Source organism: Cupriavidus sp. HMR-1 (genome assembly GCF_000319775.1).
GTDB classification, from domain to species: Bacteria; Pseudomonadota; Gammaproteobacteria; order Burkholderiales; family Burkholderiaceae; genus Cupriavidus; species Cupriavidus metallidurans.
The window spans coordinates 1-114,894 of sequence record NZ_ANKP01000021.1 but is presented as its reverse complement, the minus strand read 5'-3'; the positions used below and the strand labels follow the sequence as shown (position 1 = coordinate 114,894).

The following is a 114,894-nucleotide window of genomic DNA, read 5'->3' as shown; positions in this document are numbered from 1 at the left end:
AGCGGCTGATGATCTCGAGCATGATCTCGGACGCGCCGGCAAAGATCCGCGATACGCGTGCGTCGCGATACATGCGGCTGATCCGGTATTCGTCCATATAGCCCGAGCCGCCGTGCAGTTGCAGGCAGTCGTCGATCACGCGGTTCTCCAGCTCCGTGCTCAGCAGCTTGGCAGACGCCGCCGTGACGGCATCCAGCCGGCCCGCGTTGTGCTCCATGACAAGCGCATCGAGCCAGATCTGCATGGCGTCGAGCTCGGCGCGGCGGCGGGCCAGCACGAAGCGTGTGTTTTGCAGGGCACCGATCGGGCGACCGAATGCGCGGCGCTCCTTAACGTAGGGCAGCGTCAGATCGAACGCGGATTGCGCGTGCGCGATCGACTGGCACGCGCACAACAGACGCTCCTCTTCAAGGCCTTCCGCCAGATAGGCAAAACCGCGCGCCGGATTGCCCAGCACGTTCTCGTCCGGGACGAAGACATCGTTGAAGAACAGTTCCGCCGTGTCTTGCGCATCCAGTCCAAGCTTTTTCAGTCGACGGCCCCGCTCGAATCCCGCCATGCCGCGCTCGACGACGAACAGGCCGAAGGCGCGACGCTCGTCGGGGTTGGTACGCGCGACCACGATGACGGCATCCGCGTTGAGCCCGTTCGAGATGAACGTCTTGGCGCCATTGATGACCCAGCCGCCGTCACGCCGCTCGGCACGTGCGCCGATCCCGGCCAGATCGGAGCCCGCGCCCGGCTCCGTCATGGCAATCGCCAGGATCGTCTTGCCGCTCGCCGCGCCGGTCAGCCACCGGCGCTTCTGTGCCTCCGTGCCCAGCCGGCCAATATATGGCGCGACCAGCCGCGAATGGAGCGTCAGATACACACCGACATCGCCGTGGCGAATCAGCTCTTCGAAGAGGATCTGTTCGTAGCGGAAATCGGTCACGCCCGCGCCGCCATAGGCTTCATCAGCCCACATCAGCAACAAGCCCTGCTCGCCGGCTTTCTCGAAGATGGCACGGTCGCAGCAGCCCTGCTCGCGCCACTGGTCGACATACGGGGTGATTTCGTTCTGCACGAATCGCGCGACCGAAGCACGGAACTGCTCGTGATCGGCATCGAAGATCAGGCGGCGGGTCTGGGACATGGCGATGGAAGGAAGGGATGCGACCGATGGCCGATCTTAGGACCGGTGCCACTGCCGTGCCTCGTCGAATCCGACGAATCTCCCCTAGGGAAAATCCGGAGCCGCAAGATCATCCATTCCGACGACGCGCCAGCCGTATCGCCGCCTGACAATGCTCCGCAGGCAGTGCTCCGACAACCGATAACGGGAGACAGTTCGTGTATCTGACACAGGCTCTGCACAAGGCATTCCGCGAAAACCCGTCTGGCGTCGCGACGATTTTTGCGCAACGCAGCACGACGTTCTCCCAGCTCATCGACCGGGTTGCAAGACTGGCCGGCGCCTTGCGTGGCCAGGGCGTTGCTGCGGGCGACCGGGTTGCCATGCTGGCGCTCAACTCCGACCGCTACGTCGAGTACATCTTCGGCACGCTCTGGGCCGGCGCGGCGCTGAACCCCGTCAACACCAGGTGGAGCGTCGCGGAAATCGCCTACTCGATGGAGGATTGCGGCACCGGCGTGCTGCTCGTGGACGACAACTTCCTGGAACTGATCGGGCCACTACGCGAGCGTTGCCCCTGCATCCAGACCGTCATCTATTGCGGCGATGCCGAGACCCCCGCAGGCATGGTCGACTACGAGCAACTGGTGCGGTCCAGCGCGCCGATTGACGACAGCCTGCGCAGTGGCCACGATCTTGCCGCAGTGCTCTACACGGGCGGCACCACCGGCGCGCCCAAGGGCGTCATGCTGTCGCACGCCAATATCGCCAGCAACGTGCTGTCGTCACTGGCAGCCGCATCGCGCCCGCCTGTGACATCGATCCTGCAGATGGCGCCGATGTTCCATATCGCGGCGCTCAGCTTCGTCTTTCAGGCCGTGACGCGCCTCGCCACGCAGGTGATCCTGCCCGGGTTCGACCCCAAGGCCGCGATTCGCGACCTCAGCCGCTACCGCATCAACGAGGTTTTCACCGTCCCGACGATGCTGAAGATGATGCTCGACGATCCCACGTTCGCCGACCATGACCTGAGCAGTCTCAGGAACATCATCTACGGCGCTGCCCCGATTGACGGCGCACTGCTGCAGCGCGCCATGGCGCAGATTCCGTCCAGCCAGTTCCTGCAGGCCTATGGGATGACGGAGACCTCGCCTGTCTCGGCGATCCTGGCGGCCGATTGTCACGTCGTCGCCAGTCCGAGGCTGAAGGCGGCCGGCCGCCCGGCGCCCGCGTGCGAAGTGCGCATCGTCGATCCGGCAACGGACGAAGACTGCCCGACGGGCACGGTGGGCGAGGTCGCGGTGCGCGGCCCGGGCGTGATGCTGGGCTACTGGAACAAGCCGGAAGAAACCGCCCGCGCGTTGCGCAATGGCTGGATGCACACCGGCGATGCCGGATACCTGGATGCGGACGGCTTTCTATACGTCACCGATCGCATCAAGGACATGATCATCAGCGGCGGCGAGAACGTCTATTCGACCGAAGTCGAGAATGCGATCCTCACGCACCCCGCGGTGCAGCTGTGCGCGGTGATCGGCATCCCTGACGAGAAATGGGGGGAAGCCGTGCATGCGGTCATCGTGGTCCGACCCGGCCACGAACTGTCTGTCGATGCGGTGCACGCGCATTGCCGCGAGCGGATCGCCAGCTATAAATGCCCCCGCAGTGTCGAGTTTCGCGCCGACATGCCGCTCTCGGCGGCAGGCAAGCTCCTCAAGTACAAGCTGCGGGAAGTCTACTGGCAGTCGCACGACCGGCGAATCTGAGCGGTAGCAAGGCAGACGAGGCGCGGGCGATGCCCGCGCCTGCCCGATTCATGCCGTCGGCAATCGATAGTTGCGGTAGTCCTCACGCAACTTCGTCTTGAGCAGCTTGCCAGTCGCGGTATGCGGCAGCTGATCGACGAACACAACATCGTCCGGCACCCACCATTTCACGACGCGCTCGCTCAGATACTGCAGCAACTCTTCGCGCGTGACATCCTTGCCGGGACGCTTCACCGCCAGCAGCAGTGGGCGCTCCTGCCACTTCGGATGCGCGACGGCGATGATCGCCGCCTCGTGCACGGCAGGGTGACCGATCGCCGTGTTTTCCAGGTCGATCGAGGAAATCCATTCCCCACCCGACTTGATGACATCCTTGGCACGGTCCACCAGTTGCACGTACCCGTCCGGGTCGATGGTGCCGATATCGCCGGTGGGAAACCAGCCGTCCTTGTCCAGCACCTCGCCACCCGTGTGCTTGAAGTAACCGCTTGCAATCCACGGTCCACGCACATGCAGGTGGCCGAAGGCGCGTCCGTCGTGCGGCAATTCCTGACCGTCGTCGCCGATGATCTTCAGGCCCACGCCCCATACCGCGCGTCCGGCCTTCATCTTGATCGTGGTCTGCTCGTCCTTGGGCAGGGCGGCATGCTTTGGCAGCAGGCGGCCGGTGGTACCGATCGGGCTGGTTTCCGTCATGCCCCATGCCTGCAGGTACTCGACGCCGAAATCGCGCTCGCAGCGCTCGATCATGCTGCGCGGCGATGCGGCGCCGCCCGAGCCGATGATCTTCAGGCCAAGCGCCTTCATGTCGATCTCTGGGTGCTCGTCCAGGAACTGGAAGAGCATGAGCCAGATGGTCGGCACCGCCTGGGAGACAGTCACGCCTTCGTCGCGCATCAGTTCATAGAGCGATTGCCCATTGAGGTGCGGCCCCGGCATCACCATCTTGGCCCCGACCATGGCCGCCGCATACGGCATTCCCCAGGCGTTGGCATGGAACATCGGGACCGCCAGCAGCACAGACGTTGACGCGCCCACGGCAAACGCATCCGCCGCGCACGCCACGAGCGAATGCAGCACGGTAGACCGATGCGAGTACAGCACGCCCTTCGGATTTCCGGTGGTGCCCGACGTGTAGCACAGCGACGACGCCGCGCGCTCGTCCAGTTCCGGCCAGTCATACGTATCGCTATGCTCCGCGAGCAGGTCCTCGTAGCAAAGCAGGTTGGGCACGTCAATCGCGGGCATGTTCGCCCGATCCGTCATGGCGACGTAGTGCTGGACGGATTTCAAAGCCGGCGCCAGCTTCTCGACCAGCGGCGCGAAGCCAATATCGAAGAACAGGACCTTGTCCTCCGCGTGGTTGACGATGTACTCGATCTGCTCGGGGAACAGACGTGGATTGACCGTGTGCAGGATCGCCCCCGAACCGGATACTCCGAAATACAGTTCGAAATGTCGATGCGTGTTCCAGGCAAGCGTGCCGACGCGATCCGCCACCCCGACACCGAGACTCGCCAGTGCGTTGGCAACGCGCTTGGCACGCCGATGGATCTCGGCATAGTTGGTACGGTGGATCGGGCCCTCTACCGTTCTCGCGACGATCTCCCGCGTTGGATGGTACGTGGCCGCGTGCTCGATCAGCGATGAAATCAACAGCGGTCGGTCCTGCATCAGTCCCAGCATCGTGTCTCCTCCACTCTATGTATCGGTGTGCTTGTCGGTGTGCTTGTCGGTGTGCTTGTCGGTGTGCTTGTCGGTGTGCTGCCAGGATGCGGTGGGGCCCGGGCCTGGCTTTTCGTGGTTGGCCTGCCCGCCAGCAGTGTCGGTCGCGCTGGCCTGGCGAGTAATCGTCGAAAGCGACGAATTTCGGCGCTGGAAGGTGTTCGCGCTCAGCGCTTCAGGGACAGCAGGGTGCGGCAGCCGGCCGGCAGCGGATGCGCGGCGTGGGCCTTGACGGCGAGCGCCAGCTGCTCGGCAAGCGCCCCGGGGAACGGCGCCGCCCGGCGCGTTTCCAGGTTCACGTGTACCGAGAGCTGTTCCATGGTGGCCGCCACGTATCCCTCGGTGGCATGGGAGAGTTCCATCAGGCAAAGCAGACGCTTGTCGTCGGACTGCAATGCGCGCACGCGCAGCACAACCGGAGATCCGACCAGCAGTTCGCGGTAGTAGGCCACATGGATGTCGACGGTGTAGATCCCGCAGCGGGTGGCCTCGGTGTAGCCGAGCCCCACGCCGAGTTGCTCAAGCAGCTTGAAGCCCTCGCGGTCGAACACCTCCACATACCGGGCAGCGTTCATATGACCGTACTCGTCGATCCAGCCTTTTTCCACTTCGAATGTCGAACTGGGAAGTTCAGAGCTTTCAGAGCTTTCGGACCATGCGGACATGCTGTCTCCTGATCTGCGCAGCCTTACACATCGGCTGCCGATGTTGTTGTCCGCAAATGGTACGCCAATGCCTTAGTATTCGGCTGCCCCGCAGATCCCCCGCGTATACCCCAACATTTCCGCATATCGCGGACTCATTTGAAATTTCTCTTGTTGACGCCCGCGCAATAGGGAGTCCGCCCTTACCGGCGGAACGCAAGTTTGCAGTGCAGCAAAGGGGCGCAATGGAGGTCGCATTGCATGGCTCGCAACTACGCCGCCTGTGCCTCCACCCAGTGGCTTTCCACCATACGCCGATCCAGCAGGGGGATGATGGTCCCAAAGCCCAGGTGCTGAAAGTGCGCCGACTCGCGATGAGCTGTCAGTCCGTCGGCATCGCGATACTTCTCCAGGATCACGAAGTGGTTGGGATCGGCTGGCGAGCGGAAGTACTCGTAGTAGAGATTCGCGGACTCGGTGCGCGTGGCCTCGGCCAGCTCGGCCAGCAGCCGCGACACCTGATCGCCGTTGCCCGGCTTCGCGTGGTAGTGCGCGATGACCTGCAGATAGGAGGTGGACAAGGGGTTATTTCCTGATTGTCTTGGCTTGCGGATCAAAGGCCCACAAGCGCTGGTCGCTGGTCGATACCGCAAGCGCATCATGGGCGATGGCACTGCGGATATCGTCCTGGGTGCTGACAAAGCCGGACGCCACAATGGGCGGCAGCCCTTTTCGAACGGACCCGGACAGGTGCTGCAGCATTGGCGCCGGCATCAACTGAACCAGGTTCGCATCGCTCTGTTCCAGCGCCTTGACGCTGCGTGGCCACGTGGACCGGTCGGTCACGAAGACCTTCTGCATGGTCATCATCCCGGCGCGATTGGCACGCTGGATGGTAGCCACGCGCGTCGACACGAGACTGGTGACGCCGATGTCGGCCAGGTACTCGACGCCGCCCTTGTCCTGCGACAACCCTTCGCAACTATCAATATTGACGATCACGTACTTGCCGGCCTTCGTCAGCGTGGCAATCACGGGTTGCAGCCGCCGCAGTTCCACGTTGGCGACAATCGAGACTTCCGCCTCGCTGTCGATAAAGGCATCGATCTGGTCCGCGCCGTATAGCGTGGCGATTACAGGGTGTCGTGTCAGGCGGGCGCCGAGAGACCTGTCCATGGCTTACTTCTTCACTTCGTGGGTCAGCACGTCCGAAAGGCCGAGCTTGCCCGGATTGAGGATATTTTGCGGATCAAGTGCCCGCTTCACTGCCACCAGCACCGGGAACGCCGTGTCGAGCGACGGCGCCATGTAGGGCGCGCGCAGCAGACCGATGCCGTGATGGTGGCTCAGCGCGGCATTGTATTGGATGAGCACCGCGTTCGCCGCATCCCATGCCGCGCGATACCACTTCTGGCGATCCTCCACGGCCACGTCACCGCGCAACGAAAAATACAGGCACGCACCATCCACATAGGCATGCGACTGGTGCGCGGAACCCGCCAGCGTGCCGGGCACCGCGTTGATCGCCGCCACCACGTCGGTGTAGATCGCGGCCAGATCGCTCCAAGGGCCAGCCATCTCTAGCGTGTCGGCCACGAAGCCGGGGCTGCGCTTGAAGCCTTCGGCACTCTTGCCAGTCAGGTAACGCGTGTCGAGCCAGCGCTCGAAGATCGCGTCACCATCGAGCCTGTCACCAAGTTCGGCGCAGACACGCTCGCTGATTGCCATCACGGCGTCGACCATTTCCTTTGCGCCTTCATCGGCCACCAGCAGCACGTTGGTGTCGGGCAGGCCGAACTGCACGCCGCTTTCGAGTTCGTCGTAGAGACGCAGCGCGGCGGGATTCGCGCCACGTTGCATGATCTCGCGGCACGCATCGAGGCCGATCGCGAAGGTCTTGAAGCCGTAGGCAATGGCGCGGCCATAGTCGGGCAGACGATGCAGCTTCAGGCGCACGCGCACGATGACCCCGAGCGTGCCTTCCGATCCAATGAACATCTGCATCAGGTCCGGGCCCAGCGCAGCGCGGGGATAGCCTCCCACGGTCACCAGGCTGCCGTCGGCCAGCACCACGTCCATGCCGACCACCATGTCCTCGATCTTGCCGTAGCGCGTGGAAAGCTGGCCTGCGCCGCGGCATGCCACCCAGCCGCCGACCGTGCTGATCGCATACGACGACGGCCAGTGGCCCATCGTCATGCCGTACTCCTGCTGAATCGTCTGCTCGAAGATATCGCCGAACATGCCTGACTCCACTTCGACGATCTGGCTCTCGCGGTCGAAGCCCAGCAGCCTGTTCACATCACACACATCAAGCACGATGCCGCCGCGCACGGGCAGCGCCGCGCCAGTCACGTTGCTGCGGCCAGCCGATACGGTCACGGGAATGGCTTTGGCGTGCGCAATGCGCATCACCGCCTGAATCTGTTCGATCGTGGAGACACGCACGATCACGCCACGCGGTGTGGCAGGCTTGCCGCCCGTCTCGGTCATCATCGAGCCAGCCCACCAGTCGCGCGTCCACTCAACCACGTCACTGGTGGCGGTCAGAACGTGATCGGCGGCCTTGCGCAACGCGTCGAGCGCGTCGTTGTCGACCGCGACGGCATCCCGCTGCAGGCCCGGCGCGTCCGGCGTCGCCGTGATGCTCCCGGCAAAGTGAGGTGGCGTGTGCTTGCCGACGACGTAGTTGCCACGGTTGTAGCCGCGCTTGATGGCTTCCTTGCTGATCATGTTGCTTCTCCCATTAGGACGGATTTTTCGAGGGCGACAGCGGCCAGGTAGTCACTGACCTGCTGCGCGACGGCCTGCCCGGAGAGTCCGAGCTCGGCCTGGAGGATCTGGGCCACGCGTGGCGCGGCCTGCGCCGATGCGTCACGGGCCATCAGCCGCGCGCGAATGCGGCGCGACAGCACGTCGTCAACGGTGCCGGCCAGTTCGTGACGCACGGCATAGACGATTTCGGCTTCGGAATGCGGTAACCCTTCGACAATGGGCCGCGCGAGCGACGGGTCGGCCTGGAGGATGTCACTGACGAAGCGCGCCTCGGTGCCATAGCGCTCGCCCAAGTGCGCGGACATGCCACCCGACGCAACGATGGCTTGCGGATCGTATCCGGCAGCGCCAAGCAGAAAGGCCGACTTCGTGCGGCATTTCGCACGCTTGCCAAGAACCTTCTGCGCCGCGTCGACGGTCTGCTCCGCCATATGGCGCGAAGTGGTGAGCTTGCCGCCGACGATCGTCACCAGCCCGTCGCCAGCAACATGGATGTGATGGTCGCGTCGGACTTCCAGCGTCTTGCCGCCGGGTGGCGCCACCAGTGGACGACAGCCGGCGATGCTGCCGACCACGTCTTCTGGCGCGATATCGGTCTTCAACGCCGAACGCGCGCCCTCCAGCAGGAAATCAAGCTCCTGCCGCGTGCACATGACATTGTCGAGATCGCCTTCGTAGTCTTCGTCCGTGGTGCCCAGGTACGAGACGTTGCCCCAGCGCGTGATCGTGGCGCGACGACTGCGGCCCGGCACGGGGATCGTCACCGTGCAGTCATTGCGGATCTTGAGCCACGGAATGGCGACGTGAACACCCTTGGCGGGCCGGATATTCAGGGTCTTCTGTTCGCCCTTTCTGCCGCCGGTCCAGTCGCGCAGCCACACGCCGGTGGCCATGATGACCACGCCGGCACGCACGCGGATCTCGCGGCCATCGGCTTGAATGATCGCGCCGTCCACCTTGCCGCTGGCATGACGCGTGATTTCCGTGACCAATGCGTGGTTGGTCACCACCGCACCGTGAAACGCGGCGGTGCGCGCGATATTCAGCGTCAGCCGCGCATCATCGACGCGCGCATCGAAGTACAGGAAGCCGCCTTTCAGATGTTCATCGTTGAACGTCGGGCAATGCGACAGCACTTCCGCCTTCGTCAGCTTCTGGTGCAGGATGCCTTCGCGCCAGCCGCCGGCCAGATCGTAGGTCCACAGCAGACCTTCGAAGGCCTTGGCCAGGCGCTTGTCGAACACACCGTCACGTTCCATCACCGGAAACAGGAACGGCAGGCGCTGCACCAGATGCCGTGCATTGCGGCGCAACCGCTGACGCTCGAGCAGCGAATGGCGGACAAGACCGAGGTTGCCTTGCTCGATATAGCGCAGGCCACCGTGCACCATCTTCGATGATTTGGAGGACGTACCCGATGCGAAGTCGCTCTTTTCGACCAGGGCCACGCGATACCCACGCAGGCTGGCGTCCAGCGCCGCGTAAGCGCCGGTGACGCCGCCACCGACGATGAGGATATCGAACGCTTCCGATTCCAGCCGGTCGAGCTGTTCACTGCGCACCAGCCGAAGCGGCTCGACGCGGGTCATGGCGGCGCGCTCGCGGTTTGCGCTGCGGGATGGAAAACCCATCATGTTGCTTGCTTCTCCTGATCGGTCAGTGCGCGGCAAATGCCTGCACGTGGGAAAGCTCGGAAGCGACGCGCGCGTGCCAGAGCGCACGCCGTTCCTCCCGTTCGTCGTCGCCGATGCGCGGCATGAACACCGCATCCGGCAAGGTGGTGGTGCGGGCTTGCTGCAGCGAATCCCACATCAGCCCCGATGCGCCAGCCAAGTACGCGATGCCACGCAGGCTGGCCCGGTCGGTCTCCTGCATCCGATGAATCGGCAGGCCCGTAAGGTCAGCCTGCATCTGCAGCAACGCATCGCTGCCTGACAATCCCCCGCCGACGACGAGATCACGCACGGGCACGCCGGCAATATCGCGGTTGGCATCGATGCAGGACGCCACGGAATGCGCGATGCCTTCCAGGATTGCGTAGGCGATCTCCGCCTGCGTGGTGGCCATCGACACCCCGTTCAACGCAGCGCGCGCCTCGGGCCGCATCTGCGGTACACGCAAGCCCGTCAGCGCGGGAATGAACGTCACGCCGCGCGATGACGGCACCGAGGCAGCCAATGCGCTGATCTGCTTCGCGCTTTCAAACCAGTGCAACTTCTCGCAGACCCAGTTCAGCGCCGAGCCAGTGGTGGCCACGAACGTTTCCACCGAAAAGTGCGAAACCCCCTCGAAACGACGTGCTGTCATCGTCAGCGTGCTGTCCGACTGCCCGCTGCGCGCTGGCAGGTCGGGGCCGATGACCAGATCAACGAAGCTGCCGGTGCCGTGCAGACACATCGACTGGCCGGCGTCGAGACAACCGAGGCCGACAGCGCCTGCCAGTTGATCTCCGGCGCAGGCGAGGATCGGCACGTCGATGCCAAGTAGGTCGCGGCGCGTGCGACCGAAGTCGTCAGCATCCTGGCGCAACTCTGGCAGCAACTCCTGCGGGAACCCGAGCGCCTCGATCCACTCCGTCAGGTAGCGGTGTTCACCCAGAACATAGGCGCTGCACGATGTGGCATTCGTCGGCGTTGTCACACATGCCCGCTCGGTGGACAGGTGCCACAGCAGCCAGCTATCAACGGTGCCGAACGCAAGCCGGCGATCGCGCCACGCATCGGCGACGGCACGTGTCTCCCGCAGATGGCGCGCGGCCCACAGGTACGCCGAGCGCACGCCGGCCGGACGACCCACGGTGGTGCGCAAGCGCGGGTCCCACGTGGATGCCATCTGGTCGAGGTCCGCCGCGTACCGCGTGTCCTGCCAGACCATTGCGGGCACCAGCGCACGCCCCGTTACGGTGTCCCACAGCACGCCGGTGGAGCGCTGCGTGGCGATAGCCAGCGCGACGACGCACAGGTCGTTGCGCTCGGCTTCGGCCAGCGTGGCGCGGCAGACTTCCAGTGTCTTTTCCAACAGCACGTTGGCGTCCTGCTCCACCACGCCCGGACGCGGTGAATCCACCTCCAGCGTGGTGTACTGCTGACACGAGACGTGGCCGTCGCTGGCAACCACCGCGGCACGCGTACCAGACGTGCCCTCGTCGATCGCCAGGATGACGTTCCTGTTTTTCATGGTGTTACTTCTCTGTAGCGGGATGCATGAAGCCGGCGCCGTCACGCGCATCGCTGCGGAACTGCGGCGCATCGGCTTCGTTATCGGGATGAATGGCCGTGCGCGTGGGGTCCCAGCGAATGAGGAAGCAGATGATGCTGGCCACCAGCGGTACGACGGAGAGAATCAGGAAAGTGGTTTCGAGCCCATAGCGCGCGCGAAACAGCGGGAATACCAGCAGGCCCAGCGCGGCGCCGATGGCACCCAGCGCGCCGATAACGCCGTTGGCGCCCGCGCGCAGTTCGCTGCGGAACGACAGCGACGACAGGCTCTTGCCATTGGCGCCAGGGCCGCCCGAGTGGAACAGAATGAACAGCGACGGCACGATCACGGCCACCCATGTCGGCATCTTTCCGTTGAACAGGCCAAGAATCAGCAGCATCACGAACACCGCCGCGAAGCCGTACGCGGAAGCACGGCGCAGGCCGAGCTTGCGGCCGATCACCGGTGACAGGAAGCCACCGAAGATGCCACACACATTGAACACCAGCGCGCCGATCGTGGCATAGACAAAGTCCTTGCCGAACAGCGCCGCGCTGATCAGCGGCAGATACCAGCCAATGCCGAAGTACTGGATCGACTGGCCGATCTGCACGGTGGCCGCCAGGATCGTGCGGGGCAGATAGATGCCACGGAAGATCAGCAGCACGTTGGCAAGACCGCGGCGTGCCATGTTGGTCACCGGTACGCGTTCGGCCAGTGGCGCAGCTTCGAACGGACGACCGTAGATGCGTGTCATGGCCTGCGCGGCGGCTTCGAGGCGCTCTTTGCGCGCAAGCCACGTCGGGCTTTCCACCAGGAACAGTACTTGCAGGATCAGGATGCCGACGCCAAACACGGCCGTGGCCGCCACCGAGTAACGCCAGATCGCGTCACCAACTTGCCACGAGTAGAACAACAACGCGAGCAGCAGGTTCAGGCAGACAGCGGTGTACCACATGCCCTGCCAGGTATTGAGACGGCTCTTGAGCTTCACGGGCGTGAACTCCGCCAATACCGCCATGGCAATGGCGAAGTCGATACCGTACGCGGCGCCGACGAAGAAACGTCCCACGAGAATCGCGTTGAAATCGGGCGCGAATACCACCAGCAAGGCACCCGCGACGGCAAAGACCTTGGCCAGGATCAGCGGTTTGACGCGGCCCCAGCGGTCGGCCATCCAGCCACCCAACGGATTGAACGCAATGGCCACCCACGAGGCGAACGACGTCAGCAATGCCACCTGCGCTGGTTCCAGCTTCAGGTCGCGCGTCATGGGCCCAAGGCCCGCGCTCAGTGCGGAATTGGAGAATGCGTCGAGGAACAGTCCGCCCAGTGCCAGCCACCAGATGATGCCGGCGCGGCCGCGAATGCCTGGACAGGAATCTATGAAGGCGATGACATCATCGATGCCACGTATCTTGATGGCAGAGGTTTGCACGGCGGTCTCCTTGTCGTTGTTCTGTAAGAGGCCGCAGCAAACTGCACGCGCTAAGAGACCATCTTACAGATGGTCTCTTATCTGAATCTGCCACGCGAATGTATGCGCTCCGCCACGTGGTGTCAACCGGGAAAACCCGGTTGTGCCGGGACGGCTCGCGAGAGAAATGGATTACCGGGGGCGCAGGAGGATCTCCCTTGCGCCAGCCCCCACACGAAATCCTGCGACAAGTAATCTTTCAGATCGCGTGTAAAAAGATTGAATTCGCGGGCCGCGTATGGCGTTGCACCATAAGGCATCCCGTGGCGTCGACGGTCCCGTTACCAAATGCGCGTCGCCCACGACTTTCAGTTCCCCGCACGGAAAGAGCCAACCATGGATCGACGCGAATTTCTCATCTCCTCGGCAGCCGGAGCCCTGTCAGCCACCGCTGCCACAGCGGCCGAAGCGCAGCCTGCAGCCCCATCCCATGCACGTGGCGCGCGGGAGCCGCTGGGCGGTCAGCCACCTCAGGGGGCGACCCCCTCTGTCAAGGACTTCGACTACCAGATCAAATACCACCGCGCTTTTGAGGCTGTGCTTTGGAACATGCCCGCGATCGCAATCTATTCGTTCCGTCGGGCGGCATTCACGGATCTCGGCCTCAAAGACAATGACATCATTGCTTACTCAGCGGCGGCAACGCCGAAGCTGGAGGCATTGACCGCCAACAGCTCGACACCCTACATCGCCGCCTATACGGACCTGCGCAAGGGGCCCGCTGTACTGGAAGTGCCAGAGGCCAGTGCAGATGGCAGCCTGTACGGCCAGGTCGTCGACGCGTGGCAATTCACGATTGCGGATGTCGGACCGTCCGGGCTCGACAAGGGCAAGGGCGGCAAGTATCTCTTCACACCACCCGGCTACAAGGGTGCCATCCCGAAGGGCTACATCCACGTTGCCTCACCCAACTACCGAATTGCCCTGGCCTTCCGGTCCGTACGCGCTCCCGGGAAGTCAGTCGAAGATGCCTATCACTACGCGCAGAAGCTGCGCTTGTACTACTACTCCGAGGCCGCGAACCCTCCTCGGCAGCGCTTCGTCGATCCTGCTGACCAGCGCTATGCCACGCTCCCTTTCTACGATGAGCGGCATTTCGAGGACATGCACGAAATTATGAGCGTGGAGCCGGTGAAGGAGCAGGACAAGGTGATGATGGGCATGCTGACGTCCCTGGGCATTGAGAAAGGCAAGCCCTTCACGCCAGACGCTACTGCCAAGCGAGCGATGCGCCAGGCCGCTATCGACGCCTGGTTCTTCCTGCAGCATTGGTTCGACACCGAGATGGTAAAGCGTGTCTACTGGCCAGACCGTCACTATGTTTCTTTGCTACAGAGCGATGCCAACCGAAAGTTCACCTTCACCTATGATGACCGCATCGACCTGATCGAACGCGCCGCCGAGTACTTCTGGTGCACCTATATGCCAAAGGTGCTCACCGATGCACCGGCGACGCAGTATCTGATTGCGCTCTCGGACAAGGACGGCAAGATGCTCGAAGCGGGCAAGCTCTACAAGCTGAACGTCCCGCCAGACATGCCCGTCAAGCAGTTCTGGGCGCTGACCGTCTACGATCGCGCCACTTTCTCGTTCATCTACAGCGACACCAATCGTACAACGCTGTCTTCGTACGATCTCGACAAGATGAAGCGAAACTCCGATGGCGGCGTGACCCTCTACGTGGGACCGAAGCCGCCGGCAGGACTGGAATCGAACTGGATACCGACCGAGGGCAAACGGCCCATGCCCACGATGCGCTTCTATGGTGCGACGGAGGCCCTGAACAAGAAGACCTTCAAGCTGCCGGACTTTGAAGTCGTCAACAGCTAGGTGCCTCAGCCCGATGTCGCCGCACGAGGAACGGGCCGCAGTTGAACTGCGGCCCGTTCACATTCAATCAGCGGCCGGCATTGAACGCCGTTACTTCCCCACGCGATCCATCTGCGGCAATTTCCACGCGCCGGAAATGACCTCCTCCTTCGGTTGATAGATGCGCAGGATCGCGTAGAAGGGGCCGCTCGGCGACGGCAACCAGTTGGTGCCCTCCGCCGGCTTGCGCGGCGACACGGTAACCGAGAAGCTGCCGTCGCCGTTCTTGCGGATGCCCGGCGTATCACTGCCGAACTTGTAGCGGTTCAGCGGATTCTCGATCAGCATCTTGGTCTTGGCGTCGTAGATCGTCAGCGACCAGAAGGCGTTGTTGGGCGGCTCGCCCGAGAACTTGACAACATAGTCATTGGCGCCATCGAGCGGTTTGCTGTCGCTGTCCGTATAGCGGATCGGATAGACGGCCTCTTTCTCGCCCTGCCCTCCAAGGTACGGGCCAGCCACGACCGCCCGCAGTGGGTAGTCATACCCGAAGCTGTCCATCCCTCGCACATAGTTCCACCCCTGCCGGACTTGCGAAGCCTGGGACACCGCGGAGACCGGAATGAAGGGGCCATCATTGATGGCGCGAAGCAGGCCCTTGCGCTGATTCTCGGTGAGCTTGCCTGGATCGAATCCCTTGGCCGTCATGCCGATCCGCGAAAACTGCTCGGCAAGCGCCTTGTCTTCCGTGCGGACGGGGTTGTCCTTCAGGGCTGCGGCCAGCTGACGATAGAAACCAAGCGGATCGCTGCCAATGTCTGGCAGCGGTGCCAGCATTGCACTGGGGGCCTGCCAGTTTTTCTGACCCAGCGCCGATAGCGGCCGAAGATCAAAAGCATCCTGGAGCGCGTGGATCTTCTTCATGTCCTCGCCAGCCGATACGCGCATGCGGCCCCAGAGCCAGACCTTGTTCGTCGCCACGTCCAGCCGCTTGACGCCTGCCGGCAGCCTTCCCTTCCATCCGGGTGGCACCAGCGCGTATCGCGCAGCCTTCGTTCCGGTGGTGCGGCGGCCAATGTAGTGCTGCAGTTCCTGCCACATATTGAAGACATCCACGACGTAGTAGCGGTTGCCCACCTCCGGGACGGACAGGATGTAAGGCCCGCTGGACAGGTCGACCACCGCGCTCAGGTACGTGGTGTCATTGTTCGCCGTGGGCATGTCCAACGCGGACGGCGTCGCCAGTTCGCGCGCCCAGCCGATGCGGTTCAACGGGGCGCGATAGCTCGTAGCCGGCTTTGGATTGGGTACATCGGTATATTCACGCGCCACGCGTTCCATCCGGACGAGCGGATAGCCCCAGACGTAGGCCGACAGGCCAAGCTGGTAGGCGTCGTATTCCTCACCCTTTGCAACGTTCTCCGGCGTGCCTGCGGTTTCCAGCAGTGGGTCCGGCCAGTCCTTTGCGACGGCCGCCGGCGCGGATGCGCTCGCCACGACGCCTATCACAAGACTCGCCAGAATATTTCGCGCAACGGTCATCGCGTTCTCCATGATTTGGACTTTGCATGAGTGGGGCCAGGTGCGTATCCGCGTCCGCCCGATTCAAGAGGCGCCAATGGACTGGAGCCGGCGCGCGGTGCACTGACATGACGCCGGATATCGTGCAGCAATCCGTTCGGCCGGTGACTACCCGATCAAAGAATTCATATCGGTTCCTGAAACATCTAAAAAGACACAGGAACAGGCGCCGTCCTCACCATGAAAATGGACCACGAGGCCAACAGCCCCCGTGGTCCCGGAAACTCCCCGCCAGCGCCAGCAACGCCCTTGGGGAAGCGGAGAAATCGTTCCCCGTCAGAACTTGTGCCGCACGCCCATGGCCACGCCAAGCATCGAGTTCTGGCCGTTGGCCAACGCGTAGCTTGTCCCCAGCGACAGCGAGGTGGCGTAGACGTTGGCCACCGAATCGAGCGTCAGGCCGGCATTCTTCGCATAGGCCGCCGTCAGGTACACGTCGGTCCGCTTGGAGAATGCGTAGTCGGAAATCAGTGCGATCTGCCACGGATTGGCCAACTGGGTATTGCCGTACAGGTTCTTGAGGTTGTCGTAGTTGTATTCGACCGACAGTGAAATGGCCTGGGTGGCCTGATAGGTCGCGCCCGCCCAGTAGTAGTCGTCGCGCTGGATCAGGTTACCGGCCTGGCCCTTGTTCTGGCCCCAACGGTATCCGCCCATGATCTTGAGTGTCGGGCCGAATGCATAGCTGCCGGCGACCGACGCCTTCTTGACCGTACCGATACCCGAGGCGATCGTGGGATTGAACTGGTCATAGCCCGCCGTCACGGCGAACGGCCCCGTGCCATAGACCAGTGCCGCACCATACGCCGAGTCACGCCGGAACTGCCCAGGCACCTCACCATTGCCGCCGATAGGTGTGGCCACGCCCACCGTCGCCGGCAGGGCCAGGCCGGTGCCGAACGACCAGTGCGCCAGCGCGGTCACCGGGCCGAACTGGCCCGTGTACTTCACCGTGTTGTCCTCACGGAAATTGGCCCCCGCCATAAAGGCGACGGGCTCGTATTGCGTGGCATAGGCCATCGGCACGAAGTTGGCGAGCGCCTCGAACATGGAGGTGTACTGCCGGCCCAACGTCACCTGGCCATATGGCGACGCCAAGCCAACGAAAGCCTGCCGTCCGAACAGACGGCCACCCTGCTGCATCGTGCCCGTATCAAGGTTGAAGCCGCTCTCCAGCACAAACAAGGCGGACGTCCCACCGCCCAGCGCTTCCGTACCGCGTATCCCCCAGCGCGATCCGGCATAGCCGCCGGAGTCCATGCGAACCACGTCATGCGACGGCCCCGGATTGAAGCCATTGCCAGCCGTCGGCACGACGCCGACATGGTTGGCATACTCGACGTTCATATCCGCCACGCCATATAGCGTCACGCTCGACTGTGCGTGCGCGCCTCCCGTACCTGCCAGCATCGCTGCCAGCGCAATCATTGACTTCCTCACTCCTGTCTCCCCATTTTTGGGTTGTTGATCGCCGCCGCCCGTTACATCAGACGTGACGGCATTGACGGGCATCTGAATGCCCGGGTGCTACAACTCTTGCCTGACGAGTTGGTTTGATCGGTCCACGTCAGCCTGCGGCCGATCGTGCGCCACGCCCCGAGGTACGGGTTGCCGTTTCCCGTCCGCGCAGCACGCGTAGCGATTTCTCCGGGTTGATCGCCAGGGCGCCCAGGATGCCGCCCACCACCATCAGCGCGCCGCAGAAAGCAAAGCCGGCCTGATAGCCTGCGGCGCCAGCAATGCCCTCGATGAAGAACGCCGATACCAGCGGTGCCAGCACGCCCGCAACGGAAGCGATGGAGTTGTCGATGGCGAGGATGGCGCCACGCTGCGCCCCGGGCGTTACTTCCGCGAGCATGGCGGGGCCCAATGAATAGATCGTCGGGGAAACGCCGACGGCCACGCCGATCAGCGCCACGCGCCAGATCGGCGCAAGGTCCGTCGCCCACAGGGCGATAAACGCGCCCCCTGCCAGCAACAGCGTGGCGGCGGAGAAGAAGCCGCGGGCGGCGCGCGATGTCACACCGCGCTTGAGCATCCGCTGGGCGAGCCAGCAACAGCCGATGACTGTTGGCATGCTGATCGCGACGATCACCGCATACAGGCGCCCCGCCTGGATGCCCGAGTAGCCGAGCCCTCGCTCCAGATAGGCTGGCAGCCATGTCAGCGTCAACGCGAGACCCCAGTAGGCAACGAAATGCAGCAGGAAGCAGGCGATCACGGTGGGATCCGAGAGCAGCCGTGCATAGGGCAAACGGTCTTCAGCTCCCGCGGAAGTCCCGTTGGAGTGCCTTGTATCGATGCGTCCCTCGCGGCCAAGCGCCAGCCACAGCAATGCCCAGATCAGGCCGACAGCAGACAGCACGTAGAAATTCGCCCGCCAGCCCCAATGCAGCGTGATCTGCGGAATCGCAATACCGGCAATCAGCAGCCCAACACTGCCGCCTTGCGAGAAGAACGCCACCGGCACGTTGCGCCGATCGTCGGGAAACCATTTGTAGGCCGCATGCACGGCCACGGGGAACGCCGGACCTTCTGCAATGCCCAGCAGTACGCGCGACAGGATCAGCACGGCCAGGCTCGTCGACATCGCCAGCGGAATCTGGAACACCGACCATGCCAGCGCCATGACCAGCAGCATCGTCGTCGTGGCGACGCGATTGGCCATGAAGCCGCCCGCGATGCCTGCGACGGCAAACACCCAGAAGAAGCTGCTGGCCACAAGCCCGAATTGCGAAGGCGTCAGCTGCAGCGACTCCATCATGGGCACGGCCAGCAGACCGATAACGATCTTGTCCAGGAAGTTCACCACCATGAACAGGAACAGCAGGACCGCCGTTCGCCACGCTCGCGCGGGCTCGTAGATAGGGCTCATGTTGTCTCCGAGATATTAGGTTGGGATGCAGTGGCCGTCTTGACGCGGCCTGTTATCGCTGAATGCGCCCCGATCGCGTGGCACGGATGCCGGGATTGCTGCCGTTTTTTCGGTCCGGATTAGCTACGGGCGGCGTCAAGAATCATGTCGGCCGCCTTCTCGCCGATCATGATTGACGCCGCATTGGTGTTCGACGAACACATGGTCGGCATGATGGAAGAATCCACAACGCGCAAGCGAGCCACGCCGTGCACGCGGAGCTGACTGTCCACCACGGACATTGGATCGTTGCCCATCTTGCAGGTGCCGATCGGATGCCAGGACGTTTGCCCCGAAGCCTTGATGTAGTCCAGCAGACCCGTGTCATCGCGCACATCGGCCCCGGGCCGGGTCTCGCGCGCCACGTAGCCAGAAAGCCCCTGCTGCTGCGATACCTTGCGCGATAGCCGCAGCGCGTCCAGCATCGCCTGCCTGTCGCCTTCGGTATCGAGATAGCGCGGCTCGATCACGGGCGCCTCATGCGGATCGGTGCTTCGGATATGGAGATGACCGCGCGACTCTGGCCGCAACTGGAAGAAGCCCACCGCGAAACCGGGGAACGGATCGAGTCCGAAGCCCCTTCCGGCGTAGCGGTCGGCGCCGGTCAGGTGGTGAAGCTGGATCTTGACCGCCGGCCGGTCGGGCAAGCCCGGCGTGCGCGCCAGCGCGTGGACTGTCGCCGACGGCGTGGCCATGATGCCGCGCCGGGTCATCAGATAGCGCATGCCCATCCAGCCCTGCCGCAGCGGGCTTCGCACGATCTCGTTGAGCGTGATCGGCTTTGTGCATTCGAATGTGATGCGTGCCTGCAGGTGGTCGATCAGGTTCTCCCCAACACCGGGCAAATGATGGCGTACCGGGATGCCCAGCGCCTGCAGACGCGCCGCGTCACCGATGCCAGAGAGTTCAAGCAGTTGCGGCGACTTGATCGGGCCCGCACTGAGAATGACTTCACACGTCGCCATGGCGCGGCGCTGAATGCCACCTTGCTCGTACTCCACGCCGACGGCACGCTGTCCATCGAAGAGCACGCGCGTCCCGAGCGCCTCCGTCGCGAGCACAAGATTGGCCTGCGGCCTGCCGCGCAGGTAGCCGACGGCCGTGCTGCAACGCCGGCCGCCACCAGTCGACAGTTGCAGGTAGCTCACGCCCTCATAGACCCCACCGTTGTAGTCGCTGGCCGCCGGAATGCCAGCTTGCTGGCACGCCTGCACGAAGGCATCGCTGAGCGGGTTCGGATGGACCTTCGACACCGACGACACGCTGATCGGCCCGCTACGGCCGCGTGACTCGTCCTGGCCGCACGCTGTGTTCTCCAGGCGCTTGAAGTACGGCAGCAGCGACGCGTAATCCCAGCCCTGGTTGCCGAGCGCGGCCCAATGGTCGAACTCGGCGGGTTCACCGCGCACGAAAATCATGCCGTTCACCGAACTCGAGCCACCGGGCAGCCGGCCGCGCGGCCAGTAGATTTTCTGTCCGGCAAGCTGGGGCTGGGCCTCTGTCTGGAAAGGCCAGACGTAGTCAGGGTTGAGCAACAGCTTGGCAACACCGAGCGGCACCGTCACCCAGAAATCCTTGTCGCGCGGTGCACCGGCTTCGAGCAGCAGCACCTTGCCCCGGCCACGCTCGGCAAGGCGGGAGGCCAGCGTCGCGCCGGACGAGCCGGCACCGACCACGATGTAATCGTACGTATCTGCAACCTGGGAAGTCACGTCATCCCCCTTCAATGCGCGGCGTACCAGACGCCGAGTTGCTCCGCCTCGGCGCCCATGCGCTGGAACTGCCGATCCGGCAACTCCGGCTGCGGCTTCTCGGGGCCGAACTGCGGGGCCTCGGGCTCGGTCTTCAACACGACGAATACGGGCCCCTTGGCGTCGAGCAACGCGGGCATCGCCTGACCAAGCGCTTCCGCGTCGCCAAAACTGTGCGCACTCGCGTAGCCGGCGGCGAGCGCCATGGCGCGGAAATCCACGTCATGACCGCCCGGCACGGGAAGGTTGGAGGCACCGGCGAACTGGGCGCCGTTCTGCACCACAAAGTGGATCAGGTTGGTGGCTCCGGCATCGGCGACGGTGACCAGTCCGCCGAGTTGCATCAGCAGGCTGGCGTCGCCATCGACCACGATCACGCCGTGGCCTGGCCGCGCGAGCGCCAGCCCCAGACCGAGACTCGCGGCGCCGCCCATCAGCGGCACCGAACTCAGGCGGCGTTCGGTCACGCCGAGCATGTCGAAGGCGAACATCGCCCCCATCGTCGCCACGATCACGCGCTCGCCGCGCGCCTGTGCGATTGCCTTGCAGGCTTCCACGATTCGCATGTGCTCTCCTTCAATGCCACGCCACAGGGCGTCCGACGATCAGCGCCGCGGCGCCCCGACGGCTCTGCGCCGCGTCATAGGCGGCCGCCACGGCCTCCAGGTCGGAGGGCTGTTCGAGTTGCCAATACGGCACATCAATGGCGTCCAGCAGCGGTTCCAGCAGGTTGACGACGCGCCGGCGCGACTGCGTGCTCGGCTGGCCGAAGTTGTCTGTCTCCCGGCCGAACTGGCCAATCAGGAAGACGGTAGGAATGCGTGCATCGAGCGCCACGGCGCGGATGGTGTTGACGCATGCGTAGAGACCCTGGTTCTGGATCACCACAAGCGGCCGCTTTCCGGCAATCGTCAGGCCGGCCGCCACGCAGACGGCCTGGTCCTCGTTGCACGTACGGACCAGCTCCATCCCGCCTTCGCCGCGCTCCACGGCCTGATGCAGTGCAAGCTGGACGAAATCCGGCACTGTGACAAAATGGCTGACGCCCGCCCCCCGCAATGCGGCAAGATAGGCGGATGCGCCGATGCCAAGATCCTCGGCCATTGCTGTCTCCTGGATATTTATGAATGTGCCGGCGATTCTAGGAACGCGCCCCTCCGAAATCTGTAAAAAACATGACAGAATCCGTTCGGCCCTCGCACCGCGCCCTCGCCTCCGCCGTACTGAATCGCACAGGCTGGTTCAGCACCTGCAGGCCGGAAACACTAGAAACGCTGCTGGAGGAAGGACAGGTCCAAGTGCTGAAGCGCGGTGAGGTCCTGACCCGCCGGGGAGAGCCGGTGGGGCACCTCTGCCTGATCGTCGATGGCGTGCTGGAAGTCAGCGCCACCACACAGACCGGCAAGCGGCATGTGGCGCGCTATCTGGAGCCGGGCCAGTTGATGAACCTGATCCCGGTGCTGGATGAGCAAGGTGCCATCCATGACGCCGTGGCTCACGAAGAGACCGTTGTCCTGCTGCTCGGCAAGACGTTGGTCCAGCGCACCCTGGCCAGCGAGCCCGGGCTGGCGCTGGCGCTCATGCGACTGCTTTGCCTGCGCTCCCGCCTCACCTACCTGAATCTTGCCGAGAGTTCGCTAGCCACGCTGCGCGCGCGCTGTGCGCGTACGTTGCTCCATATGGTTGACCCGTACGGCATGCCACGGACAGACGGGGTGTCGATTTCCCTGAAGCTGTCCCAGGATGAATTTGCCGACATGGTGGGCCGCTCGCGGCCCATCGTGAACAAGGAACTCAAGCAACTCGAACGCGACGGCATCATCCGCATCACCTATTCGCATTTCCTGATTCTCGACTTGGCGGCGTTGAGCGCGATCGCTACAGAAATGTGAGAGCGGCTTCCAGCGATAGCGATGGATCGCGAGTGACTGAATTCAGCGGCGGAACCGCCATTCCGTGACCTGCTTGCGAACGGCGGCGACGGGTTGCGGAGCGCGGGCTCGACAGGCGCTTTCCGGCCAGCCCCTGTCGCTCAAGACAGCCCATTCCACGGACCGAAATCGGCTCTACTTCAGCCTTCCATCTGTCGCCATGCGTAGTCGAGCCGGGCCGGTGAATAAGAAAGAACTCGCTGGGAATGGCGAGCCTTGTCTGCGCTACCAGTGCTCGAATCCAGAAGCGATCTCACGTGACACTCAATGTGCGACGGTGGCTGCTGCATGACCATCCAGTCGCGAGCAATGTTCGATAGCTTCAATCGTCGCTCGCCGAAGGCGGTCGCCCGTCGAGATCTTCGACGCGGCGGGCGCTGCTGCCGCACTTGCCGCTCTGGCAATACGTGCCGATCTTGCCAGCAGCGCATCGGCGTCGAACCGGTGGTGCCTCCCGAACTGCGCATGCTTTTGCGTGAGGCGGGCTAACTGGTCACGCAGCCAAACGTCGCCGCGATCTGCGAATGCACCTGGCTGGATCAAACGAATGGACATGACGGACTCCCCTTGCGTCCAGCCAGGGCCGCTGCGCGCCTGACTCGTGGAAGCGAGACGTGGTATGTCCCGCCTGGAATGAAGAGTAGTGATCCGCCTTCGATGGCGCTCTCTGTTTCTTGCGCTAGAAAATGCTCAACGCCTTGCGGTGCCATTTTTAACTTCAGCAGGAACACCAAAGTCAGATCAAGGCGGTAGTCGCCACGCGCACTGCACTACAAAAAAGTCCTCGAGTTGCGCGGCGTGTGTCGTAGAACCCCTCCGAACTTCGTCGCAAGAACCGGAGTTTTGAATCGCGACACGTTGTCTACGCTTTCGCTCAGATCATCGAGCGGTTTCGTTGATCTTCCGAAACTATCTGAGAGGATTCCAAATGAGCAAAGAAGACGACAACAAGGCCGTCGTCGGCCGGTGGTTCACCGAATTCTGGGGGAAGAATCCCAATCTTGCGGTCATCGACGAAATCGCCGCGCCCGACATGCTGCTTCACTATTCGCTGCATGAGCCCCGTCGCGGCCGCGCGGACATCAGGGTGTTCATGACCGACTTCCGCAAGGCGTTCCCCGACCTCAACTTCTGGGGCACTGCCGACCTGATCGCGGAAGGCGACTACGTGATTGGCCAATGGGAAGGTGGTGGCACGCACACCGGCCCGGCGCACGATGACTTCCTGATCGGTGGCCTGCCTGCTGCAACTGGACGCAAGATGCACTTCACCGGCACCACGGTACTGAAGGTGATCGACGGCAAGATCGTGGAGGAGCGCGGACTGGACGATGGCGTTACCGCGCTGACGCAACTCGGTCTCATCAAGGCCACCACAAAGAACGGCGACGCTTGATGAGCACTCAATGAGGCATGTCGTTCCGCGCCTGTCTGGTGCGGAACGACACTCCCAATCGGCACAAGTAGGCCCGCAATGCTTGCGGGCCTACTTCATTTGCGAGCACGTATTCTATTTGCGCGATCTTCCGAATTACACCGCAGGAAACGGAGCGTAGTGAATCAAGTTCGGCAGTACATTTGGATTACCTTCGCTTTGTGAGGCGGGCGGCATTCCATCAACACCAGCCTCTCATGGCTGGCGCTCTTGTTTGCTTTACCCCTACTTCGATGGATCTGCACCATGACTAAGACTGCAAGCCCCGACCCTGTTGCGCAATCACTGCTGGCTTGGGTGACGGCGGTGAAGCAGGGCTTACCGCCGCAGGATGTCTCCACGTCGCGCCTTGATGGAATGCGACTTGAAGACTTCGTGTTGCGTCTTCTCGATTTGGACATCGAGCAGGCCGCGAGATTGGATGTCCTGGCGGATTCCGGCTCACCATTCGAGCGAAGCCCGATACGCTTCTACGAAACGTTGCAGCAGGCTATTCCATGACACCCGAGGCCTACGACTGGATAAGCATCGGGAGTTCGCTCGATGCTTATGGAAACGCCGTGCTGCCTGGCCTTCTTACGGTGGAGCAATGCGATGCACTCGCGGCACTCTACCCCACTGAGAAAGGCTACCGCACACGGATCGTCATGGCTCGTCATGGATTCGGGCGCGGCGAGTACAAGTACTTCGCTTATCCGTTACCGCCGCTGCTCGAACAGCTACGCCACGCGCTGTACCGCCGGCTAGCGCCGATTGCCAATCGCTGGAATCTGCAGTTGGGCATCGACGTGCAATACCCGGATGATCTGGCCGCCTTCCTGCAGCGGTGCCACCAGGCGGGCCAGACCCGGCCGACACCGCTGATCCTTCAGTACGGTGAGGGCGACTACAACTGTCTTCACCAGGACCTATACGGCGAGCACGTTTTCCCGCTGCAGGTGGCCATCCTGCTGTCGGAGCCCGGCAAGGATTTCGCTGGCGGCGAGTTCGTCATGACAGAGCGTTCCACAAAAGGCCAGCGCGCGGATGTGGTTTTGCTGCGTAAGGGTGACGCGGTGGCATTCACCGTGAATCAACGGCCTGCGATGGGACGGGGTGGCGCTCGCAAAGTCTCCATGCGGCATGGCGTCAGCCGCATTCTCAGGGGCAAGCGTCACACTGTGGGGCTGATCTTTCACGATGCGAGGTGAGCATGGAAACGCTCGAACTCTTTGAGGGAACAGCGGAGCACCACCGCCTCGGTCCTGCCGCAGTGGTGCTACGCGGCTTCGCGCTGCCTTATGTGCCAGATCTGACGACAGCGTTTCCTCCCGCCGTGGCTTCACTAGAGGGGTGGTAGCAGCAGCCGAGGTTTCCTATGAACATAAGTTCCGCAGAACTGCCGAGCCAGTTGGCTGACGCGCGCAGCCAAGTCGAAGCCTATTGTCAGTCGTTGGTTGATACCGGCGAAGCGCGATGGCGGATCAACAATGACGGTGATACCGAGCTGCATCTGGAAGGTGGCGAGGCTTACCTCTTTGGCAAGTTCGGCGTGACGCGGCTGAAGTGATCCACGAACGAGCCATTCGACTCATTCAACAAGGAGCGCATCATGAAGATGCTTCTCAGCCAACTGGATTCGCCGCTGGGCGTCATGCTGCTCGTGACCGATGCGCAGCAGGTCGTGCGTGCGCTCGACTTTGCCGACCACAAGGCACGGCTGCATCGCGGTCTGCGCGAGCACTATGGCGAGGTGGAACTGACTGAGATCCCTGCCCCGGCCGAGATTGCCGATGCACTCGCCCGCTACTTCCATGGCGAGCTGGAGGCGATGAAGGTGTTGCGGACTGCGACGTCTGGTTCGGAATTGCAGCGCCGGGTCTGGGCCGCGCTGCGCCGCATCCCTGTGGGCACGACCACGACCTACGGCAAGCTAGCCAAGGAACTGGGTTTCGACGACCCGCGCGCGGCCATCGAGATCGGCGCGGCCAATGGCGCCAATCCGATCGCCATCATCGTGCCGTGCCACCGCGTCATTGCGAGCAATGGCGACCTCAAGGGCTATGCCTGGGGCCTGCACCGCAAGCGCTGGCTGCTGGAGCATGAGAACGCGATGGTGGCAAAGAAGATGCAGCCCCAGGCGCAGACCGCCATGCTGCCGGGGTTTTGATCTTGAGCGAAATTCATGCGAAGACTATTGCCGCCGACCTGTCACCGCGTGCCTACCACCGGGCCGCCAAGTTCCTGTCCGAGTTGGACGACTGGGCTCTCCACATTGCCGCCATCGGACCATGTCGCCATGAGGCCAAGCCTGCACGCGAGCCCTATGAGGCGCTGGTGCGCGCAATTGCCTATCAGCAACTGCACGCCAAGGCCGGAGATGCCATCCTGGGGCGCCTGCTGGCGCTCTACCCAGGCGTGTCTTTCCCGGCGCCTGAGCAGTTGCTGGCCAGCGCCCCTGAATTGCAGCGCGCCTGCGGCTTCTCGGCAGAAAAGCTGGCCACCATTCGGCGGATTGCCCAGGCTACAGTCGATGGCGTTGTGCCGAACCTCGAAGAGGCCCGGCGTCTGCCTGATACTGTGCTGATCGAACGCCTGACGTCCCTGCGAGGCGTAGGGCGTTGGACGGTCGAAATGTTCCTGATCTATTCGCTGGAGCGCTCCGACGTCCTGCCAGTGGACGACTTCGGCGTGCGGGAGGGTTATGGACGCCTGAAGGGCCTGGAGAAGGCCCACACGCCGCGCCAGATGCGCGAGATCGGTGAGGCTTGGAGCCCTTTCCGGACGGTGGCCGCGTGGTATCTGTGGCACCTGCCCCGTCGATAGATATCGGCCGCAAGAATCGGAGTGCTTGCGACGGAAAGCCCGCGTACTCTGGCTGTGTGATTGATGATGACGAGACTTCTGCCATGAAGACGACCATTGCCTACGAAACGGAAGACGATCGCTGGACGGCCGTACAGGCGCGCGATGCTGGCGCCGACGGCCATTTCGTCTACGCCGTGCGCACCACGGGCGTGTACTGTCAGCCAAGTTCGTCGGCACGGCTGCCCAAGCGCGAGAACGTGGAATTCTTCGACTCGGCCGAAATCGCCGAGGCTGCGGGCTACCGCAGCAGCCGCCGTGCTCATGCTGACCAGACCAGTGCGGCAGCCGAGCGCGCTGCATTGGTGGCCCGTGCCTGCCGCATGATTGAAGCATCGGAGACGCCCCCTCAGCTTGATGATCTGGCGACTGCAATCGGCATGAGTCCGTTTCACTTCCATCGGCTCTTCAAGGCTGAAACTGGCTTGACGCCCAAGGCCTACAGCTCGGCCTATCGCGCCCGCAAGCTGCGCGAAGAACTGAGCAGCCCGGATGCGTCCATCACGAACGCTATCTACGACAGCGGGTTCAATTCAAACAGCCGGTTCTACGAAGCCTCCGACCAGTTGCTGGGCATGCGCGCGCGGGATTATCGCTCCGGTGGTGTCGGTGCCGTCATCCGTTTCGCCGTGGGCCAGTGTTCCCTGGGCGCCATTCTGGTTGCGCAGAGCCAGCGCGGCATCTGTGCAATCCTGCTGGGCGACGATCCCGACCGACTGGTGCGCGACCTCCAAGACCAATTCCGCAAGGCCGAGATCGTCGGCTGCGACGGTGAATTCGAGCAGTTGATTGCCCAGGTGGTGGGCTTTATCGAAGCGCCTGCGATGGGATTGCACCTGCCGTTGGACGTGCAGGGCACCGCCTTCCAGGAGCGCGTCTGGCGCGCGCTGCGCGAGATCCCGCCGGGTACGACCGTGAGCTATGCCGAGATCGCCGAGCGCATCGGCTCACCCAAGGCGGTACGCGCCGTGGCCCAGGCGTGTGCCACGAATCACATCGCCGTGGCTATTCCCTGCCACCGCGTCGTGCGGCGTGATGGCGATCTGGCCGGCTACCGCTGGGGCGTGGATCGCAAGCGCGAACTGCTGCGCCGCGAAACCCAGGTTTGATGGAAAGGTGTCCCATGACTGCGTTCGACGCAACCCTCGATCGCCTGAATTGGGTGGACATCGGCCTGCAACTCGATGCCGAAGGCTATGCCGTGCTGCCCGGCCTGTTAGACGCCAACGCGGCGTGCGATCTGGCGCTGCTGACCTCTGCGTCTGGTGCCGAACGTGTGGCGTTGGCATCCAGCGGCCTCGGGCGCGGTGAATTGCTGGTCTTCGGCTCGGACCTGCCGGCGCCTCTGGAGCAGTGGCGCACCGCCCTCTATCGTCGTCTGGTTATCGTTGCCAACCGTTGGAACGAGACCCTGGGCGTCGATCATCGCTATCCGGCCGAACTGGAAGACTTCTTGCGGCGCAATCGGAAGGCAGGCCAGACGCGGGGGCAATCCCACCTCAGTCGGCTCGGCGTCGACGATCATGTATCGCTGCATCAGCGCAATGAAGGCGAGCAGGTGTTTCCCATGCAGATCGTCGCGGTGCTGTCCGAGCCGGGCGTCGATTTCCAGGGGGGCGAGTTCGTGATGACTGAGCAGCGCCCACGCATGCAGTCGCGCCCGGCAGTGTTGCCGCTCAGGATCGGCGATGCGGCTGTCATCGCCACGGCGGAACGCCCCTTCAAGGGTACCAAGGGCTACTATCGCGTCAATCTCAAGCACGCCATCAGCCGCGTCCGCAAAGGCGAGCGCATTGGACTGGAACTGTCGTTCCACGATGCACCGTGATGCAGAAGGGACACCGCACATGCCGACACCGGACAAGACATTCATGCTGATGGGGCCAGATGGCAAGCCGTACTCCAGCGCCATGCCCGGCATCTTCGGAGGCCATCGAGGCCGCAAGTTATACGGGCGCATGGACTGCCGTGCCGCGCTGCAGGCGATTGCCCTTGGCGCGTATGTGAAGCACCGCGTTTTCTTTGCCGACGAGGCCACGGCCATCGCCGCCGGCTACAGACCGTGCGCCGTTTGCATGCCCCAGGAATACGCGGCCTGGAAGAAGAACCAGCCTACCAGGCCCTCGGGCAGCACCCGAAAGGAGGCACGCTCATGAGCGCGCTACTCCCCAGCTTTGCAAGTGCGGACAACCTCATGCCGCACGACCTACCCGAAGCCCGGATTGCCGCATCAGACTGTACTGAGACAACGAGAAGCGTGCTCCCTGGCACGCAAGGCACTTTGCATGCTCTCGCCCCATCGGCAGATGGAAAGAGCACCGTCGGACGTGTTGCTGCAGTGGCGTGCGCGTAAGGGCACCACGCCTTCGCTCCGTGGTCTCAAGACACTCGACGAGCACTATGTCACCCCGGCCTCCCTCGCCAAGAGCACAAGGCATCGACACGCCATTTTGATGAATCCGGCATTGCCTTCTCATCTCAATAGCGAGATGGCGCACGAAACTCGCGAAGGGCCAATCCCACAGGAGGGCGTTGTCACGTTGGCGCACTTGGGCCGTAATGAGGTGAGGAGTGAACCACCGCTTCATGCGGCAGACGGAACTTGGGTGACTTCGATAGGCCAACGTGACAGTGCCGAACGATGCGCTTCGCGCCTACGCCAAGTCGAAGCCGATGCTGCCTCGATAAAATTTTTCCGCACATGTGTCGCCACAGATAGTTGGCAACATCTGCGCCCTACAAATTCCTGACGCATCTTGTACCCTGAAAGGGCTGCACTCCTGCAGTCGGAGGTACATGTGATGAAGAACAATCGAATGCTAGCAGTGGCATGCGGCACATTCATTGTGGCGCTGAGTGCCGCGCATGCGCAGCCTACGCAAGCCCCGGATTCGGGGGCGAATCCGTCTTACTCAAATAGCCAAGGGAAGTTCGATCCGTATACCCAAGGCGCAAATGCTGATAGCACCAAGTCCAACCTCAGTCCTTCGGCCACGCCTAGCAGCCCGATGGATCCCTCGATGCCAATGCAAGGCACGAGCCAGGTGAACCCATATCCCCAGGGCGTACAACAGGATCCGCAGTTCAACCCGGGCGGCCATGTGTACGACGTTCGTAATCCGTACTTCATGGGCGGCTAGACGGCACTGTCACGTTGGCGAGGTCGCGTAAGATGGGGCGATGAAGAAGACATCGCTCTATCACGGCCACCGCTTTCCGGCAGTGGTCATCAGTTGCGCGGTACGCTGAACCTTCCGCTTCCACCTGAGCCTGCGCGACATCGAGGAATTGCTGTTCGAGCGTGGCGTAGTCGTGAGCTACGAGACGACCCGCCGCTGCTGCGACAAGTTCGGCGGCAACTTTCCCCATCGAGTCACGGCAGTGCGGCGCCGGCCTGGCAACACGTGGCACCTCGATGAACGCCCTCAAAAGACACGAGGTTTCGATACACCGGCAGAACGACTCCATCAAACCGTTGCGTTGACCGGTTGAATCCGCAGTCGGAAGCGCTCCCCCACCAAGTCCCCATGCCCGAGTCCGCCCATCCGTGGGCATTTGATTGCATGCCATTCGAGGCCCTGTCAGCGGCGCTACAGGTGCGCGCCCGACGCAGAGATGAACAGGTTCAGCCCCAATCGTTCTGACAGGAAGCGCATGACAAGCTGCCCACGCACGCTGTTGCCGGCGGCATCCAGTGGCGGCGAAAAGGTCGCGACCGCGCCCTTGCCGGGGGCGATCGTTAGTATGCCGCCGCTCACGCCGCTCTTTCCGGGCAGGCCCACATCATAGAGCCAGCTCCCTGATCGCTCGTAAAGCCCTGCCGTCGCCATGACCGCCAGTACTCGCTGGCAAGTCGCGGCGCTCACAACCTGCTCGCCTGTGAGCGGATGGACACCACCGCCGGCCAAGGTTGCGCCCATGAGTGCGAGGTCCCGCGCACTGACCAGCAATGCGCATTGGCGAGTGTAGACCTCGACGGCCTCATCCGGATCACAGTAGAGACGCCCGTGCCCGCGCAGGAGGTGCGCCAATCCGGCGTTGCGCTGGTTGTTGGCCGCCTCGGACGCGTAGACGTGCTCATCGCACTCCAGCTCGCGGCCGGCGAAGCGAGACAGGCCCTGGCGAACGTGGTGCCAGCGGTCTTCTGCACCAGAGCCGGGTATCAGGCTAGTGGCAGCGATGGCGCCGGCATTGACCAAAGGATTGCTGGTGCCGTCGGCACGCAGTTCCATCGCCATGATGGAGTTGAAAGGCAGCCCTGTAGCGTCTACACCGAGCCGCGCTGCAGCCTCGGCCGCACCGAGGGCCTCGCATACCAGCGCAAACACGAAGGGCTTGGACACGCTCTGGATCGAGAAGGTCTCAGCCGCCTCGCCGACCATGAACGCGTCGCCGCGAGTATTGGCGACACAAATGCCAAAGGCTGACGGGTCCGCCTCGGCCAGGGCCGGAATGTAGTCAGCCAGTTTCCCGCCCGCCTCCTCCCGAAAGTTCTCATAGGCCGCTTCGACCAGCGAGCGGATCTCGTCCGGCCCCGGCAGAGTGCCAGTGGAGACGAAGCGTGCTGTTGGGGCGGATGACGAGTTCATGCCTTGGCCAACGGATATGAGATGAAGCGGGTGGGTTGAATAAGTCCCGGTTTGATCATGTCTCGTCCCCCTTTTCAACACTGCCTTTTGTCAGGCGTGCGCCACCATGTGGCTGCTCTCGGAATCGCGAACGCCCTTGGAATCCCTACGACTCTCGACGCAACGGCGAATTTTTTCACGCAACGCGTAGGCGTTCGGGATGCCATACAAGTGGATGACTGGCGAAGCGCCATTCGAACTCACAATCACTATGTTGGCCAGTTTAAGCAGCCACAGGAGCAACGGCTGCGTCAGTTGAATGTCCCGCACAAGGGACAACTCCACTTCATCGAGTTTCATCGACATGATGCCACTACGTACCGTCACGCGCTTAGTGGTTACCTCTATCCTGGTCGTCTGAACTTTCAGGTAACTAAGCGCTGCAAGGATGACGGCCGCAGGTATGAGAAACGGTATGAAGCACATTACGACGCAAAGCACAAAGACAGGAAGGTTTGCGGCCTGCGACGGGCGTCCAGACCACAAGAGCGATTCGTTGGACATTTGAACTCCGTAATTTCAGAAGGGGGCTGCGGCGCGCGAAGCTTCAGCGCCCGCAGAACTCACTCTGAAAGTAGGCGTAACGCGGGCGCACGACTTTTCCTGAGCCGCCCCCGACTTTGCATTCGGCGCCATTTGGCGACGAGTGTGCCCTGGCATCCACACTACCGATACCGCGCAGCCGCGAGGGGTGAAGCCATCAGCACGTTGGTCGCAAGTGCCACTAAGCTCCACCACCTCGAAGAAGAGAACGACGATCCCATCCAACAAGACCTGGAAACAGCCCCCCACCCGAAACGGGTTGCGCTACCCGCGATCCGTGCCGAGTGGGTGTCCTCTTTCTATAATCTGCCGAGCCCTCACCGGGACACACGTTTCTTGTCGGTGCCACCTGGAGAATCTGCCGTCATGCCATCCGCAACGGGCGTGCCGCACAAGCAGCCGTACACGCCGCCCCTCTCGCCAGGCAAGCTTGCCCCGCCCCGCAGCGCTCGCCCGCTGATGCCGCGCGACACACTTACCGCGCGTTTGACTGCAGCGCGCGGCCTGCGATGCGTGGCCATCGAGGGGCCCGCCGGCAGCGCCAAGACCAGCAGTCTTGTCGCCTGGCGTCAGTCACTGCTGGCATTGGACTATGACGTCGCATGGCTTTCGTTGGCGGCGGAGGACGATGATCCCGCCAGCTTCTTCGAGGCATTGCTCGCAAGCCTTTCCACGATCGACCCAGCCCTTGTCGGCAACGCCCAGCTACTGACCGGGCCTGACGCTACGCCCAGCGCTGCCGAGCACTTTGTTATCGCGGTCGTTCGTGCCATCGCCGAGCACGGTCGCCAACTCGTGCTGATGCTCGACGATACCCACCTGCTGCAGGATGCACGCGTGCTGGCGGCCTTGCGCTGGTTGATCGACTATGCGCCGCCGCATTTCCACATCGCCCTGACGTCGCGACATCCGCTGCCGGAGCCCGTCTCGCTGTCGCTTTCCAGGCTGGAGGCCCGTGGGATGGCGGCCAGATTCGATCTGCGCGATCTACGCTTCACGCCCGACGAATCGACCAATTTTCTGCGCGATCAGCTTGGAGCCGTCGAGCCGCAAGATGCAAGCCGGATCCACGAGTTGACCGACGGCTGGCCCGCTGGCCTGCAACTGTTCGCCGTGGACCTTCGCGCCAAACAGGGCGGTGCGTACATACCCGTTCATGTGCGGGACGCCGAAACCTTCGCCAGCTATTTCGAGCGCGAGATACTGGTGCGGCTGGCGCCTCCGGATCTGCAACTCCTCACTTGCCTGTCTGCCTGCGACCGGTTCTGCGGCGCCCTCGGCGCGACGCTGCTCGGCACTCCAGACGACGGCCCCGAGATTGGGCGTCGGCTCGGTGGCCTCGCGCTGGACGGACTCTTCCTGGTCCGCATCGGCGACGCTGCCGGCGACCACACGTGGTATCGCCTGCATCCCCTACTGCGAGAAGTGCTGGAGGCGCGCGGCGCCAGCCTGCCTCCTGTCGAGCGCCGGTCAGTCCATGTTTCCGCCTGGCAATGGTTCGCGGCGAACGGACTCGTGGAGGAAGCCGTCGGCCATGCAGTGCGCGCCGGCGAGCCCGACGTTGCAGCCGACATGGTCGAGCACAGTGCCATCGACCACCTTAAACGCGGCGAACTCAACCGGCTCGCCGGGCTGCTGCGACGACTCCCGTCCGAGACCATCGCCAGCCGGTTCCGACTGGAACTGACGATGGCATATTTGCACATGTATGCCGGCGAAGCCGATGCCCTCGAAGCGAGTCTGCATCGCCTGCAGGTCTGGTCCGACACACCCGACAAGACCTCCGCACACCGACGCTATGCGCTGGCAGTGCTGCGCGGAGGCCTCGCACTCGTGCGCGATGACACCGACGCCGTGGCGGCATTGTTGCCGGAGCTGCATCGCCTGCCACCGGGCAGCGATGACTTCACGCTCACCGCACGCGCCAATATCCTGTCGTGGATGCACATCTATCGCGGCGAGTACGGCGAGGCTCGCGAGGTCATCGAGGATGGGGCACCGTGCGATGGCGCGCCCCGCGGGATTCTTCTCGGTCGTTGCATGGGTGGCATGACCCACGCCGCAGAGGGCGACGTCATGGTCGCCGAGCGAATTTTCCGCGATGTGCTGACAGCGTCCGAGCTACATGGCCGAACCTACGCGGGCGTTGCGTGCATGGCCTCCGCGTTGCTTGGCGAAGCGCAGTACGAACTGAACGACGTGGAATCCGCGGCGCGAATGCTGGTGGCACGTATCGACGTACTGGAACGCATCTCGATCCCCGATACCGTACTGCGCGCGCTGCAGACGCTATCTTGCGCAGAATGGCTTGCCGGCCGCCGCATCGAGGCAATGGCTTATCTCGATCGGCTCGAGCGTTATGCGCTACGGCATCAAACCGACCGCCTGCTGGCGTCGGCGCAATGGCTGCGCGTCCGTTGCTACCTCGAAGCCGGGAACACGGATCGCGCCGCCGCAGTGCTGCAAGCGCTGGAGACACTGGCAGACCGATACCGGGGCGCAACGCGCAGCACCGCATGGGAAGTGCGCGTCTGCGCGGATCTGGCGGCCACGGCGATGCACCTGCATCACCATGATTTCGACAGCGCGCTCGCAAGGCTGACGCCGCTGCATGCCCTCTCGGAGGCTGGCGGCCGCTGGTGCCGGGTTGCCGGATTGCACCTGCTGATGGCGATTGCCGAGAATGGCCGTCGCAATACCCGTGCAGCCCATGATCACCTGCTGTCCGCGCTTCGAATCGGCCATCGCCTCGGGCTTGTTCGCAGCCTGCTGGATGTCTCGCCCCAGGTGGCAGGCTTGCTGGCCAACGTGGCCGGAGACGCCGCTGTCGATCCTGTACTGGCGTTCTACGCCCAACGTCTGACAAATGAGGCCGGGCGCGGCACCGTGCCCGCCGCGCCTGCGGCATCGCACACACCAACCCCCTTCGACGCGCAGCTCAGCGACCGCGAGCGTGAAGTGCTGACGCTACTGACGCATGCCTTGCCAAACAAGAAGATCGCGCGGATGCTCAATGTCTCACTCGACACAGTGAAGTACCACTTGCGCAACGTCTACGCCAAGCTCGGCGTCGCTGGCCGCGATGAGGCGGTGGCTCGGCTGCGTGAGGCCCAGTCGCCACGTCTGGGCTGATTCGCCCTACCCACCTACACCACCGGTGTAGGGATTCTTTCCCTCCCCGCATCCACACTCCCCTCATTGCGGTGCCGAACCGGCGCCGCCAACCAGATTGGGGGAAATCACAGTGGAGATCCAGCGCAGCGTCTATCGCGATGATCATGAGATGTTCCGCGCCACCGCGCGCCGCTTCTTCGAGCGCGAGTGCGCGCCACGGCAGGCAGAATGGGATGCCGCTGGCCAGGCGGGGCGCGATATCTGGTTGAAGGCCGGGCGCGAGGGTCTGCTTTGCGTGACCGTACCGACGGAGTATGGCGGTGGTGGCGGCGACTTCGGTCATGCCTGCGTTCTGGCGGAGGAGTACCACCGTTCGAGCGTATCCGGGCCAAGCTTCTCGGTCCACTCCGACATCACGGCACCGTACATCGTCCGCCTTGGCACCGAGGAACAGAAGCATCGCTGGTTGCCTGAGATTTGCCGCGGCGAAAAGATCCTGGCCATTGCGATGACCGAGCCGGGCACCGGGTCCGACCTGAAGTCCATCCGTACCTCTGCCGTGCGTGACGGTGACGAGTGGGTCATCAACGGCAGCAAGACGTTCATCTCTAACGGGCTGAGCGCCGACTTCATCGTCGTGGTCTGCAAGACCGATCCGGCCGCCGGCGCCAAGGGCGTAAGCCTGATCATGGTCGAAGCGGATCGCGCCGGCTTCCGCCGTGGCCGCAAGCTGGAGAAGGTCGGCCAGCATGCGGCCGACACTGCCGAACTGTTCTTCGACGATGTTCGCGTGCCGGCAAGCAACCTGATTGGCGTGGAGAACCGCGGCTTTATCCACCTGATGGAAGAGCTGCCGCAGGAGCGCCTGATCATCGGCGTCTACAGTGCGGCCCGCCTGGAGCGCCAACTCGAGTTGACACTCGACTACGTGAAGTCCCGGAAGGCTTTCAACCAGACCGTCTGGGACTTCCAGAACACCAAATTCAAGCTCGCCGATATCAAGGCCCAGGCAGTCGCCGTCCGCACGCTGATCGACCACTACATCGGCCAGCACATGGCGCGCAAGCTGACGCTGCAGGAAGCCGCCATCGCCAAGCTGTTCGCCACCGAATCCATGTGGAAATGCGTGGACGAGATGGTCCAGTTGCACGGCGGCTACGGCTACATGCTCGAGTACCCCATTGCCCGCTCGTTCGTCGACATGCGCGTGACGCGCATTTTTGGCGGCACCAGCGAGGTCCTGCGCGAACTTATCGCGCGCAAGCTTTGATCACTAGCGGAGAACAAGCACCATGAGCGAAAAAGTACTGGTTGCTGGCGTTGGGATGATTCCCTTCGCCAAGCCGGGCGCCTGCCTGAGCTATACCGAAATGGGCGCCGAAGCCACACGTCGCGCGCTGGCCGACGCCGGTATCGGCTATGACGACGTGCAACAGGCTTTCGCCGGCTATGTGTACGGCGACTCCACCTGTGGCCAGACCGCGCTGTACGAGGTTGGCATGACCGGCATTCCGATCGTCAACGTCAACAACAATTGCTCGACGGGATCGACCGCCCTCTATCTCGCACGCCAAGCCATTGCCAACGGCGACGCCGATTGCGTGCTTGCGCTCGGCTTCGAGCAGATGCAGTCAGGCGCCCTCAAGTCCCACTGGGACGATCGCCCTGTCACGCGCGCCCGCTTTCAGCCGATCATGCACGGCCTGACCGCCGACATGGCCCACTTGCCGCAGGCGGTACGCACCTTTGCCGGCGCCGGCCGCGAGCACATGCAACGCTATGGCACGAGCCTGGAGACCTTTGCCGCAGTACGCGCCAAGGCGAGCCGCCACGCCGCCAACAATCCGCTGGCGCTGTTCCGCAAGGTGGTGACCACCGAAGACGTGCTGAACGATACCCCGCTGTTGCCCGGGGTGATAACCCGCCTGATGGCATGTCCGCCCACCTGCGGTGGCGCAGCGGCCATCCTCGTATCGGAACGATTCGCCCGCAAGCACGGCCTGCGCACCGACGTGCAGATCCTGGCGCAATCACTCACGACGGATCCGCCTGCCTCGTTCGACCCACCGTCGATGCTGAACTACGTCGGCACGCACATGACCCGCTCGGCGGTCAACAGGGTCTACGAGAAGGCCGGTGTTGGCCCTGAGGATATCGACGTCTGCGAGCTTCACGACTGCTTCGCCCAGAACGAAGTGATCAGCTACGAAGCCCTTGGCTTCTGCCCCGAAGGCGGTGCGGAGAAGTTCGTGCGCGACGGCGATAACACCTATGGCGGCAAGGTGGTGGTGGGCCCGTCCGGCGGGCTCCTTTCGAAGGGGCACCCGCTCGGCGCGACCGGGCTAGCCCAGTGCTTCGAGCTGACGCACCAGTTGCGCGGCACGGCCGAGCAGCGCCAGGTGGAAGGTGCGCGGCTGGCTCTGCAGCACAACCTTGGCCTGGGCGGTGCCTGCGTGGTCACGTTGTACGGCAAGAACTGACTGACATAAATAAGCAAGCAGGAGGAGACAAACATGAAGCCATCGCTGCTCACCCGCTTGTCGGGCCTTGGCCTGGCGTTCGCCATGCTGTTGCCGACGCTGGCAGGCGCCGCCGACAGCTACCCGTCGCGGCCACTGCGCTTTGTCGTCCCGCTCACGCAAGGCAGCGGTTCCGACACCGTCACCCGCTTCGTCGCGGAGCGCACCGCCAAACTGCTGGGACAGCCGGCCGTGGTGGAGAACCGGCCCGGCGCCGACACCATCATCGCCACGCAGAGCGTCCTCACGGCACCGCCCGACGGCTACAGCGTATTGATGATTTCACCCAGCTCGATGGTCATCAATCCGCTCGTGCACGACCGCCTTCCGTACGATCCCAGGCGCGACCTGCGTCCGCTCGCGGCAGCGATTCGCGCCACGTCCGTGCTGGTGACGGGCCCTTCGTCGCCATACAAGACGTTCAGTGACTTTCTGTCCGCCGCAAGGAAAGCCCCGAACTCGGTCAGCCTGGCGAACTACAGCTACCACTACCGGCTCGGCGCGCTGCAAATGCAGCAGATGGCCGGAGTCGAGTTCAACCACGTCCTCTACAAGGGCGCTTCTCAGGCCCAGACCGACGTGATGGGGGGCGCCGTGGACGCGGCACTGCTCGATCTCGGCGGCGCGCTGCCGCTCATTCGCGCCGGCAAGCTGCGCCCGTTGGCTGTCACGACCCGGGCACGCCATCCCGAGCTGCCCAATGTGCCGACAGTAGCCGAAAGTGGTCTGCCCGGTTACGAGCTCACGGTCTGGCTCGGCTTCGCGGTCAGCGCGAAGACGCCGGAGCCTGTCGTCGCCAAGCTCGAGGACGCACTGCTCAAGGCAATCGGGTCTGCAGAGTTCAAGAGCTTCGCCGCACAGACGCTGTACGCCGGCGTACTTGGCATGAGCGGAACGGAGATGAGCCGGATGATCGAGGCCGAGCGCGGGCGCTACGCATCGATCGTCAAGACCTACGACATCAGCGTGCGCTAGTTCACTACGTCAGTCGACGCATCCATCGAAATATTCAGAGAAGCCACCATGCAACAACAGATCTGCAAAGACCGCGTCGTCGTCATCACCGGCGCCGCCCGGGGTATCGGGCGTGAATATGCGCTTGAATTCGCCCGGCAGGGCGCCAAGGTCGTCGTGAACGACCTTGGTGGGAAGAGCGACGGCTCCGGTACTGCCAGTGCGCCTGCGCAGGAAGTGGTCGCCGAGATTGCGGCGATGGGCGGACAAGCCATCGCCAACTTCGACGACGTCGCGGACTGGGAGGGCGCAAGCCGCATGATCCAGACCGCAATCGATCACTTCGGCGGTCTCGACGTGCTGGTCAACAATGCCGGCATCTTGCGTGACCGCACCCTCGCCAACATGACGGAAGACGACTGGGACGCCGTTATTCGAGTGCACCTGCGCGGCACCTTCGCCCCGGCGCGCCACGCGGCCGCGTACTGGCGCGACGAAAGCAAGGCCGGCCGGCAGCGTGCGGCACGGCTCATCAACACCAGTTCGTCGTCGGGACTCTATGCAAATCCGGGGCAGGCCAACTATGCGGCAGCGAAGGCCGGCATCGCATCCATGTCGATCGTCGCCGCACGCGAACTCGGCCGCTATGGCGTAACGGTCAACGCGATCTACCCCACCGCCATGAGCCGGATGACCGAAGCGCTCTTCGCCGCCAATCACTTCAAGCATCTGGACGCCGCGGCCGAGGGCTTTGACCAGTTGAATCCGGCCAATGTCGCGCCTCTGGTCGCCTGGCTTGGGAGCGAGGAGTCCGGGGACATCACCGGCCGGGTATTTGGCGTGCGTGGCGGCCGCATTACTGTGGCCGAAGGGTGGCATGCCGGCCCGCGCATCGAGAAAGCTGGCCGTTGGGATGCGGCTGAACTCGGTGCGCAGATTCCTGCGCTGGTACGCCAGTCCGCGGCCAACGCCGATGTCTCCGGCGAGATTCCGCAGCACTGATCGCGAGCACACGCCATGACGATGACCCCGAAATACCTCGGCGACCACGCCACGCTGACACCCGACAAGCCCGCCGTCATCAACGGCACCACCGGGGATCGGCTCACCTATCGCGAACTGGACGAGCGCTCGAACCGCTTCGCCCAATACCTGTACGCGCTGGGCCTGCGCCGTGGCGACCATTTCGCCATGGTGCTCGAGAACAATATCCGCTGCTTCGAGGTTTGCTGGGCAGCCCTGCGCTCGGGCCTGCTGGTCACGCCGGTCAACCGTTATCTGACCGCGCCGGAAGCGGCCTACATCATCGCGGACAGCGGCGCGCGCGTAGTCGTGACCTCGTGGGCCATGCGCGACCTTGCCGTGCAGCTGGGCGACATCATGCCGGCCAACGTCGAGCGGCTGATGATCGACGGCACCATGCCCGGCTGGCGGAGCTATGAAGACGCCGTCGCCGCGTATCCGGCCGAGCGGCTGGCCGACGAGTGGCTCGGCGCGACGATGGTCTACAGCTCGGGCACTACGGGTCGTCCGAAGGGCATCATCCGCGCGCAGCCCGCCGGCAAGGTCACCGAGGGCTCGGGGTCGGCGCGTCGACCGCAGTTCGACCGCTACGGCTTCGGCGTCGATACCGTTTACCTGTCACCGGCTCCGCTGTACCACACGGCACCGTTGGGCTACGGTCTGGAAACGCAGTTCGGTGGCGGCACCGTCATCTTCATGGAGAAGTTCGACGCCGAAGACGCACTACGCATGATCGAACGTCATCGCGTCACCCATAGCCAGTGGGTGCCGACCATGTTCATTCGCATCCTCAAGCTTGATGACGCCACGCGCGCCGCGTACGACCTGTCGAGCCATCGCGTCGCCATTCATGCCGCCGCGCCATGCCCGCAGGAAACCAAGCGCGACATGATCGAATGGTGGGGGCCGATCCTGCACGAGTACTACGCCGCGACCGAAGGCAACGGGTCGACCAGCCTCGACACGCAGGAATGGCTGGCCCACCCGGGATCGGTCGGCAAGGCACTGCTCGGCAGCATCCGCATCTGCGACGACGATGGCAACGAACTGCCTGCCGGAGAAACCGGCACCGTGTACTTCGAGCGCGAGGCGCTGCCCTTCCACTACCACAACGATCCGGACAAGACACGCGCCGCGCAGCACCCGCGCCATCCGACCTGGACGGCGGTCGGCGATGTCGGGCGCGTGGATGCCGACGGCTATCTGTACCTGACGGATCGGAAGGCGTTCATGATCATCTCTGGCGGCGTGAACATCTATCCTCAGGCGATCGAGGATGCGCTGGTGATTCATCCCAGCGTGGGCGACGCCGCCGTTATCGGCGTGCCAAATCCCGAGATGGGCGAGGAGGTCAAGGCCATCGTGGAACCGGCGGCCGGCATAAGCCCGACCCCGGAACTGGCGGAAGAGCTGCTTGCCTACCTGCGCACGCGGGTAGCGAAATACATGGTTCCGCGCTCGGTCGACTTTATCGACGCAATGCCCCGTCTGCCGACCGGCAAGCTCTACAAGGCCTCGCTGCGCGAACGCTACTGGAAGGCATCATGACGGCCGCGCCGTTCCGCACGCGTCTGACCGACCTGTTCGGCATCCGTCATCCGCTTCTCCTTGGCGGGATGCATCATCTCGGCGAATCCGGTGTGGTGGCGGCGGTTGTCAACGCCGGGGCGATGGGCTTCATCACAGCGCGCTCGTTCGCCACACCCGACGCGCTGCGACGGGATCTGCGCCGTTGCCGCGAACTGACCGGCGGCAGGCCGTTCGGCGTCAACCTGACCCTGGCGCGCCGGGTCGGCCACAACGATGCCGTAAAGGACTGGATTCGCATCGCGCTTGACGAAGGCGTGCGTCATTTCGAAAGCGCCGGCAATTCGCCAGCCGATTTGGTCGCGCCGATCCAGCGTGGCGGCGGCGTACTGATCCACAAGTGCCCGAGTGTGCGTCACGCGTTGTCAGCCGAGCGGCTTGGCGTGGACGCCGTGGCGCTGGTGGGCCTCGAGGAAGGTGGCCATCCTGGCGCCAACAAGCTGTCCGCCTTCGTCAATGGTGCGTTTGCGCTGGACCGCGTGCGCGTGCCGCTGGTGATTGGTGGCGGCATCGGCAGTGGCCGCCAGATCGCCGCCGCGCTGGCGATGGGCGCCGACGGCGTGGTGATGGGGAGCCGTTTCATGGTGGCGGAGGAAATCATCGCGCATCGGGCGCTGAAGGCCCGTATCGTGGCGGCTGACGAGCACTGCTCGGTCGCGATTCTCGACTCGCTGGGCGATACGTGGCGCGTTCTGGACAACGACACCGCCCGGGCTGTGCAGCAGCTCGAAGCACAGGGCGCGCGCGCGCATGCCGATTTCGGCGATCTGATCCTGTCGGCGCGCACGCGCGAACGCGTCTACGAATCCGGCGACGTGGAAGCCGGAATCGTATCGCTGGGGCCAGCTGGCGGCTTCGCGGACCATATCGAGCCGGCGGGAGACATCGTTGCCCGGTTGATGGCCGATGCCGGACGCGCGGCAGCCTCCCTTTCCAGCGTCTTGCGTCATGAAGCGGTTCCGCACAGCGCCACGCCAACTGTCGACGTCAAAGCACTGCCCAGCAATGCCCTCGGGGCCCGTGTTCCATCGAAAGGAGATACCCATGCAGACCAATCATGACTATCCGGACATCGCCGTTCGCCGCAAGGAGCACGTCGCCATTGTCGAGTTGTGCCGCCCACCCCATAACTATTTCGACGAAGCGTTGATCCGAAATCTGGTCGAGTGCTTCGAGCAACTCGATGCCGATCCATCCTGCCGCGCCATCGTGCTCGCATCGCATGGCAAGGCCTTTTGCGCCGGTGCGGACTTCACTGGCGGGCAGACCGACCCGCAGTTGCCCCGGCGGCTGTATCGCCACGCAGTGCGCCTGTTTCGCACGCGCAAGCCCATCGTCGCCGCCGTGCACGGACCGGCCATTGGCGGTGGCGTGGGGCTGGCGCTGGTCGCCGATTTCCGCGTTACCTGCGAAACGGCGCGCTTCGCCGTCAACTTCAACCGACTCGGCATTCATCCGGGCTTTGGACTGTCGGTAACGCTGCCGCGTCTTATCGGTGCCCAGCAGGCGGCGATGCTGCTGTTCACCGGGAAGCGGATCGACGGTCGCAAGGCGGTCGAGATCGGTCTTGCCGACGTGCTTGCCCCCGCAGACGAGGTACTCGAGCACGCCGTGGCGCTGGCGGAAGAGATCGCCGCGTCCGCGCCCCTCGCGCTGATGTCCACGCGCGATACGCTGCGCCAGGGCCTGGCGGATGCCGTGCTCGCGGCGGTGGACCGCGAAGCATCGGAGCAGGAATGGCAGGTCCAGACCGCCGATTTCACCGAAGGTGTCGCCGCTACCGCTGCGCGGCGCACGCCAGTGTTCCAGGGCAAGTAGAAAGCGTCACGGCAAAGGAGTCTCCGTTGAACCAACTATTGCAAACATTTCGCCTCGCGCAACTTCCGCCGGAAGCAGAATCCTTTCGTGCCGAAGTCAAGCGGTTCCTTGCCGAACACCTCCCGCAGGTGCCGGCCGATCGGCGCGCCCGCTCGTGGATGGGCTTCGACGCCGATTTCAGCCGCCGCCTGGCCGCGCGCGGCTGGGTCGGGCTGACATTGCCCCCAGCCTGCGGCGGCGCCGGCCTCGATGCCTTCCGCCGCTTTGTGCTGGTGGAAGAGCTGCTGAGTGCCGGGGCTCCGGTGGCCGCGCACTGGATCGCAGACCGCCAGAGCGGCCCACTCATCCAGCGCTATGGCAACGAGGCACAGAAGCTGGCATACCTGCCGCGCATCTGCCGTGGCGAGGCGTTCTTCTGCATCGGCATGAGCGAACCGAACGCCGGCTCCGACCTTGCCAGCGTGCGCAGTCGCGCCGTGCGGACCGAGACAGGCTGGCGCATGAACGGCCGGAAGATCTGGACCACCAACGCCCACCACTGCCAGTACATGATCGCGCTGGTGCGCACTTCTGGCACGCCCGATGACAAGCAGAAAGGACTCTCGCAGTTCATCGTCGACCTGTCGCTGCCGGGTGTAAGCATCCGCCCGATCCACGACCTGACCGGCGACGCGCATTTCGCCGAAGTCGTCTTCGACGACGTCGAACTGGCCGACGATGCGTTGGTTGGCCAGGAGGGTAGCGGCTGGGAGCAGGTCAATGCCGAACTCGCCTTCGAGCGCAGCGGGCCAGAGCGTATCTACTCCAGCATGGTGTTGCTCGACCTGTGGGCAACGCATCTGCGCCGTCACGGCGCCACGCGCGAGCAATCCGCGGCACTGGGCCGCTTCGTATCGCACATTGCCACGCTGCGCAGCATGTCTGTGGCCGTGACCGCGAAATTGGCCCGGCACGAGAGCCCGGTAGTGGAAGCGGCGCTGGTCAAGGATCTCGGTACGGAGCTCGAACAGGCGATTCCGGCCTACGTCGAGAGCGCGATGTCCGCCGACCCCGATTCGCCGCCCGATCCCATGCTGTACCGGACCGTGGCCTATCTCAGCCAGATTTCCCCAACCTTCTCGCTGCGTGGCGGCACGCGCGAGATCCTGCGCGGGATGATTGCCCGCAGCCTGGGCTTGCGCTAAGGAGCACCTGATATGTTCGTGGAAGCCATCGACGCCATCCTGCAAGACCAATTCACACCGGAGGCCGTTCGCGCCATCGAGTTCGGTGGCAACGCCGCGCCCGCGTGGCAGGCGCTCGCCGCAGCCGGTTTCCTGGAACTGCTGGCCCCGGAAGCAGCGGGCGGCGCGGCACTGGAGCTGCCCGACCTGTTCCCCATCCTCACGACGATTGGCCGCCACGCGGTGCCGGTGCCGCTGGCGCAGAGCATCGTGGCCCGGGCCCTGCTCGCGCGCGCCGGGGCGACAGTGCCCACGGGCATGGTGACGCTGGCCCAGTCGTGCCGGCTCGACAGCGATGGTTCGCTGGTCTGTGCCTATACCCCCTTCGGCACCATTGCCGATTACGTTGTCGCCGGCAGTGCCGATGGCCTCCTGCTACTCGATTGCGCCAGCGCGCAACGCGAGGCTTCGGGTGTTCGCGGCAGCCAGTGCGCGATGTTGCGCTGGCCCGCCGGCCACCCGGTCACGCCGCTACCCGGCGTCGACGCAGCGGACGTGCAGACGTGGGGAGCCGCCCTGCACGCCGCGCTCATCGCTGGCGCCGCGGCACGCGTCGGGGAAATGACACTCCAGTACTGCCAGGATCGCTCCCAGTTCGGGCGCACCATTGGCAAGTATCAGGCGGTCCAGCATCAACTCGCCGTCATGACCGAGCACATAGCCGCCGTCACGGTGGCGGCCGAGATCGCCTTCGCCACCACGGGGACCCAACCTTTGCGACTGGCCGCGGCTGTCGCAAAGTCTCGTAGCAGCGAAGCGGTGCAACTGATTGCCGCGACGGCCCATGCGCTGCACGGAGCGATCGGCGTGACGGAGGAGTTTGATCTGCAGTTGCTGACGCGACGGCTTCACGAATGGCGAACCACACACGGGTCGGAGGCTTGCTGGGCTGCCGTGATCGGCGATGCATCGCTGGCGGACCAGATTGCGATCGTGGACTTTGCCAGAGGGGTGGCTGGGAACACCTGCTGATCCGCGGGACGGACGGCCACTTGACGCCCTATCCCTCGTTCGCCAACGACGCACATCAGCAGCGCGCGGCGAGGGATGAAATTTATATCTGGGTATAAATACAGGGCAATCGTGGCACCCCCCACAACTTCTGGATGCAAAGTCCGCGGTACCGGGTCGCCGTCAGCGCCGTATGCGCCTGAGACCGGCCGAGCAGGCTCGATGGCGATCGCTTCAGTCCCATCTAGCGGCAGCCAGGCGCCGCATTCGGCTCATTTCAATGCGATCACATATCAACAGGCGCAGCTTGTAGCGCGCTAACATTCGACGCTGACGGCACAAGCCTGCCCTCAAGCCCGAGGTATTTGATTCAACGGCATCCCCATCATCGAGTGCGAGGTCCGGCAGGAGTTAGGCGTAACAAGCCCATCACCGGGTCTTGATAACGCCAGCGATCACGCTGCCGCATCGCATCGAGCGGCGCAGTGAGGACGGCTTTGGCGAAGGCGATTTCAAGGCGATTTCAAGGCGCTGTTCGAATTCCTGGAGCAGGATCAGGATCGGCGCGGCCCGCCCATCGGTTCCCACATCTTCAAGGTACACACCATGCAATCCAAGACGACAATCACCCTTGCGGATCCGCACCCCGTTCTCGGCAGCACCCAGGTTTTCAAGACTTTCAATTACGCGCCGGCTGTTGCGGCAGGCGGCCTGCTATTCATCGCTGGCCAGATCGGCATTCGCGCAGACGGGACCGTGCCTGTGGATGTGGAGGAGCAGATCGATCTCGCATTCCAGAGGCTGGGCGCGATTCTGCAGGCGGCTGGCCTTGGATTTGAGGATCTGGTTGAGCTGGTCAGCTATCACGTCGATATCGACAAGCAACTCACGGCGTTCCGTGAGATCAAGGACCGATACATCAAAGCGGATGCACCGGCCTGGACGATACTGGGTGTGGCCGCATTGGCCAGGCCGACGCTGTTCATCGAGATCAAGGCTGTGGCTGCGACGCGCGCCGTGTGATCAGTCAACCGTGGAGGGCCGGAGATTCAACCAGTCGACTGCACACTCCGTGGAGGCGACGAATGGCGCCACCCTCCCTTCCATCAGTGCAGCGTGTAGAGAGTCTGTCGCCCCTTGGCATAGAGGTCCATGGCGATCTGCAGGATCTCATCGCGATGCCGGTCGAAGGAGTCCAGCATCCTTGCTTCACCGGAACCGAGCGCGGGGTCGAAACTCATCAGTACGCGATCCTCCACCAGGAAGGTAATCTCGCCTGTGTTGTCATAACCCCAGAACCACACGCCACGCTTGGCCTCATCATAGGTGCGGCTTGGATTGGGAAAGGTAAGTGTCATGTGTCGTCCTGTGTCCAACGCCTTTGATTGACCGCGTTGCGCGCACACTACCACCGCGATGCGCCCCAACTAATGCGTATCGCGTTTCATGCTCTCGGCTTCCATCGCGGCATGCAATTCCTCATATGCCTCGACTGGCTCCATGTCCTGATCGACGAACGCGGCTGCGCGCTCTGCTGCAGCCAATGCGTCGCGCGGGATATCGGTCTGGCTGTCGTCCTCGGTACTTGGCGGCAGCAGCATGTCCTCAAGCATCCCTCGCAACTCCGGCGTATTCCATGGCTTGCCCAGCCTGCTCTTCCTGTTCAGGTAGTGACGGATCTCCGAGTCTTGCTCGGCGGTGAGCGGCAGCCCCCGGAAAGTAGGGTCAGTGTTGTGATGGATCATGATGCGCCTCCCGAAGCGGTATGCGCCCGCAATATAGAGAGTTCGACTCCCTGCGGTGTACGTTACAAGTTACGCGTGATCACTGTGCCGCGTGTCCGCGGCACAGTGATTTACGTCTTCCTCTTGGCGACACCTTCGTTCCCAACGCGCGAATGAGTCGTGCCAAACGGGGTTCCCGGCACGGCTGGCTTCTTGGGCTGCTTGGGCTTTTTTGCTTCGCGAGTGCTGCGTAGTTGACTCTTAGCCATGGTATTGCTCCTGATTACCTTGCTTGCCAAGGTGCGGCAGTACCAGCATACGCGCTTGGAGACGCCAGCAGGATGATTCTCTCGACGCTAGAGCGAAACAACGGATTCGCCCGCGACCAGTCCGTTGATGATGTCCTCGCCAAACTGCACCGCTCCCCTGCGCGCGGTACCGATGTTCTCCCAAAGCGTATTCTCAAGCCGGAAAACGCGGGTATGTTCGCTACCGGGGCGATATCCCGTCCGGCAGATGACGATCGATGCATTGAACCTGCCGTCCGGCCTGACTCGCGGCCAAGTCTGAACAGGCTGGTTCTTGTAGACCAGAGGATAGAGGTCGAAGCCCTTGTAGAAGGCGAAGGGTGGGGCGTTACTGATACTGGCAATGCTCACGACTGCTCCATGCGGCGTAGCGCCGCTGTTGCCCAGTTACGTCATGGGCTGTGTTGAGAATGCCTGTTGACGACTACAACGCTCAGAGTGAAACAAGGGATTGGCCGAGAATTGCGCCGTTGATGATGTCCTCGGCATAGCGAAGCACAACGTGCTCGCCTCCGGCGATGTCCGTCTTCGCGACAGATCACCACAGCGGCATTAACAATCGGTCTGGCCAGTGCCCCCGTCGTGCAGGCTCCGTTGCCGTTACGGCTTCCATTAGCCACTGTACTCTACTGGTGAGGCAAGGAGTGCTTTTATTCCACCAGGGAGAACAACTGCGCGACCGGCGAAGAAGCGAATCAATCGCACCCGCAACCTGAGCTTCCTCCCTCCTTAACGTACCGCACGACAACCGTGGTGAACCGGATGCCGTTCTGCCTTGAAAGCCGCCATTGTGTCTGCACTGGGTCGATTGGCAGTTCAGGGGCGGCGCCGACCTCCTGGCGCCGGCGTAGCGGAACTCGGGTTCGACAGGTGCTTGCCCGCCAGAAGCAGGCGTACGAAACCACCGCACAACGTGTGCGAATCTCGCTCCGAGCAGTAGCTATTGCCTGGCCAGCGATTGGAGCTGGTCGCACGCGTGCAGATTCAAAGCAATGAATTCATCCCAAGTATGCAGGCGCGCGTATCGCAATACATACATCCGATCTACCCGGCAAATGTCCGGGCGTTCGCTGTAGATGGAACAGGCTTTGCTCGCTGCGTCGTAGTGCCTGCATGTTCCGTCACCACGATCCAAAAAGAGTGTTTCGTCGGATAGATTAACGTTCTCACAGCAACGCCCGCACTGCGTACAGGGAAATGCGCGCGAAGTCGGTGCGTTCACTTCGCCAGGGACGCTAGCCATTTACGTGTGCTCGTCGCGTTGCCCATTTCATAGGGCAACTCAATGCCCTGCTTGGCGATCTCATCCTTCAGAACGAGACCGCGCTGCATTTCATCGTTGCAAGCGGACAAGTCACGAGAGAACGCTGCCAACTCCTCGGTGTCCATGTTGAATTCCTGGCGCGCCAACTCGGTCAGGTAGACATCCAGCTCGGCATTGATGGCTTGGTACTTCTTCACCGTATCCGCATGCGGCATCATGGATTCGAGATAGGCCCAAGCCCGTTGCGCCACGCTGCCATGCAACAAGACGTATGTGAACCCAAGCGTTGCCAAGCCGGTTACCAAAGCGCCCACAAACGACGCCAGTTCAGCGCCGAACGGAAAGTTGCACAACGGCAGTAATTGCGCATGGGCGATCGAGCCCACCGTCACGCCCGCGGCCGCCGACAGGACGCCCATGACGGCCTTGCACAAATCAGTAAAACCCAGTTTCTCAGGGTTGAAGAAGACCAGCTTGAACGCCTTGCAGAACTGGCCCCAGATCTCCCGAATGATCTTGATCGTAGCCTTCTGTGTGGTGGCAAAGATGTTGAAAACGGTCGTCGTCAGGCTCGATACGATGCCACCGAAAACACCGTCCTTGAAACTGGTCAGGAAGTCCTTGAAGCGCAACCGAATACGACGCCAGATACCCCGAAAAGTGCTCTGGATGTCTTCGACGAACTTCTCGAAGCTGAACTGTTTTTTAAGAGTTTCCAGAATAGTCGGAACTTGCGCGCGTAGCTCGAACCAGACTTCCGCCATGACCAACCCAAGCATTTGACGAGTGCCCATCTTGAAGCCGGAAAGACCCGCAGCAACGCCAGTTTTCTGCATGAACTTGCTGCCACCGTAATAAGCACGATCGATTGCTCCGTCGTACTTCTTTCGAGCCTGCTGATCTTTCTTTCGCATTGCATCAGCATCGATAGACTTGAGGCCTTCTATCTTCTTCTGTGCCTTTCTGATTTTCTCTTCGAGAACGTCCGCCTTGTGCCGCTGCTCGGGGGTCTCGCGTGGCAGGTTGCTCAATTTCTCCTGCTTTCTGGCCAAGTCTTTCTCATGACCTTCGACGAGCCTGGAAAGATTCTTCAGATAGTCATCGATGGGGGATTGTTTCTTGGACTTGTTAATCGTTTCCAGCGTCGTTTGCAGGTTGCTGCCCTGGTTGGCCAACTCCACGCCGTCGAGCTCTGCCAACACCCGGCCAGCGTCGTCGTGGATTTCCTTGGCGGCAATAATATGGTCGAGATTGCGTTGCTCGTCCATCGCCATGACTTGACCGCGATAGGCATCGTTCAGTTGCCCAGCTTGATGCAGGGCCTTGTCTTTTTTGCCGGTCGCTATGTAATTCTGATGCGTGTGATACGCCGTGCCATCGTAAGCGCCGCGCTGCTCGAAGGCTTGCTGTTCCTTTTCCGTGCCCCAGATGCCCTGACGTACGTTATGGACTGTGTCCACGTCGCCGCCAACCTTGTCCTTGAACAGAAGGAAATCCAGGCCAAACGTGGTGACCAGACTGTTGACCACGGTTTTCTCGAGCTCTTCGGCCCAAGGGTAGTTGGCGACTGCGGTGGACATGTTTTCTTGTGATTGAGATGAGCGAATCGTGTGCCGCGCCAATCGCGGCGCACGCAATTCAGGAACGAGCCGCCTCGATGTTTCCTGCCTGAGACTCGGCCTGGCGCAAGGCCAGATCCAGTTCGGCATCGTTGAGGATCATGGAGCCATCGGCATCCTTCTCCATCTCTGGCACACCGTCCTTGTTATGCACGACCTTGCCATTGATCTTTGCAGGTCTGAAGATTGGAACGATGATGAGGTTCACCAGGATTGCCGCCAGCGCATAACCGTTCTCGATGACCCGGAGAACATCGTCGCCAAGTTTTTCGATCTCCGCGCCTACGTCGACATTCCGGCCCTTGATGTCATCCATAAAGCGGTCGATGCCCTTGAGGGTGTCGAAATAGCGCTGGAACTGCCCAGAAATCGTGGTCAGTTCGACCTTGATCTTGCGAGCATAGACTTCAGTCTTCGTAAGCTGCTCGCTGGCCTTCATCAGCTTTTCAACGGCACGGCTGACTTCGTCGTTGGCCTTGCGGGCATTTATGAGAGCTTCCTCGCCGTGACTATCGTAAGCCCAGCCAGCAATGGCAAGCACCGGCGCTGCCACGGCTGCGCCCAGAATGACCGTGCCGCCGGCCATACCCAAGCCGCCCGCCGACAGCGCGCCGCCGCCCAAGGCCGCCAGGGTGGCATTGGTGGCAGCCACACCAGACAGGGCCGAGATGGCAGTGCCGGTGGAAGCCGCACCTAGCGCCATGACGCCGCCATAAACAGCGAATCCCACCGCAGCACCTGCAGCACCCGCCCCAACCGCTGTGCCCAGAACACTGATAGCTGTGATGCTGTAGTTCTCGATCTTTTGCAGCTCATGCTTGGGAATGCTGATGTTCAGCTTGTTATCCCGCCCGGCATTGAGTTGCTGCAGGAGTTTGTCGGCCAAGGTTTTGAATTCGCCAATGCTCTTGCCGATCTCCAACTCTTTCTTGCCCAACAGGTCGAGCGCGACAGTCGTTTTCTCTTCCTGGGTGTCGACCGCAGATTTCCTGCGTTCGTAACGGGCCTGAGCATCCTTGACGATCTCGTCAGCTTCTGAGTGCTTTTGATAGCCGTCATAGCCTTTCTTGGCGCCATAAGCAGCGGTGACAAGTGCGGCGGCGCCGATGATGAATGGCAGAGGCATGATTTGGAACCTTTCAGGTTTAGGGGATATCACGGAAGTGTCCGCTTCTGCGGACACTTGACATTGAATGCATGGCGGACAGCAGATGGCGCTTCCAGTCTTGAAACTCCTCCTTGGTAAGCGCGCCTTGCTTGTGCAGTTCATAGAGCTCGCGCAGCTCGCCGATATAGCCCTGACACGATGGAGCAGCCTCCTTCGCGTTCACGGACTCGGTGGTCTCCAACGTAACGGGCGCAGGCAATGCCGCCGTTGCCTCATCGTTGCGCCCATTGTTGAGCAACCGCGTAAGCCCACGTTGGATGGTCTGCACGCCCGCTGAAATGCCATACAGCACGCAGACAATCGCAAACAGGCCTAGCAGAAACATGATCATTCGCATCACGCGCAATCCCTTGCCAGAGAAGAAATCGTCCTACTTTCTGTTCTTGATAAGTAGTGATTCGGGCCTCTGGTCGTCAGCCTTGTCCTTGAAGCGAAAGAAAGCACCTTCCTTTCCTTCATCCAGCCGACTTTGGGAATGGTCCCTGTCCAGAGGCATATCGACCCATTGCCCGATACTCGATACCCCTCTTTGGAATGGCGGGATAGCTGGGCTAACGGGGCGTCAAAGATCGAGTTGCCCTGATGCTATTCGTGAATCTGGTCAGATGGTGTCCATATTGCTAGCATTGCATCCACATTCAGCGAACGCCCCGTCATGAAGAGGAACAACACCCACGCGCAGCCACTCAGCGATCTCGCGATCGCTACCCTCGAGCTGATGGCGAGCCGCCCCGACGGATATCCTTCTGGCGAGTTGCAAAGCGCGCTCGAAGGACATGCAGACAGAAGAACGATCCGACGCGCCCTTTCTGAACTAGAGAACGGCGGTCTCGCGAAGCCGGACGGCGCAACGAAGGGACGCGTCTGGAAGGCGTTGTCGCCAACGCCGGGCGGGCGTCGACCGTCTGTCAACGAGGCCATCGCGCTCCTGACACTGCGGGACCTCGCCTACCGTCATCTTCCCGCCAGCGTCGTCGGAGCATTGGAGGCCGACTTCATCGCAGCAGCGCACGTCCTCGAAGAGCATCCCACCGCGTCGAACCTCGCGGCCGCGCGCCTCTGGCTGGACAAGACCGCTCGGCTTCATGCGGGCTATCCCCTCGTCGCACCGGCGATCAAGGATGAGTTATTTCAAATCGTCGGTCACGCGCTCTACAACGATGAGTCGCTTGATATCACCTATCGGACATCGCGCGAGTCCGCACCCAAGCAATATCGCGCCCTCCCCCATGCCTTGATCGAAAAAGGGCCGCTTTGGTATCTGATCGTCAAGAACAAGCGCCGCACGGCCGAGGGTTCGATCTTCTCACTGCGAATGGACCGCATCATCGAGGCCACGCCCGCTGGCATCGATCTGACCCGCGACCGAGCATTCAACCTCGACGCCTATATCCGGAAGGATAAGAGCATGGAGTTTTTCGCAGGCAAGCCGGTCCAGCTTGTTCTGCGAGTCAACGAAATGATTGATGCCAAGCGGATTGAACACGCCTTCCGTTCATTGCGTCTGAGTGATGATCAGACCATTGTCGAAGAGGATGGCGGCTTCCTGCTGGTGGCGACGGTGGTGCCTTCGGTGCCGCTAACCAATCTGCTGTTGGAGAAGAGCACTACCGTGGAAATCGTCGCGCCGCCAGATATGCGTGAAGGCATGATTGCTCATTTAAAGCGCGCGTTGTCGCGCTATGAGCATGGCTCGGCGCCCGTCGAGAATCTGGACACCACCGGCCCACATTAGTCCCTACCATTTGGATCGTTCTCACTACGGAGCATGCAATGCGCCTCGAAACGATCCGCGATCCGCGTAGCCTGGTCATGGGCTTCATTGCCACGGAAGAGCATGGGAATGGCGTTGCCCACGACGCCCATATGAAGGTGCTCGGCACATACAGCGTCGAACGAAACTTCACATATGATTCACAGGGTTGCCCATTCGCCCGCGGCAATGGGTTGCTCGCGTTGGTTCACCGCAGCGCCGACTGAGGCCTGTCACCATGTGGATGCCTTGCCATGACGAGTTCAACCTCATGTGGGCGGACAAGCCCGGTACCGGCCACTATTTTGCGCCGCCGATTCACCCCGACCCTCGCATGTACAAGTACGTTTGGTGGATCTGGACCCGTGCATCGCCGTGGGATGGAACCGCCTTTTTTGCGAACACGCCTGCGCTATCTATGGGCCAGTTTCGTCAGATCGAACGGCAGTTGATTGATGCGAGGGAGCATTTCTTTGTCTATGGCATTCAGCGTCCGCGCCGTGGTAGTGCGCTGGAGCGATCTACCCCTCAATGGGCGCACGCCATATTCGCCCCCGCGTATGACGAAGACGATGACATCGCGTGGCAAGGTCACAAGTAGCGACCGGAACGCGAAGCCATAAGGCACACGGACACCGGGGAAACGAGTAAGGTCGCTGCTTCCCTTCGCGTCCCATGTTCATTTGATTCCCTCGAATCCAGGGACTTACGCTGAAGATCGCTGTCTGGCGCGCATCGCGCTACGCGTTCAAAACCTGGCTCGGCGAGTCGGACAGTGCAAGGCGAACAGGGAGCCGTCTGGCACAATATCAAATCGTATGCCCCAACCCACAAGCCAATGCCACAATCGACCGAGGTCTTCACGCTGCCGCGCTGGAAGATAACAAGATGGCTTACGGACACAGACAGAGACGTCCCTACTGACATCAAGCGTGCGCTTATCGGAAGCTTGTTCGGGACGTTGTCCATCTTCGTTGGCGGGGTCATCAACACGCTGTTAGTCGCTGCGTTGATAGCCTGGCATATCCAACGCCCAGCATTCTTTGCATGGTTCGGATTGGAGTGCCTGATTTGCATCGCTCGAATCAGCATCTTGGTTTCGGCGCGGAGACGAGCGCGTACGGCGCGGTCGACCCATACCGACTTGCACCTGGTGTTTAGTCTGGCGTGGGCCTTTAGCGTAGGATTGGGAGCCTACCTGAGCATTACAAGCGGAAACTGGCTCGCTGCCGCCCTGGCATGCCTTTCTTCCGCTGCAATGATTGGTGGCATTTGCTTCCGGAACTTCGGGGCACCCAGGATGAGCGGGCTAATGATTCTACTGGCTCTGGGTCCATGCTGCCTTGGTGCAATCGTCGCACGTGAACCGCTGTTCCTTCTGACACTGATTCAATTGCCCGTCTACGTGGCCAGCATGACGAGTGCATCCTTTCGCATGCATGCAATGCTGGTTGCAACGATGCAGTCGGAGCGCGAGAACGCACACCGCGCGCGCCACGATTCGATGACTGGACTTCTGAATCGAGGCAGCTTGCTGGCTGAAATCAGAGCGGCAATGGAGTGCAATGCCAGTTCCCCACTGCGCTCCGCGCTCCTCTATCTTGACCTGGACGGCTTCAAACGAGTCAACGACGTACATGGCCACGGCTGCGGAGACGAACTGCTCCAGCAAGTGGCAGGCCGAATGCGAGCGACGGTGCCCGAAGGCACTCACGTCTCTCGAATTGGAGGAGATGAGTTTGTCATCTTGCTGCACCACCATGAGAGTGATGACGTGCAAGCGCTCGCGCAACGGCTGCTACGAGACATAGCTGTACCGTATCTGCTGGCCAATGGAGAGAAGGTGGCGATTGGCGTAAGCATCGGCATTACCCATATTTCTCCCAACGGACAAAGCGCCGATGCAGTCCTTAATGTCGCCGACCGCGCACTGTATGTCGCAAAGGCGCGCGGCAAGGGATGCTTCCATTTTTCGGAGGTGGTTTAGTCGGTCTTCGGATGCAGTGCTGCTTGTTGATTGTCCGTACGAATTCGCGGCATTTCCGCTAGCCTCAACCAATTCGATGTACTCAGTCGGGTCGGAGGCTTGCTGGCAACGCTTGGCTCGAGACCCTGTCAACCGAGGCGATACAGCCCGTTGCTGTCTGAGACGAGCACTGCGTCTCGTGAAAAAAAAGGCTGCAAGCCTTGCTGGACAAGGGTTACAGCCTTTTTTTGGTGTGCTCAACAGCTGTAGCTTGTGCTGTTTGCACTTATGTTTTCTTCATTGCTCCAACCCGCAAATGGCGAACGGAGCCCCGATCACCTCAGGTACTGAAACAGGTTCATCCCCTGGATCTGCATGAACGACTGCTGGGCGCCCTGGAGCGCAGTCTGGCGCTGGTAGTACTCGGTGATGGCCGACGCGTAGTTCAGATCCTGCAGGTCGGACAGCGTGGACTTGCTGTTCAGATCGCGGTTCTGGCCGATCGTGTCCAGCGCGTCGAGTTCCTGCATGCGCGAGCCCACCGACGACCGGACCGTCAGCACGTTGTCGAGCGAGTTGCCCATCTGGCGGATGCCGGTGGCCAGCACGTTCTGCAGGTTGGCGCTGGCCGCGTCCGTGTTCGTGCCGGTGTCGATCGGCTTCTTCAGCGCGCTGATGACGTTCTGCAGGTTCGCGAAGATGTCCGCGCCGGCCTGTTGCGCGGGCACGGCCGTTAGCGAATCGCCAGCGGCCGGCGTGCCCTTGACCGTGAACGATACGCCGCCCACGTTGATGGGCGTGCCATCAGTGTAGGGCTGGACCGTGCCAATCGCCGCTCCCGTAGTGGCGTTCGATACCTGGTACTCCATTGCCCCTGTCGTGCCATTGGGCTGGAAGGTCAGCTTCAGCGGCGTGCCATAGAGCGGGTTGGTCGGATCCGAAACAGAGATCGGCCCATACGTGGCGGTACCGGCGTTGCCGGCATTGCCATTGAGCACGTAGCCGGCGTTGGTCGTCACGCTCATGAACACTTCGGCGCCTGTATTGCCCGATTCCATCTGGCGCGCGACGTCCACCTGCAGCAGCTGATGGCTGTTGTCGCCCTGGTACACAGCCGCGCCGGCGGCGTTCTTCGCAAACGGTACCGTGTTGGCCTGCAAGCCCGCGAACAGGTAGTTGCCATTGCCGTCGTCGGCGTTGGCCAGACCCATAAGCTGATCGTACTGCCCCTGCAATGCCGTGGCCAGCGACGCGCGGTCTGTGTCGCTCATCGTGCCGTTACCGGCGTTCACCAGCAGCGACTGGATATTCTGGATCGTGGTCGTGACCGACTGGAGCGTATTCTCCTCCAGGCCCAGCGATGCATTGGCCTGCTTGCGGGTCGTGGCGTACTGCCCGTTCACGGACTGGGCCTGGGCGACGCCGAGCGCACGCGTGGCGGCCACGGGGTCATCAGACGGTGTCAGGATGCGGCGGCCAGTGCCAAGTTGCTGTTGCACGTACAGCAGCTTGGACTGCTGGTTGTTCATCGAAGCCAGGCCTTGCTGGTACAGGGTGGAGGTAGCGACGCGCATGGCGTGATTCCTTCGTATCCGTTTGAACTGTCAGTGGAGGACGTGGCCCGGTCAGCCGATGCTGAGGAGCGTGTCGATGATCGTGCTGGCGGTCTGGATGACCTTCGCATTCGCCTGATAAAGCTGCTGGAACTTGAGCAGGTTCACCGTTTCTTCGTCCATGTTCACGCCGGACACCGACTGCTGTGCCGACGTTACCTGTGTGGTGATGCTGTCCTGCGACTCCGAGGCAATGCTTGCCGACTTGGCATCGCTGCCCACCTGGTTGACCAGCGACGCATAGGCGTCGTTGAAGCTGGACGTGCCGTTGATGGTCTTGGCGGTCTGCAGCTTGGCCAGCGCCAGGGCATTGCCGTTGTCCGCCGTCGCGCCGGAGTTGCTCGACAGCGTGAACGTGTCGCCCGCCTTCGGCGTGCCGTCGAAATGGAAGGTCAGACCACTGAAGGTGTAGTCGGTACCGGTACCGTTGGCGGCGGTGCTGGTCGGGGTCACTACGTTGCCCAGGGCATCGGTGAACGTATAGCCAGCGCCTGTGTAGGTGGCCGTGATCTTGCCCGACAGTTGCGTGAACCCCTGCGCCACGCCACTGAGCTGGGCCGTGCCGGATCCGGTGTTCTGCGTGCTGGCGTCGGCGCGTGCCGGCGAAGCGGCGGCCACCTTGGCCGGGTCCGTGATCAGCGTGCCAAAGCCTGCCGCGGCATTGCGTGTCGGCTGGATCAGGAACGAATCGTTGGCGCTCATCGGTCCGTTGAGACTGACGGAAATGCCGTCCGCAGCAATGCCGTTCAACGAGGTTGACGTCGACACGACGGTGTTGTCCGACAGACGCGTCAGCGAGTAGTTCGTGCCGTCGAACTTCAATGAGTAGTCACTGGTAGTCAGGCTGCCGGCGTTGGTGATCGTGGCCGTGGCAACCGCGTTCGACTTATTGTTCGCGTTCGCGTAGGTCGTCGGCTGGCCCAGCGAGAAAAGATCGGTGCCCGTTGCGCCGTTCAGGTCGATACCGAGCTTGTGCTGGTTGTTGAACACCTGGCCAATCGCCAGCGACAGGCGGCCGATGGCGTTCTGCGCCTGGTCGAGCGACTGGCTGCGGAAGCGCAGCAGCCCGCCAATCGAGCCACCGGTCACCGAACCATCTTCCGACTGCACCGTGTTGCCGTTGGGCAGCGTGTAGCCGATCGTGATGCGGCTCGGGTCCGCGGCCGACGGCACCGCGGTCATATCGTACGATTCGGAGCCCATCACCAGCGGCTGGCCGTTACCGACGAAGACGTTATACGTATTGCCATCCTGCACCACGACCTTCGCGCCCACCAGCTTGGTCAGCTCGGACACGGCCTGATCGCGCTGGTCCAGCAGGTCGTTGGGTGGCTGGCCGCCCGATGCGGCGGTCAGTTGCGAGATCTGCTTGTTCAGGCTGGCGATCTGCTTGGTGTAGTCGTTGACCTGACGCACCGACGACGTGAGCTGCGTGTTGATGCCGTCCTGAAGCTGCTTGAAGTAGTCGCTCGACGCCTTGACCTGGCCGGTCAGCGCCTGGGCGGCGGACAACATGCCTTGCCGCGCCGCGGTGTCGCCCGGCGTGTCCGATACCGTCTGCACGGCGGCAAAGAACTTCTGCATCAGCGGGGCCAGACCCGCGTTCTGGTCAGCCAGCAGGTTGTCGATCTGCGAAATCTGGCTCGAGAACGTGGACAGCTCGCTGCTGGCCGATGTGGCCGTGCGAAGCTGGCCGGTCAGGAAGCCGTCGTAGACGCGTTGCACGGTAACAGTGGTGGAGCCCTGGCCGAAGAATCCGGAGCCCGTGAACTGGCCGCCGGCCGACGCGACGATCGTGCTCTGGCGCGTGTAGCCCGGAGTCGCGGCGTTGCTGAAGTTGTGGCCAGTGGTCGTCAGCGCGTTCTGCGCCACGTTCAGGCCCGACAGACCGATATTAAACAGAGACATGTTTGTCTGACTCCGGATCGAATGGCAAGCCGGCGGCACACGGCCGACGGCGGTGGATGTGCTGAATAACGGCCGGAACGTCGCTCAACTTTAGCGCTGCAAATCGTGAAAATGCGGAGTAGTTGTGAGCGCGTACTCTCATGAAGAACTGCTTCCACAAACGCCAATAGCGCGGCTGAAAAGCGCCGCGCCATGCAGGTTCACCGATTGTTCCCTCCCCTCGTCCACAACGCGGCATAGGGGACCCACCCTCTATCGCAATGCTTCAGGTCGAAACCTTCTTCATGATCCGGACGAGCTTCTCGCCGTAGGCCGGATCGGTGGCATAGCCCGCGCGCTGCAAGCCGTGGGCGGCCTCATCGGCGCTGTTTGCCGCCACCACGCCCGCGTAACGGGGGTTGGAGGTCAGCAGCCGCGCATAGTCATTGCAAGCCTCTTCGTATGAGCCATAGGCTCGGAAGCGGGCACGCACCTTCTGCGGCTGGCCATCGACGTATTCGGTGGTCAGCACCTCGGTCGTCGGCCCCTTCCAGTTCGCACCGGCCTTGATGCCGAAGACGTTGAACGACGTCGAGCCATCCGCATTGAGGATCTCGCGGCGTCCCCATCCCGATTCGAGCGCGGCCTGACCAACGATCAGCTTGGCCGGCACGCCCGATGCGCGCGACGCGACCATTGCCGGGCCTGCCATGCGGTTGACGAAGCTGCTGATGTGTTCGGGCGTGTCGTTGGGCAGTTGTCCCAGTTGAGACTGGCCGTTGCCCTGCCAGTCCGACTGATTCTGGTACTGGCGCACGCCGGCGGTCGGGTTCCACGCCGGGCCGGGCAGCGTCGTGCCCACCGGCACTGCCGGACCATCGGCATCGGTCGCACCACGGCCATCGAGCAGGCCGGCCATCTGGGCGTCCTGGATGCTTGCGGCGGTGACCCCGCCGGCCGTTGCCATGTTCGGCGGCAGTTGCTGGCCCGTGGCGCGCGCAAGCTGGCGGATCATGACGTCGGCCAAACCGATACCACGTGTGGAGAGCTGTTGCGACAGCTGCTGGTCCATCATCGACATATAGAGCTTGGTCTGCTCGTTGTCGAAGAGGCCGTCCGACGGCGTCGCATCGCGCATGCTCTTCAGCACCATGTTCGTGAACACGGCTTCGAACTGCCTGGCGGCGGCCTGCAGCGAACTGCTGTTGTTGCCGGCACGCGCCTGGTTCTTGAGCGCCTCGAACCCTTGCGTGTCGAGCGCGAAGCGCTGCGAGATGTCGGACTGTCCGGAGAGCGTCGAGCCCGTCATCAGATGATCTCCAGCTCGGCGCGCAGGGCGCCCGCAGCACGCATGGCTTCCAGGATCGTCTGCAAGTCGGCCGGGGTCGCGCCAAGCGCGTTCAGGCCCTTCACCACTGCCGCCAGCGATGCGCCGGCCTTCACGATCTGAAGTGATCCACCGCCCTGCTTCATGTCGATCTGCGACACCGGCGCCACCACGGTCTGACCCTGGCTGAACGGCCCCGGCTGGCTGATGACCGGCTGCGTATTGATCACGACCGACAGGTTGCCGTGCGCGATCGCGCAGTCTTCCACGGTCACGGCCTGGTTCATCACGATCGAGCCGGTACGGGCATTCAGGATGACCTTGGCGGCGGCCTTGGCCGGCGTCACGTCGAGGTTCTCGATCCGGGCCATGAATCCCACGCGCGCCGATGACGCCTGCGGCGTGCGCACCTGCACCACGCGGCCGTCCATGGCGGTGGCAGTTCCCGCGCCCAGATTGCGGTTGATCGCCTCGACCACGCGCTCGACGGTGCCGAAATCGGTGTCCTTGAGTTCGAGGTTCATGAAGCCGCCTTCCGGCTGGAAGGAAGGCACGGCGCGCTCTACGATGGCGCCGTTGGCGATGCGGCCCACGGCGAGCTGGTTGATCTGCACCTTGCTGCCGTTGGCCGACGCGCCCGCGCCGCCCACCAGCATGTTGCCCTGCGCCACGGCGTACACCTGCCCGTCGATACCCTTGAGCGGCGTCATCAGCAGCGTGCCGCCACGCAGGCTCTTGGCGTTACCCATCGACGACACCACCACGTCGAGCTGACTGCCAGGCTGCGCGAACGCCGGCAGCGCTGCGGTCACCATCACCGCCGCCACGTTCTTGAGCTGCATGTTCTTGCCGGCTGGCAGCGTGATGCCAAGCTGCGACAACATGTTCTGCAAGCTCTGCGTGGTGAACGGCGTCTGCATGGTCTGGTCGCCGGTGTTGTCCAGCCCCACGACCAGGCCATAGCCCACCAGCGGGTTGTCGCGCACGCCCTGGAACGTCGCCAGGTTCTTCAGGCGTTCCGCATGTGCGTGGCCAAAGCCCAGGCCCAGGAAGAGCGCGAGCAGCAGGCCAGCAAGAAAGACCGCGCGACCTGAGCGGGAATGAAGGCCGGGCGGGGTGCCCAAAAGCGAGCCTGGCTTGTGGAAAGGCATCGGAGGCAAAAACATGGCGGAATCAGAACGGAAGGACATTGAGGAAGAAGCGCTGCAGCCAGCCCATGTTCTGTGCTTCGTCGATATACCCCTTGGCGGTGTACTCGATACGCGCGTCCGCCACCTGGGTGGAGAGCACCCCATTGTCGCCAGTGATCGTGCGCGGATTGACCACGCCCGAGAAACGAATGAACTCCGCGCCCTGGTTGATGGCCATCTGCTTTTCGCCGGACACCACCAGGTTGCCGTTGGGCAGCACCTCCAGCACAGTCACCGTGATGGTGCCGTTGAACGTATTGGTCGCGGAGGACCCGCCGCTGGCTTTCAGCGTGTTGGTACCGCCGATGTCGGCGTTCGAAGCGGAGCTGAACAGCCCAGCCAGCGCGCGCGGCACCGCGTTGAAGCTCAGCGTGCTGTTGCCGGCGCGGCTGGCATTGGAGCCCGAGTTCTTGCTGGCGTTGATGTTCTCCGTGATCACGATGGTCAGGATGTCACCAACGTTGCGTGGCCGCCTGTCCTCGAACAGCGGATTGCCCGCCGCATAGGAAGACGCAAAGATCGAGCCCGTGGGCGCGCTCACCGGGCGCGATTCGGCGCGCGCTGTGGTGGGCAGTTGCACGAGCGGCTCCTTGGGCATCATCGCGCAGCCGCCGCTGGCCAGCGCGGCCAGGCCGACGATGGCGTGCGCGACGAATGCGACGATGCGAGAGCCAGAGCGAGTGGCGGCCATGGTCATTGCCATTTATCCCATCTGGGTCAGACGCTGCAGCATCTGATCCGACGTCTGCACCGCCTTGCTGTTGATTTCGTACGCACGCTGTGTCTGGATCATGCTCACCAGTTCTTCCACCACGTTCACGTTCGACGCTTCGACGTAGTTGTTCTGCAGCGTGCCCGCGCCGTTCAGGCCCGGCACCGTGGTGTTCGGCGCGCCCGAGGCATCGGTCTGCACGTACAGGTTCTCGCCCATGCTTTCCAGCCCGGTCGGGTTCGGGAACGTGGCGAGTTGAAGCTGGCCCACCGTGGCTGCGTTGGTCGAGCCCGGCTGCATCACGGTCACCGTGCCGTCACGCGCGATGTTCACCGAGGTGTAGTTGGCCGGCAGCGTAATGGCCGGGTTGATCACGAAACCGCTCGACGTGACCAGCTGACCGTTCTGGTCCACCTGGAACGAACCGTCGCGCGTGTAGGAGGTGGTGCCGTCGGGCATCGTCACCTGGAAGAAGCCGTTGCCGATGATGGCCACGTCCTTGGCGTTGCCCGTTTGCTGCGGGTTGCCTTGCGTGTGGATACGCTCGGTTGCCACCGGACGCACACCAGTACCGATCTGCATGCCGGACGGCAGCACCGTCTGGTCCGACGACATCGCGCCCGGCTGGCGGATCGTCTGGTACATCATTTCCTCGAACACGGCACGGCTGCGCTTGAAGCCCGTGGTGGACACGTTGGCCAGGTTGTTCGAGATCACGTCCATCTGCGTCTGCTGCGCATCAAGACCGGTCTTGGCAATCCAGAGAGAGCGGATCATGGTGTTCCTTGTCTTAGCTTTTCCGCGCCGGCTTCAAGGCCGCGCGCTTCAATTGTTGGAGAGCAGCGCGTTAGCCCGCTGGTCGTTGCTGTCGGCGCCCGTGATCATCTTCATCTGCATCTCGAAGCGGCGCGCATTGGCGATCATTTCCACCATGGAGTCGACCGGGTTGACATTGCTGCCTTCCAGCGCGCCGGAGATCACGCGGACGTTGGGGTCCTGCTGAAGCGGGTCCACGCCAGGACGCAGACGGAAATAGCCGTCGTCACCACGCGCCAGCCCTTCGGGCGGCGGTGTGACGACGCGCAGCTTTCCTACCTGGGCCAGGCCGTTCGCGGCCTCGCCCGGGCCACGCGCGGTCACGGTTCCATCGGTGCCGATCGACACCGTGGAACCGGGCGGAATCCCGATCGGACCACCGTCGCCCATGACCGGCAGGCCCAGCGAGGTCTGGAGCTGCCCGTCCGGCGACACCTGTAGCGATCCTGCTCGGGTATATGCCTCGGAGCCGTCCGGCATCTGCACCGCCAGCCAGCCGTTGCCCTGCAGCGCCACGTCCAGATTGCGGCCCGTGTAGCTGAGCGGACCGGCTTTCATGTCGGCGCCTGGCGTCGAGGCCAGCGTGAAGGCGCGTGTCTGCGCCTCCTGCCCCACCACCGGCACGGCGCGGTACATGTTGACCTGCGCCTTGAAGGCCGTTGTGGATGCATTGGCCAGGTTGTTCGATACCGCGGCCTGCTGGTCGAGTATCTGCTTGGCGCCCGACAGGGCGGTGTAGATCATGCGGTCCATGACGCTGCTTGAAGTTCAGGCTGAGATCAGAGGTTCACCAGCGTCTGCATGACCGTGTCCTGCGCCTTGATGGTCTGCGCGTTGGCTTGGTAGTTGCGCTGGGCGACGATCAGGTTCACGAGCTGGCCGGACAGGTCCACGTTCGACTCTTCCACCGAGCCCGACTGCAGCGTGCCCATCGAACCGCCGGCCACGCCGAGCAGTTCCTGGCCCGAGGCGCCGGTGGCGGACCACACGTTGTTGCCTTCCGGCTTCAGGCCTTCGGCATTGCCGAACGCGGCCATGGCGATCTGGCCCAGCGACTTCGTCTGCTCGTTCGAGAACGAACCGAGGATCGTGCCGTCTGACTGCACCGAGAAGCCCAGCAGCGAGCCCGACGTGAAACCGTTCTGCACGATGCTCTTCGGGTCGTTGTCCGCGCCGAACTGGGTGGTGCCCGACAGATCCAGCGTAGCCGTCATCGCGGCGGCGCCATTGGCGGCCGGCAGCGTGACCGTCGGCATCGTGGTGGCGCTCGGCGCCTTGAGCATGCCGTTTGCATCGAACGACAGCGTGACCGTCTGCAGCACGTTGCCGGACGCGTCGGTCACGTTCATGTCCCAGTCCGTGCCGCCGAATGCGTTGGGCGGTGCCGGGTTCGTCGCCGGGATGCTCTTGCCGAAGTACGCGGTGAGCTGCTGCTTGTTGCCCAGCGAGTCATACACCGTCATCGCCGTGCTGTAGTTGAACATGGTCGAGTTCGGCAGCGCGGGGGGGTTGGCGCCCGGCGTGCTGACAAACGCGTTGGTCGGTACCGTGCTGCGCGAATCGAGCTGGAACTGGGCCTTGATGTTCGTGGTGGCCTGCGGCGGCATCTGCGCGTTGCTGATCACGATCGGCTGCGGTGCCACACCGCCTGCCGTGGTGCCAGCCGGGTAACCGGTGACCTGCAGGCCCGACGCGTTGACCAGACGGCCATCGTCCAGGCGCTGGAACTGGCCATTGCGCGAGTAGTACACCCCGCCGTCCGTGCTGGCCAGGCGGAAGAAACCGTTGCCGTTACTGATGGCCACGTCGAGGTTGCGCCCGGTCGACGAGATATTGCCGTTGGTGAACGACTGCACCACCGAATTCACACGCGTGCCCAGGCCGATCTTCGAACCTGCGTAGACATCCGCGAACTGCGCGGTCGATTGCTTGAAGCCAACCGTGTTCGCGTTGGCGATGTTGTTGCCGATCACGTCCAGGTTGGACGCCGCGGCGTTCAGGCCGCTTACCCCTTGACCAAAACCCATGATTAACCCCTATGTAGGCTGTCGTTCGTGAAATGCCCGCGCGTATGCCGGACCGGGTGATATGTAAATGCGTTCAGGAAATGCGGCGTACGTCGTCGACGCTGGCGGTCTGGCCGTTGCCGAGGTCGACCAGCACGCCCGAACTGTCGCCGCTGATCGCTTGCACCTTGCCGTAGACCAGCGCCACCGGCAACACGTCCTTGCCGTTGGCCGTCGCGGCCACCTTGAAGCTGTAGTCGCCATCCGCGACGGCGTTGCCCTGGTCGTTCTTGCCGTCCCAGGCAACATCCTTGACACCGGCGGTCTGGCCTTTCATGTCGATCGTGCGCACCACGTTGCCGCTGGCATCTAGCACCTGCACGGTCACGCTGTCGGCGGTCGAAGGAATGTCCACGCCGATCTGGCCCGGCACGCCGCCGGACACGCTCACGGCAGAGCCGGGCACCATCACGGTCTTGCCGATCAGGCTGGCCGAGTCCATCGCGCGGCTCGCGGCAGTCTGCTGCAGCAACTGGGTCAGCGTGGTGTTCATTGTCTGCAGGCCGCTCACGGTGCTGATCTGCGCGAGCTGCGAAGTAAGCTGCGAGTTGTCGAGCGGATTGAGCGGGTCCTGGTTGTTCATCTGCGTCACCAGCATCGTCAGGAACTGGTTCTGCAGGTCGGCGGCGCTGGCGCTGCCGTTCTGCAGTGCCTGGTTCACAGCCGAAGTGGTGCTGCTGCCAACGTTGGAAGTGGTGGTCATGGTGGGTTCCGGCTAGTCCTGGAATTTCGGAAGGTTGGGCTTCACTGACCGATGGTCAGCGTCTTCAGCATCATGCTCTTGGCGGTGTTGAGCACCTCCACGTTGGCCTGGTACGAACGCGATGCGGAGATCATGTTGACCATCTCTTCCACCGGATTCACGTTGGGCATCGTCACGTAGCCGTTGGCGTCCGCGAGCGGATGGCTCGGGTTGAGCACCATGCGCGCCGGCGCGGTGTCTTCCATCACCCCAGCCACCTGCACGCCGCCAACATCGCTCTGGCCGGGCGTGGGCGCCATCTCGAAGATCACCTGCTTGGCGCGATACGGCTGCCCGTTCGGGGCCACCGCGCTGTCCGCGTTGGCCAGGTTCGAAGCCGTCACGTTCATGCGTTGCGACTGCGCGGCCATCGCCGAGCCCGCCACATCGAAAATGCTCATCGTTCCCACGGCAGTCTCCGTCAGCTCTGGATCGCAGCCAGCATCGTCTTGATCTTGGAACTCATCACCGTGAGGCCCGCTTCGTAATGGACGGTGTTGTCGGCAAAGGCCACGCGCTCGGTATCCATTTCGACCGTGTTGCCGTCGATGCTCGACTGCAGCGGAATGCGGTAGTCAAGTTCATTGCCGGTGGACGTGGGTGCCTGCCCCGGCAGGTGACGCGCGGACGTGGTGGACAACGACGTGCCCTGGCTGCGCTGGCCGCGTTCCACCGACTGGGCCAGCGTGCTGGCGAAGTCGAAGTCGCGGGCCTTGTAGCCTGGCGTGTCGGCGTGCGCGATGTTCGAGGCAATCACCGATTGCCGCTGTGTCCTCAGGCTCAGGGCTTCCTGCTGGAAGCGGAACGCTGCGTCGAGTTTGTCCATGATGTCTGCCTTTCCTGCGTGGCTTCGAATGGCTGCATTGCGGGAGAACGCCGTCGCGTGGCCAGGTATACGTGTCCGGCGCCGCGGTCGGGCTTCTTCAGGGTTGCCATCTTAGGGGCCGGGTTGTCACGCCAATCGCTGGAATAGGGACGGGAAACCCGCGCATTTCCGCTGCGGTCTCTCGCGCCACGCTGCCTACAATGAGCCCCACTGAATGACAACGGCGCATCGCGCACGGGCGGCGCGCCACACTTACATCCTTGCTGGGATGAACGCCATGAATCTCTATCGCCAGGCCGCCGCGCTGTTGGCGCTGGCCGGCATTGCCATGAGCCAGCCAGTGCTGGCCGCGCCCGCCGCTGCCACGCCTGTGACTGCACAAACCCCATCCACGCCGTTTGTCGATGACCCGGCGCGCGTGGCCGTGGAGCAGTTCCTGCTGCGCCAGGCCAGCGGGCTGCCCGGCAAGGTCAGCGTCCAGGTGGGAACGCCCTCGGGCGGCCGCGCGCCGGAGTGCGTCGATCCCCAACCGTTCCTGCCGCCCGGCGCAGCGCCTTACGGCCGCGTCAACGTGGGATTGCGCTGCGGTGGTGACCGGCCGTGGACACGCTACATGCAGGCGCGCGTGTCGGTGCTCACTGACTACTATGTGGCCGCGCGCGCGATGGGCCCGGGAGAAACCATTACCGCCGCCGATCTCGAAGTCCGTCAGGGCGATCTGGCCATGCTGCCGCGCGCCGTGGTGACCGACCCGTCGCAGGTGGACGGCTCCGTCTCCGCCAATCGCATTGCCGCCGGCTCGCCGATGCGCACCGACCTGATCCGGAAGCCGATTGCGGTGAAATCGGGCCAGACCGTCAACGTGACCGTGGAAGGCGATTCGTTCCAGCTCAGCAGCGAAGGCAAGGTGCTGACCGACGCCGCCACCGGCAACATGGTCCAGGTGCGGCTGCGCAACGGCCAGGTTGTCAGCGGACTGGTTCGCAGCGGCGATACGGTCGTGCTGCAGCAATAAGTCGACGAAAATTGCGGCCTCGGCACTTTTCGGCGTGGCCTGAAATCATTGGAAGTTAGTCGTCACACGGGCTGGAGGCCTTGGCACAACAGGAAAATGGCAACGTCACAACCGGCACACGCCGGGCGTGCGAAAATGCCGCGGAACTGTCAGGCGATCGCGCCGCACCACACCGGAAATGCCTAAAGTTTCCGGCGGCGCATCCGATAAGCCAGAGGAACCCAGCAAGGATTTCACCGTGAAGATCAACAATTCCCCCTCGTCCCGGCCCACCGAGCCGTCGGCATCCGAAGGCGGCGCCCGTCCGGCCGCCAGCGGTGCCGCCGCGTCGTCGGATCCCACCGCCCTGACCGGCGTGCGTGTCAGCCCGCTGGCCGCGCAGGTTCGGGAAATCGGCACGCGCCTGCTGCAGGACAGCGACAGTGATATCGATGTCGCCAAGGTTGCGGAAGTGCGCAAGGCGATTGCGGAGGGCCGGATCCAGATCGATCCCAGCAAGATTGCCGACGGCCTGCTCGCATCGCTCCATGAGCTGAGCCAGGGCGGCAGCAAACCCTGAACTTCACATGACCCAGGCAGCCCTGATCCAGACCCTTTCGATTGAAGCCGGCGCCATTGCGGCCTTTGGCCGCGCCCTTGCGGATGAACGCGAGGCCATCAAGCGACAGGACTTCCAGGCATTGACCGATCTGCTCGGCAAGAAGATGGAACTGGCTCAGGCGCTGACCCGCGCCACCGCCGCGCGCGAGGCGCAGATGATCGCGCTGAAGCTGCGCGTGGGCGCCGGCGGACTGCTGATCGGCGGCCCACTCGAACCGGGCGTGGCCGAAGCGTGGCGCAAGGTGGTGTTCTTTGCCCACAAGGCCCGCGACGCCAACGAACTCAACGGCGCCATCGTCAACGCGCATCTGGAATTCACGCAGGAAGCGATCCAGGTACTGCGCCAGGGCGGTGCCGGCCCGAACGAAATGTACGGCCGCAACGGCAAGGCAAGCGCCACCGCGGGCGGCGTCAGTCTGGCCGCTGGCTGACACACACCCCGACCGCGACGGGTGCGGCCCCGCACCCGGGTATTCCTGCGCCGGGATGTAAACATTGCGGAACCCGGGTTCCGCTCTATACACTCGAAGCGTTCACTTTTCGGTGATCGCCATGTTCGAGGCCCTGCGAAAGACAACCAGCGCGCTGTTCGACCCCGACCGACGATTCCGTCAGGCCCGCATCTTTCACGCCGTGCGCGTGGCGCTGGCCCTGCTGGTCTCGATTGCGCTCACCACCGGCATTCACATCCCGCACGGTGAGTGGGCCACCATTACCGTTCTGGTCGTCATCGGCGGCCTGCAGCACCACGGCAACATCCGCCGGCGCGCCGCCGAGCGCGGCGTCGGCACGGTGATCGGCGCATTCCTCGGACTGCTTCTGATCCTGCAGGAAGCCTATTTCCATATCCCTGTACTCACCTGGCTGCTGCTGGCCGTGATCTGCGGCTACTGCGCTTACCACGCCGTGGGCAAAGGCGGGTACATCGCGCTGCTGGCGGCCATTACCGTCGTCATCACGGCAGGCCATGGCAACCAGCATGTCGAGGATGCCCTGTGGCGCACGCTCGATGTACTGATCGGCACGGTGATCGCGCTGGCCTTCTCGTTCGCGCTGCCTGCCTATGCTTCCTACTCCTGGCGCTTTAAGCTGGCCGGCATGCTGCGGAGCTGCGCGGCCGTCCACGCGAAGATCGCGCGCGGGATGCGGGACGAGAAAGAGCGGCAGCAGGACATGATGAAGCTCTCGGCGTCGATGGTGCAGTTGCGCAGCCTGATCCCATCCGTCGCGAAGGAAACCGGCGTGCCGACGACCGATCTCGAGGAGGTGCAACACAGCGCGCGGGTCTGCATCAGCGCGCTGGAAATGCTCGCGGCCATCGACCCCGTGGCGGCCGAGCCGACGGACGAGGAACGCCACATCCGCGATCTGTTGCTGGAAATGGCCAGCGCGCTCGAGTCCGGCGACGAATCCATGGTGCAACTGAACCTGCCGCTGCCCGAACCGCATCCGGATGACCCCTCGATCGGCCACAGCTCCCATACCTTCCTGACGCTGCACCTGGCCGCCGAGATCGGCCATCTGCGCGATCACCTTGCGCAGATGGCCCGGCAGAGCCGCTTCCCGTACAACGGTACGCACTGAGCGACCGGTCCGTGATGCCGATTCCCATGAATGGGTCTGGCCGCCCATCCAAATCACAAAAATGGCCCTTGAGGCACATAGATAAGCCGTTATTCCCGAGTTCGCCAGTGGGACTCTTCTATAAGATATAAGAATGATGGTTTTTCATCGATTCCTGTCATTGGCTAAATCGATGATTTTGAACGCAAATGACAGCATGAAGACGGGGTGATAGCCAGACCGATGGTGAATGCGGCTGCATACATTGCGTAAATTTCACATGAAGGATTGCACCTTCGCCATGCAAAATCAGGCAAAATTCGAGTCTTGCCTCGAACCGCGACCCGGAAGAGGCATTTCCCAACCTGAATCTGATGCGAGATAAGCGATGAGCAACCAGCAGCCAACCATCATTTACACCCTAACCGACGAAGCTCCGCTGCTGGCCACCAGTGCCTTCCTGCCCATCATCCGCACGTTCGCTGGCCCGGCCGGCGTGAACGTCGTGACCAGCGACATCTCGGTCGCTGGCCGTATCCTGGGCGAATTCCCCGAATTCCTGACCGAAGCACAGCGTGTGCCGGACAACCTGGCCGAACTGGGCAAGCTCACGCAAGACCCGGACACCAACATCATCAAGCTGCCGAACATCAGCGCCTCGGTGTTCCAGCTCGTCAGCGCGATCAAGGAACTGCAGTCGAAGGGCTACAAGATCCCCGACTTCCCCGAAGATCCGAAGACCGAAGAAGAGAAGGCCATCCAGAAGCGCTACTCGAAGTGCCTGGGCAGCGCCGTGAACCCGGTCCTGCGCGAAGGCAACTCGGACCGCCGCGCGCCTGCCGCCGTCAAGAACTACGCCCGCAAGCACCCGCACAGCATGGGCGAGTGGAGCATGGCCTCGCGCACGCACGTCGCCCACATGAAGCACGGCGACTTCTACCATGGCGAAAAGTCGATCACGCTGGACGGCGCACGCGAAGTCCGCATGGAACTGCTGACCAAGAGCGGCAAGACCATCGTGCTGAAGCCGAAGGTCGCGCTGCTGGACGGCGAAGTCATCGACAGCATGTTCATGAGCAAGAAGGCCCTGCTGGACTTCTATGAAGACCAGATGGAAGACGCGCGCAAGACCGGCGTCATGCTGAGCCTGCACGTGAAGGCGACGATGATGAAGGTGTCGCACCCGATCGTGTTCGGCCACGCCGTCAAGGTCTTCTACAAGGATGCGTTCGCCAAGCACCAGAAGCTGTTCGATGAACTGGGCGTGAACGTCAACAACGGCCTGGTCGACCTGTACACCAAGATCGAAACGCTGCCGGAATCGAAGCGCGAGGAAGTCATCCGCGACATGCACGCCTGCCACGAACATCGCCCGGAAATGGCGATGGTGGATTCGGCCAAGGGCATCTCGAACCTGCACGCGCCGAACGACGTGATCGTCGACGCATCGATGCCGGCCATGATCCGTATTGGCGGCAAGATGTGGGGCGCGGACGGCCGCACGAAGGACACCAAGTGCCTGATTCCGGAATCGACGTTCGCCCGCATCTACCAGGAAATCATCAACTTCTGCAAGACCAACGGCGCGTTTGATCCGGTGACGATGGGCACGGTGCCGAACGTCGGCCTGATGGCCCAGAAGGCCGAAGAGTACGGTTCGCACGACAAGACGTTCGAGATTCCCGAAGACGGCGAAGCCCGCATCGTCGACAACGCCACCGGCGAAGTGCTGACCGCCCTGACGCAGCAGGTTGAAGCAGGCGACATCTGGCGCATGTGCCAGGTCAAGGACGCTCCGATCCGCGACTGGGTGAAGCTGGCCGTCACGCGCGCCCGCAATTCGGGCATGCCTGCCGTGTTCTGGCTGGACCCGTACCGTCCGCACGAGGCCGAGCTGATCAAGAAGGTGGAAACGTACCTGAAGGATTACGACACCAACGGTCTGGAGATCCAGATCATGTCGCAGGTTCGCGCCATGCGTTACACGCTGGAGCGCGTGATCCGCGGCCTGGACACCATCTCGGTGACCGGCAACATCCTGCGTGACTACCTGACCGACCTGTTCCCGATCATGGAACTGGGCACCAGCGCCAAGATGCTGTCGATCGTGCCGCTGATGGCAGGTGGCGGCATGTACGAAACCGGCGCGGGCGGTTCGGCACCGAAGCACGTCGCGCAGCTCGTGGAAGAAAACCACCTGCGTTGGGACTCGCTGGGTGAATTCCTGGCCCTGGCCGTGTCGCTGGAAGAGCTGGGCATCAAGTCCGGCAACGAACGCGCCAAGATCCTGGCCACGACGCTGGACGCCGCCACCGGCAAGCTGCTGGACAACGCCAAGAGCCCGTCGCCGAAGACCGGCCAGCTCGACAACCGTGGCAGCCAGTTCTACCTGGCCATGTACTGGGCCCAGGAACTGGCCGCGCAGAAGGGCGACGCCGAGCTGGCGAAGATCTTCGCGCCGCTGGCCAAGACGCTGACGGACAACGAGTCGACCATCATCGGCGAACTCGGCGCTGTGCAGGGCAAGCCGGTGGACATCGGCGGCTACTACATGCCGGACGCCGCCATGCTGGAAGCCGTGATGCGCCCGAGCCAGACGCTGAACTCGGCGCTGGCAGCAGTGAAGGCCTAAGAAGCTGTTTCAGAATGAAGCGAAGCGGTTATGGCTAGGCGCGGGGCCGCAGACAGTACAAGTCGTACGGCAAGGCCCCGCAACGACGCCAGAATCGTTTTGAAACGGCTTCCAAGTCGCGCTCGCCTCGCCGCTTGCCCGGTAGTTGCGGCTGGCGGTGGTGGTTGAAAACCGGAAAGCCCCGGAGCAGGAATGCTCCGGGGCTTTTTCTTTGAGGTTCTTGCCGATCGGGGGAGGACTAACGCGCCGTCGGTCCCCACCTCACGATCACGCCATCGCCGCCTGAACGGCCTCGGCGCAGATTGCCTCGTGCCGATCCGCCGAGCCGAAGATCAAATCCGCAACAATGGCACGCTTGTAGTAATGGCCGATCACGTACTCGTCGGTCATGCCGATGCCGCCGTGCAACTGAATGGCCTGCCCGCAGACATACCGGGCAGCACGGCCGACAAACGCCTTGGCCTGCGAAACCCGGTGCAACAGCGTGGCTTCGTCCTCATGGTCGATGGCTGCCAGCAGCGAGAACAGCATGGAACGCGCCAGCTCCATCTCCGCGGCCATGTCGGACATGCGATGTTGCAGCGCCTGGAAGCTGCCGATGGGCACGCCGAACTGCTTGCGCACCTTGAGGTAATCCGCCGTGACCTCGACGGCTTTCTCCATGCCGCCGACAAGCTCCGCGCACAGCGCCGCCGTTGCGTGCGCCAACCCGTGGCGCAGTGCGCGCAAGCCTTCGCCCGGCTCGCCGAGCATGGCCGAAGGCGGCACGCGCGCGCCATCGATTTCCAGCTCCGCCGCCCATGTGCCGTCATGTAGTGGCAGCGCGTGGCACGTCAGACCCGGCGTGCCGGTGTCGACGAGAAAGAGCGTGATCGCGGACGGCTCCCCACTATCGGCAAGGCGCGCCGACACGATGAAGGCATCGGCATCCACACCGCCCAGCACCAGCGTCTTGGTGCCACGCAACGTATAGCCGTCCGGGCCAGCCTCGGCTGACGTCGAAACGATCTCCGGCATTCCACGCGCATCGGCTTCGCTGTACGCAAGCGCGTAGCGTCGCGCCCCTTCGGCCAATGGTGGCAACAGTGCCTCTCTCTGGTTCGGTGTGGCTGCGGCCATCAGGGTCTGCGTGGCCAGCACACCGCTACCCAGATATGGCTCCAGCACCAGGCCGCGCCCGAGTTCCTGCGCGATCAGGGCGGTGTCGATCACCGAACCGCCCAGGCCGCCGCAAGTCTCGGGCAGCGCGGCGGCCAGCCAGCCGTTCTCGGCAAAGGTCTGCCAGTGACGGGTACCGCCAGTCTGGCCCGCCTGGATCAACGCGGTGCGGGCTTCGAATGCATATGCTTTCTCGACGAAGCGTCGTGCGCTGTCCTGCAGCATTTGCTGCGCATCATTCAGCTTGAAATGCATGGATATGGAACCCTCGTGCCGGGTCAGAACTGGAACAGCGACTTGGCGATGATGCCGCGCTGCACTTCGCTGGTACCACCGTAGATCGTGGTGGCCCGCCGGAAGAGCATGTCGGCCGCGATGGACTGCGCCACCTCCTGCATCGGCAGCGACCGGGCACCTGCCGTGGCCGCGTGCGATCCCGGATACGCCACCGCGCCATGGTCGCCCAGCGCCTCGACGAGGAACTCGCTCATCTTCTGCTGCAACTCGGTACCTCGCACCTTGAGGATCGAACCCATCGCGTGAGCCGCTGGACTATGGTCCGCCTCCATGGCCGCCACACGCTGCACCATCACCGTGATCGCCTGCAACTCGGCCTCCAGGCGTGCCAGGCGCAAGGCAAACTCGTGCCGGCCGATCAAGGTTCCGCCGCCCACCCCCCGCGTGGCAGCCAACGCACGCAATTGCCGCTGGAAGCGCTGCAGCGTCGGCAGGTCCGCCGTCGACGCGTGCTCGTTGTTGAGCAGGAACTTGGTGAGCTTCCACCCCTCGCCCTCGGCGCCGACGAGGTTGCCCACAGGTACCCGCACGTCCTCGAAGAACGTCTCGTTCAGATGATGCGCGCCGTCGATGCTGATGATCGGCCGTACGGTGATGCCTGGCGTCTTCATGTCCACCAGCAGGAAGCTGATGCCGGCCTGCTTCTTCACCTGCGTATCGGTACGCACCAGCAGAAAGATCCAGTCGGCCTCATGCCCATAGCTGGTCCAGATCTTCTGACCATTGACGACGTAGTGATCGCCGTCGCGCTCGGCGCGGGTCCGCAGCGAAGCGAGATCCGACCCGGAGCCCGGCTCGGAGAAGCCCTGACACCACATCCGCTTTCCAGCGAGAATCGCCGGCACGTGGGCGGCCCGCTGCTCCGGTGTGGCGAAATAGTTCAGCACGGGCCCCACCAGCTTCTGCGCGAAGCCATCCTGCGTCGGCGCGCCTGCCGCGCTGCACTCCTCGTCGAAGATCAGCCGCTGCGGCACGGTCCAGCCAGTACCGCCGTGCTCGCTGGCCCAGTACGGCGCGCCCCAGCCCTTGGCATGCAGGATGCCCTGCCAGCGGGCCAGATCCGCGCGTGGGGAGCGAAAGCCACCCTTGCGGCGCGGCAGGTCGGGGGGAAGACTCTCGCGCAGGAACTCGCGCACCTCCTGCCGGAATGCCTGCAGGCTGGGGTCGGGTCGGAAATCCATCTGAAGCTCTCCTGATCAAGCCAATGGACTTCACAGTAAGCGGCCAGACGTTGAAAGACAGCCCCCCGCTACTGGTGGGGGGGGCCAATATGCGCCTGGCCCGGTCGCCGCACGACTTCGCTATTCCATATGCCAGGTCTCGCCGGAAGCACTACACTAATCCACACCCGCAGACTCTCCAGACGAGGCCCACCATGCAGGCTCCCGACACATGGCGTTCCATTCGCCTCTACGTCCTCTGCCTTTGCATCCTTGCCTGGCTCGGCGGCTGCGCGGCGCTGACGGGTCAGGAACCGCTGCGGGTTGCCGTGGCTGGTGTCGAACCGATTCCGGGCGAAGGGCTGGAGATGCGCTTCAACGTCAAACTGCGCATTCAGAATCCCAACGATGCGCCGATCGAGTACAGCGGGGTGTCACTGGAGCTGGACCTGAACGGCCAATCCTTCGCCAGCGGCGTCAGTGACCAGAGCGGGACCGTGCCCCGGTTTGGCGAAACAGTGATCGACGTGCCATTGACCGTCCCCGCGTTCTCCGCCGTGCGTCAGGCGTTCGCCTTCGCCGGCGGCGTGAGTTCGGGCAACATTCCATATGAAGTGCGCGGACGACTGGCTGGCGGCTTTGCTGGCGGCACGCGCTTCACCGATCATGGAAAGCTGTCGCTGCCGACGGGGGGTACTTAAGGCTGATCCCATAAGTCAAACGCCCCGAAGCATCTCTGCTCCGGGGCGCCTTTCAAGCACGATTATCTTCCGCCGATCAACTCAGGCAAGCTCCTGCACCAGCGTCTCGCCTTCGACTTCCTCATCTATCGCATCGACCTCGCGGCCCGGCAGGCACAGGTTGAGTACCACGGCCACCAGCGCGCCGACGGTGATCCCGGAACCGAATACTTCCTTCACGAACGCAGGCAGCTTGCCGAGCAGATCCGGACGGATCGTCACGGCCAGGCCGCATCCGATCGACACCGCAATGATCAGGCTGTTGCGCTTGGTCGGTGCCGAATGACCCAGCATTCGGATGCCAGCCGACACGATCATCGCGAACATCATCAGGCCCGCGCCACCAAGCACGGGCTGCGGAATCGTCACCACCAGCGCGCCGAGCACCGGGAACAGCCCCGCAAGCACCAGCATCCCGCCGGTCAACGCCACCACATGGCGGCTGGCGACACCGGTCAGCGAGACCACGCCCACGTTCTGCGCGAACGTCGAGACAGGGGGGCTAGACAGCAGCGCCGCGAACGCGGAGCCGACACCATCGCAAAGAATGCCGCGCGCCAGCGTCTTGCCAGGCATAGGCGTGCGCGTTGCCGAACCTAGCGCCATGAACGTGCCGGTCGTTTCAACGATGGTGACCAGGAACGCCAGGGACATCGCGGCGATACCGGAGATCGGGAACTTCATGCCGAAGCTCGCGGGCTGCGGCAGCGCGAAGACCGGCGCATCGTGAAGCTGCGAGAAGTCCACCATGCCAAGCGCCAGACAGATGAGGTAGCCGATCATGATGCCGAGCACCACGGCCGACGCCGACACGATGCCCTTGCCCCACTGAACGAAGCCGATCACGAGCAACAGCACGATGCCTGCAATCGCCAGTGAGCCGGGCGCCGCGTAGTTGGCGCTACCTGCGCCACCCGCTGCCCAATCTATTGCAACCGGTGTCAACGACAGGCCGATCATCGTGACGACGACACCTGTCACCGTGTGCGGAAACAGCTTGCGAATTGTCGGCATGAAGAAGCTGCCCACAATCATCACCAACGATCCGGCCAGCGATGCGCCGAGAATGCCTGGCACACCGTGCTCGAGGCCAACACTGATGCCGGCGCCAACAAACGTGAAGCTGGTGCCCATGACGCAGGGCAGCCGAATGCCGACGGGACCGACTCCCTTGCACTGGATGATCGTGACGATGCCGGAGCCAAGCAACGCGGCATTCACAAGCGCGACGATCTGATCTGGGGGAAGTTTGAGCGCGCCGCCCAGAACGAGCGGTACGGCGATGATGCCGCCAAGCGCGGCGAGCAGATGTTGTGCGGCAAGCAGCACGGTCGTCAGGATCGGTGGACGATCCTCGACCTTATAAAGCAACGTCTCCATGCTTCAGGGTCTCCTCGGTTGATCCGGTCATAGCCGAATTTGTCCTCGGGTTTTTATCACAGAACCTGTCACTTTTGCATACAATTTTTGTAATACAAATTATGCATCCTAATGGCGGAAACGAAATCCTGCATCGGCATCGCCTTGCCAAACAGCCACCCTTGCGCGTATCGCACGCCGCGCGCCATGAGATAGTCCGCCTGTTCCTGGGTCTCCACGCCTTCGGCAATCACCGCGACGCCGACGTCCTTCGCCATGTCGATGATGTGCGCCACGACGTGCCCCCTGACCGAGTTCGTGCCGATGGCCGACACGAACGATTTGTCGATCTTGATGTAGTCCACGTCCAGCGAGCCAAGGTACGAGAGTGACGAGTAGCCCGTGCCGAAATCATCGATCGCCACGCGAATGCCAAGCTTGCGTAACCTCTCGAAGTTAGGGATGACGCGGCTGGCTTCGAGCAGCACACCTTCAGTAGCTTCGACCATCACGCCGTCAACGCCACACGCATGCCTGACGTCGGCAATGCGTTGCGCAATCGCGCAAGCGGCCAGATCCTCGGCGGACAGATTGACCGAGAAGTACATCGCACGGGCAAGGTCCCGCGGCAACGCCTGTGCGTCGGCAACAAGCAGATCGAGCATTCTGTTCGTGAGCTTCCTGATGCGGTGATGCCGCTCGGCCAGCGGGATGAACTTGTCGGGCGCGATCCATTGCCCATCGTGGCACCAGCGCATCAGTGCTTCGGCGCCGATCCATTTCCCGCTTTCCAGTTCGACGATCGGCATGTACGCGAGGGACAGTTCATCGTCACGTAGCGCGCGATCGAGCTGCCGCAGCAACCCGTGTCGCCGACGCAGCCCCAGCCGCGCGAGCGCCACGAGCGCACCGCCGAGCAACGCGCCAAACGGTACCAGCCATATCGCGACATTGCGCCAGTTGGCATGGAGCGCGCTGTCCGGAGACATCACGACCGCTGCATAGTCACGCGAGGGGGAGAGGCTGACCGACCCCGTGGCGCCACGGTGCTGCCACGTGATTGCGCCGCGTTCGCGAATCAGTGGCGGCATGCCGTCAAGATCGATCGGGTCGCGTTGCACGATGATCTGTCTGTTGGAAATGGCAACGAGCGCGATCGCGAAGCCGCGACTGTCGCCGCCGGTGTCGAGAATCATGTCCGGCAGCGCCAGGCTCGAATAGCCGGTGACCGAGTCAGTCAGCGCGATGTATCGCCGACTCTCATCGAACGGCAACTTCACGGCCGTTCGCACCCATTTGCCAAGACGGCTTTGGTAGGCCGGCGGACCGATCGGGATACCCGCATCCCCGTAACCGTAGGACGAGCATTGCAGCACGTTGCCTTCGACGTAGCCCACCACCTGCAGATAGCTTGCGCCGACGGCGAGGTTGCGCATCAGCGCAACGTTGTCCGGAGAACATGGAGATGTGGCGCCATGCCGCCTCAAGGCCGCATTGATACGCAAGTTCTGCTCGCTGAAGACGTGGGCCCGGTACAGGACCTCCGCAGCAAGGATGCCGGTGTGCAGTTGCTGCTCGCTCAGCGCGAGGCGGTAGCTCATCCAGACCGAGGCACAGACGGGGAGCATGAAGGCTAGAGCAAGCGCCGCATAGGTCACGATCCTCGTTATCAGCCCCCTCATCCGCACCTCGATTCGTTTTTTTTGAGCCGATCAATCTATGCACTACGGCGGTTCGACGCTTAACCACTGGGGACAATAGCTTGACGGCTCGGGACATGACACCGCTGCATTTGAGAAATGACATATTGATGCTCAATAAATTCCGCCCGGCATCCGTTAGCGCTTCGGATCGGGATATGGGGTGTTCCCCCTGGGGCTGTTTTCTCGCCCGCTCCCGACCGTCAATGACAACAATCGAAGGCCACACAGGAGGACAACAATTCATGCGCCTGCTTCGCGGTATGACAATTCAACGCAAGCTCATCCTGAGCACAATCACCTGCCTCCTGCTCGTTGTGACAATGACCGCGATGCTCATCCTGTGGCAGATCAGCAAGGGGCTGCAGGAGCGCGTGGTCGATCTGGAATTGCCGGCGATCGTCGGCGAGATTCGCAATGACATGCTCCATCAGATCGCACGCCCGTTGGCCGCCGCCCAGGCAATGGCCGGCAACACGATGCTGCGTGACTGGGAGAGCAACGGACTCGCGGAGGACTACGTGCCGACGTGGCGCCGCTACGCTGCGGAGGTCAAGTCCCGCAATCAGGCGGACGCGGTCTTTTGGGTATCGGCCAGCCAGGGCAAGTACCTCACGGAGAAAGGCGTGGACCGCACCGTGCAGGCGGATTCCGCCGGCGACAAATGGCTCTTCGACTTTCTCTCACGCGGCAAACCCTACGAGCTGTCGCTGGACAAGGATCGGGATTCGGACAGCTACATGCTGTTCATCAACGCGCGCGCGGAAGCCGGTAATGGCAAGCTTGCCGTGGCGGGTCTGGGGCTGTCCATCAATCATCTGGCCGAGACGATCAACGGATATCGCCTGGGAAAGACCGGCTCGATCTTCCTGGCTCGCGCCGATGGCAAGGTACTGATGCATCGCGATGCGAAACTGGCGGAGGCCGGCACGCCGTTGGCGGACCTGCCAGGCTTCACCACCGATGCCGCGCGGGCGCTGCTGGCGCGGCAGCCGTTCGTGCATGCGGAGGTTGATGCCCCGGAGGGCAAGCGAATCGTTGCGGCATCCTATGTGCCCGAACTGGACTTGTACGTGGTGGCGCAGGTGCCCAAGTCCGAAGTTCTCGAAGAGATTCGCCACTCGTCGATCATCGCGGCCGTGACCGCGGGCCTGTCGGGCAGCCTGCTCGGCGTCATCGTGCTCTACTTCGTGATTCGCGCGCTGATGGCGCCGATCGGCCGCGTGGCCAGCGCGCTCGACGCGATCGCCACGGGCAATGGTGACCTGACCCAGCGCCTGCCGGTGGACTCGCAGGATGAAGTTGGCCGGCTTGCGGATGCTTTCAACCGTTTCGTCGCATCGCTGAATCGCACGATCGGAGATGTCCGGCAAGGCGTGGTGGCCATCGCGGATGCGACGCGCGAGATCGCGCAAGGCAATCACGATCTGTCCACCCGCACGGAGAATCAGGCGGCGGGCGTGGAGGAAACGGCCTCCGCCACCGAACAGCTCACGGCCACCGTGGCCACCAACGCGGAAACCGCGCGCCGCGCGAGCGCGCTGGCGGCCTCGGTATCCACGGACGTGCGCCGCAGCGGCGAGATGATGACCAACGCCGTATCGACCATGGAAACGATCACGCATAGCGCTGGCCAGATGTCGAGCATCATCGACGCTATCGAGGGCATCGCGTTCCAGACGAACATCCTGGCGCTCAATGCAGCCGTGGAGGCCGCGCGTGCCGGCGAGCATGGTCGCGGCTTTGCCGTGGTGGCGGGAGAAGTACGGGGTCTGGCGCAGCGCTCGGCAAACGCCGCCAAGGACATCAAGACGCTGATCGTCGGCACCGAGGAAGCCGTTCGTACCGGACGTTCGCTCGTCAATGAAGCCGGCAATGCCATGCAGCAGATCGTGCCGGCGATGCAGCAGGTCAGCACGCTGGTGGAAGAGATCGCGGAGGCCAGCGGCGAACAGAGCCGCGGCCTGGGCGAAATCAATCTTGCGATTACCGAGATGGACAGCACCAACCAGCAGAATGCCTCGCTGGTGGAGCAGGCGGCCGCCGCCGCGAAATCGCTCGAGGATCAGGCGACCGTGCTCAATCGCGTGGTCGCCGTGTTCAAGCTGGACGAACGCCTGCTGCAGGCCTGATCAGCCGGCCTTGCGCTTCCATTCCGCGTAAAGATCCGGGCACGATGCCGGCCGCACTGGCATGTACCGGATCTTCATCGACTGCTCGGCGAACGGCTTCGCCAGGTCGGCATAGATGGTCGCGGTGGAAAGACCGTATGGCTCGCCATCGTCGTTCGAATAGGCGTAGGTCACTTCCTTCACGCCCGCCATCCGCATCGCCGCCATGCACATCGGGCAAGGATGTCCGCTGGCATAGACGGCACAGCCATCCAGGCTGGGGCTGCCGAGCTTCTGGCTGGCGGCGCGAATGGCCGTCAGTTCCGCATGAGCGGTGGGGTCGTTGGTGCTCAGGATCTGGTTGACGCCGGTGGCGATCACTTCACCGTCCTTCACGATGACAGCCCCGAACGGCCGGCCACCCTGCTCCAGGTTGGCACGAGCCAGCTCGATGGCTTCACCCAGATATCGTTCCGCGAGATTCGTGTTCATGTTGCTTCCTGCTCTTTATGGATTGCCGCTCTGGCGGCAGGCCAATGGTAACCGTGGACGGCGCATCCTCGCATCGTTCGCTTATCGCACATTTGCATCGCGGCGCATCCATTTTTGACCGGCGTTGACACGCCATTGCGTGGACGTGTCCCCGATAATGAACCGCGCCGATCCCATCGGCTGCATATGTTCCGCCATGCGGACGTAATAAAGAGAATCAAAGTAGGAGATGACGTCTTGCGTATCAAGCATCAAGCATCGCGCATTGCGCGCGTTGTAGCTATTGCCGTTGCCGGCCTTTCCATCCACCACGGCGCCATCGCCGCCGACGCATGGCCGGCCAAGCCGATCAAGGTGATCGTGCCCTATACCCCGGGTGGCTCCACCGATACCGTTGCGCGCGTGGTGTTCGAGAAGGTTTCACAAAGCCTTGGCCAGCCGATCGTGATCGAGAACAAGCCGGGCGCCAACAGCACGCTGGGTGTCGGCGTGGTGGCCCGTTCGGCGCCCGATGGCTACACCTTCGTATCCGTGCTGGCCGCCTACAGCGCGAACATGTCGCTGTATTCGAAGCTGAGCTACAAGCCCACCGACCTGGCGCCGGTCGCCGAGATGGCCGAGCTGCCGCTGTTCCTGTTCTCCAGCAAGAAGCTGCCGGTCAAGACCGTGGCCGAACTGGTCGACTACGGCAAGAAGCATCCGGATACGCTGACGTTCGGCTCCAGCGGCATCGGCAGTTCGGCGCACCTGACCGGCGAGCGGCTGGCGATGGAATCGAAGGTCAAGATGACCCACATTCCGTACAACGGCAGCGCCCCGATCCTGCCCGCGCTGGTCTCGGGCGAAATCTCGATGGCGTTCGATCCGCTGCTGGTGCCGATGCCCCACGTGAAGTCCGGCAAGATCAACGTGCTGGCCGTCGCATCGGCCAAGCGCTGGCCGAGCGAGCCGAATATCCCGACGATGGAAGAGTCCGGTTTCCCGGGCTTTGTGATGAGCTCCTGGACGGGCCTGCTGGCACCGGCAGGCACGCCGCAACCCATCATCGACCGGATGGCGAAAGAGATCGCCGCCGCCACGCGTAACCCCGACGTGACGAAGAAGCTGACGGAGCTGGGCTTTATCCCAGTCGGCGGCACGCCCGAGGAGTTCCGCAAGCTGATCGAACGCGATACGTCGCGCTACGGGCAAATCGTGAAGGCTGGCAAGATCACGCTGGACTGACGACTGACAGGTACGGGCGACACCATGGTGCCTGTACCTCTGCTTATGCCTGTATCCGCGCGGCGCGGGAAGTCTCTCCGCGTCGCGCGTTGCTTCAATCGCCCCACCCTACTCGTTCCGGCCCCACGCGTCCGGCCAGTCTCCCTGCCGGCCGACATAGGCATCCACCGCGCTGCCCACCGTCGGGTGAAAGCGATCCTCGCCGATCACGTCCATCAGTTCGAAGCGCCGCAGCTTGTCACGGACCGGGTCCTTCATCTCCGCAAAATGCAGGGCGATACCGTGCTCGCCCAGTGTGCGACTCAGCTCGCGCAGCATGTCAGCGGACGTCACATCCACACTGGTCACCGGCTCCGCGGCCACCACCACGCGGTACACGGGGGCCGGAGACTCGTCGATCGCTTCCTGCAGGCGTTCCTGGAACAGCTCGGCATTGGCGAAGAACAACGGGGCATCCCAACGGAACAGCACAAGCCCGGGAATCCGCTTGCCGTGCGGATAGCGCTCCAGGTCATGGTAGCCGCGCAGGCCCTCGACTTGTCCGAGTATCGCGTAGTGGGGTCGCCAGCCGTCCCAAAGGAATTCAATAATGGCGAGCACCACCGCAAGGCCGATACCGGGAATCGCGCCGAACACGGCAACCGCCACGAAGCAGACCATCGAGAGCCAGAACTCCCATTCCTGGATGCGATAGATCCGCTTCAGATCCGCGAACTCGAACAACCCTAGCGCGGCGGCAATCACCACTGCCGCGAGCGCGCTGTTCGGCAAATAGCGCATCAGGTCAGGCGCCACCACCAGCAGCGCCGCGACAGCCAGCGCGCCCACCACGCCAGTCAACTGGGTCCGCGCGCCGGCCGCCTCGGCCACTGGCGTGCGTGACGCGCTGCTGCTGATCGGGAAGCCCTGAAAAAAGCCCGCGGCGAGGTTGGCGGCGCCAAGGCCAACCATCTCCTGGTTCGGGTCCACGCGGTGATGGTGCCGTGCCGCGAAGCTGCGGGACAGCACACTGGTATCCGCGAAGGCGATCATTGCCACCGCGCAGCCACCCGCCACGATCTTGACGAAGTCGAGACCACTGGCCCAGGGCACCGCGAAGGCCGGCAAACCCTGCGGGATCGAACCCAGCACCTTCACACCCATCTGGTCCAGGTCGAACATGATCACGCACAGCGTTGCCACGATCACCGCTATCAGGATGCCCGGCACGCGTTCGAAACGCTTGAGCGCGAGGATCAGCACCAGGCTACCGGCCCCAACCGCGGCGCTATACCAGTTGACCTGGCCGGCAACCAGCGCCTGGCCCAACAGCACCAGTTCCCGCAGCGGCCCGGTGTCCTCCACGCGGATGGCGAAGATCTTCGGCAACTGGCTGACCAGCACCGTGAACGCAATCCCGTTCATGTAGCCGTAGCGGATGGGCTTGGACAGCAGCTCGGTGATAAAGCCCAGCCGCAACAGACCCATGACGATGCAGAACAGCCCCGAGACGATTGCCATCATGCTGGCCACCGCGATCGCGCGCGCCGGATCGCCACCGGACATCTGGACGACCACTGCCAGCACCGGCGCTGCCAGCGCCGAATCGGGGCCGAGCACGAGAATCCTGCTGGGGCCGAATACCGCATAGGCAAGCAGCGGCACGATGGTCGCGTAGAGCCCGTAGACACCTGGCACGCCTGACGCTTCCGCATAGGCAATACCAACCGGCACGAGCATCGTCGTCAAGACCAGCCCCGCCGTCAGGTCCCGTGGCAACCAGCTTGCCTGGTAGTCCCGGGCCATCGCCACACCCGGCAGCCATCGCAGCCAGGCATTGGGGATCCGCGCTTTACGCGAGGCGCCTGGGTTGCGGCCGTCGGATAGCATGGTCGGTCCTTTTTCTAGTTGCGATGCGCCGTGGGGATTCGGCAAGACATGGCCATACATCCCTAAGCATAGATGTGGATCATCAAACCCGCGCGACTAGTCGCTCCACCCGTTCGGCCACGAAATCGCGCAAGCCGCGCAGCAGCGGCGTCAGTTGCGAACGCCCCGCCACGACCATATACAGCGGCGACGCTTCGGCCGTCCATTCGGTGCACAACGCACGCAGGCGACCCGCCGCGAGATCGTCGGCCACATCGAACCAGGCCTTGTAGGCGATGCCCTTGCCGGCCAGCGCCCAGCGGCGCACGGCGTCCCCATCGTTCGAAACATTGGCCGGCTTGACGCGCACGGTCAGTGTCTCGCCGTCTTCGCGCGCGAAGCGCCAACGATCATGCACGTCATCGCCAAACATGTAGCAGAGACAGCGATGCGCGGACAGGTCATATGGCGTTTGCGGCATGTCGTGACTGGCGAGATAGCCCGGCGAAGCGCATAGCACCCTGTGGATGCCCGTTGCCACCGGCACCGCCACGAGATTCGAATCCGGTGGCTCACCATAGCGGAAGGCCACGTCGACGGGATCGCTGTAGATATTCGCCACGCGGTCCGTCAACTGCAGCCGGAATTCGACCAGGGGATGGCGGTCCTGGAACGCATCGAGCCAGGGCAGCAGCAGGTTGCGTCCGAAGTCAGACGGGGCAGACAGCCTGACCACGCCCTGGAACGCCTGGTTGCCGGTGACCAGATCCCGGCTTGCCTGCTGCAGCACCTCGAGCGCGGGCCGGCATTGCGCCAGGTACTGCTCGCCCTCGCGGGTCAGCCGCATCGTGCGCGTGGAGCGCACGAACAACTGGACGCCCAGTTCGCCTTCCAGCCGCTTGAGCGCCGCGCTGGTGGCCGCCGGCGTCAGGTCCAGCGCCCGCGCGGTGGCGGACAAGCTGCCGTTATCGGCGGTTCGCACGAAAATATCGAGTTCCTGAAGCAATCTCATGGGCGTCGAAGGCACAGGGCCGATCTGGAGCGATTTTCAAATTTTATTTGAATACGGGTACAAGTGAAGCCCCGTTTTTCAATCGACTGCGTAGTGGGATCATCCACCATCCCCATCACTTCGAAGGACGCGCCATGGATTCCGCACATCCCGCCAGCCCGCGCGAAGCCTGGCAGTTTGACCACCTCAACGTGTCGATCGGTGCTGATCATGCGTTGCGCGCCCTGTTCGAAGGCGTGATGGACATGCATCCCGGGTATCGGCCGCCATTCCCTTTCCCTGGCTTGTGGCTCTATGAGGGCGACCAGGCCATGGTGCACGCGGTGGACGACGACTCGCTGTCGGCCAGCAGCGGCGAAGTCCGCATGGGCCATATCGCATTCCGGAGCCAGGCCAGCGCGACAGACGTCATCGCCCGCCTGCAGGCAGCCGGCCTGCGTTTCCGGGTGGCCCATGTTCCCGCCGACGACACCATCCAGATTTTTGTGCCACTGCCCGGCGGACTGGTGGTCGAGCTCGATGTGCCGGGCGATCCGGACATCGCCACCAGTCACCAGTACAGCGCCGCTCGGCGCGCGCCGGACGCGGGCGACATCTGAATTCGTATTCACCCTTCCCCAACTTCGCATCCACCTGAACAAGGAAACACCATGAAAGCTATGAAACTCTCGGAGATGATCGCCACCCGCCATACCGTGAAAGCGTACGAGCCCGGCCGCACCATTCCGCAGGACGTCATCGACGAACTGCTGGCCGTGCTGCACAAGAGCCCGTCATCCGTGAATTCGCAACCGTGGCACTTCGTGGTGGCGTCCACGCCGGAGGCCCGGGCACGCGTGGCGCGTGCCGCCAGCGGTGGCTACAGCGCCAATGCGCCGAGGATCGAGAATGCCTCGCACGTGATCGCACTGGCCGTGCGCGCCGACATGGACGACGCCCACCTGAACAAGCTGCTGGAAGCCGAGGAGCGCGATGGCCGCTTTACCGCGGAAGGTGCGAAGGCAGGGCAGAACAAGGGACGTCGTTATTTCGTCGACCTGCACCGCTTCGCGTTTCGCGACGTCCAGCAGTGGATGGCGAACCAGGTCTACCTGGCACTCGGCAGCCTGCTGACGGGCGCGGCGGTACTTGGCGTGGATGCCACGCCGATGGAAGGCTTCGACCGCAACATCCTCGATGCGGAACTCGGCCTGCGCGAGCGTGGCTATACCAGTCTCGTGCTGGTGTCACTCGGCTACGGCAGCGAGCAGGACTTCAACGCCGACCTCCCCAAGTCGCGGCTCGGCAAGGAAGAGGTCTTCACGTTCCTGTGACGGACGTCATTAAGGGACGCCATTGAGGGACGCCATTGAGGGACGCCAGCACGACGATGCTGGCGTCCTTGCGTGGGGATACGCGCGCGGGTGGGTTCCTGCTCATGCCTCGTTCGGCGACAGCCACGCCGAGCGCGGCGCGGCGTCTCCGGCGCGCGGGTCGCGCTGCAGGATGCGAGCAAATTCGTCGAGATCCACCTTGGCCTCGCCGGTGGTCACCTGCTGTTGCAGCAGCACCATGACCGGATGCGGCGGACGGCCCATCGCCGTAGCCACCTCCTCGGCCGCACGGAACCCGCCGCGCGCGGCCATCACCGCGATCGCCGCCAGCGGCCCCTTGTAGCTGCGCTGGTCCTGCAGGAAGCTCCGCATCGGTGCCGCCAGATGCTCCACCCAGACCGGCGCCATCACCACCACGCTGCCGCAGGTATCGAGCGGCGGACCGTCGTAGCGATAGCCAACCTTGCGGCCCAGCCGATTATCCAGGACACAACGCAAATCTCCCCACCAGCCCGCCCGGCTGACCGCGTCGCGCAGTTCGACCACGCGCCAACCCAGGCGCGAGCCGAGCATTTCGGCGGCTTGTCGCGTGGTGCCGGTGCGGGAGTAAAAGATCACGAGGTTTTCAGCCATGTTGTCTCCTGATTGCCGAATGGATGGCGCTGACAGATTTCATCTGTCAGCCTAGCGGCAGACGTTGCCACGTGTTTGACGTACGTCAATCTGCGATCGGGCCTAGTGTCTAGACTCGAGACACAATCTTGCAGTTCAGACCCAAGAGGCCGTCATGCATCGCAACACATACTTCCTGGCCATTGCCGCCGCAGCCGTGGCATTGACCTCGCTTCCAGCCAGCGCGCAGAAGAACTACACCGATGGCGGCGACCTCTACGGCGGCGCGCACGCGCCGGTGACAAAAGACGCACAGGCACCCGCCAAGTCTGGCAAACACAAGAATAGTGCTTCCCGCAGCGGCAAGTTCGATCCCTATTCGGAAGGTGCGCAGACGAAGTCCAATCTGACTCCGCAGAAAAAGGGCGCTGACGACGCGGCGCACGCCGCGAAATTCGACCCATACACCGAAGGCCAGGCTGCCAAGCAGTAACCCGCGCCAAAGCCACGCATATCCGTCACCCCTCCCGTCTGATTGGAACGCTCATGCAAAAAAACGCTGGAACCCTTGACCGCCTCGTGCGCGTCGCCATCGGAGTCGTGCTGATTGCCTTGACCTTGACGGATCAGATCGGCGTCTGGGGATGGATCGGCGCGGTGCCGCTCGTGACCGGTCTACTCGGATACTGCCCGCTATATCGCGTGTTCGGCTTCAACACCTGCCCCATCACTCGCCGCGGCAGTTGACCACCAAACCCTGAGGCGACATCGTCGCCTCAGGAATCGGGCAAACCGCGAACCTGTCGGATATCACGTTCCGCAGCCACTGGTTGCCCACCTCCCGGTGACGGGTAGCGTGCCAGAACACGTTGACACTGATCTCGGATATCTTCACCGGACACGGCGCGGAAACCAGGTTGAACAACGCCAGCGCGCGCTCCGCATAGGCCTGTGGCACCACTGCGATCAGATCGGTCGATTGAAGGATATGACCCAGCGCCGCGAAATGCGGCACGCTCAGCCGCGAGCGTCGCGTCACCCCCGCCTGCTGGATTGCCGCATCCACCCTGGTGTGGCCCGTGCCTTCCGCACTGATCGACACACGATCCGCCGTGGCAAACGCTGCCAGCGTCAAATCCCTTCGTCCAAGCGGGTGCCCTTTCCGAAAGATGCACACGTACTGCTGTAACAACAGCCGACGCTGGAAGAAGCCCGCCGTCAGGCCCGGCAGGAAACCGATCGCCAGATCGATACAACCACTTTCCATCGCGCCCTTGAGTGAATCGCCGTGTATGCACACGGTGCTGATTCTCACGCCTGGCGCCAGTTTGCCAAGCTGCTCCATCAGGCCTGGCAAGAGATAGATCTCGCCGATATCGGTCATCGCCACGGTGAACGCTCGCGTGCTCGTCAAAGGATCGAACGTGGCGCGTGCATTGAGCGAGTGGTGGATGACATCGAGCGCCTCGGTGATCGGCCCGGCTAGCATGCCGGCAAGCTGTGTGGGGACCATGCCCTTCGACGTCCGCAGAAACAGGTCATCGTCCAGCAACTTGCGCAGGCGATTCAGCGCATTGCTGACAGCTGGCTGCGAGATCCCAAGCGTCCGCGCCACGGCGGACATTTTGCGTTGACGCAATAATTCGTTGAATACGACAAGCAGGTTCAGATCGATGTCCTGCAGTTCCATTACTACGTCTCCACCCGATTTATCAGGCACTACCGCGGCATTATCACTAGCGGTGATAGTGCAAATCAACCAGACCGCTATTGTCAACGCTGCCGTAAACGGCACTATGGTGCCCGGACAAAAAGCCAGCAAATACTGTGCCGTGGACGTTAGATCCAATCACCGTATTTCGCGACGCCGGCACACGACCGACGCAAGGCGATACGTCAGGCCCCAGACCGCATCACCCGCCGAACCCGGCAAGCGCAAACTGGCAACGCCAGTCTCGCAGAACCTGAAGAAAACGTCCGTGGCAACTCCCCACCATCAGGGTGTGCCACGACATGGAGATTGAGGATGACTACCGTCGAAACCTGGCAGCAAGTACTGTTGCTTTACGCCGATTACACTGCCGCGCTCGATAACAAGCAATGGGAGAAATGGCCCGATTTCTTCTTAGAGCAATGTGTCTGCAAGATGCAGTCGCATGAGACGCATGTATGCGGCTTGCCGATGGCAACACCCGCATTCGAGAGCTGTGGACTGCTCACGGAAAAGGCTTGTGCGAACAGAATGGACGCCCAGGATTTTCATTACAGGCAGCAGGTCGGCCTCCCGCGCATTCTGGAGGACAGCGGTAGCGAGATCCGCATCGAGACCAGCTACGCGATCTTCCACACCACGTCCGACGACACGTCGGCCATCCACAGCGTCGGACGCTATCTGGACACCATTGCGCGCACCGACGCAGGCTTGAAGTTCGCGTCGCGCGTCTGCATTCTTGAAAGAAGGGCGATCCCGGACTTGCTGACAGGCCGATGCATGAGCCGTTGAGCCAGGGCATCAGCCGCGCGAAATACGGATCCAATCATTTGTCCGGGCCAGTGGTCCTGCTGCCCTTGCCAGTGATTCCATCCCATTGGGCGCCGGACAGGCGGTAGAGCACATGCCTGGCGAGACGATCCCCCGAAGGCAGTGCCGGATGATCGAAATCGTCGCTGGCCGCGTGATGCATGCCAAGCCGCTGCATTACCTGTTCCGAGCGCTGGTTGATCGCCGCGGTGAAGGACACGATCTCGGCAAGCCGCAATGCGCCGAATCCGAGATCCAGCGCCGCGCGAGCCGCCTCCGTGGCATAGCCGCGTCCCCAGTGCTCTCGCGCCAGACGCCAGCCAATCTCCACGCATGGCCCAAATGGGGGCACCCATGACGGTATCGCCAGTCCGGTGAAGCCGATGAACGTCGACGTTTCGCGCAATTCGAGGGCCCACAACCCGAAGCCATGCTGCGCGTGATGCTGACGGATACGATCCATGAGCGCATCGCTCTGGGCATCGGACAGCGTCGACGGAAAGAACGCCATGATCTCTTCGTCCGCATTGATGGCGCGAAACGGTATGCGGTCTTCCTCGCGCCACTGACGCAGGCGCAGGCGAGCGGTGGGCACAGGTTCCATGTTCAGCAGGCTCCGTCTCTTCGGATCTTCGGGTTCCAGAGGGTTCACGGTCACACGACCAGTCGACCACTCACCGATGCCCAGTCACCCAGCGTCAAGTCTCTCGAACCGCCTTGCAGCACGGCACGACGTGCAAGTCGATCATGCCACCATTGTCAGGCCGCGTGAAACTGTTATCCACGTAACCCGGTGGCAACGAATGGGCAGCGCAGAGTAGCGCACATGAATCCGCCACTGAAACAAGGATGCCCCGTCCTGAGGATCTTCCCGAATGATCCTCATGGCGCCGCCTAGAACTCCACCATGGCAAAGTCTTCCTTGCCGACGTCGCACTCGGGGCAGCGCCAGTCGGCAGGAATGTCTTCCCAGCGCGTGCCGGGCGCGATGCCGTCCTCGGGCAACCCGGCCGCTTCGTCATAGACCCAGCCGCAGATGATGCAGACCCACTGCTTGAATTCGCTCTCGGCGTTTGTGGCAGGCTTTTCTTCGGCCTTTGCCTCCGTGCGGGCGGGCGCGGCGTCAGCCTGTGCGGGCGGCCCTTCGAGACTGAACACAAGCGGCGCGGTGGTACCCGACGCGGCCTGCGCTAGATGTGCCTGAAGCTGCGCCAGTAGTGCCTGGGCCTCGTCGATGGTCAGATCCACCCAGTACGGATCGCCTGCGGCGTCGTTCAGGCGTTGCGGAGAGAACTGGAGTTCGACAGAAGTGCCTTTCTTGTACATACGGAAACCGAGCGGGGGCTGGTGCAAGTCAAAAACAACCTCGCACATGGCGGCATTGCACCGGAATTCAAGCCCCCGACATCGTCCGGTCAGGACTTCGCACTCCATGAAGCGCTGCCGCTACCGGCCACCGAGTACAGCGCGCCCGGCGCATTGCGCGTCTTCTGGAAGTCTTCAAGGGACTGGCCACGCATCGCCGCGTAGATATGCAGGTTCGAGACACCGCAGACCGCGCCGAGCTTCTCCAGCATGAAGAAAATCACGCCGTAATGGATCATGCCGCGCCAGTCGTGGCGCGTAATCATGTCGCGCTCTTCCTGCGTCAGTTCCGCTTCGTCGTAGGTTGCCAGCGGATCGGCGCGGAATCGCTCGCGGAATGCCGGATCGATAAGCTGATGCAGATAGCGGTTGATCCGGTATGCGCGCACGCTGGTTTCCAGGGTGAACGGATATGTCCCTTCCAGTTGCTCGATCCCGCGCAACTGATGACCGATGTGCTCGCGCTGGCGTTCGGCACGCGCCTCTCGCAGCGCGGGGTCGTCGGCGGATTCGTTCTCGTAGACCGCCACGGCGATGCCGGTCATCGATGGCAGATAGTAGTCACGATGCAGGCAGCGGACGCGGCTCGACATCGCGCCACGCATCACCATCCACATGACCACTTCCGCGCTCTCGAAGCCGCCTCGCTTCGCGTACTCGGCATGGGTGATGTCTAGCAGCGCCTCGGGATCGGATTCGAACAGGTCGAGGAACTGGTGATCCCACGCGGTATTGTTGAAGCCCGCACGCTCGCCATGCACCTGGTGCGACAGGCCACCGGTGGCGACGATCGCCACCTTGAGGTCTTCCGGGTAGCTCTCCACCGCGCGGCGGATCGCCTCTCCGAGCTTGTAGCAACGACGCGCCGACGGTGCCGGGAACTGCAGCACGCCCACCTGCAGCGGCAGGATCTTCACAGGCCACTCGCCCTCGTGCGGCAGCATGACCGACATCGGCGAGAAGCAACCATGATCGAGCGGCTTGTCCTGGAAGAACGACATGTCGAACTCGTCGGCCACCAGCGATGCGCCGACGTGCCGCGCCAGTTCGACGTGGCCGCGCGCCGGTGGCAGGTTGCGTGGGCCACCGCCCTCATCGGCAGCGTGGTAGGTATCGCCGATACCCAGCGCGAAGGCCGAGTAGTGATCGAAGAAGAACGACGTGACGTGATCGTTGTAGACAACGAGCAGCACGTCGGGCTTTTTCCTGGCGAGCCACTCGCTCACCGGCGCATAGGCCGCGAAGATCGGCGCCCAGGCGGGGTCCTGCTGCTTGCCCGCGTCGAGCGCGAATCCGATGGTTGGCGTATGGGAAGAGGCGATTGCGCCGATGATGGTGGCCATGGCAATACGTCAAGCGGTTACGGCGCGAGGCTGCGCCTTCGTGGAAACAATGGAGATCGCCGCCATGGTCGCCGGAACGGCCAGGATGGCAATCACCGCGCTGAAACTCCAGCCCATCGACAGCAGCACACCGCCCGCCATGGAGCCGGTGATGCTGCCGAAGCGGCCGATGCCGAGCATCCAGCTTACGCCAGTGGCACGCACCGGCGTGGGATAGCACTGCGGCGCGAAAGCGTTGAGCCCGGTCTGCGCGCCGCTCATGCAGAAGCCGGCCAGCAGCACGTAGAGTGCAAACATCGACGACGTGACGCTGCCAGAAGCCAGCATCAGGATGAACACCGCGCCCAGCACATACGACACGCCGATCACACGATGGGGCGCGAAGCGGTCCATGCAGTAGCCCACCACCAGCGCGCCGACGGTGCCGCCGAGCTGGAACAGTGCCGTCAGGTTGGCGGCGCGCTCGATCGGCAGGCCAGCGTCCTTGATCAGCGTGGGCAGCCAGCCGCTCAGCAGGTAGATCACGAGCAGCCCCATGAAATAGGTGATCCACAGCGCCAGCGTCATGCCGCGATAACCCGGCGACAACAGCGTGCGCACGGGCTGCTTGCCGGAGACCGGCGGCTCGCTAATCGTGAACACGGTGTCATCGGCCACCGCGCTGCCGATCACGCGGCGCAGCGTGCGGGCGATTCGCGCCGGCGAGACATTGCGGACCACCATGAAGCGTGCCGATTCTGGAATCAGCATGATGTAGAACGGCAGGCAGATCAACGGAATCGCGCCACCGGCGATCAGCACCGCGCGCCAGCCATGATGCGGCAGAATCGCGGCGGCACCGAAGCCCACCAGCGCGGAGCCGAGGTTGAAGCCCGTGAACATCGTCGCCAGCAACATGCTGCGCGAACGTTCCGGCACATACTCGGAGAGCAGCGTGGTCGTGCTCGGCATGGCCGCGCCCAGACCAAGGCCGGTCAGGAAGCGCAGCAGCGACAAGGTTGCCGTGCCATCGGCGAATGCGCTCAGCAGATTGAATACGCCGAACAGCGCGATGGAACCGACCAGCAGCTTCTTGCGGCCGAAGCGGTCGGACAGCGGCCCGACCACCAGCGCGCCGATGGCCAGGCCGATCGGCGCGGCGCTCATCACCATGCCAAAGGCGGCTTTCGAGATGCCCCATTCGCGTGTGATGTCCGGCGCGAGGAAGCCCATGATGGCCACATCCATCCCGTCCGTGGCGACGATCAGGAAACACAGCACCAGCAGCAGCCACTGGTAGCCGGACATCTTGCGTTCGTTGATATGGGCCCGAATGTCGAGCCGTTGCGTTGTCATGTTGCCGTCTCCTGGCGTGATCCGCCGTGCGGGAGTCAGCGGATTCTAGTTATCGACATGGCTAATCGCCGCGGAAGCGGCCGGCCGCGCATCCCCCATGCACGGCAACGGCAGTCTACGTTCAGCAGGGGATAGCAGTATTGCTTTGTGGCGCGGGCTGCGTTGCCATCTACTTATCGACGGCCTGTTCCATTGACCCGCTGGCGTGCCGCAGCGCGGCGATCAGCGCATCGGCGCCGGGCGAGAGACGCGCGCCCACGCGAGTGGTGATGCCAATGCTGCGCGCCGTGTCGGGCAGCGGGAGCCCCAGTTCGCGCAGCCATCCCGCGTCGATCTCGTGGCGAAGCTGATGGGCAGACAAGGCGGTCACCATATCCCCCTGCAGCAACATGCCGCGCACCAGCGCGAGGTCTCCGGTTTCAACCAGCGGCTGCGGCAACGGCAGGCCACGTGACGCAAACACGCCGTCCAGCGCCTGGCGCGACGGCGACGCGGCGCGAGACAGCACCCACGGATACGGTTCGAGATCGGCCAACGTCACGCGCTTTCTGACCGCCAGCGGATGCGCGGCGCGAACGATCAGCGAGATCCGGTCCTGGAAGAGCCTCTCGGTGGCAAGCCCTTGCGAAGCCAGCGGACGTACCGCGCCAAGAATGAAATCGATCCGCCCGGCCAGCAGGCCCGCGGTCAGCTCCTCATACGGGCTTTCGAGCGTCCGGAAACGCAGATGCGGATGGCGTCGGTGCACGTCGGCAATCGCCATCGGCAACAGCAGCGTGCGGCCCAGCGGCAGCGCGCCAACCGTCACCACACCTTCCAGCACCCCCTTCAACGCGGCGATATCGGCGCGGATGTTGCGCAGTTCGGCCAGAACGCGCTCGAAACGTACCACCCAGCGGCTGCCTGCGTCGGTGGGCACCATGCCCCGCGCCGTGCGCGCGAAGATGGGCTGGCCCAGTGCGTCCTCCAGCCGGGCGATTGCCTGACTGACCGCCGGCTGCGACACGCCGATCGACGCCGCCACGCTGGGCATGTGATGCACCTCGGCCAGCATCGCCGCCACTTCGAGCCGCCGTTCGTTGTGCAGCGCGTCGATACTGGCGACGGCGGCACCCGAATGCGCCCGCATCCGTACCGCTTCCTCCCGCACCTCGCGCAAGGCGGCTTCGATATGCCGCGCGCGCTCGAGCACGATCTCGCCGGCGCGTGTCAGCAGCATCCCCCTGCCCTTGCGCTCGAACAGCACCACCCCAAGCGTCTCCTCGAGCGCGGCCACCGAACGGGCAATCGCGGACGACGCCCGATGCAGCGACTCCGAGGATCGCCGTACCCCTCCGGCAGCGGCGACACCGGCAAAAACGTGAAGGTGATGCAGGCTGATGGTCTCCATGGCGTTGTCCGACCCGATGTTGTATTTGTGCTGTCGATAAGCAGATTAGAACAACTGTCCTGCGACATGGCAACCAAGGGATTCCACGGTACGCCGATACTTCGGCCACCTGATGGACAACCTGATGGACCACCGATCGGACCCCCGATCGGGTCCGGCTTCGCACCCGCCATGACGCCCTGCCTCGCCTCCGATCTCCGCGCGATACCTTGCACGCTGATGCGCGGCGGCACGTCACGCGGACCGTTTTTCCTCGCGAGCGATCTGCCGGAGGACGTGCCAGCACGCGATCGCGTGCTGCTGGCCGCGATGGGCAGCCCAGACCCGCGCCAGATCGACGGCCTGGGCGGAGCCCATCCACTGACCAGCAAGGCCGGCATCGTGTCGCGCGGCACGCCGGGTCATGCCGACCTGGACTTCACGTTCGCGCAACTACAGCCGAACGCCGACACCGTCGATACCACCCCGAACTGCGGCAACATGCTGGCGGCAGTGCTTCCCTTTGCGATCGAACGCGGACTGATTGCGCCGCAGGGCGACATCACCCGGGCACGTGTGCTGACGCGCAACACCGGGATGCTTTGCGACATCACGATCCAGACGCCCGGCGGCGTGCCACGGTTCTCGGGCAACGCGCGCATCGACGGCGTCCCCGGCACCGCGGCCCCGATCGTGATCGATTTTCTCGACACCGCAGGCTCCGTCTGCCATGCAATGCTGCCCACCGGCAACGTCATCGACGTCTTGACGATCAACGATCCGGTGCATGGCGGCTCACGCATGATCGCTGCCACTCTGATCGATAACGGCATGCCGATGGTGCTGATGCGCGCGGAGGATCTCGACCGCACCGGCTACGAAAGCGTGGCCGCGCTCAATGCCGATCACGAGCTCAAGCAACGCATTGAAGCCGCGCGGCTCGCCGCCGGCAAGCTCATGGGGCTGGGCGACGTCTCCGACAAAAGCTATCCGAAGATGTGCCTGCTGGCCCGGCCACGCCAGGGCGGCAGCATCGCCACGCGTTGCTTCATCCCGCGCGTCTGCCACGACGCGATCGGCGTACTGGCCGCCATCACGGTGGGCACCGCCTGCGTGCTGCCGGGCACCGTGGCAAGCGGCATCGCAGCCACCAGCGTCGGGCCGCTCCATGCCATTAGCGTCGAGCACCCGACCGGCGAGTTCACCGTTGAACTGGAAACCGATCCTGCCAAGCCGGGATCGATCGTACGTAGCGCGCTGATCCGCACCGCGCGTCCCATCATGCGCGGCGAGGTACTGGTGCCGACCAGCGCATGGCCTCTGTCTGACGAACTCCCATGATCATCGATTGCCACGGGCACTTCACCACCGCCCCCAAGGCCCTGGAAGACTGGCGCCAACGCCAGATCGCCAGCCTGAACACCCCTGCGCTCGCGCCTTCCGTCAGTGAACTGCGCATCAGTGACGACGAACTGCGTGACGCCATCGCCAGCAATCAGCTTCGCCTGATGCGCGAGCGTGGGATGGACCTGACGATCTTCTCGCCGCGCGCGTCGTTCATGGCGCACCACATCGGCAGCTTTGAAACCAGCGCCACGTGGGCCGCCATCTGCAACACGCTCTGCCACCGTGTCAGCGAGTTGTTCCCCGACCAGTTCGTCGGCGCCGCCATGCTGCCGCAATCGCCGGGTGTCGATACCAAGAGCTGCATCGACGAACTCGAACGTTGCGTGCGCGAGTATGGCTTTGTCGGCGTGAACCTGAATCCGGATCCGTCTGGCGGACACTGGACATCGCCACCGCTATCCGATCCGTACTGGTATCCGATCTACGAGAAGCTTGTCGAACTCGACGTGCCGGCCATGATTCACGTCAGCACGAGTTGCAACGCGTGCTTCCACACCACTGGCGCGCACTACCTGAACGCCGACACCACCGCATTCATGCAGGTGCTGACCAGCGACCTGTTTCAGCGCTTTCCGACGCTGAAATTCGTGATTCCGCACGGTGGCGGCGCGGTGCCCTACCACTGGGGCCGGTTCCGTGGGCTGGCGCAGGAGATGAAGCTGCCGCCGCTTGGCGAACACCTGCTCAATAACGTCTTCTTCGATACATGCGTCTATCACCAGCCTGGCATCGACCTGCTGACGCGCGTGATACCGGTCAAGAACGTGCTGTTCGCCTCGGAGATGATCGGCGCGGTACGTGGCATAGACCCCGAGACCGGCCACTACTACGACGATACGCGGCGCTACATCGATCAGGCCGCGCTCTCGGACGAGGAACGTCACCAGATTTACGAGGGCAACGCGCGGCGCGTCTACAGCCGACTTGACGCGCGACTCAAGGCACGTGGCCACTAGGCAGCGCCATCGAAGCCAGGCATCAACGTTGTTCCAGAAAAATATCTAACGGAGGAGAAGAAGATGAAACTGCGCCACCTGGCGCTGGCGGCCGCGCTCGGCCTGCCCGCCATCGCCAACGCCCAATCCGTGACGCTCTACGGCGTCATCGACACCGGCATCGAGTACCTCAACCACGTCGGCACCGCCAGCAACTCCGTCGTCAAGATGGCCAACCTCAGCGGCACCGTACCCTCCCGCTGGGGCCTGCGCGGCACCGAAGACCTCGGCAGCGGCATGAAGGCCAACTTCGTGCTCGAATCCGGATTCGCCCCCGACAGCGGCGTCTCCAACCAGGGCGGCCGCCTCTTCGGCCGCCAGGCATGGGTCGGCCTCTCCGGCAACTGGGGCCAGGTCAGCCTCGGCCGCCAGTACACCATGCTGTTCTGGGCCACGCTCGACTCCGACATCCTCGGCCCCAACGCCTACGGCTCGAGCTCGCTCGACAACTACCTGCCCAACGCCCGCGCCGACAACGCCATCGCCTACAAGGGCAAGTTCGGCGGCTTCACCGTTGGCGCTACCTACAGCTTCGGGCGCGACACCGTCAACGCCGGTCCCAGCCCCTCCGGCACCAACTGCGGCGGCGAGAACCCCGCCGACAAGACCGCCTGCCGCGAATGGTCGGCCATGCTCGGGTATGAAACCAACTGGTGGGGCATCCTGGGCGCCTATGACTCGCAGCGCGGCGGGCCCGGCGCATTCGGCGGCCTGACTTCGAGTTCGCTCAAGGATGATCGCGCCACCCTCGGTGGCTACATGCTTGTGGACCGCGCCAAGATCGGCGCCGGCTGGATCGGGCGTCGCAACGGCGCCATCGCCACGCCGCGCAGCGACATGTTCTATGCCGGTGTCGCCTACGACATCACTCCTGCGGTGACGCTCTCCGGCGAGGCGTTCTACCTCAAGTACCACAACAGCGCCGACAAGGCATGGCTGGGCGCGTTACGTGCCAGCTACGCCTTCTCCAAGCGCACGTCCGTCTACACCACGCTTGGCTATATCGACAACGGCGGCAAGCTGGCACTGTCCGTGGACAGCGCTTCCACCGGCGCATCGCCCGCGCCTGGCGGCTCGCAGTTCGGCGCAATGCTTGGCATGAAGCACGTCTTCTGACGGCACTTCATTCGTCGGCTTGAGACTGGGCTCCACCTGCCCGCTTCTGGTCATGACTGGCTGGGAGCGGGCTTTTTTTGCGACTGCAGTCCTATACCGAGCAACCCGAAGTGTCGGTGACGTGCAGATACGTGCAAATTGAACCCGTCCCCGGGCCGTTTCAATGCCGGGCCGGCTCGCTATCGGTAGCTCACCGTCACCTCGTTACTGCGGCCTTGCAGGGTGGGAGACAGCCCCCCACGGCCAGCAACCCGGTAGGCAAACACGAACCCTCCAGTCGCATCGTCGCCCGCGAACGCATCGGTCTTGCCCTGCGCGCCAGACAGCAGCACGCAGCGTCGCGCGTTGCACAGATATGCTTCCAGATCGATCGGCGGGGTACTGACGAAGCTGTAGCGCCAGCGTACCGACGTAACGATGCCGCTTGCCTGAGGCATCGTGCCTGGGGGCAACACCGGCGACGACATCGTGCGCTGACCGCGACTGGCAATCAGCGGTCCCTGCGCGGAGCTGGTCCAGGCATAACGCGACCCACTGAGCTCGTAGGTGGCGCGCACGTATGTCTGCGCATCGACCCATGTGGGGGCCAGACAAAGACACAACGCGAACGCCAGAAGATGACGCATCACAACATGCCGCGAAGCTGGTTGCGCAGCCGCGTAATGGCCTGGCTGCGGATCTGGCAGACGCGCGATTCGGTCACTTCCAGCACGGCCCCGATCTCACGCAGGTTCAACTCCTGGTCGTAGCAAAGCGAGAGCACGAGCTTCTCGCGCTCGGGCAGCTTCTCGATGGCACGGATCAGCGCATCACGCATTCCGGATTCCATCAGCACCGTGAGCGGATTCGCTTCGTCGGTCACCCCAAGGTGCCGATCCAGGAAGTCCTCTTCCCCGGAACGTTCGAAGTCCTCATAGTGCAGCAACTGGCAGCCATGGACTTCGTTGAGCAGTTCTTGATACTCCTCCAGCCCCATTTCGAGTTCCTTCGCCACTTCGGAGTCGATGGGGCTCCGGCCGAGTTTCTGCTCGAGCTGGCGCTGCGTGCGTTCGATCTTGCGTGTGAACTGGCGCAGACTGCGCGATTGCCAATCGTTGGCGCGCACCTCGTCGAGCATGGCGCCGCGAATGCGCTGGCTCGCATAGGTCTCGAATCGCGCGCCATGGTTGTCCTCGTAGCGCTTGGCGGCGTCGAGCAGGCCGATCATGCCGGCCTGGATCAGGTCGTCGATCTGCACGCTGGCCGGCAGCTTCGCCGCCAGCTGCAACGCGATGCGTCGCACCAGCGGCGCGTGCGACTTGACCACGTCTGCCTGTTCGAGCTTTCCCTGAATCGTGTACATGGTGGAACTCTCGGTAAATGCTTTCTATCGGTGCCAGCGCCGCGCAAGCATGGCCGCGGCTGACTGTCTGGCTCGGTGTCCGGTCTTGTCGACTTCTTGTTCTGGCTTCATGCGGGAACGGCCACAGCCGCTCCCTGGGGCGTTGTTTCGTGTCGCAACGGCCATGCGCCAATACCGCTGGCGATGTGACGCAGCGCGCTGGTGGATGCCGCTGCGGGATACGCCTCCACCACGCAACGGCCAAGCTGCAATGCGCGGGCCACCAGCGGGTCAATCGGCAGGTATCCGGTCAGACCAGCCTCGACGCCGAGGTACTGGCTCGCGGTACGGGCAAGATTGCGCGCCAGCGCGGCAACGGTCGCTTCGGCGGCCGCCATATTGACGACCAGATGGAAGCGGCGGCATGCGTATTCGTGATGCAGACGCTTGATGCGCGCGTAGGCCGCGGTAATCGACGTTGCCTCCGGGCGCATGACGATCACCACGTTGTGGGCGGTTGCCGCCAGAGGCGACAGCGCGCCGGTCGCATCCGTGCGCGCGTCGATCAGCACCGACCGCATGTCGGGAATCAGATCGGATAGCGCGCGGTCCATGTTCCCGGCGTCGACTTGGATATCACCTGCCGGCAGCACCGCGATGCCACTGGCAGGGCGCGTGCCAATCGCGGCGGCCGCGGTCACCCGGCCGGCCAGCGCATCGGCGAGCGTTGCGACAGGCGCGGCGCCCGACAGACGCGTGGCACGCACGCCATGGCGATCCTCGTCGACGAGCAGCACACGTTCGCCCTGCATGGCCAACGCATTGGCCAGACCCAGTGTCACCGTGGTGGCGCCCGCCCCCGCATCGGCGGCAACCACCGCGATGCGCCGGGTGACGCGCGGCGCCAGCAGACGGCGCAGGCTTTCTGCCTGATCGGAACCCATGACGTTCAAGGCTTACTCCCCTGCGACTGCCAACTGCGGCAGTCCGGCTGTCGCCTGCATTGCCGCGTCGGCAGTGATATCACCGACGGGCGCAGGCGAGGCGGTACGTCCCGGATAGTTCTCCAGCACATCCAGCAGCGCCAGCAGGCGACCCATGCCCTCGTTGAGCACGGCGCCTGGCACCGGCGCATTTGCACGTGTCGCGGCGCGGCCAGCCAGGCGCGACAGGAACGCCGGTGCAGTTGCGGTGGGGGTGTGCTGCAGGCGCAGCGTGGTCAGCCCGAGCTGGAGCGACACCATGCTGGCCCCCTGACTGTCCGACGCATCGCCGTCCTGCGCGAAGTGCTCGGCGGCATGACGCAGCGTGCGGAACTGCTCGTCCGCGGCGTTCGCCCATTGCATCCAGCGAGCGACCTGCGCGGCGTCATCGGTCAGCGCCACGTCGCACAGCACGTACTCGACCGCCAGCGTTTCGCCGGTATCACGGTCCGCCATGCGGGAGACAACGAGGCAGGCTTCGGTACCGGCCTCTGCCGTGTTGTCGCGAGCGCGTCCCGCCGCACGAATCGTCCCTCCCGGAATCCGCACGGCGCAGTGACCAACCCAGTGCACAGCGTCGCGATCGCGCCAGGTCGTGTCGCCAATCGCATGAAACGTCAGCGTGTCGGCGATGGCATCGAGTTTGCTGGCGGCGCCACCCGTGATCACACGCGCGGTCTTGCGCGTACCCGCCACCCAGCGCTCGCCAAGTTGATGCCAGCGCGCAATCACGGCGGCCGATGGCACCGATGCATTCAGGTTGACGACGGTACGGGCCGCCGACAGCGTGGCGCGCACGGTCTCGGCTTCGGCATCGGCGTCCGCTTCTGACATCGACTGCCGCGTACGGCCAACCGGCGCGGTGGTACCGGCCAGCGGCATCCCGTCCCGGTCGGCAAGCCACAGGGTGCATTGCATCAACTGCGGCGCGCGACGACCTTGCACCGGCTGCGTAAAATTCTGCGATACGGCGAGCACATAGCGCTCGCAGGCCCGGCTGGCGTCCCGGCACATGGCCATGCGCGCCTGCTGGCCCATCTGCCGCAAGCCCACGGCACCGGCGCCGCGCTGTTGCCAGAGCTGGCGCGCGACGTCGAAGCCGTAGCCCGCGGCGTTCAACTCTTCCACGCACGTGCCCACGGCATTAGCGCTGTCAGTCAACGAACGCAGCATGTCATCGGCGCCATTGCGCTCGACCGGGCGCGGCGTTGCGGCGTCCGCTGCAGCGGCATGGCGGCGTGCCATGTCGGTGTCATTGAACAGCGAGCCACGACGCGGCGTCATGAACGCGCGTTCCACCAGCGTGCTGGCCTGCGCAAGTTCAAGATGTTCCGGCACACGCTGGCCAGTGGAAGCATAGAAAACCGGCAAGCGATGGCGGATCACCACATCGAGCACGGAACCGAGATGCGTCGCTTCATCGAGCTTGCTGATAATGCAGCCGTCGATGCCACCAGCGTCGCCGGCAGCGTCGTGCCGATAGGCGTGCACGACTTCATTGAGCGTATCGCCATGCGCGGCGCCGTTGAGCAGCAGCACGCGCTGCATCGGCGCCTGCACGCCAGCCAGCATCGCGATCTGGTCGGACAGGCTGCGATCGCGCTGGCTCATGCCAACGGTGTCGATGATGACCAGATGCTTGTCCTTCATCGCCGATAGCGCGAAACGCAGGTCCGCGGCGTCCTTCACCGCGTGCACGGGCACGCCCAGAATGTCGCCGTAGATGCGAAGCTGCTCGTGTGCGCCGATCCGGAAGCGGTCGGTCGTCAGCAAGGCCAGGCGATCGGCGCCATGGCGCAGCACATAGCGCGCGGCCAGCTTGGCCGTGGTGGTGGTCTTGCCCACGCCGGTGGGTCCGATCAGCGCCAGCACGCCGCCCTGATCGAACAGGGCGTCCTCGTTGGACAGCACAGGTACCTTCTTCGCGATTTCCTGCCGGATCCACGACATGGCAGCCGGACGATCGGTACCCACTGGCAGGCGGGAGATCAACGTACGTGACAACTGGCCGGAGAAGCCTGCATTCACCATCCATTCGAACAACGACTCACGCAGCGGATCACCCACGGCCACATTGCCGGCGCCGCTGGACAGGCCAGCAAACTGGCGCTCGAGCATCGAGCGCATCGAGGCAAGCTCGCCACGCAGATCGCCAATGACGCCGTCGTCGGTCCGGGTAGCCTGCCCGTCGACGGCATGGGCCGCTGCGATGGCAATCGGGCCGATCTGCACCGGGGCGGTCTCAAGAATCTGGGACGCGGCCGGCGTGGGCGACACATAGGGCTGCGCATTGGCGTTCACCGCGCCGAGATCGGTGTCGCGCATGGCGACGATTTCCACGCCGCCATCGATGGTCCGGTTCGACAGCACCACGGCATCCGGGCCCATCGCCTCGCGCACCTTGCGCATCGCTTCACGGCCGTTGGCCGCCACAAACTTTGCCACGCTCATGTTCAGTCCTTACGCTGCGCCGCCGATCATGGCGGTGATGCGGATATTGCGGTTGTCCGGTACTTCGGCATGCGACAACACCTTCAACTGCGGCAGGGTGCGGCGCAGGAAGCGCGCCATCAGCGGCCGCAGCGGCGACGGCACCAGCAGGACCGGATCGAGACCCAGTTGCTCCTGGCGCACCACCGCGCCCTGCGCCTGCTGCAGCACCGCATCGGCCAGACCCGGCTCGATGCCGCCACCATTGGCCAGCGCCTGCGACAGCACGCGCTCCAGGCCGGCATCCAGGCCGATGACCTGCAGGTCGGCGTTGTTGGGGAAAAGCTGCTGCGTGATCGCGCGGCCCAGCGCCACGCGCACGAGCGTGGTCAACTCGGCCGGATCGCTGACCTTCGGCGCGTGTTCGGCGATGACATCGAGGATCGTGCGCATGTCGCGGATCGCCACGCCTTCGTCCAGCAGGCTCTGCAGCACCTTCTGCAGGCCAGTCAGCGTGATCGTCTTCGGCACCAGGTCCTCGGTAAGCTTGGGCGATTCCTTGGCGATGCGGTCCAGCAGCGACTGCACTTCCTGGCGACCCAGCAGCTCGGATGCGTGCATCTGGATCAGGTGGTTCAGGTGGGTGGCCACCACGGTGCTGGCGTCGACCACGGTGTAGCCATACGCCTGCGCCTGCTCCTTGAGGGCAGCGTCGATCCATACGGCAGGCAGGCCGAAGGCCGGATCGCGCGTGGCCGCGCCGGGCAGCGTGCCGGTGACCTGGCCCGGGTTGATCGCCATCCACTGGCCCGGATTGGCTTCGCCACTGCCAATCTCAACGCCCTTGAGCGTGATGCGATAGGCGGTCGGCTTCAGTTCCAGGTTGTCGCGGATATGGACCACCGGCACGAGAAAGCCGATGTCCTGCGCGATCTTCTTGCGGATGCTCTTGATACGGCCCAGCAACTCGCCGTTCTGGGCGCGGTCCACCAGCGTGATCAGGCGATAGCCCACCTCCATGCCAAGCGGATCGACCATCGTGACGTCTTCCCACGACGCTTCGGCGGCCTCGGCCGGCGCGGCGGGCGCGCGCGCGTCGTTCGACTTCGTTTCTGCTGCCGTGGCCTCGCGGCGCAACATGTACCGACCGAGCCAGATCAGCCCGGCAGCCAGCAGCAAGAACGCGAAATGCGGCATTCCCGGGATGATGCCCATCATGCCGATAATGGCGGCCGTGATGAACAACACGCGCGGATTCGAGAAGAGCTGGCCGGTCAGCTGCTGACCGACGTCCTGCTCGTTCGACACTCGCGAGACGATGACACCGGCGGCCGTGGAGATCACCAGCGCCGGAATCTGCGCCACGAGGCCGTCGCCGATCGTCAGCAGCGTGTAGTTATGCACCGCAGTGCCAAAGTCCAGGTCGTGCTGCACCATGCCCACGACCATGCCGGCCACGACGTTGATGAACATGACCAGCAGGCCCGCGATGGCATCGCCACGCACGAACTTCGACGCACCATCCATCGCGCCGTAGAAATCGGACTCCTGCGCCACCTCGGCACGACGCTTGCGCGCGCCCTCTTCATTGATCAGGCCGGCGTTCAGGTCCGCGTCGATCGCCATCTGCTTGCCCGGCATCGCGTCCAGCATGAAGCGCGCGCCCACCTCGGCGATACGGCCCGCGCCCTTGGTGATCACCATGAAGTTGATCACCACCAGGATGGCGAACACCACGATACCGACCGCGAAGTTGCCACCCACCAGGAAGTGGCCGAAGGCTTCGATCACCTTGCCGGCGGCGTCCGGGCCGGTATGCCCTTCGAGCAGCACCACGCGCGTGGAGGCAACGTTCAGCGACAGGCGCAGCAGCGTGGAGAACAGCAGGACCGACGGGAATGCCGCGAAGTCGAGCGGACGCTGCGTGTACATGCCAACCAGCAGCACCATGATCGACAGCGCAATGTTGAACGTGAACAGCAGATCCAGCACAAACGCGGGCAACGGCAGGATCATCATGCCGAGGATCATGATGATCAGCACCGGCCCCGCGAGCGCCTTCATCTGGGCACCAGAGCGCAGGCCCGGCAAGTTGAGGATGTTCGTCAGTGCGTTCATGCGCGGCTTTCCGGTACGGCAAGTTCATCCGGCACCAACAGATCCGCGGGCCCATCGGGCTGCGGACCGTAGCTGTAGTGCCAGTTCTTCAGTTGATAGACCCAGGCCAGGACCTCGGCCACGGCGGTGTACAGGCCGGCCGGAATCTCGTGACCCAGCTCGACGTGGCGATGCAGCGCACGTGCCAGCGGCGGCGCCGACAGCATCGGCACGCGGTGTTCCGCGGCCAGTTCGCGGATCCGCGCGGCCACTTCGTCGGCACCCTTAGCCACCACGCGCGGCGCGCCCATGCGGCCTTCCTCGTAGCGCAGCGCCACGGCGTAGTGCGTGGGGTTGGTCACCACCACGTCGGCCTTGGGCACTTCGGCCATCATGCGGCGGCGCGCAATGGCACGCTGCTGCTGGCGGATACGCGCCTTGATGTGCGGATCGCCATCGGTTTCCTTCATCTCCTGCTTGATCTCTTCCTTGGTCATGCGGAGCTTCTTGTGGAACGTATAGAGCTGCCAGGGCACGTCCAGCGCGGCCACCAGAATCAGCGATCCCGCCACCACACCGCTGACATACAGCACCAGTTCCATCATGTGCAGCAGTGCTTCCTGGATCGGCGCGTCCATCAGCGCGATCGCCTCCGGCAGCTTGCGCCAGATCATCCAGGCGCCCACGCCACCCACCAGTAGCGACTTGGCGATGGCCTTGGCCAGTTCCACCAGCGAATGCGCAGAGAACAACCGGCCGAGGCCGGCGATCGGCGACATGCGCGAGAAATCGGGCGAGAACGACTTGGTCGAGAACATCCAGCCGCCCAGGGCCAGCGGCGTCACCAGTGCCGCGACGCCGAACATCAGCAGAAGCGGCAGGAATGCCAGCAGGGCGTCCCAGACAATGGCGGCAAACTGGGACAACATGCGATTCGTGTCGAAGGCCGTGGCCGGCTCGAACGCGAGGCCGGCATGCATCACGGCATCGAGCTTGCGGCCCAGCACGCCGCCCGTGCTCCAAAGGCCGATCACGCCGGTCATCAGCATCACGAACGTGCCGAGCTCGCGCGAACGCACCACCTGCCCCTCTTCACGCGCCTTTTCAAGGCGCCGGGCTGTGGCGGGTTCGGTTTTCTCGAGATCGCTTTCCTCGGACATGGACGCTCCAGGCGCGAAGCGCAGACGGCACTTCGTCACCGAGGATTATCAAATCCCCGGCCGGGAAGCATTGGGAGGAAAAGGCGGGGAAACAGGTCCCTGTTTCAGGAATGGAGGGGGCAGCGGCGTTAACGGTCCTCGGGGTGCCGATCTTTAGGGGGACCGCCCCAAAATGCCGGGATCGCGCACTGTCCAGCTGGCATCCGGCGGCATGTGCCGCCTTTGCGATGCAGCACGATTCAGCGTCGGGCGACGCCGCATCGCAAGGCGCGCAGACTCAGGACAGGCGCTCCGGGTCGATGGAGATGCCCAGTTGTTCGGCCATCTCCTCGACCAGCGCCTGCAGGCGCGCCACCTTGTCTTCCAGCTCGCGATGGCTGATCCGGAGCGCCTCCAGCTCCGACGGCGCGATCTCGATGCTCGCGCTCGCGCGTGGGCCCGGCGCTTCGGCCAGACTGACTTCTCCGCATAGCAGGTGCGTCCAGCGGTGTTCGCGCTCCCCCGGGCCACGGGGCAGCTTCACGACCAGGGCGGGATCGCGTTCGGCCAGCTCGTCCAGGAACGCCTCGACCGAGGAGATATCGGCAAAGGCGTGCAGCCGCGCCGTGTTCAGGCGCAGTTCCGCCGCCGTCTGCGGCCCGCGCAGCAGCAGCGTGGACAGCAACGCCGCGGACTGGCTCGGCACGCCAAGCACACGGGCAAGGTTCTGCTCGAAGCGGGGCACCCGGCTGCTGCTGCCTTCGAACACGAGGCTCAGCGATTTGAGGCCATCGATGGCGGTCAGGATCTCGTCCTCGCCGGCGCTCATCACCGGCGATCGCGCGGTCTTCTGGTTGCAACCGGCGGCCAGCGCATTGAGTGACAACGGATAGGTATCGGGAACGGTGAACTGCTTTTCGAGCAGCACCGCCACCACACGGCCTTCGAGCGGGGTCAGGGCGCGCAGTGGCGGGCGGGACGAAGCCCCGGTGGCCATGGGGGTGTCTGGAGTGTCGGGGGTATCGGTCATTTCGGGCTACGGCTAGGTCGGCAAGGCGACCATTGAAGCGCAAGCGGGCGGCTGGCGCAACCTCGCCCGAAGCTGGCGGAGCCCGCGCCGCCCCCGTGGCCCCCGTAGCCCGCGCCGCCCCCGCAGCCCCCGTAGCCCTTTACCGTGTGATTGGCGGATTGCCCCGGCGCCGTGCCAGCAGCGGTGCATCCACGCCGTCCACGCCGACCAGACCCAGCACGGTGGTCAGGCCCCATTGCGCGCCTTCCCAGGCATTGGTGGGATCAAACCACTCGCCACGCGAGTGTGCGCCGCCCGATTTTCCGCCGCTGCCAATGATGATGGCCGGAATGCCCAGCGCCATCGGCACGTTGGCGTCGGTGCTGCCGCCCCGCAGGGTTGGCGCCTCCTTGCTGTTGGCGTGAATCACGCGGACAGCCGATTGTACGATCACCGAGTCGGTCGGCGTCTGCCCGGCCGGGCGATCGCCAATCAGCTTCGTCTGGAACGTGATGTCTTGGCCCGTGGCTGGCGCCCAGCGACGATTCTCGTCCGCAACCCCGGCTGCAATCGCATCCATGATGTGCTTTTCGGTTTCCAGCAGCGCCGGCGTGCCGTTCGAACGGATATCGACCGCCATGCGCGCATCGCCCGCGATCGCGTTGACCGACGTCCCGCCGGAAACCGTGCCGACCGTGAACGTGGTCTTGGGATCGGATGGCGTGCGCACATCGCTGATCTTGCTGATAGCGCGCCCCATGGCATGAATGGCGCTGGGCAGGCCAAACGCGCCAAAGCTGTGACCGCCGGGACCGCGGAAGGTCACTTCGTAGCGATGGCTGCCGGTGCCCTGCGTCAGCACGCGATCGCCGGTGCCGGGTTCGATGCCGACCATGCCGTCGATATCGGGATGCTCGCGGAACACCGCCTTCATGCCGCGCAGGTTGCCAAGTTCTTCCTCGCCGACGTTGCCCACGAAGACCAGATCGCCAACCGTCCGCACATTGTTTTCGTTGAGCACCTTCAGCCAGGACAACAACACGGCGAGTCCGCGCGTGTCGTCGCCGATACCGGGGGCGTATAGCTTGCCGTCACGCGCCTTGACGGTGACATCGGTGCCTTCCGGGAAGACCGTATCGAGGTGGGCGGAAATCAGCAGTTTCGGGCCATTGCCCACGCCCTTGCGGATCCCGACCGCATTGCCTTCGGCATCAATATGGGCATCGGCCAGACCAAGCGCCTTGAGCCGCGAGACGAAGTACTCGGCGCGCGCGCGCTCCTTGAAGGGCGGCGCGGGAATCTCGGTCATGGTCTTCAGTTCGGTCAGCGCGCGCGCGTCATCGGCGCGGACGTCCGTCATCAGCTTCTTGTGGACCGGGGATGCTTCGAGTTTGGTGTAGGCAGTGTCTACCGCTGGGGAGACCTGTGGGAGGGGCAGCGTCTGCGCGTGGGCAATTCCGGCAAGCATTCCGGCAAGTGCGGCGGCTGCGAGGGCAACAACGGTACAGCGAGCAGGCATGGGGGCAATCCTCTGGCAGGGGGAGAAACCGTGTTTGCTGCGATTGTGCCAGTGAATGCGAAGGTGCGCTGAAGCGCCGCTCTCCCGCGATGCGGGAGAGCGGAAGCCTATCGCCAAACGGCCTCAGAAGCCAAGGCTCGCCAGCAGATCGTCCACCTGCGACTGGTCCGACACCACATCGGCCTTGCCTTCTGGATTGATCTGCGGACCATTGATCAGGGAAGGGGGCGCCTCCACGCGCCGATCGGCCGGCACGTTGTCGATCAGCACCTGCAGCAGTTCCTGCTCCAGCGTGCGGATCATGTCCATCATCTTCTTGATCACCTGGCCCGTCAGGTCCTGGAAGTCCTGGGCCATCATGATCTCGAGCAGATGGCTGCCGGTGGCCTTGGTCTTCTCCGGAACCTCGGTCAGGAACTCGCGCGTGTCGAGCACCAGCGTGCGGGCGTCGCCCAACTCCACGGGTTGCTCGAACCACTCGCCCCAGCGCTTGTCCAGCGCGGTGGCCTTGGCCTCGAGTTCTTCCTGCAGCGGCTGCGCCAGTTCCACGGCCGTGAGCGAACGCTCGGCAGCCTGCTCGGTCATGGCGGCGATGTAGCTCAGACGGTCGCGCGCGTCGGGAATGGCCTGGGCGGCGCGCTCGATTTCCTTGTCGAGCCCCAGCTCCCGCATGTTGTCGCGCAGCATCCGGGTCAGGTTGCCGATGCGATGGATGATCTGCTCGGCCGCTTCGTTGCTGAAAGTCGGAGTCGTCGACATGTCGCGTCCCTCTTATTGACCCATTTTCTCGAAGATCTTGGTGATCTTCTCGTCGAGCGTGGCGGCGGTAAACGGCTTGACCACGTAGCCATTGGCGCCTGCCTGCGCGGCGGCGATGATGTTCTCCTTCTTGGCTTCAGCCGTCACCATCAGCACCGGCGTCTTGGCGATCTCGGGCGTCGCGCGGATCGTCTGCAACATGGTCAGGCCATCCATGTTCGGCATGTTCCAGTCCGAAACCACGAACTGGAAGCTGCCATCCTTGACCTTCTCCAGGCCGGCTGCGCCGTCCTCGGCTTCGTCCACGTTGGTGAAACCAAGCTCCTTGAGCAGGTTGCGGATGATCCGGCGCATGGTCGGGAAATCGTCGACCACGAGAATCTTGATGTTCTTGTCCACTGTTACGGCTCCAAAACGGTTGCGGATGGCCATGCCATCCGGATGATTGCTGCTTATCTGACCTCTCGCGCGCTATACGCGCTGCGCCCGCGCGCCAAACGTAGCCAGGTGCGCCATGACGCGCTGGCTCATCTGGTGCAGGGGCACCACTTCATGCACACCGCCGGCCGCGATGGCTTCCTTCGGCATACCAAACACGATGCAGGATTGCTCGTCCTGCGCCAGGTTGTAGGCGCCTGCCTCGCGCATTCGCAACATGCCGCGCGCGCCGTCCTTGCCCATGCCGGTCAGGATCACGCCCGTGACGTTCTTGCCACCGTGAATCGCGGCGGAATCGAACAGCACATCCACGGACGGTCGGTGCCGATTGACCGGCGCTTCCTGGGACAGGTGCGCCACGTAGTTCGCGCCGCTACGTGCCAGCAGCATGTGCGAATCGCCGGGCGCGATGTACGCATAGCCTGGCAGCACACGCTCGCCATGCTCGGCTTCCTTGACCGTGATGCGGCACAGGCCGTTCAGGCGGTGCGCGAACGACTTCGTGAAACCCGCCGGCATGTGCTGGACGATCATGACCGCCGGAGAATCGGGCGGTAGCGGCGTCAGGAAATCCTTGATCGCCTCGGTACCACCCGTGGAAGCCCCGACGATGATCAGCTTTTCCGTCGACAACAGCGGCGCGCGCAGCATCGGCGCGACGGGCGCCGCGCCAGCGCTCTGCTCCGCACGCGCACGCACGCGGGCGCGCGATGCGGCGCGGATCTTGTCCGCGATTGTCTGCGTGTAGTCCAGCAGGCCTTCACGGATACCGAGCTTCGGCTTGGTCACGAAGTCCACGGCGCCGAGTTCCAGCGCGCGCATCGTGATCTCGGACCCGCGCTCGGTCAGCGACGACACCATGAGCACCGGCATCGGCCGCAGGCGCATCAGGCGCTCAAGAAAATCCAGGCCGTCCATGCGCGGCATTTCTACGTCCAGCGTCAGCACGTCCGGATTGACGCGCTTGATCAGGTCGCGCGCCACCAGCGGATCCGGGGCGGTACCTACCACCTCCATGTCCGGCTGGCTGTTGATGATTTCCGACATCAGGCTGCGTATCAGCGCGGAATCGTCCACGCACAGCACCTTGATCTTCGCGGCAGTCATGTTGGTCTCTACGTCTCTTGCGTGTATTTCGTGTATGACGCGTCTTGTACGTCCCGCGCGCCCGACATCAGGTCGGGATCCTGGCCGTGGTCTGTCGCGTGAACAGTTCCACGGCGCCTCGCGCGGGTGCCTTCGTCGACGTGGACAGCGCGCGTGCCAGGGCACGTTCCTCGCGTTCGACGCCTACGGTATCGTCCTGGCGCGTCAGCCGGCGGACCAGTGCAAGGCCGGTACGTGGAAAGTAGCTGACACGTCGCGCGTGCGGTCCGCGCAGATCCTGCGCGGCCACGCGCACTTCTTCCGTGCGCAGGTACTTCAGTACGAAATCGGCATTCCGATCCCCGATATTTAGGGTCGTCATGTTGGCCAGCACCGCGCCACCGCCAAATACTTTGGCCTCCAGCCGTTCACGACGCGCGCCCATCTTCAGCAGTTCATTGATAAGCACTTCGAGCGCGTAGCAGCCGTAGCGCATCGACGTAGAGAGCATCCGGTCGGCGCCGGCGTTCTCGTCATCGGGCAGCATGAAATGGTTCATGCCGCCGACACCGGCCACTTCGTCACGGATGCACGCGGACACGCACGATCCCAGGACGGTCGTGAGTACGACGTCCTCGGCGGTCACGTAGTACTCGTTGGGCAACAGCTTGATGGCCTGCCGGTCGAATTCGCGGTCAAAGTACTTCCGGGTGGCGATGGCCTCCGGCATCTGGGGCGTGCCGCGCATCATGCAGCTCCGCTCTTGTTCGTCAGCTCGTACACGGTCTGCCCGCGCAACTGGAATGCGCGGGTGACGTACGAGAAGTTCTCCGAGTGCCCCGCGAACAGCAGGCCGTTTGGCTTGAGCAGCGGCGCGAACCGTTCGAGAATCTGGCCCTGCGTCGGCTTGTCGAAATAGATCATCACGTTGCGGCAGAAGATCGCATCGAACTTCTCGCGCAAGCCCCAATCCGGCGCCAGCAGGTTCAGCGGCTCGAAGGTGACCGTCGCGGCAAGCTCCGGCTTGACCTTGACCGACCCGGCCCGCGCGCCGGTGCCCTTCAGGAAGAAACGCTTGAGCCGTTCCTGCGACAGCCGCGATACCTGCTCGGCGGTATAGATGCCGCTGCGCGCCTTGGCCAGCACCTGGGTGTCGATGTCCGTGGCCAGCACCGTGCCCGCGCGTTCGCCCAGCGCTTCCGCCAGCGTGATGGCGATCGAGTACGGCTCCTCGCCGGTCGACGCCGCGGCGCACCAGACGCTGTAGGGTCGCCCGATTTTCTTGGCGTGCTCGGCCAGCAGCGGAAAGTGATGAGCCTCGCGAAAGAACGACGTCAGGTTCGTTGTCAGCGCGTTGGTGAAGTACTCCCACTCCGACGAACGCTCGTCGGCTTCGAGCTGCGCGAGATAGGTGCTGAAGTCCGCAAGCTGCAGTGTGCGCAACCGCCGGGCCAACCGGCTGTAGACCATCTCCCGCTTGTGGCTGCCAAGCGAGATGCCCGCGCGCTTGTGAATCAGCGCGCGGATCTTCTCGAAGTCGCGCTCGGTCAGCAGAAAGTCGCGCATCTCATCGCGCAATGGCGCCAGCACGGGCGCACCGGGCGTCATAGCCGCGCCTGGCTTCCTGATGGCGCTGGAGGAAGAACGGAGCGGCGTCATGGTGTATGTCCTTCAAGGTACCGGGGAGTCGGCGATGCGGGCTGCCGGACGTGCCGGCAAGCATCAGGCGAGCTCGGCCTCGATCAATTCCATCTCTGGGCTGGTCATCATGCGTTCGATGTCGATCAGGATCAGCATCCGGCCTTCCACCGAACCCAGCCCGGTCAGATGTTCGTTGGAGACCGACACGCCGAACTCCGGCGCGGGCTTGATGTCATCGCCGGTGAGCGTCAGCACGTCCGATACGCCGTCGACGACGATGCCAACCACGCGGCCGGCCACGTTCAGGATGATCACCACGGTCTGGTGGTCATAGCGCACGTTGCCGAGCTTGAACTTCAGGCGCAGGTCGACGATCGGCACGATCACGCCGCGCAGGTTGGTCACGCCCTTGAGGAAGTCTGGCGCGTTGGCGATGCGCGTCACCGTCTCGTAGCTGCGGATCTCCTGCACCTTGAGGATGTCGATGCCATATTCTTCCGTCCCCAGCGTAAAGACCAGGTACTCCTGACCCGAGGCTTCGCTGCCCTGGGTATCGATATGTCCGATGCCGGCCATGTCCGTTCTCCTTGGTGTCGATTACTACGCGGCCATCGGGGCCTGGCGGCGCACACCAGTGCGCTGCAGCGCGCCGACGTCCACGATCAGGGCCACGCTGCCGTCGCCGAGGATGGTGGCGGCGGAAATGCACGGCACCTTGCGATAGTTGGTCTCGAGGTTCTTGAGCACCACCTGGTGCTGCCCGATCAACTGGTCCACCAGCAACGCGAAGCGCTTGCCTTCGGCCGCCAGGATCACGGCAATACCTTGCGTGGGCTCCTGCACGGCGTTGGCCACGTTGAAGACCTTGTGCAGTTCCAGCAGCGGCAGGTATTCGCCGCGCACGTTCATCACCCGCTCGCCGTTGGCCGCGGTGTGCACGTCGTCGGCCATCGGCTGCAGCGACTCCATCACGCAGTTCAGCGGCAGGATGAAGGTTTCTTCGCCAGTACGTACCGACATGCCGTCCAGAATCGCCAGCGTCAGCGGCAGCACGATGCGGGTGGTGGTGCCCAGCCCGGCGCGCGAGCTGATCTCCACGTGGCCGCCCATCTCCTGGATGTTCCGCTTGACCACGTCCATGCCAACGCCCCGGCCGGAGACATCGGTAATGACTTCGGCCGTGGAAAAGCCCGGCGCGAAGATAAGCTGCCAGACTTCGTCGTCGGGCATGTTCTCGGAGACCGGCAGGCCGTTCTGCATCGCCTTGGCCAGGATGCGCTCGCGGTTCAGGCCGGCGCCGTCATCGCTCACCTCGATGACGATGTTGCCACCTGCGTGCTGCGCGGAGAGGATCAGTTGTCCGGTCGGCTCCTTGCCGGAGGCAATACGCTTCTCTGGTGTTTCGATGCCGTGATCGAGACTGTTTCGCACCAGATGGGTCAGCGGATCGATGATCCGCTCGATCAGGCCCTTGTCCAGTTCCGTTGCCTTGCCGAACGTGACCAGATCGATCTGCTTGCCGAGCTTGCCCATCATGTCGCGCACCAGACGCGGGAAGCGCGAGAACACGTAGTCCATCGGCATCATCCGGATGGACATCACCGCTTCCTGCAGATCGCGCGCATTGCGCTCGAGCTGGCCCATGCCTGAGAACAGGCGGTCGAACAGCACCGGGTCCAGTGACGACGCGGTCTGCGCCAGCATCGACTGGGTAATGACGAGTTCGCCCACGAGGTTGATGATCTGGTCGACCTTCTCGGTCGGCACGCGGATCGAACCGGCATCCGGGGTGTGCGCGGCCGCGGGCTTGGCCTTCTCTTTCTCCTTGGCAGCCACCGGTGCGGCGGCGGGCGCGACAGGCGCGACGGCTGCCGGCGCGG

110 protein-coding genes and 1 pseudogene (1 of these 111 only partly in view) are annotated in these 114,894 nt (G+C 63.5%); 45 read left to right on the top strand and 66 right to left on the bottom strand.

All coding sequences use genetic code 11. The annotated features are described in order from the left end of the window. Positions 1-1,135, bottom strand: partial view of an acyl-CoA dehydrogenase family protein gene (locus D769_RS01235; RefSeq protein WP_008641289.1) — the 5' portion only. 29 nt of this gene lie to the left of the window's left edge; 1,135 of the gene's 1,164 nt are visible here — the first part of the coding sequence; its start codon is at positions 1,133-1,135; its stop codon lies beyond the left edge, outside the window. A 197-nt stretch (positions 1,136-1,332) separates the two neighbouring features. Here D769_RS01235 and D769_RS01230 point away from each other — a divergent pair, with 197 nt between their 5' ends. Further along, positions 1,333-2,880: a long-chain-fatty-acid--CoA ligase gene (locus D769_RS01230; RefSeq protein ID WP_008641288.1), complete on the top strand. Its 1,548-nt coding sequence runs from the start codon at positions 1,333-1,335 to the stop codon at positions 2,878-2,880. Between the two features lie 48 nt (positions 2,881-2,928). Here D769_RS01230 and D769_RS01225 read toward each other — a convergent pair whose 3' ends face one another. The 8 genes from D769_RS01225 to D769_RS01190 form a co-directional block, all read right to left on the bottom strand. Further along, a complete protein-coding gene (locus tag D769_RS01225) occupies positions 2,929-4,566 on the bottom strand; it encodes a 3-(methylthio)propionyl-CoA ligase (RefSeq protein ID WP_008641287.1) in 1,638 nt (545 codons plus the stop codon). A gap of 206 nt (positions 4,567-4,772) precedes the next feature. Next, positions 4,773-5,270, bottom strand: a complete 498-nt coding sequence (locus D769_RS01220; RefSeq protein WP_008641286.1) for a thioesterase family protein — start codon at positions 5,268-5,270, stop codon at positions 4,773-4,775. Between the two features lie 251 nt (positions 5,271-5,521). Further along, positions 5,522-5,830 carry a putative quinol monooxygenase gene (locus tag D769_RS01215; RefSeq protein ID WP_008641285.1) on the bottom strand — a complete coding sequence of 103 codons (309 nt, stop codon included), beginning with the start codon at positions 5,828-5,830 and terminating at the stop codon, positions 5,522-5,524. A 4-nt stretch (positions 5,831-5,834) separates the two neighbouring features. Further along, positions 5,835-6,425: a glycerol-3-phosphate responsive antiterminator gene (locus D769_RS01210; RefSeq protein ID WP_008641260.1), complete on the bottom strand. Its 591-nt coding sequence runs from the start codon at positions 6,423-6,425 to the stop codon at positions 5,835-5,837. Positions 6,426-6,428: 3 nt separating this feature from the next. Continuing rightward, complete coding sequence (locus D769_RS01205; RefSeq protein WP_008641257.1) at positions 6,429-7,982, bottom strand: FAD-binding oxidoreductase; 1,554 nt, start codon at positions 7,980-7,982, stop codon at positions 6,429-6,431. After that, positions 7,979-9,658, bottom strand: coding sequence for a glycerol-3-phosphate dehydrogenase/oxidase (locus D769_RS01200; protein ID WP_008641256.1), 1,680 nt, complete (start codon positions 9,656-9,658; stop codon positions 7,979-7,981). Before D769_RS01200 ends, D769_RS01205 begins: the two co-directional genes overlap by 4 nt. Positions 9,659-9,680: 22 nt before the next feature. Beyond that, on the bottom strand, positions 9,681-11,201 hold the full coding sequence (locus tag D769_RS01195) for an FGGY family carbohydrate kinase (RefSeq protein ID WP_008641249.1): 1,521 nt from the start codon (positions 11,199-11,201) through the stop codon (positions 9,681-9,683). Positions 11,202-11,205: 4 nt separating this feature from the next. Continuing rightward, positions 11,206-12,660 (bottom strand): MFS transporter, encoded by a 1,455-nt coding sequence (locus D769_RS01190; protein WP_008641247.1) that lies wholly within the window; start codon positions 12,658-12,660, stop codon positions 11,206-11,208. A 375-nt stretch (positions 12,661-13,035) separates the two neighbouring features. Between D769_RS01190 and D769_RS01185 the strand changes: the two genes are divergently transcribed. Beyond that, positions 13,036-14,529 (top strand): DUF1214 domain-containing protein, encoded by a 1,494-nt coding sequence (locus D769_RS01185; RefSeq protein WP_008641246.1) that lies wholly within the window; start codon positions 13,036-13,038, stop codon positions 14,527-14,529. 90 nt (positions 14,530-14,619) lie between these two features. Here D769_RS01185 and D769_RS01180 read toward each other — a convergent pair whose 3' ends face one another. The 6 genes from D769_RS01180 to D769_RS01155 all read right to left on the bottom strand — a co-directional run bounded on the left by D769_RS01180 (position 14,620) and on the right by D769_RS01155 (position 21,858). Then, the gene (locus D769_RS01180) at positions 14,620-16,050 is read right to left on the bottom strand and encodes a DUF1254 domain-containing protein (protein WP_008641245.1); all 1,431 of its coding nucleotides are present in this window, start codon (positions 16,048-16,050) and stop codon (positions 14,620-14,622) included. Between the two features lie 315 nt (positions 16,051-16,365). Further along, on the bottom strand, positions 16,366-17,529 hold the full coding sequence (locus D769_RS01175; protein WP_035880842.1) for a porin: 1,164 nt from the start codon (positions 17,527-17,529) through the stop codon (positions 16,366-16,368). A gap of 127 nt (positions 17,530-17,656) precedes the next feature. Then, complete coding sequence (locus D769_RS01170; RefSeq protein ID WP_008641243.1) at positions 17,657-18,964, bottom strand: MFS transporter; 1,308 nt, start codon at positions 18,962-18,964, stop codon at positions 17,657-17,659. A gap of 119 nt (positions 18,965-19,083) precedes the next feature. Beyond that, positions 19,084-20,715 (bottom strand): GMC family oxidoreductase N-terminal domain-containing protein, encoded by a 1,632-nt coding sequence (locus D769_RS01165; RefSeq protein WP_040010817.1) that lies wholly within the window; start codon positions 20,713-20,715, stop codon positions 19,084-19,086. A gap of 11 nt (positions 20,716-20,726) precedes the next feature. Then, positions 20,727-21,320 (bottom strand): thiamine pyrophosphate-dependent enzyme, encoded by a 594-nt coding sequence (locus tag D769_RS01160; protein WP_008641241.1) that lies wholly within the window; start codon positions 21,318-21,320, stop codon positions 20,727-20,729. 10 nt (positions 21,321-21,330) lie between these two features. Continuing rightward, positions 21,331-21,858: a thiamine pyrophosphate-binding protein gene (locus D769_RS01155; RefSeq protein WP_008641240.1), complete on the bottom strand. Its 528-nt coding sequence runs from the start codon at positions 21,856-21,858 to the stop codon at positions 21,331-21,333. A 71-nt stretch (positions 21,859-21,929) separates the two neighbouring features. Here D769_RS01155 and D769_RS01150 point away from each other — a divergent pair, with 71 nt between their 5' ends. Next, positions 21,930-22,646, top strand: a complete 717-nt coding sequence (locus D769_RS01150) for a Crp/Fnr family transcriptional regulator (protein WP_008641239.1) — start codon at positions 21,930-21,932, stop codon at positions 22,644-22,646. 303 nt (positions 22,647-22,949) lie between these two features. On the opposite strand, the gene D769_RS01145 is transcribed toward D769_RS01150, so the two are convergent. After that, positions 22,950-23,240, bottom strand: coding sequence for a hypothetical protein (locus tag D769_RS01145; protein WP_008641238.1), 291 nt, complete (start codon positions 23,238-23,240; stop codon positions 22,950-22,952). A gap of 373 nt (positions 23,241-23,613) precedes the next feature. On the opposite strand from D769_RS01145, the gene D769_RS01140 reads away from it, so the two are divergent. The 11 genes and pseudogenes from D769_RS01140 to D769_RS30820 form a co-directional block, all read left to right on the top strand. Next, entirely contained in the window at positions 23,614-24,081 is a 468-nt protein-coding gene (locus D769_RS01140) for an ester cyclase (protein WP_008641237.1), read from the top strand. Between the two features lie 285 nt (positions 24,082-24,366). After that, positions 24,367-24,621 (top strand): hypothetical protein, encoded by a 255-nt coding sequence (locus D769_RS01135; RefSeq protein ID WP_008641236.1) that lies wholly within the window; start codon positions 24,367-24,369, stop codon positions 24,619-24,621. Continuing rightward, complete coding sequence (locus D769_RS01130; RefSeq protein ID WP_008641235.1) at positions 24,618-25,310, top strand: 2OG-Fe(II) oxygenase; 693 nt, start codon at positions 24,618-24,620, stop codon at positions 25,308-25,310. Before D769_RS01135 ends, D769_RS01130 begins: the two co-directional genes overlap by 4 nt. Positions 25,311-25,477: 167 nt before the next feature. After that, positions 25,478-25,669 carry a hypothetical protein gene (locus tag D769_RS01125; RefSeq protein ID WP_008641234.1) on the top strand — a complete coding sequence of 64 codons (192 nt, stop codon included), beginning with the start codon at positions 25,478-25,480 and terminating at the stop codon, positions 25,667-25,669. A gap of 42 nt (positions 25,670-25,711) precedes the next feature. Beyond that, positions 25,712-26,269 (top strand): methylated-DNA--[protein]-cysteine S-methyltransferase, encoded by a 558-nt coding sequence (locus D769_RS01120; protein ID WP_008641229.1) that lies wholly within the window; start codon positions 25,712-25,714, stop codon positions 26,267-26,269. A gap of 2 nt (positions 26,270-26,271) precedes the next feature. Next, on the top strand, positions 26,272-26,925 hold the full coding sequence (locus tag D769_RS01115) for a DNA-3-methyladenine glycosylase (protein ID WP_040010811.1): 654 nt from the start codon (positions 26,272-26,274) through the stop codon (positions 26,923-26,925). Positions 26,926-27,008: 83 nt separating this feature from the next. Further along, positions 27,009-28,073 carry a bifunctional DNA-binding transcriptional regulator/O6-methylguanine-DNA methyltransferase Ada gene (ada, locus tag D769_RS01110; RefSeq protein WP_008641227.1) on the top strand — a complete coding sequence of 355 codons (1,065 nt, stop codon included), beginning with the start codon at positions 27,009-27,011 and terminating at the stop codon, positions 28,071-28,073. Between the two features lie 14 nt (positions 28,074-28,087). Further along, positions 28,088-28,792: a 2OG-Fe(II) oxygenase gene (locus D769_RS01105; protein WP_008641226.1), complete on the top strand. Its 705-nt coding sequence runs from the start codon at positions 28,088-28,090 to the stop codon at positions 28,790-28,792. A gap of 19 nt (positions 28,793-28,811) precedes the next feature. Next, complete coding sequence (locus tag D769_RS01100) at positions 28,812-29,120, top strand: Ada metal-binding domain-containing protein (protein WP_008641225.1); 309 nt, start codon at positions 28,812-28,814, stop codon at positions 29,118-29,120. A 645-nt stretch (positions 29,121-29,765) separates the two neighbouring features. Beyond that, positions 29,766-30,104, top strand: coding sequence for a hypothetical protein (locus D769_RS01095; protein WP_008641224.1), 339 nt, complete (start codon positions 29,766-29,768; stop codon positions 30,102-30,104). Between the two features lie 40 nt (positions 30,105-30,144). After that, a pseudogene (locus D769_RS30820) lies at positions 30,145-30,384 on the top strand (IS6 family transposase); the annotation flags it as partial. A 170-nt stretch (positions 30,385-30,554) separates the two neighbouring features. Here D769_RS30820 and glsA read toward each other — a convergent pair. Further along, on the bottom strand, positions 30,555-31,553 hold the full coding sequence (gene glsA, locus D769_RS01090; RefSeq protein ID WP_008641223.1) for a glutaminase A: 999 nt from the start codon (positions 31,551-31,553) through the stop codon (positions 30,555-30,557). A 90-nt stretch (positions 31,554-31,643) separates the two neighbouring features. Beyond that, the gene (locus D769_RS01085) at positions 31,644-32,096 is read right to left on the bottom strand and encodes a PH domain-containing protein (RefSeq protein WP_008641222.1); all 453 of its coding nucleotides are present in this window, start codon (positions 32,094-32,096) and stop codon (positions 31,644-31,646) included. A gap of 405 nt (positions 32,097-32,501) precedes the next feature. Here D769_RS01085 and D769_RS01080 point away from each other — a divergent pair, with 405 nt between their 5' ends. From D769_RS01080 to D769_RS01035, 10 genes are all read left to right on the top strand, one after another. Further along, a complete protein-coding gene (locus tag D769_RS01080; RefSeq protein ID WP_008641220.1) occupies positions 32,502-35,267 on the top strand; it encodes a LuxR C-terminal-related transcriptional regulator in 2,766 nt (921 codons plus the stop codon). A 112-nt stretch (positions 35,268-35,379) separates the two neighbouring features. Then, complete coding sequence (locus D769_RS01075; protein WP_008641218.1) at positions 35,380-36,519, top strand: acyl-CoA dehydrogenase family protein; 1,140 nt, start codon at positions 35,380-35,382, stop codon at positions 36,517-36,519. A gap of 22 nt (positions 36,520-36,541) precedes the next feature. Continuing rightward, entirely contained in the window at positions 36,542-37,729 is a 1,188-nt protein-coding gene (locus D769_RS01070) for a lipid-transfer protein (protein ID WP_008641216.1), read from the top strand. A gap of 33 nt (positions 37,730-37,762) precedes the next feature. Further along, positions 37,763-38,743: a tripartite tricarboxylate transporter substrate binding protein gene (locus D769_RS01065; protein WP_008641214.1), complete on the top strand. Its 981-nt coding sequence runs from the start codon at positions 37,763-37,765 to the stop codon at positions 38,741-38,743. 48 nt (positions 38,744-38,791) lie between these two features. Next, entirely contained in the window at positions 38,792-39,724 is a 933-nt protein-coding gene (locus D769_RS01060) for an SDR family oxidoreductase (RefSeq protein WP_008641212.1), read from the top strand. Between the two features lie 15 nt (positions 39,725-39,739). Then, positions 39,740-41,293 (top strand): acyl-CoA synthetase, encoded by a 1,554-nt coding sequence (locus D769_RS01055; RefSeq protein ID WP_008641210.1) that lies wholly within the window; start codon positions 39,740-39,742, stop codon positions 41,291-41,293. Next, a complete protein-coding gene (locus D769_RS01050; RefSeq protein WP_008641208.1) occupies positions 41,290-42,393 on the top strand; it encodes a nitronate monooxygenase in 1,104 nt (367 codons plus the stop codon). Before D769_RS01055 ends, D769_RS01050 begins: the two co-directional genes overlap by 4 nt. Further along, on the top strand, positions 42,377-43,150 hold the full coding sequence (locus D769_RS01045; protein ID WP_008641206.1) for an enoyl-CoA hydratase/isomerase family protein: 774 nt from the start codon (positions 42,377-42,379) through the stop codon (positions 43,148-43,150). Before D769_RS01050 ends, D769_RS01045 begins: the two co-directional genes overlap by 17 nt. Before the next feature lie 26 nt (positions 43,151-43,176). Next, a complete protein-coding gene (locus D769_RS01040) occupies positions 43,177-44,334 on the top strand; it encodes an acyl-CoA dehydrogenase family protein (RefSeq protein ID WP_008641204.1) in 1,158 nt (385 codons plus the stop codon). A gap of 12 nt (positions 44,335-44,346) precedes the next feature. Then, entirely contained in the window at positions 44,347-45,345 is a 999-nt protein-coding gene (locus tag D769_RS01035) for an acyl-CoA dehydrogenase family protein (RefSeq protein ID WP_008641202.1), read from the top strand. Between the two features lie 408 nt (positions 45,346-45,753). Here D769_RS01035 and D769_RS32170 read toward each other — a convergent pair whose 3' ends face one another. Next, positions 45,754-45,927 (bottom strand): hypothetical protein, encoded by a 174-nt coding sequence (locus D769_RS32170; protein WP_193750021.1) that lies wholly within the window; start codon positions 45,925-45,927, stop codon positions 45,754-45,756. Between the two features lie 3 nt (positions 45,928-45,930). On the opposite strand from D769_RS32170, the gene D769_RS01030 reads away from it, so the two are divergent. Continuing rightward, the gene (locus D769_RS01030) at positions 45,931-46,347 is read left to right on the top strand and encodes a RidA family protein (protein ID WP_008641192.1); all 417 of its coding nucleotides are present in this window, start codon (positions 45,931-45,933) and stop codon (positions 46,345-46,347) included. A gap of 83 nt (positions 46,348-46,430) precedes the next feature. Here D769_RS01030 and D769_RS01025 read toward each other — a convergent pair whose 3' ends face one another. The 7 genes from D769_RS01025 to D769_RS01000 form a co-directional block, all read right to left on the bottom strand. Then, complete coding sequence (locus tag D769_RS01025; protein ID WP_008641190.1) at positions 46,431-46,682, bottom strand: DUF1488 domain-containing protein; 252 nt, start codon at positions 46,680-46,682, stop codon at positions 46,431-46,433. A gap of 69 nt (positions 46,683-46,751) precedes the next feature. Further along, positions 46,752-47,069 (bottom strand): hypothetical protein, encoded by a 318-nt coding sequence (locus D769_RS01020; RefSeq protein ID WP_008641189.1) that lies wholly within the window; start codon positions 47,067-47,069, stop codon positions 46,752-46,754. A 335-nt stretch (positions 47,070-47,404) separates the two neighbouring features. Continuing rightward, positions 47,405-47,707 carry a hypothetical protein gene (locus D769_RS01015; protein ID WP_008641187.1) on the bottom strand — a complete coding sequence of 101 codons (303 nt, stop codon included), beginning with the start codon at positions 47,705-47,707 and terminating at the stop codon, positions 47,405-47,407. A 589-nt stretch (positions 47,708-48,296) separates the two neighbouring features. Continuing rightward, on the bottom strand, positions 48,297-48,599 hold the full coding sequence (locus D769_RS30815) for a YkgJ family cysteine cluster protein (protein ID WP_081596756.1): 303 nt from the start codon (positions 48,597-48,599) through the stop codon (positions 48,297-48,299). After that, a complete protein-coding gene (locus D769_RS01010; protein ID WP_008641184.1) occupies positions 48,575-50,200 on the bottom strand; it encodes a hypothetical protein in 1,626 nt (541 codons plus the stop codon). The genes D769_RS30815 and D769_RS01010 overlap by 25 nt, the downstream gene beginning before the upstream one ends. 58 nt (positions 50,201-50,258) lie before the next feature. Continuing rightward, complete coding sequence (locus D769_RS01005; protein ID WP_008641183.1) at positions 50,259-51,365, bottom strand: hypothetical protein; 1,107 nt, start codon at positions 51,363-51,365, stop codon at positions 50,259-50,261. A gap of 19 nt (positions 51,366-51,384) precedes the next feature. Beyond that, positions 51,385-51,738: an SHOCT domain-containing protein gene (locus D769_RS01000; RefSeq protein ID WP_234706908.1), complete on the bottom strand. Its 354-nt coding sequence runs from the start codon at positions 51,736-51,738 to the stop codon at positions 51,385-51,387. A 324-nt stretch (positions 51,739-52,062) separates the two neighbouring features. Between D769_RS01000 and D769_RS00995 the strand changes: the two genes are divergently transcribed. From D769_RS00995 to D769_RS32585, 4 genes are all read left to right on the top strand, one after another. Next, entirely contained in the window at positions 52,063-53,142 is a 1,080-nt protein-coding gene (locus tag D769_RS00995) for a WYL domain-containing protein (protein WP_008641180.1), read from the top strand. Between the two features lie 38 nt (positions 53,143-53,180). Continuing rightward, on the top strand, positions 53,181-53,387 hold the full coding sequence (locus tag D769_RS00990; RefSeq protein WP_008641178.1) for a hypothetical protein: 207 nt from the start codon (positions 53,181-53,183) through the stop codon (positions 53,385-53,387). Positions 53,388-53,431: 44 nt separating this feature from the next. Next, a complete protein-coding gene (locus D769_RS00985; protein ID WP_234706903.1) occupies positions 53,432-53,761 on the top strand; it encodes a hypothetical protein in 330 nt (109 codons plus the stop codon). 711 nt (positions 53,762-54,472) lie between these two features. Further along, positions 54,473-55,147 carry a GGDEF domain-containing protein gene (locus tag D769_RS32585; protein ID WP_241227827.1) on the top strand — a complete coding sequence of 225 codons (675 nt, stop codon included), beginning with the start codon at positions 54,473-54,475 and terminating at the stop codon, positions 55,145-55,147. A 314-nt stretch (positions 55,148-55,461) separates the two neighbouring features. Here D769_RS32585 and flgL read toward each other — a convergent pair whose 3' ends face one another. The 11 genes from flgL to flgB form a co-directional block, all read right to left on the bottom strand. After that, entirely contained in the window at positions 55,462-56,700 is a 1,239-nt protein-coding gene (gene flgL / locus D769_RS00975) for a flagellar hook-associated protein FlgL (RefSeq protein ID WP_008641172.1), read from the bottom strand. Positions 56,701-56,751: 51 nt separating this feature from the next. Beyond that, positions 56,752-58,647, bottom strand: a complete 1,896-nt coding sequence (gene flgK / locus D769_RS00970; RefSeq protein WP_008641171.1) for a flagellar hook-associated protein FlgK — start codon at positions 58,645-58,647, stop codon at positions 56,752-56,754. A gap of 265 nt (positions 58,648-58,912) precedes the next feature. Beyond that, a complete protein-coding gene (gene flgJ / locus D769_RS00965; protein WP_008641169.1) occupies positions 58,913-59,935 on the bottom strand; it encodes a flagellar assembly peptidoglycan hydrolase FlgJ in 1,023 nt (340 codons plus the stop codon). Further along, a complete protein-coding gene (locus tag D769_RS00960; RefSeq protein ID WP_008641168.1) occupies positions 59,935-61,119 on the bottom strand; it encodes a flagellar basal body P-ring protein FlgI in 1,185 nt (394 codons plus the stop codon). The genes flgJ and D769_RS00960 overlap by 1 nt, the downstream gene beginning before the upstream one ends. Before the next feature lie 7 nt (positions 61,120-61,126). After that, positions 61,127-61,840 carry a flagellar basal body L-ring protein FlgH gene (flgH, locus tag D769_RS00955; RefSeq protein WP_008641166.1) on the bottom strand — a complete coding sequence of 238 codons (714 nt, stop codon included), beginning with the start codon at positions 61,838-61,840 and terminating at the stop codon, positions 61,127-61,129. A 6-nt stretch (positions 61,841-61,846) separates the two neighbouring features. Next, a complete protein-coding gene (gene flgG, locus D769_RS00950; protein ID WP_008641159.1) occupies positions 61,847-62,632 on the bottom strand; it encodes a flagellar basal-body rod protein FlgG in 786 nt (261 codons plus the stop codon). Positions 62,633-62,680: 48 nt separating this feature from the next. Beyond that, positions 62,681-63,424 carry a flagellar basal-body rod protein FlgF gene (gene flgF, locus D769_RS00945; protein ID WP_008641158.1) on the bottom strand — a complete coding sequence of 248 codons (744 nt, stop codon included), beginning with the start codon at positions 63,422-63,424 and terminating at the stop codon, positions 62,681-62,683. 26 nt (positions 63,425-63,450) lie between these two features. After that, positions 63,451-64,698, bottom strand: a complete 1,248-nt coding sequence (flgE, locus tag D769_RS00940) for a flagellar hook protein FlgE (RefSeq protein WP_008641157.1) — start codon at positions 64,696-64,698, stop codon at positions 63,451-63,453. Between the two features lie 73 nt (positions 64,699-64,771). Beyond that, positions 64,772-65,440: a flagellar hook assembly protein FlgD gene (locus D769_RS00935; protein ID WP_008641156.1), complete on the bottom strand. Its 669-nt coding sequence runs from the start codon at positions 65,438-65,440 to the stop codon at positions 64,772-64,774. 41 nt (positions 65,441-65,481) lie between these two features. Beyond that, positions 65,482-65,889, bottom strand: a complete 408-nt coding sequence (flgC, locus tag D769_RS00930) for a flagellar basal body rod protein FlgC (RefSeq protein ID WP_008641155.1) — start codon at positions 65,887-65,889, stop codon at positions 65,482-65,484. Between the two features lie 11 nt (positions 65,890-65,900). Beyond that, positions 65,901-66,308: a flagellar basal body rod protein FlgB gene (flgB, locus tag D769_RS00925; protein WP_035880745.1), complete on the bottom strand. Its 408-nt coding sequence runs from the start codon at positions 66,306-66,308 to the stop codon at positions 65,901-65,903. A gap of 274 nt (positions 66,309-66,582) precedes the next feature. Here flgB and flgA point away from each other — a divergent pair, with 274 nt between their 5' ends. The 5 genes from flgA to D769_RS00900 all read left to right on the top strand — a co-directional run bounded on the left by flgA (position 66,583) and on the right by D769_RS00900 (position 72,115). Continuing rightward, positions 66,583-67,320: a flagellar basal body P-ring formation chaperone FlgA gene (gene flgA / locus D769_RS00920; RefSeq protein WP_008641153.1), complete on the top strand. Its 738-nt coding sequence runs from the start codon at positions 66,583-66,585 to the stop codon at positions 67,318-67,320. 178 nt (positions 67,321-67,498) lie between these two features. Beyond that, positions 67,499-67,879 (top strand): flagellar biosynthesis anti-sigma factor FlgM, encoded by a 381-nt coding sequence (gene flgM / locus D769_RS00915; protein WP_008641152.1) that lies wholly within the window; start codon positions 67,499-67,501, stop codon positions 67,877-67,879. A gap of 7 nt (positions 67,880-67,886) precedes the next feature. After that, positions 67,887-68,351: a flagellar protein FlgN gene (locus tag D769_RS00910; protein WP_008641151.1), complete on the top strand. Its 465-nt coding sequence runs from the start codon at positions 67,887-67,889 to the stop codon at positions 68,349-68,351. Between the two features lie 121 nt (positions 68,352-68,472). After that, entirely contained in the window at positions 68,473-69,504 is a 1,032-nt protein-coding gene (locus D769_RS00905; protein WP_008641150.1) for an FUSC family protein, read from the top strand. 367 nt (positions 69,505-69,871) lie between these two features. Further along, the gene (locus D769_RS00900) at positions 69,872-72,115 is read left to right on the top strand and encodes an NADP-dependent isocitrate dehydrogenase (protein ID WP_008641142.1); all 2,244 of its coding nucleotides are present in this window, start codon (positions 69,872-69,874) and stop codon (positions 72,113-72,115) included. Positions 72,116-72,382: 267 nt separating this feature from the next. On the opposite strand, the gene D769_RS00895 is transcribed toward D769_RS00900, so the two are convergent. Then, complete coding sequence (locus D769_RS00895) at positions 72,383-73,528, bottom strand: acyl-CoA dehydrogenase (protein ID WP_008641141.1); 1,146 nt, start codon at positions 73,526-73,528, stop codon at positions 72,383-72,385. A gap of 23 nt (positions 73,529-73,551) precedes the next feature. Beyond that, complete coding sequence (locus tag D769_RS00890) at positions 73,552-74,751, bottom strand: acyl-CoA dehydrogenase (protein ID WP_008641140.1); 1,200 nt, start codon at positions 74,749-74,751, stop codon at positions 73,552-73,554. Positions 74,752-74,945: 194 nt separating this feature from the next. Between D769_RS00890 and D769_RS00885 the strand changes: the two genes are divergently transcribed. Then, the gene (locus D769_RS00885) at positions 74,946-75,431 is read left to right on the top strand and encodes an LEA type 2 family protein (protein ID WP_008641139.1); all 486 of its coding nucleotides are present in this window, start codon (positions 74,946-74,948) and stop codon (positions 75,429-75,431) included. An 81-nt stretch (positions 75,432-75,512) separates the two neighbouring features. Here D769_RS00885 and D769_RS00880 read toward each other — a convergent pair whose 3' ends face one another. Together D769_RS00880 and D769_RS00875 are read right to left on the bottom strand one after the other, a co-directional pair. Further along, positions 75,513-76,850, bottom strand: coding sequence for a nucleobase:cation symporter-2 family protein (locus tag D769_RS00880; protein ID WP_008641134.1), 1,338 nt, complete (start codon positions 76,848-76,850; stop codon positions 75,513-75,515). A 68-nt stretch (positions 76,851-76,918) separates the two neighbouring features. After that, the gene (locus D769_RS00875; RefSeq protein WP_008641132.1) at positions 76,919-78,457 is read right to left on the bottom strand and encodes an EAL domain-containing protein; all 1,539 of its coding nucleotides are present in this window, start codon (positions 78,455-78,457) and stop codon (positions 76,919-76,921) included. Positions 78,458-78,774: 317 nt separating this feature from the next. Between D769_RS00875 and D769_RS00870 the strand changes: the two genes are divergently transcribed. Beyond that, on the top strand, positions 78,775-80,661 hold the full coding sequence (locus D769_RS00870) for a methyl-accepting chemotaxis protein (RefSeq protein ID WP_008641130.1): 1,887 nt from the start codon (positions 78,775-78,777) through the stop codon (positions 80,659-80,661). On the opposite strand, the gene D769_RS00865 is transcribed toward D769_RS00870, so the two are convergent. Beyond that, positions 80,662-81,132 carry a nucleoside deaminase gene (locus D769_RS00865; protein ID WP_008641123.1) on the bottom strand — a complete coding sequence of 157 codons (471 nt, stop codon included), beginning with the start codon at positions 81,130-81,132 and terminating at the stop codon, positions 80,662-80,664. A 186-nt stretch (positions 81,133-81,318) separates the two neighbouring features. Between D769_RS00865 and D769_RS00860 the strand changes: the two genes are divergently transcribed. Continuing rightward, positions 81,319-82,356 carry a tripartite tricarboxylate transporter substrate binding protein gene (locus tag D769_RS00860; protein ID WP_187192374.1) on the top strand — a complete coding sequence of 346 codons (1,038 nt, stop codon included), beginning with the start codon at positions 81,319-81,321 and terminating at the stop codon, positions 82,354-82,356. 108 nt (positions 82,357-82,464) lie between these two features. Here D769_RS00860 and sulP read toward each other — a convergent pair whose 3' ends face one another. Beyond that, positions 82,465-84,225, bottom strand: a complete 1,761-nt coding sequence (gene sulP, locus D769_RS00855; RefSeq protein ID WP_008641119.1) for a sulfate permease — start codon at positions 84,223-84,225, stop codon at positions 82,465-82,467. Between the two features lie 82 nt (positions 84,226-84,307). Next, complete coding sequence (locus D769_RS00850; protein WP_008641118.1) at positions 84,308-85,216, bottom strand: LysR family transcriptional regulator; 909 nt, start codon at positions 85,214-85,216, stop codon at positions 84,308-84,310. A gap of 134 nt (positions 85,217-85,350) precedes the next feature. Between D769_RS00850 and D769_RS00845 the strand changes: the two genes are divergently transcribed. Together D769_RS00845 and nfsB are read left to right on the top strand one after the other, a co-directional pair. Beyond that, a complete protein-coding gene (locus D769_RS00845) occupies positions 85,351-85,815 on the top strand; it encodes a hypothetical protein (protein ID WP_008641115.1) in 465 nt (154 codons plus the stop codon). A gap of 60 nt (positions 85,816-85,875) precedes the next feature. After that, positions 85,876-86,529, top strand: coding sequence for an oxygen-insensitive NAD(P)H nitroreductase (gene nfsB / locus D769_RS00840; RefSeq protein ID WP_008641114.1), 654 nt, complete (start codon positions 85,876-85,878; stop codon positions 86,527-86,529). 102 nt (positions 86,530-86,631) lie between these two features. Here the strand turns inward: nfsB and D769_RS00835 are convergent, their stop codons facing one another. After that, entirely contained in the window at positions 86,632-87,162 is a 531-nt protein-coding gene (locus tag D769_RS00835) for a flavodoxin family protein (protein ID WP_008641113.1), read from the bottom strand. Positions 87,163-87,316: 154 nt separating this feature from the next. On the opposite strand from D769_RS00835, the gene D769_RS00830 reads away from it, so the two are divergent. Together D769_RS00830 and D769_RS00825 are read left to right on the top strand one after the other, a co-directional pair. Then, a complete protein-coding gene (locus tag D769_RS00830) occupies positions 87,317-87,634 on the top strand; it encodes a hypothetical protein (RefSeq protein ID WP_008641112.1) in 318 nt (105 codons plus the stop codon). A 53-nt stretch (positions 87,635-87,687) separates the two neighbouring features. Further along, on the top strand, positions 87,688-87,888 hold the full coding sequence (locus tag D769_RS00825) for a DUF2892 domain-containing protein (RefSeq protein WP_008641111.1): 201 nt from the start codon (positions 87,688-87,690) through the stop codon (positions 87,886-87,888). On the opposite strand, the gene D769_RS00820 is transcribed toward D769_RS00825, so the two are convergent. Further along, positions 87,869-88,831, bottom strand: coding sequence for a LysR family transcriptional regulator (locus D769_RS00820; protein WP_008641110.1), 963 nt, complete (start codon positions 88,829-88,831; stop codon positions 87,869-87,871). The genes D769_RS00825 and D769_RS00820 overlap by 20 nt on opposite strands. Positions 88,832-89,167: 336 nt before the next feature. Between D769_RS00820 and D769_RS00815 the strand changes: the two genes are divergently transcribed. After that, on the top strand, positions 89,168-89,644 hold the full coding sequence (locus D769_RS00815; protein ID WP_008641108.1) for a nuclear transport factor 2 family protein: 477 nt from the start codon (positions 89,168-89,170) through the stop codon (positions 89,642-89,644). 34 nt (positions 89,645-89,678) lie between these two features. Here the strand turns inward: D769_RS00815 and D769_RS00810 are convergent, their stop codons facing one another. From D769_RS00810 to D769_RS00790, 5 genes are all read right to left on the bottom strand, one after another. Further along, positions 89,679-90,266: a GNAT family N-acetyltransferase gene (locus tag D769_RS00810; RefSeq protein WP_008641107.1), complete on the bottom strand. Its 588-nt coding sequence runs from the start codon at positions 90,264-90,266 to the stop codon at positions 89,679-89,681. A 290-nt stretch (positions 90,267-90,556) separates the two neighbouring features. Further along, complete coding sequence (locus tag D769_RS32890; protein WP_008641105.1) at positions 90,557-90,988, bottom strand: rubredoxin; 432 nt, start codon at positions 90,986-90,988, stop codon at positions 90,557-90,559. An 89-nt stretch (positions 90,989-91,077) separates the two neighbouring features. Continuing rightward, complete coding sequence (locus D769_RS00800) at positions 91,078-92,370, bottom strand: gallate dioxygenase (protein WP_008641103.1); 1,293 nt, start codon at positions 92,368-92,370, stop codon at positions 91,078-91,080. Between the two features lie 9 nt (positions 92,371-92,379). Beyond that, positions 92,380-93,705, bottom strand: coding sequence for an aromatic acid/H+ symport family MFS transporter (locus D769_RS00795; RefSeq protein WP_008641101.1), 1,326 nt, complete (start codon positions 93,703-93,705; stop codon positions 92,380-92,382). Between the two features lie 169 nt (positions 93,706-93,874). Continuing rightward, entirely contained in the window at positions 93,875-95,095 is a 1,221-nt protein-coding gene (locus tag D769_RS00790) for a LysR family transcriptional regulator (protein ID WP_008641100.1), read from the bottom strand. Between the two features lie 171 nt (positions 95,096-95,266). Between D769_RS00790 and D769_RS00785 the strand changes: the two genes are divergently transcribed. The 3 genes from D769_RS00785 to D769_RS00775 all read left to right on the top strand — a co-directional run bounded on the left by D769_RS00785 (position 95,267) and on the right by D769_RS00775 (position 98,592). Continuing rightward, positions 95,267-96,415 (top strand): 4-oxalomesaconate tautomerase, encoded by a 1,149-nt coding sequence (locus tag D769_RS00785; RefSeq protein WP_040010809.1) that lies wholly within the window; start codon positions 95,267-95,269, stop codon positions 96,413-96,415. After that, positions 96,412-97,437, top strand: a complete 1,026-nt coding sequence (locus D769_RS00780) for an amidohydrolase family protein (RefSeq protein WP_008641082.1) — start codon at positions 96,412-96,414, stop codon at positions 97,435-97,437. The genes D769_RS00785 and D769_RS00780 overlap by 4 nt, the downstream gene beginning before the upstream one ends. A gap of 63 nt (positions 97,438-97,500) precedes the next feature. After that, a complete protein-coding gene (locus D769_RS00775) occupies positions 97,501-98,592 on the top strand; it encodes a porin (protein ID WP_008641081.1) in 1,092 nt (363 codons plus the stop codon). Between the two features lie 179 nt (positions 98,593-98,771). Here the strand turns inward: D769_RS00775 and D769_RS00770 are convergent, their stop codons facing one another. From D769_RS00770 to D769_RS00700, 15 genes are all read right to left on the bottom strand, one after another. Next, on the bottom strand, positions 98,772-99,218 hold the full coding sequence (locus D769_RS00770) for a flagellar protein FlhE (RefSeq protein WP_008641080.1): 447 nt from the start codon (positions 99,216-99,218) through the stop codon (positions 98,772-98,774). Further along, entirely contained in the window at positions 99,218-99,934 is a 717-nt protein-coding gene (locus D769_RS00765) for an RNA polymerase sigma factor FliA (RefSeq protein WP_008641079.1), read from the bottom strand. Before D769_RS00765 ends, D769_RS00770 begins: the two co-directional genes overlap by 1 nt. Before the next feature lie 107 nt (positions 99,935-100,041). Continuing rightward, positions 100,042-100,857 carry an AAA family ATPase gene (locus D769_RS00760; protein ID WP_008641078.1) on the bottom strand — a complete coding sequence of 272 codons (816 nt, stop codon included), beginning with the start codon at positions 100,855-100,857 and terminating at the stop codon, positions 100,042-100,044. 12 nt (positions 100,858-100,869) lie between these two features. Continuing rightward, positions 100,870-103,347, bottom strand: a complete 2,478-nt coding sequence (gene flhF / locus D769_RS00755) for a flagellar biosynthesis protein FlhF (protein WP_008641077.1) — start codon at positions 103,345-103,347, stop codon at positions 100,870-100,872. Positions 103,348-103,356: 9 nt separating this feature from the next. Then, a complete protein-coding gene (gene flhA / locus D769_RS00750; RefSeq protein ID WP_008641076.1) occupies positions 103,357-105,444 on the bottom strand; it encodes a flagellar biosynthesis protein FlhA in 2,088 nt (695 codons plus the stop codon). Further along, positions 105,441-106,583 carry a flagellar biosynthesis protein FlhB gene (gene flhB, locus D769_RS00745; protein ID WP_008641072.1) on the bottom strand — a complete coding sequence of 381 codons (1,143 nt, stop codon included), beginning with the start codon at positions 106,581-106,583 and terminating at the stop codon, positions 105,441-105,443. Before flhB ends, flhA begins: the two co-directional genes overlap by 4 nt. Before the next feature lie 277 nt (positions 106,584-106,860). Next, on the bottom strand, positions 106,861-107,592 hold the full coding sequence (locus D769_RS00740; RefSeq protein WP_052018023.1) for a YceH family protein: 732 nt from the start codon (positions 107,590-107,592) through the stop codon (positions 106,861-106,863). A 139-nt stretch (positions 107,593-107,731) separates the two neighbouring features. Further along, positions 107,732-109,090, bottom strand: a complete 1,359-nt coding sequence (locus tag D769_RS00735; protein ID WP_035880713.1) for a M20/M25/M40 family metallo-hydrolase — start codon at positions 109,088-109,090, stop codon at positions 107,732-107,734. Positions 109,091-109,213: 123 nt separating this feature from the next. Next, on the bottom strand, positions 109,214-109,849 hold the full coding sequence (cheZ, locus tag D769_RS00730; protein ID WP_008641060.1) for a protein phosphatase CheZ: 636 nt from the start codon (positions 109,847-109,849) through the stop codon (positions 109,214-109,216). Between the two features lie 12 nt (positions 109,850-109,861). Then, a complete protein-coding gene (cheY, locus tag D769_RS00725) occupies positions 109,862-110,248 on the bottom strand; it encodes a chemotaxis response regulator CheY (RefSeq protein WP_008641058.1) in 387 nt (128 codons plus the stop codon). 72 nt (positions 110,249-110,320) lie between these two features. Further along, complete coding sequence (locus D769_RS00720) at positions 110,321-111,394, bottom strand: chemotaxis response regulator protein-glutamate methylesterase (protein ID WP_008641055.1); 1,074 nt, start codon at positions 111,392-111,394, stop codon at positions 110,321-110,323. A gap of 67 nt (positions 111,395-111,461) precedes the next feature. Next, the gene (gene cheD / locus D769_RS00715) at positions 111,462-112,121 is read right to left on the bottom strand and encodes a chemoreceptor glutamine deamidase CheD (protein WP_008641048.1); all 660 of its coding nucleotides are present in this window, start codon (positions 112,119-112,121) and stop codon (positions 111,462-111,464) included. After that, positions 112,121-112,981, bottom strand: a complete 861-nt coding sequence (locus tag D769_RS00710) for a CheR family methyltransferase (RefSeq protein ID WP_008641046.1) — start codon at positions 112,979-112,981, stop codon at positions 112,121-112,123. The genes cheD and D769_RS00710 overlap by 1 nt, the downstream gene beginning before the upstream one ends. A 114-nt stretch (positions 112,982-113,095) precedes the next feature. Continuing rightward, positions 113,096-113,590, bottom strand: a complete 495-nt coding sequence (locus D769_RS00705; protein ID WP_008641041.1) for a chemotaxis protein CheW — start codon at positions 113,588-113,590, stop codon at positions 113,096-113,098. Positions 113,591-113,614: 24 nt separating this feature from the next. Beyond that, positions 113,615-114,894: chemotaxis protein CheW (locus D769_RS00700; protein WP_008641036.1), on the bottom strand; the 1,280-nt coding region annotated here is incomplete at its 5' end.

What these genes read in the sequence shown, in the direction of transcription:
- D769_RS01225 (WP_008641287.1), bottom strand. Translation starts at nt 4,566, where the DNA reads ATGCTGGGACTGATGCAGGACCGACCGCTGTTGATTTCATCGCTGATC.
- D769_RS01220 (WP_008641286.1), bottom strand. Translation starts at nt 5,270, where the DNA reads ATGTCCGCATGGTCCGAAAGCTCTGAAAGCTCTGAACTTCCCAGTTCG.
- D769_RS01210 (WP_008641260.1), bottom strand. Translation starts at nt 6,425, where the DNA reads ATGGACAGGTCTCTCGGCGCCCGCCTGACACGACACCCTGTAATCGCC.
- D769_RS01205 (WP_008641257.1), bottom strand. Translation starts at nt 7,982, where the DNA reads ATGATCAGCAAGGAAGCCATCAAGCGCGGCTACAACCGTGGCAACTAC.
- D769_RS01200 (WP_008641256.1), bottom strand. Translation starts at nt 9,658, where the DNA reads ATGATGGGTTTTCCATCCCGCAGCGCAAACCGCGAGCGCGCCGCCATG.
- D769_RS01195 (WP_008641249.1), bottom strand. Translation starts at nt 11,201, where the DNA reads ATGAAAAACAGGAACGTCATCCTGGCGATCGACGAGGGCACGTCTGGT.
- D769_RS01185 (WP_008641246.1), top strand. Translation starts at nt 13,036, where the DNA reads ATGGATCGACGCGAATTTCTCATCTCCTCGGCAGCCGGAGCCCTGTCA.
- D769_RS01180 (WP_008641245.1), bottom strand. Translation starts at nt 16,050, where the DNA reads ATGACCGTTGCGCGAAATATTCTGGCGAGTCTTGTGATAGGCGTCGTG.
- D769_RS01170 (WP_008641243.1), bottom strand. Translation starts at nt 18,964, where the DNA reads ATGAGCCCTATCTACGAGCCCGCGCGAGCGTGGCGAACGGCGGTCCTG.
- D769_RS01160 (WP_008641241.1), bottom strand. Translation starts at nt 21,320, where the DNA reads ATGCGAATCGTGGAAGCCTGCAAGGCAATCGCACAGGCGCGCGGCGAG.
- D769_RS01155 (WP_008641240.1), bottom strand. Translation starts at nt 21,858, where the DNA reads ATGGCCGAGGATCTTGGCATCGGCGCATCCGCCTATCTTGCCGCATTG.
- D769_RS01150 (WP_008641239.1), top strand. Translation starts at nt 21,930, where the DNA reads ATGACAGAATCCGTTCGGCCCTCGCACCGCGCCCTCGCCTCCGCCGTA.
- D769_RS01145 (WP_008641238.1), bottom strand. Translation starts at nt 23,240, where the DNA reads ATGTCCATTCGTTTGATCCAGCCAGGTGCATTCGCAGATCGCGGCGAC.
- D769_RS01140 (WP_008641237.1), top strand. Translation starts at nt 23,614, where the DNA reads ATGAGCAAAGAAGACGACAACAAGGCCGTCGTCGGCCGGTGGTTCACC.
- D769_RS01135 (WP_008641236.1), top strand. Translation starts at nt 24,367, where the DNA reads ATGACTAAGACTGCAAGCCCCGACCCTGTTGCGCAATCACTGCTGGCT.
- D769_RS01130 (WP_008641235.1), top strand. Translation starts at nt 24,618, where the DNA reads ATGACACCCGAGGCCTACGACTGGATAAGCATCGGGAGTTCGCTCGAT.
- D769_RS01125 (WP_008641234.1), top strand. Translation starts at nt 25,478, where the DNA reads ATGAACATAAGTTCCGCAGAACTGCCGAGCCAGTTGGCTGACGCGCGC.
- D769_RS01120 (WP_008641229.1), top strand. Translation starts at nt 25,712, where the DNA reads ATGAAGATGCTTCTCAGCCAACTGGATTCGCCGCTGGGCGTCATGCTG.
- ada (WP_008641227.1), top strand. Translation starts at nt 27,009, where the DNA reads ATGAAGACGACCATTGCCTACGAAACGGAAGACGATCGCTGGACGGCC.
- D769_RS01105 (WP_008641226.1), top strand. Translation starts at nt 28,088, where the DNA reads ATGACTGCGTTCGACGCAACCCTCGATCGCCTGAATTGGGTGGACATC.
- D769_RS01100 (WP_008641225.1), top strand. Translation starts at nt 28,812, where the DNA reads ATGCCGACACCGGACAAGACATTCATGCTGATGGGGCCAGATGGCAAG.
- D769_RS01095 (WP_008641224.1), top strand. Translation starts at nt 29,766, where the DNA reads ATGAAGAACAATCGAATGCTAGCAGTGGCATGCGGCACATTCATTGTG.
- glsA (WP_008641223.1), bottom strand. Translation starts at nt 31,553, where the DNA reads ATGAACTCGTCATCCGCCCCAACAGCACGCTTCGTCTCCACTGGCACT.
- D769_RS01085 (WP_008641222.1), bottom strand. Translation starts at nt 32,096, where the DNA reads ATGTCCAACGAATCGCTCTTGTGGTCTGGACGCCCGTCGCAGGCCGCA.
- D769_RS01080 (WP_008641220.1), top strand. Translation starts at nt 32,502, where the DNA reads ATGCCATCCGCAACGGGCGTGCCGCACAAGCAGCCGTACACGCCGCCC.
- D769_RS01070 (WP_008641216.1), top strand. Translation starts at nt 36,542, where the DNA reads ATGAGCGAAAAAGTACTGGTTGCTGGCGTTGGGATGATTCCCTTCGCC.
- D769_RS01065 (WP_008641214.1), top strand. Translation starts at nt 37,763, where the DNA reads ATGAAGCCATCGCTGCTCACCCGCTTGTCGGGCCTTGGCCTGGCGTTC.
- D769_RS01060 (WP_008641212.1), top strand. Translation starts at nt 38,792, where the DNA reads ATGCAACAACAGATCTGCAAAGACCGCGTCGTCGTCATCACCGGCGCC.
- D769_RS01055 (WP_008641210.1), top strand. Translation starts at nt 39,740, where the DNA reads ATGACGATGACCCCGAAATACCTCGGCGACCACGCCACGCTGACACCC.
- D769_RS01050 (WP_008641208.1), top strand. Translation starts at nt 41,290, where the DNA reads ATGACGGCCGCGCCGTTCCGCACGCGTCTGACCGACCTGTTCGGCATC.
- D769_RS01045 (WP_008641206.1), top strand. Translation starts at nt 42,377, where the DNA reads ATGCAGACCAATCATGACTATCCGGACATCGCCGTTCGCCGCAAGGAG.
- D769_RS01035 (WP_008641202.1), top strand. Translation starts at nt 44,347, where the DNA reads ATGTTCGTGGAAGCCATCGACGCCATCCTGCAAGACCAATTCACACCG.
- D769_RS01030 (WP_008641192.1), top strand. Translation starts at nt 45,931, where the DNA reads ATGCAATCCAAGACGACAATCACCCTTGCGGATCCGCACCCCGTTCTC.
- D769_RS01025 (WP_008641190.1), bottom strand. Translation starts at nt 46,682, where the DNA reads ATGACACTTACCTTTCCCAATCCAAGCCGCACCTATGATGAGGCCAAG.
- D769_RS01020 (WP_008641189.1), bottom strand. Translation starts at nt 47,069, where the DNA reads ATGATCCATCACAACACTGACCCTACTTTCCGGGGGCTGCCGCTCACC.
- D769_RS30815 (WP_081596756.1), bottom strand. Translation starts at nt 48,599, where the DNA reads ATGGCTAGCGTCCCTGGCGAAGTGAACGCACCGACTTCGCGCGCATTT.
- D769_RS01010 (WP_008641184.1), bottom strand. Translation starts at nt 50,200, where the DNA reads ATGTCCACCGCAGTCGCCAACTACCCTTGGGCCGAAGAGCTCGAGAAA.
- D769_RS01005 (WP_008641183.1), bottom strand. Translation starts at nt 51,365, where the DNA reads ATGCCTCTGCCATTCATCATCGGCGCCGCCGCACTTGTCACCGCTGCT.
- D769_RS01000 (WP_234706908.1), bottom strand. Translation starts at nt 51,738, where the DNA reads ATGATCATGTTTCTGCTAGGCCTGTTTGCGATTGTCTGCGTGCTGTAT.
- D769_RS00995 (WP_008641180.1), top strand. Translation starts at nt 52,063, where the DNA reads ATGAAGAGGAACAACACCCACGCGCAGCCACTCAGCGATCTCGCGATC.
- D769_RS00990 (WP_008641178.1), top strand. Translation starts at nt 53,181, where the DNA reads ATGCGCCTCGAAACGATCCGCGATCCGCGTAGCCTGGTCATGGGCTTC.
- D769_RS00985 (WP_234706903.1), top strand. Translation starts at nt 53,432, where the DNA reads ATGTGGGCGGACAAGCCCGGTACCGGCCACTATTTTGCGCCGCCGATT.
- D769_RS32585 (WP_241227827.1), top strand. Translation starts at nt 54,473, where the DNA reads ATGATTCTACTGGCTCTGGGTCCATGCTGCCTTGGTGCAATCGTCGCA.
- flgL (WP_008641172.1), bottom strand. Translation starts at nt 56,700, where the DNA reads ATGCGCGTCGCTACCTCCACCCTGTACCAGCAAGGCCTGGCTTCGATG.
- flgK (WP_008641171.1), bottom strand. Translation starts at nt 58,647, where the DNA reads ATGTCTCTGTTTAATATCGGTCTGTCGGGCCTGAACGTGGCGCAGAAC.
- flgJ (WP_008641169.1), bottom strand. Translation starts at nt 59,935, where the DNA reads ATGACGGGCTCGACGCTCTCCGGACAGTCCGACATCTCGCAGCGCTTC.
- D769_RS00960 (WP_008641168.1), bottom strand. Translation starts at nt 61,119, where the DNA reads ATGTTTTTGCCTCCGATGCCTTTCCACAAGCCAGGCTCGCTTTTGGGC.
- flgH (WP_008641166.1), bottom strand. Translation starts at nt 61,840, where the DNA reads ATGACCATGGCCGCCACTCGCTCTGGCTCTCGCATCGTCGCATTCGTC.
- flgG (WP_008641159.1), bottom strand. Translation starts at nt 62,632, where the DNA reads ATGATCCGCTCTCTCTGGATTGCCAAGACCGGTCTTGATGCGCAGCAG.
- flgF (WP_008641158.1), bottom strand. Translation starts at nt 63,424, where the DNA reads ATGGACCGCATGATCTACACCGCCCTGTCGGGCGCCAAGCAGATACTC.
- flgE (WP_008641157.1), bottom strand. Translation starts at nt 64,698, where the DNA reads ATGGGTTTTGGTCAAGGGGTAAGCGGCCTGAACGCCGCGGCGTCCAAC.
- D769_RS00935 (WP_008641156.1), bottom strand. Translation starts at nt 65,440, where the DNA reads ATGACCACCACTTCCAACGTTGGCAGCAGCACCACTTCGGCTGTGAAC.
- flgA (WP_008641153.1), top strand. Translation starts at nt 66,583, where the DNA reads ATGAATCTCTATCGCCAGGCCGCCGCGCTGTTGGCGCTGGCCGGCATT.
- flgM (WP_008641152.1), top strand. Translation starts at nt 67,499, where the DNA reads ATGCCTAAAGTTTCCGGCGGCGCATCCGATAAGCCAGAGGAACCCAGC.
- D769_RS00910 (WP_008641151.1), top strand. Translation starts at nt 67,887, where the DNA reads ATGACCCAGGCAGCCCTGATCCAGACCCTTTCGATTGAAGCCGGCGCC.
- D769_RS00905 (WP_008641150.1), top strand. Translation starts at nt 68,473, where the DNA reads ATGTTCGAGGCCCTGCGAAAGACAACCAGCGCGCTGTTCGACCCCGAC.
- D769_RS00900 (WP_008641142.1), top strand. Translation starts at nt 69,872, where the DNA reads ATGAGCAACCAGCAGCCAACCATCATTTACACCCTAACCGACGAAGCT.
- D769_RS00895 (WP_008641141.1), bottom strand. Translation starts at nt 73,528, where the DNA reads ATGCATTTCAAGCTGAATGATGCGCAGCAAATGCTGCAGGACAGCGCA.
- D769_RS00890 (WP_008641140.1), bottom strand. Translation starts at nt 74,751, where the DNA reads ATGGATTTCCGACCCGACCCCAGCCTGCAGGCATTCCGGCAGGAGGTG.
- D769_RS00885 (WP_008641139.1), top strand. Translation starts at nt 74,946, where the DNA reads ATGCAGGCTCCCGACACATGGCGTTCCATTCGCCTCTACGTCCTCTGC.
- D769_RS00880 (WP_008641134.1), bottom strand. Translation starts at nt 76,850, where the DNA reads ATGGAGACGTTGCTTTATAAGGTCGAGGATCGTCCACCGATCCTGACG.
- D769_RS00875 (WP_008641132.1), bottom strand. Translation starts at nt 78,457, where the DNA reads ATGCTCCCCGTCTGTGCCTCGGTCTGGATGAGCTACCGCCTCGCGCTG.
- D769_RS00870 (WP_008641130.1), top strand. Translation starts at nt 78,775, where the DNA reads ATGCGCCTGCTTCGCGGTATGACAATTCAACGCAAGCTCATCCTGAGC.
- D769_RS00865 (WP_008641123.1), bottom strand. Translation starts at nt 81,132, where the DNA reads ATGAACACGAATCTCGCGGAACGATATCTGGGTGAAGCCATCGAGCTG.
- D769_RS00860 (WP_187192374.1), top strand. Translation starts at nt 81,319, where the DNA reads ATGTTCCGCCATGCGGACGTAATAAAGAGAATCAAAGTAGGAGATGAC.
- sulP (WP_008641119.1), bottom strand. Translation starts at nt 84,225, where the DNA reads ATGCTATCCGACGGCCGCAACCCAGGCGCCTCGCGTAAAGCGCGGATC.
- D769_RS00850 (WP_008641118.1), bottom strand. Translation starts at nt 85,216, where the DNA reads ATGAGATTGCTTCAGGAACTCGATATTTTCGTGCGAACCGCCGATAAC.
- D769_RS00845 (WP_008641115.1), top strand. Translation starts at nt 85,351, where the DNA reads ATGGATTCCGCACATCCCGCCAGCCCGCGCGAAGCCTGGCAGTTTGAC.
- nfsB (WP_008641114.1), top strand. Translation starts at nt 85,876, where the DNA reads ATGAAACTCTCGGAGATGATCGCCACCCGCCATACCGTGAAAGCGTAC.
- D769_RS00835 (WP_008641113.1), bottom strand. Translation starts at nt 87,162, where the DNA reads ATGGCTGAAAACCTCGTGATCTTTTACTCCCGCACCGGCACCACGCGA.
- D769_RS00830 (WP_008641112.1), top strand. Translation starts at nt 87,317, where the DNA reads ATGCATCGCAACACATACTTCCTGGCCATTGCCGCCGCAGCCGTGGCA.
- D769_RS00825 (WP_008641111.1), top strand. Translation starts at nt 87,688, where the DNA reads ATGCAAAAAAACGCTGGAACCCTTGACCGCCTCGTGCGCGTCGCCATC.
- D769_RS00820 (WP_008641110.1), bottom strand. Translation starts at nt 88,831, where the DNA reads ATGGAACTGCAGGACATCGATCTGAACCTGCTTGTCGTATTCAACGAA.
- D769_RS00815 (WP_008641108.1), top strand. Translation starts at nt 89,168, where the DNA reads ATGACTACCGTCGAAACCTGGCAGCAAGTACTGTTGCTTTACGCCGAT.
- D769_RS00810 (WP_008641107.1), bottom strand. Translation starts at nt 90,266, where the DNA reads ATGGAACCTGTGCCCACCGCTCGCCTGCGCCTGCGTCAGTGGCGCGAG.
- D769_RS32890 (WP_008641105.1), bottom strand. Translation starts at nt 90,988, where the DNA reads ATGTACAAGAAAGGCACTTCTGTCGAACTCCAGTTCTCTCCGCAACGC.
- D769_RS00800 (WP_008641103.1), bottom strand. Translation starts at nt 92,370, where the DNA reads ATGGCCACCATCATCGGCGCAATCGCCTCTTCCCATACGCCAACCATC.
- D769_RS00795 (WP_008641101.1), bottom strand. Translation starts at nt 93,705, where the DNA reads ATGACAACGCAACGGCTCGACATTCGGGCCCATATCAACGAACGCAAG.
- D769_RS00790 (WP_008641100.1), bottom strand. Translation starts at nt 95,095, where the DNA reads ATGGAGACCATCAGCCTGCATCACCTTCACGTTTTTGCCGGTGTCGCC.
- D769_RS00785 (WP_040010809.1), top strand. Translation starts at nt 95,267, where the DNA reads ATGACGCCCTGCCTCGCCTCCGATCTCCGCGCGATACCTTGCACGCTG.
- D769_RS00780 (WP_008641082.1), top strand. Translation starts at nt 96,412, where the DNA reads ATGATCATCGATTGCCACGGGCACTTCACCACCGCCCCCAAGGCCCTG.
- D769_RS00775 (WP_008641081.1), top strand. Translation starts at nt 97,501, where the DNA reads ATGAAACTGCGCCACCTGGCGCTGGCGGCCGCGCTCGGCCTGCCCGCC.
- D769_RS00770 (WP_008641080.1), bottom strand. Translation starts at nt 99,218, where the DNA reads ATGCGTCATCTTCTGGCGTTCGCGTTGTGTCTTTGTCTGGCCCCCACA.
- D769_RS00765 (WP_008641079.1), bottom strand. Translation starts at nt 99,934, where the DNA reads ATGTACACGATTCAGGGAAAGCTCGAACAGGCAGACGTGGTCAAGTCG.
- D769_RS00760 (WP_008641078.1), bottom strand. Translation starts at nt 100,857, where the DNA reads ATGGGTTCCGATCAGGCAGAAAGCCTGCGCCGTCTGCTGGCGCCGCGC.
- flhF (WP_008641077.1), bottom strand. Translation starts at nt 103,347, where the DNA reads ATGAGCGTGGCAAAGTTTGTGGCGGCCAACGGCCGTGAAGCGATGCGC.
- flhA (WP_008641076.1), bottom strand. Translation starts at nt 105,444, where the DNA reads ATGAACGCACTGACGAACATCCTCAACTTGCCGGGCCTGCGCTCTGGT.
- flhB (WP_008641072.1), bottom strand. Translation starts at nt 106,583, where the DNA reads ATGTCCGAGGAAAGCGATCTCGAGAAAACCGAACCCGCCACAGCCCGG.
- D769_RS00740 (WP_052018023.1), bottom strand. Translation starts at nt 107,592, where the DNA reads ATGACCGATACCCCCGACACTCCAGACACCCCCATGGCCACCGGGGCT.
- D769_RS00735 (WP_035880713.1), bottom strand. Translation starts at nt 109,090, where the DNA reads ATGCCTGCTCGCTGTACCGTTGTTGCCCTCGCAGCCGCCGCACTTGCC.
- cheZ (WP_008641060.1), bottom strand. Translation starts at nt 109,849, where the DNA reads ATGTCGACGACTCCGACTTTCAGCAACGAAGCGGCCGAGCAGATCATC.
- D769_RS00720 (WP_008641055.1), bottom strand. Translation starts at nt 111,394, where the DNA reads ATGACTGCCGCGAAGATCAAGGTGCTGTGCGTGGACGATTCCGCGCTG.
- cheD (WP_008641048.1), bottom strand. Translation starts at nt 112,121, where the DNA reads ATGCGCGGCACGCCCCAGATGCCGGAGGCCATCGCCACCCGGAAGTAC.
- D769_RS00710 (WP_008641046.1), bottom strand. Translation starts at nt 112,981, where the DNA reads ATGACGCCCGGTGCGCCCGTGCTGGCGCCATTGCGCGATGAGATGCGC.
- D769_RS00705 (WP_008641041.1), bottom strand. Translation starts at nt 113,590, where the DNA reads ATGGCCGGCATCGGACATATCGATACCCAGGGCAGCGAAGCCTCGGGT.